Raw genomic sequence first — 113,934 nt, 5'->3', positions numbered from 1 at the left:
GACTTCGGCGCCTTCTTCCTCGGCGTCGACTTCCTTCTCCTCGACCTCTTCCTCTTCGTCCTCGACAGCCTTGATGCTGGTCGAGTCGAAATAAGACCGGGGGTAGGTCTTGCCCGTGTAGGGCGAAACGATCGGATCCTTGTTCAGGTCGTAGAATTTACGCCCGGTTTCCGGATCGATGCGCTTTATGCCAAGTTCTGGTTTAGCCACCGTCTATGCCTCGTATGCAAAGTTTGGTCCCCATAACCACAGTTTGATGCCCTGTCAAAGCCAAATAACGGAAATTTTGGTACCAGCTAACGAAGCACCCCAACAGCCGCGCCGGAGGGGATGACCGGCACGACCTGCCATGCTAGGAGACCGCCGCACTATCTGGAAAACGCATGTTTTGCGGTGTTCCGCAAGAGGTTTAATAATGTCGCACCAATCGGCCCCGCAGCCCGCCGTCGCGCGGAAGTCCCCGTCTCTTTCCGGAAAAGTCCGGATGCCGGGAGATAAATCGATCTCGCACCGTTCCTTCATGTTCGGGGGCCTCGCCTCGGGCGAAACCCGCATTACCGGCCTTCTCGAAGGCGAAGACGTGCTGCGCACCGGCGATGCGATGAAGGCGATGGGCGCGCATATCGAGAAGCGCGGCGCCGAATGGATCATCCAGGGCACAGGCAATGGCTGCCTGCTGGAGCCGACCGCACCGCTCGACTTCGGCAATGCCGGCACCGGCTCGCGCCTGACCATGGGGCTCGTCGGCACCTATGATATGGAAACCACTTTCATCGGCGACGCGTCGCTGTCGGGCCGGCCGATGGGCCGCGTGCTCGATCCGCTGCGCGAAATGGGCGTGCAGGTGCTGAAGGCTTCGCCCGGCGACCGCATGCCGATCACGCTGCGCGGGCCCAAGCAGGCCGCTCCCATCAGCTACCGCGTGCCGATGGCCTCCGCACAGGTGAAATCCGCCGTGCTGCTGGCCGGCCTCAACACACCGGGCATCACCACCGTCATCGAACCTGTGATGACGCGGGACCACACCGAAAAGATGCTGAAAGGGTTTGGAGCCAATCTCGAGGTGGAAACCGACAGCGACGGCGTGCGCCACATCCGCATCGAAGGCCAGGGCAAGCTTTCCGGCCAGACGATCGCGGTTCCCGGCGACCCGTCGTCGGCCGGCTTCCCGCTGGTGGCGGCACTCATCGTGCCGGGCTCCGACATCACCATCGAAAACGTGCTGATGAACCCGACGCGCACCGGGCTCATCACCACGCTTCTGGAAATGGGGGCGTCGATCGAGCTTCTCAACCGGCGCAATGCCGGCGGCGAGGATGTCGCGGACCTTCGCGTGCGCTCGTCCGAGCTGAAGGGCGTGACCGTGCCGGCCGAGCGCGCACCCTCGATGATCGATGAATATCCGGTTCTGGCGGTCGCGGCCTCCTTTGCCGAGGGCGAGACGCTGATGCAGGGCCTCGACGAATTGCGGGTCAAGGAGAGCGACCGCCTCGCCGCCGTCGCGCGCGGGCTGGAAGCCAACGGCGTCGACTGCACCGAGGGCGAGGCCTCGCTTTCCGTGCGCGGCAAGCCGGGCGGCAAGGGCCTGGGCGGCGGCACGGTGAAGACGCATCTCGACCACCGCATCGCCATGAGCTTCCTGGTCATGGGTCTTACCGCCGAGAAGCCGGTGAGCGTGGACGACCAGACCATGATCGCCACCAGCTTCCCGGAATTCATGGGCCTGATGACGGGCATGGGCGCGCTGATTTCCGTTTCGGAGGCCGTGGCGGGCTAGAAAATGCTGGAGCAACTGGGCTCGATCGCCACTTCCTTCCTGCTCTATCTCATGCTGGGCTTTCCGTTTCTGATCTGGTCCGGCAGGACGGTCTATGCCAGCGTGCGGACCGAGATCGACGGCAAAGTGAGGGGCAAGCCCAGCACAGGCGCGACCATTTTCCTGGCCATCATCCCTCTCCTGTTCATCGCCTATTACTTCCTGAGCGGCATCGGCGGCGTGCAGCACCAGCAGCGGGTCAGCGACTGGGGGCCGTATATGTTCCTCAGCCTGCCGCCGGCATTCGGATTGCTGGCGGGGTATGTGATCGGGGCGATCTTGGGGCGGAAGGGCGCTTAGCTGCTCGCAAAGCTTGCCATCACAAAAAACGTATTTCGCTTATCCACATAGGAATATTATCCTTTAAAATTGAGGCATCAAGGAAAGGATGCTTCAATGTCAAACTGGAATTCATTCGACCCACGCTACCAAAGCCAGCTACGATTCCAGGTCGCGGCCTTGAAATTCAAACTCGGATTACTGCGCACCTACCTCAAAGCCAACTTCAACCCCAATCAGCCTCGTGTTCCGACCGGGAACTCGGAGGGCGGCCAATGGACCGATAGCGGCGGCGCTGGTGGCGGACTTGCCGGTCCGTTGCAAACCGATGCAACCAGGCAGCGCGTGGTCCAAGATCGGGCAGGCGAACAGCCTTGGTCGTCCTATGCTGAGCAGTATCGGCCGGACGGTTCTGTCGCATCTCGCACGATCGTAAATCGCAATGGCAGCAGAATAGCCGCGGACTACCCGGCGCCGGGCATCGAACGAAATACGGTAACTCTACCTAACGGCACCCGCGTCACTTTCGAAAATAACGGCGATACGCAACGTATCTTCGATGCAAGAGGCAATCTGCTCAGCGAAATAACTTGGACGCCCGACGGGCCGGTTTCGCAGCCTATCCTTTTGCCAGCTTTCTTTGATACGAGGAAACCGCTTCAACCGACAAAACCGCTTTCGTACCCCGCCGAAGTGGTTCTTGACGCCATAACCGAAATTTACAATTGGTGGCTAAGCACTCAGGAGCCTGACGAGCATACGGTCTTTTCGTTTCGTGCGGATGAGCTTCGGCCGAGCTTAAATGGTCCCTCAGAGCCACCACTCTGGACATCCAAGCTAAAACGCGAAGATGTCGAAGCAGCGTGTCCTAGGTTCCCTTTGGTCCAAACCACAACAAATCGTGTCGCGAACTCGCTCAATCGGAGCCAGTTCAAAAATTCGGGCGCATACGGCACGGCTGTACATATGGGCGTCAAGAGGGTCATTGATGGCCTCCAAGACCCCAGCTTAAAGACCGAAGTTTCTATCTTCAAATCCGATCTAGACGCTTCTTATTACGGCCTCAGCGGCACAGTGCGAATAGACATTATTGAAGAGCAAGCTAACGATGTAATTTGTGTCTACGACTTGAAAACCGGAGCGTCTGGAATCGCGCGAAACCGCTTTTGGAAGATTTACGAGAACATAAAGGAAAAATACCCCTCGTTTAAAAGAATAATTATAATTGAGGTAAGGCCTACAAATTAAACTTTCAACTATCAAACCAGAATCCAAATTGATCAAAGAAAATATTACGGAATTTATCAATGGAAGAGACCATAAAAGAAGCAGCGTTGGCGCATATCGAAACAATTCTCAAGCCGATTTTTGAGACAAACTCCGACGTAACCTGCGCTGGTGGCTTTTTAGTTCTTGATCCCGTAACGCACGTCTGCAGGAGAATATTGACCAAACAGGCTTCCGCAGACGACCAAGTTTATCTGGAATGGGCCGTTGATATCCTTTTTCTGAAGGATTCAACAAACACAGTTTCGGGTGTGATTGCCGCAAAGGATGCCGGGCCGTTTAGGAAGACTGTCAGTCTACCTAAGAATTCCATTTCGAAAACAGCCTGCATTGAAATTGAAGACCAGCATATGCCTTTACTGCGAAGGCTGAACTCCCTTGAAGCATGCTATGAATACCTGATGAACCGTGCGAGGCCGATTTCGATCTCGCCCGAACTGCATTTTCCGCTTGAGCTTGCGATGGGAAATATCGATGCGGCCCATATGCTCAGACGCTGGCATCGCCAACGATGGTTCGACCGCCCCGTAGATACATATGGAAGGGAGAGTCCCATTTATTCTCTTGTGCAACGGCTATGCCTGCTGCTCGAGGCCGATGACATCGCCGAAGTTCCACATGTGTTACGGGAAGTGGAAGAGGCGGCCGCGAAGGAACTCGGACTGAAACATCTTTGGCGGCCAACAACCTTTCCAGTTGAATATGCCCCGTAAGAATCGTTTCCAACGCCTGCTGGCGCCGTTGTCGCTTCGAAACAGCGACATTTGTATCGAGAACCGCTTCCTTGTTCTTCGCCCGGTACGACACGCCTTTTGCGCGTTGGTTTTCGATATAGTCGGCATCGCGGGTGTTTTTCGCCCGCGATGGTTTGTATTCCCGATATTTGCCCTGCCGCCGGTGCTGCAGTTGATGAATATAGATGGAGTAGGCACCAAATATTCCGATGAGCCGGCACGCAGCATGCCGGAAGACCTTTTAAGTGAGCAGCTGTGTGCCGACATCGAGGCCTCCGTCCTGCCATTTTTTAGATCTGTGACAACATTCGACAAGCTTTACGCCTATGCCATGCACGGTGACCTGCAAATCTGGCAGCGCGCGGCCCTTCACTTCAGATTGGAACTCGCGATGGGCAACTTTGATGCTGCCCGAATGCTGATGCGATGGCATTCCAAAAGGTGGTCATCGAGTGAAATGCCGTCAGATTATGCCCACGAGAGGCGGCTTTGCACCCTTTTAGACGCAGATGACCATACAGGCATAGGACGTTATCTGCGCGAAATAGAAGCGGTTGTAGTTGCTGGATACAAAGTCGAGCATATCTGGGAGCCATCCCCCTTCCCGTTCGAACCGGAATACAAGGACTGGGCGCGAAAATCCGGCATAAAGGTGGAGTAGGCCGGCGAGGCTCTTGCCTTTTGGCGGCCTCTCCGCTTGAAGCAAGGCATGTCTCGCTCCCTCATCATCGCCATCGACGGTCCCGCGGCTTCCGGCAAAGGAACGCTCGCGCGGCGGCTGGCCGATTATTATCACCTGCCGCATCTCGACACCGGCCTGACCTACCGCGCGGTGGCGCACATGCTTTTGGCGAAGGGCTGGCCGCTCGATGACGAGGCGCATGCGATCGAGGCGGCGCGGCTGGTCGATCTCGGCCATCTTGATCGCGAGGGGTTGTCGGCCCATACGGTGGCGGATGCTGCCTCGCGTGTTGCCGTGATTGCGGAGGTTCGCCGCATCCTGGTCGACAAGCAGCGCGCCTTTGCCGATCGGGACGGCGGCGCGGTGCTGGACGGGCGCGATATCGGCACCGTCGTTTGCCCCGAGGCGGAAGTGAAACTCTATGTCACCGCAAGTGCCGAGGTGCGCGCCATGCGCCGTCTGCGTGACATCGAGGGGCGTGGCGGCAAGGCGGATTTCGACGAAATCCTCTCCGACATCAAGCTTCGCGACGAGCGCGACATGGGCCGTACCGACTCGCCGCTCAAGCCCGCCGCAGACGCGCACTTGCTCGATACGTCGGAAATGTCTATAGAGACCGCGTTTATTGCGGCAAAAGCGATCATTGACGACGCAATAGCCAAGAGAAGCGAAATCTGATCCCGATGTTTCGCGTTGTGGCTTGCTGAAGCGGTCACGAAGCATCATCTGGGCCGGATAACCCGCCTGCCAGCATTCTCATGCGCCGAATACCGCCGCGAAAGCGGCACCAGGGCATTTGCCCGGGATGCTGAACAGGCAAAACGCAACACGAACCAAGGCGCCGGCTCCGCAGATGCGAGAGCCTTCCAGGAGAAACAATGTCAGCTTCCAATCCAACCCGCGACGATTTTGCCAGCCTTCTCGACGAGTCGTTTTCCGACGGCCACTCGGGTGAAGGCCAGGTTGTTCGCGGCATCATCACGGCCATTGAAAAAGACATGGCCATCATCGACGTCGGCCTCAAGGTCGAAGGCCGCGTACCGCTGAAGGAATTCGGCGCCAAGGCCAAGGACGGCCAGCTCAAGGTGGGCGACACCGTCGAGGTCTATGTCGAGCGCATCGAAAACGCGCTGGGCGAAGCCATGCTGTCGCGCGACAAGGCTCGCCGCGAAGAGAGCTGGGTCAAGCTCGAAGAGAAATTCAACAAGGGTGAGCGCGTCGAAGGCGTCATCTTCAACCAGGTCAAGGGCGGCTTCACGGTCGATCTCGACGGCGCCGTGGCGTTCCTGCCACGTTCGCAGGTCGATATCCGCCCGATCCGCGACGTTTCCCCGCTGATGCACAACCCGCAGCCCTTCGAGATCCTGAAGATGGATCGCCGTCGCGGCAACATCGTGGTTTCGCGCCGCACCGTGCTTGAAGAGAGCCGTGCAGAACAGCGTTCGGAAATCGTGCAGAACCTCGAAGAGGGCCAGGTTGTCGAAGGCGTCGTCAAGAACATCACCGACTACGGTGCGTTCGTCGACCTCGGCGGCATCGACGGCCTGCTGCATGTCACCGACATGGCATGGCGCCGCGTCAACCATCCGACCGAAATCCTCAACATCGGTCAGACGGTCAAGGTGCAGATCATCCGCATCAACCAGGAAACCCACCGTATCTCCCTCGGCATGAAGCAGCTCGAGAGCGATCCGTGGAGCGAGATCGGCACCAAGTTCCCGATCGGCAAGAAGATCACCGGCACGGTCACCAACATCACCGACTACGGCGCCTTCGTGGAGCTGGAGCCGGGCATCGAGGGCCTCATCCACGTTTCGGAAATGTCGTGGACGAAGAAGAACGTGCATCCCGGCAAGATCCTCTCGACCACGCAGGAAGTCGACGTTGTCGTGCTCGAGGTCGACCCGGCCAAGCGCCGCATTTCGCTCGGCCTCAAGCAGACGCTCGAGAATCCTTGGGAAGCGTTCGCACGCAACCATCCGGTCGGTGCTGTCGTCGAGGGCGAGGTCAAGAACAAGACCGAGTTCGGCCTGTTCATCGGCCTGGAAGGCGACGTGGACGGCATGGTCCACCTGTCCGACCTCGACTGGAACCGTCCGGGCGAGCAGGTCATCGAAGAGTACAACCGCGGCGACATCGTCAAGGCGCAGGTGCTCGACGTCGATCAGGACAAGGAGCGCATCTCGCTCGGCATCAAGCAGCTTTCGCGTGATGCTGTCGGCGAAGCTGCAACTTCGGGTGAACTGCGCAAGAACGCGGTCGTGACCTGCGAAGTCATCGGCGTCAAGGACGGCGGCCTGGAAGTTCGGCTCGTCGACCACGATGTCGAGACCTTCATCAAGCGCAACGACCTGTCGCGCGACCGTGACGAGCAGCGCCCCGAGCGCTTCACCGTCGGCCAGAAGGTCGATGCACGCGTCATCGCCTTCGACAAGAAGACCCGCAAGATCCAGGTCTCCATCAAGGCGCTGGAAATCGCCGAAGAGAAGGAAGCGGTTGCCCAGTACGGCTCGACCGACTCCGGCGCTTCGCTCGGCGACATCCTGGGCGCTGCCCTGAAGAACCGCGGCGGCGAGTGATCTTTCGTCACTGACCGCCTGTGAACGAAACCCCGCCGGAGCAATCCGGCGGGGTTTTTCTTTTGGCCCATGCGGAATGGATTTCTTCGCTATGCTTGTTGCTTTAGGCTTTGCACGGCATAAACGACTCACATGACAGACGCGCCGCAGCCAGAGATGAACGACCAGCCAGCGCCCGACCGGACCTCAGCCCTTGCGCCCTTCAAGCACAGCATCTTCCGGTCGGTATGGTTTGCCAGCCTGGCTTCCAACTTCGGCGGGCTGATCCAGAGCGTCGGCGCTGCCTGGATGATGACCGCGATCTCGAACTCGGCCGATATGGTGGCGCTGGTCCAGGCCTCGACCGCCCTGCCGATCATGCTTTTCTCGCTGGCTTCGGGCGCGATTGCCGACAACTACAACCGGCGCAAGGTGATGCTTACCGCCCAGGCCTTCATGTTCGCAGTTTCCATTGCGCTGACGCTGGCCGCATATTTCAACTTCCTGACGCCCTGGCTGCTCCTTTCCTTCACCTTCCTGCTCGGTTGTGGCACTGCACTCAACAATCCTTCGTGGCAGGCCGCCGTCGGCGACATGGTTCCGCGCAGCGACCTGCCCGCGGCAGTGTCCGTCAACAGCATGGGCTTCAACCTGACCCGCAGTGTCGGTCCGGCCATCGGTGGCATCATCGTCGCCGCGGCAGGTGCGGCGGCAGCATTTGCCGTGAACGCGGTCAGCTATCTGCCGCTGCTCTTCGTGCTGTCGCGCTGGAAGCAGAAGGAAACGCCCAGCACGCTGCCGCGCGAGACCCTGGGTATCGCGATGACGGCAGGACTGCGCTATGTCGCCATGTCGCCCAATATCGAAAAGGTTCTGCTGCGCGGCTTCGTCTTCGGCTTCACGGCAATCTCGGTGCTCGCCCTGCTGCCGCTGGTCGCGCGCGACATCGTGCAAGGCGGCCCCCTGCTCTATGGCGTCCTGCTCGGCGCCTTCGGCATCGGCGCGGTCGGCGGCGCGCTGATCAACGCATGGCTGCGGCAGAAGCTGAGCAGCGAATGGATCGTGCGCCTTGGCTTCATGGGTTTTGCCGTCTGCGCAAGCGTTGCAGCGCTGAGCCAGATGGCCTGGCTTACCTGCGCGGCGCTGCTTATCGGCGGCGGCAGCTGGGTGATCTCGCTTTCGCTGTTCAACGTCACCGTGCAGATGTCGACGCCGCGCTGGGTGGTCGGGCGCGCGCTCTCGCTCTACCAGACGGCGACCTTCGGCGGCATGGCGCTGGGAAGCTGGATTTGGGGCGTGATCGCCGAGAATCACGGTGCGGGCCAGGCACTGCTTGCATCGGCGGCCCTGATGATCGCGGGTGCTGCACTCGGGCTGAAATGGTTCACGCTGCCGGAACAGACATCCCTCAATCTCGATCCGCTCAACCGCTGGAAGGAGCCGCATCTGGCGCTCGACGTGAAGCCGCGCAGCGGCCCGATCGTCATCATGATCGAGTATGTCATCGCGCTGAAGGACACCGCCGAATTCCTCGACGCGATGGCCGAGCGCCGACGCGTGCGCCGGCGCGACGGGGCCAGGCAATGGACGCTGGCGCGCGACCTGGAAAATCCGGAACTGTGGATGGAGACCTACCACACGCCGACCTGGGTCGAATATGTGCGGCACAACCAGCGCATAACCCACGCTGACGCCATCGTCGGCGAGCGTGTGCGAAAGCTGCACAGCGGGCAGGAGCCACCCCGTGTGCACCGCATGATCGAGCGGCCGACGGACTGGTCCGTGACGATTGCACCGCCCAAGGATATGCTCGACCTTCATTGACCGTCGAGGTTAAACGCCGAGGTGCCGGCCGGCTGCGCATTTACCGGACAGCAAGGTCCGCGCGCTAAGACTGCGCCAAGACTATGCGGTGAAGCGGGGGGCTTCGCGTGACAGTTCAGAATTCCGATCGAGATTCCGGCCTACAAACGAGCTGGCTGCGTACCGGCTACGCCCAATATCCGGTGGTCTGCACCTGGATCGTGCTGGCGCTGCTGTGCACGTTTCTGTGGTGGATGGGCGCCAACCTGAATGGCGATGTCGACGACCTTCTGAAGCTGCATGAAATCCGCTTCCTCGTCGAAACGGGAAACATCTACGACAGAACGCTTCCGAATATTCTCCAGCCCGAGCCGTTCGTCACCCACTGGCCGTGGATCGTCGACCTGCCCTATGCGCTGGTCACCTGGCTGCTGAGGCCTTTCATCGGCCTGGAGCCGGCATTGTCGGTCGCGAGCTTCGCGGTTCCCCTCCTGATGCTCCTGCCGGCACTGTACTTCTTCTATCGCATACTGGCCGCCATCGGCTTCCAGACCCCCGCCGCCGCCCTGCCGCTGGCCATCCTCTTTGCCGTTCGCAGCTTTTTCGAGTTCGAACCGGGTCGCATCGACTACCACAATCTGGAGATGCTTCTGCTTCTGGCGGCGGTCGCGCTGCTGATGTCGGAGCGCCGCGGTGCCGCCGCAGCCAACGGCGCGATAGCGGCGCTGGCACTGGCGATAAGCACGGAATTCGCGGCCTTCTTCGCGCTGGTAATGGCCGTCTATGCATTCGACTTCATCTTTTCGGCGCGTGACGGCGCGATGCGTCTGGCATCGTTCGGCGCGACGCTGAGCGCGGGCGCCGTCGTTCTTTTCCTCGCAATCGTTCCTTTCGGAACCTATGCCGTCGCGCGCTGCGACAGCTACTCCGCCCCCCATCTGCTTGCTCTGGCCTGCGCCGGCGGTACGTTCATCGCCCTGCCGCTGTTGCTAAGGGAGCGCGGCGGATGGATGCTTCGAGCGGGGCTGCTGGTGGGCCTTGCCGGAGCGAGCCTCGTTGTGACGATCGGGCTGTTTCCGCAATGCCTCAACGGCCCCTATGCGGTGCTCAGCGACTATGCCCGCGACAACTGGCTTAACTGGATCGGGCAGGAAAAATCGCTGCTGACGCGACGCAATTTCGTCCTCTCCAGCGGCATTGCCAGCATACTCATTTTCTTCATCGGCGCGCTGGCTCCAGCCATGATTGTCGGGGTGGGAAAGGTGCGCGACCGTTCGCTGATCATTCTCGCGCTCTTTTCAATCCTGGCCGTCGTCCAGTCGGTCGTCTGGTTTCGCTATTTCCGCTACGTCCCGCTGTTTGCCGGCCTGGGCCTGCCGCTGGTGTTCGCGGCTTTCTTCCCGATGCGCCTGAAAATAGAGACCTATATGACGGTGCGGAACTACGCGGCGCCATCGCAGAAATATCTCCTGCTGGTGCCGGGGCTGGTGTTGTCCCTGGCCCTGCTGCTGTTCCATCTGGCGGTAAAACCAGCCGAACCGAATGCGCCGGCGGGGCAACTGGCCGATAGCTGCGATCTTATTGCCACTCCGAAATTCGACTGGCCGGCAGGGTCGCGCGTCCTCTCGTCTCCACTCGTCGGGATACATCTGCTTTCGCCGAACCCGAACCTTTCGATCGTCGCCATACCCTTCCACAATGCCGGCCACGGCATCGAGCGCGCCTACCGCTTTCTCGACCCGCAAACCGAGAACCCGCGGGCAATTGTCGATGAAGCAAAGGCAACGCATGTCGCCATCTGCGCCTGGCGCGGCAAACCGCTTGCATGGCTGGAGAACGGCTATTCTTTCGCGTCGGCACTGATCGAGGGACGCCCGCCGGAGTGGCTGAGCGAATGCGCAACGGACCCATCTTCGCCGCTGCGCATCTATCGCTACGTCGGCACGGATGGCAGCCAGCCCGCCTGCCCGACCCTCTCGGTTGCACGATAGCGGATCAGGCCACCGTGATTTCGATCAGATAGGGCTTTTTCGTCGCTCGTGCCCGCTTTAGCGCGGCAGCGAGATCGGACAGATCATCGAGCCGTTCGGCGGCGATGCCATAGGCTTCCGCAAGGCGGCAGAAATCCGGCGGCGCGGGCGACACGCCGACCGGCTCGACGCCGACATCGCGCATGGAAGTTTCGATTTCGCGGTAGCCGCGATTGTTCCAGATAACGAAGACCACCGGCGCGTTCGCATCGAGTGCGGCGCCCAGTTCCGACAGCGTGAACTGGAAGCCGCCATCGCCGGAGAGGCAGACGACCGGCACATCCGGCAGGGCAAGTGCGGCACCGATCGCCGCCGGCGGGCCATAGCCCAGCGCGCCGAAGCCCGTTGCCGCGTTGAACCAGCCGGCGGGGCGGTCGTGGTCGTAATAGAGATTGGCGGCGTAGACCGGCTGGGTGGAATCGCCGACGATGATCGAGCCCGGAAGCGCATCGCGAATGGTTTCCACCACCGCGACCTGCGCGCGCATATCCGCGCCGATCTCCTGCCATGCGGCGTCCCGCGCCTCAGTGGCGCGGGCGGCACCGGACGCCTTGTCGCGGTCGCTGCGTCTGTCAGCCTCGACAAGACCGGCGAGCGCTTCCAGCGCCAAGGCGCTGTCGGCCCTGATGTCGATCGTCGCGGGCCGACGGCCAAGCTGCGCTTCGTCGATATCGATGCGCACCAGATTGGCGGGGAGAATAAAGCCGCCGTCGCCATACATGTCGTAGTCGGTCGGGCCGAACTCGGTGCCGACGGCGATGACGAGATCGGCATCCGCCATCAGCGCGCGGATGGCCTTCAGGCTGGGGCTTGCCGGCACGCCGAGCGGATGTTTGTGCAACAGCCCGCGCGCATTGGTGGTGGTGACGACCGGCGCGTCGAGCAGTTCGACCAGTTTCAGAAGCGGCGCTCCGGCCGTCTTTGCGCCGCCGCCGGCGAGGATCAGCGGACGGGTTGCAGCGGCTGCCAATTTGGCCGCTTCCACCATCGCGCTCATATCGGCCCGCGGTGCAGTGACGCCGATGGCGCGCGCCGAAAGGCTGCCGGCGGGCAGCGCCATCACATTGGTTGGGATCTCGATGTGGACCGGGCCGGGACGGCCTGTCGCAAACAGTTCGAAGGCGCGCGCCAGAACATCCGGCAGTTCGCCGGCATCAACAATACGATGCGAAAACAGCGCCAGTTTTTCCATCATGCCGCGCTGGTCCGGCATTTCATGCAGGTAACCAAGGCCCTTGCCCAGCGTCGGCGTCGCGTTGACGCCGGAGATGACGAGCATGGGAACCGAGTCCGCGCGCGCCTGGCCCATGGCGGTGATGGTGTTGGTCAGCCCCGGCCCGGTGATGACGAAGGCCACTCCCGGCTTGCCGGTGACGCGGGCATAGCCGTCGGCCATGAAGCCCGCGCCCTGTTCGTGGCGCGGCGTGATGTGGCGTATCTTCGAACCGGCAAGCCCGCGATAGAGTTCGACCGTGTGCACGCCCGGAATGCCGAAGACCGTGTCCACGCCGTGCGCCTCGAGCAGCGATATCAGCGCCTCGCCTATGGTCGTCATGCCGCCTCTCCTCCCCGCAAATCCAGGTCGAGCAGCGCCTCGACCGTCGTGATGCCGATTTCGGCCAACTCACCACTCTCGAACATGTCGGCAGCCAGACAACCTTCGATCCATAAGCCGTCGATCAAGCCGTTGATGGCGATGGCATGACGGCGCAACGCGCCGGCGTCGGCGTTCCGGCCCGCGGCCTTGAGGACTTCGGCCACCAGTGCCTCGACCTCGTTGCGAAAACCAAGATAGCCTTCGCGATGGGCGATCGAAAGCGCCGGGTCGGAAACAGCCCGGCCGATGAACCCGGCCCAGAGCGAAAAGACCCGCGCATCGACTACCGGCGGCGCGAGATTGGCCTCGACGAAAGCTGCAAGCCTGCGCCTCGGCCCCGCGCCTTCAAGGCTGAGGGCCGCCTTGGCCTGCTCGGTCATGCGCCCGACGATGGTCGCATAGGCGGCCTGCAACAGTTCTTCCTTGCCCGGGAAATAGTGGCGGATAAGCCCGCCAGTCACGCCGGCACGCAAGGCGATGGCGCGCACCGTTGCCCCTTGCAGGCCGCGCTCGGCAACGCAATCCAGCGTCGCCTCGATCAGGTCCTGACGCCGCCGCTCCTCGCCCTCGCGGCGAAACTTGCGACGCCCGGGCGTATTCATTGGCGCAGGATCGGGCGCGTCAGGCAGGTTGGCCCACCCTCGCAGGCAATGCAGAGAGCATCCGCCTCGAAGGTTTTCACAATGCAGCCGGCGGCTTCCATCGCAGCCTGCGTCTTCGGGAAGCCGGCGACCGCGATGACTTCGCGCGGGCTGGTCGGCAGGACATTGAGGCTCAGTCCGTTCGAGGCATGAAATTCGTCGGCATCGCCATGAACGAGCGTGATGCCGCGCGCCTTCAGCAACTGATAAAAAGCCGCCGGCAGAAGCGGCGCATAGACCAGCGCCAGATCGTCGGCCAGCGGGCTGATCACCGACATCAGATGCAGGCAGGCTTCCTCGCCGTGCCAGAGCGGCAGGTCGTAGCCATAGACCTCGACGCCATGCGGCGACAGCATGTTGGCGAGCTGCTGGATGCCGGACTGGTTGGTGCGAACGCCACGGCCGACGGCAAGCGTCTTCGCGTCTACCCAGACGCAATCGCCGCCCTCGACCTGACCCGGCGCCTCGATGCGCCCGAGGATCGGAATGCCGAGACGGGTGTATGTCTGCTCATGCAGCGCCGGCTCGGTATTGCGCAATGCCTTGCCCATGGACAGGATGATCGCGCCATGGTCGCTCATCAGCGACGGGTCGTGGGTGAAGACCGAATCCGACAGGCCGTCCTCGCGATCCTCGATCCATTCGACGGCAGCGCCCGAAGCGGCCACCATCTCGGCAAGAGCTGCATGCTGGATCGCAGCCTTCGCGGGATCGAAGCCCGGGCCGTAATGCCAGGCAGCGCGCTCTGCGCCGCGCATTGCGTTGGCAGCCGAGCGCATCAACACGCGCCGCAGCGGCGCCGCCATGGACTGAGAGCCGAAAGCGTTCACGAAGGCCTCTTTGCGCTGAAAAATGACAATTGGACTGGCGTTCGAGTATTTATACACTTGCATAACAAGGTCGCAAGTGCCGTAATGGGCGGGATTGACGGGCCTGCTCGATCGGGTCCATGCTGGCGTGGAACATGGTTGCGTGACGCGATGACGGGTTGTGGGGCAAGCTTGCGAGCGAGGGTGAAACGTCCCTCAAAGGGTCGTGGATGAGCGCCGGCGGCGCATCACTCACGACACGAAAGACGGCATCGGACGGTGCCGCCGAAGCCATCCACATCGAAAACCTGCACAAGAAATTCGGCCAGCTTCATGTCCTGAAGGGCGTGTCGATGTCGGCGCGCGACGGCGATGTCGTGGCCATCATTGGCGGCAGCGGCTCGGGCAAGTCGACGCTGCTGCGCTGCATCAACTGCCTGGAAAACCCGACCAGCGGCATCATCCGCGTCAATGGCGAGGAAATCCGCCTCAAGGCCGACAGCCACGGCAACACCGTGCCGGCCGACCGCCGCCAGATCGAGCGCATACGCTCCAAGCTCGGCATGGTGTTCCAGAGCTTCAATCTGTGGAGCCATATGACGCTGATCGAGAACGTCATCGAGGTTCCGGTGCATGTGCTTGGCGTCAAGCGCGAGGAAGCGATTGCCACTGCCGAAAAGCTGCTGGCGCGCGTCGGCCTTGCCGAGAAACGCGATGTCTATCCGGCCTTCCTGTCGGGCGGACAGCAGCAGCGCGGCGCGATTGCCCGCGCGCTCGCCATCCAGCCCCGCGTGATGCTGTTCGACGAGCCGACCTCGGCGCTCGACCCGGAACTGGTCGGCGAAGTGCTGCGCGTGATCGGCGATCTGGCGCATGAGGGACGCACCATGATCCTCGTCACCCACGAGATGAAATTCGCCCGCGAAGTCGCGAGCCACGTCATCTACCTCTACAACGGACTGGTCGAGGAGGAAGGCCCGCCGGAGCAAATCTTCGGCGCGCCCAAATCCGAACGGCTCAAACAATTCATCCGCAACATTGGCTGAAGGCGGAATGGAACAAGGGAACACTCAGCTCAACGAAAAATGGGAGTCTCAGATGATCAAAAGTCTCAAACTGGCTGTCGCCGCCCTGGCGCTTGGCCTGTCCGGCGCGGTGGGCGCTAACGCCGAGCCGCTGAAGGTGGGCATCGCCGCCGAGCCCTATCCGCCCTTCGCCTCGCCCGATGCCTCGGGCAAATGGGACGGCTGGGAAGTCCAGGTCGCCGAAGCGCTGTGCGCCGAGGCCAAGCTTGAATGCGTGATCACGCCGATATCCTGGGACGGCATCATTCCGGCGCTGACGACCAAGAAGATCGACATGATCGCCGCCTCCATGTCGATCACCGCCGAGCGTGAAAAGACGATCGCCTTCTCCGACAAATACTACAACACGCCGACCGGCATCATCGGCCCGAAGAGCGAGACCTTCGACGCCTCGCCCGAGGGACTGAAAGGCAAGATCATCGGCGTGCAGGTGTCGACCGTGCATGAGGTCTACGCCAAGAAGCATTTCGGCCCGACGGCTGCCGAGATCAAGATCTACCAGACGCAGGACGAGGCCAATGCCGACCTGGCCGCCGGCCGCATCGACGCGGTGCAGGCCGATTCCATCGCACTGAACGACTTCCTGAAGACCGATCAGGGCAAGGAATGCTGCGACATGAAGGGCACGGTGGCCGACGACCTCGAAGTGCTCGGGCCGGGCGTCGGCGTCGGCCTGCGCAAGGAAGACACCGAGTTGAAGGAGAAGATCAACGCCGCGATCAAGGGCATCCGCGCCAACGGCAAGTATGACGAGATTGCGAAGAAATACTTCGATTTCAACATCTACGGCGAGTAAGCGATCGATCGGGCCGTGAGCCTCGACCACCTCTTCTCCCCGCTTCTCCAGCTTGGAGCAATCGAACTCCTGTCCCCAGCCCCACCGGGCTGGGGCGGGAACCTGCTGCGTGGTCTGGCCAACTCCGTCCAGATCGCGCTCGGCGCTTTCGGGCTCGGCCTGCTGATCGGCACCGCCGGCGCCTATGGCAAGCTCTATGGCGGGCCGATCGTCCGCGACCTGATGGAAGTCTACACCACCGTCGTGCGCGCCGTGCCGGAACTGGTGCTGATCCTGCTGCTCTATTACGCCGGCGCCGATCTCATAAATCGTGCGTTGGAAGGACTTGGCTACACCCGCATCGACATCAACGGGCTTGTGGCCGGCATCGCCGTGCTGGGCTTCGTGCAGGGTGCCTATGCCACCGAGGTGCTGCGCGGCGCGATCCTTTCCGTGCCGCAGGGCCAGATCGAAGCGGCGCGCGCCTATGGCATGTCGCCCGGCCTTTTGATGCGGCGCATCACCATGCCGGCCATGCTGCCCTTCGCCATTCCGGGCCTTGCCAATCTGTGGCTGATCGCCACCAAGGACACGGCTCTTCTGGCCGTCGTCGGCTTCAACGAACTGACGCTGGAAACGCGGCAGGCGGCAGGCACGACCAAGGCCTATTTCACCTTCTTCCTCGCGGCGGGCGGGCTCTATCTTCTGCTGACGCTGTTTTCCAACGTCATCATCGCGCGCATAGAGCGATGGTCGCGGCGCGGCATGCCCTCGATCGCGGAGGGGCGCTGATGTCGATCGATCTCGTCAACACGACGCGAACGCAGCGCGCGCTCGGCTGGCTCCAGCCGCACCGCATCGGCCTGATCGCGATTGGGATCGCGCTGTTCGGCTCGGCTGTCTATTTCATGCGCTGGGACTGGATCCCCAACTATTACGACCTCGCTTTGCAGGGCATCTGGCGAACGATCTGGATCATGCTGGTCACGGCGGTGCTCGGCTTCCTGCTAGCCGTTCCGCTCGGCCTCGCCCAGGCGGTCGGCCCGTGGTGGCTGGCCTGGCCCGCCAATGCCTTCTGCACCGTCATACGGGGCACGCCGTTGCTGCTACAGCTCTGGCTGCTCTATTACGGACTGGGGTCGCTGTTTCCGCAGTTTCCGGCAATCCGGCAGTCGTGGCTGTGGCCCTATCTGCGGCAGGCATGGCCCTATGCCGTGCTGGCGCTGACGCTTTCGACCGGCGGCTATGTCGGCGAGGTGATGCGCGGTGCCTTCGCCGGCGTGCCGCACGGCCAGCTCGAGGCGGCGCGCGCCTATGGCATGCGGCGCTGGAAGATCTTCTGGCGCATCTGGTTTCCGCAGGCGGTGCAGCGTGCCTTGCCGACGCTGGGCGGGGAAAGCGTCCTGCTTTTGAAGGCCACGCCGCTGGTGGCAACGATCACCGTTGTCGACATCTATGCGGTGGCATCGCGGGTGCGGCAGGACACCTACATCGTCTATGAACCACTGCTTCTTCTGGCACTGATCTACCTTTGCATCACCGGCATTATCGTGTTCATTTTCCGCCGGCTCGAAGCACGCATACCGACGCGGTTAGGATAGACATGGCGAACACGATCACACTCAGCCTCGAACAGGGGCTGCGGCTTTGCGACGATGCGGCGCGGCGCGCCGGGGCCTGCCCGGAGACAGCCGCGTCCCTGGCAAGGTCGGTGGTCGATGCCGAGGCCGAGGGACAGCCCTCCGTCGGTCTTGCTCACTTCGTCGATTATCTCGAAGCGCTGGAGGCGGGGCGAATCGATGGGCAGGCACTGCCCGAAATCACCCGTCCGGCCGGCGCGATCATCGCTTCGGATGCCAAGGGCGGTTCGGCGCATCTTGGTTTCGATATCGCTTTCGACGATCTCGTGAAGACAGCGCGCGATTTCGGCGTGGCGATCTTCTCGCAGAAGAACGCCTTCACCGCCGGCGCGCTGGGCTACTTCGTCAGGCGGCTGGCGGAGAAAGGGCTGGTCGGGCTTGCCGCAACCAATGGGCCAGCGCTGCTCGCCGGCTCGGGTTCAACCAAGCCGGTCTATTGCACCAACCCGCTGGCCTTTGCGGCACCCGTCGAAAACGGTCCGCCGCTGATCATCGACCAGGCCTCCAGCGCCACCGCCTTCGTCAACATCCGCAAGGCGGCGCATGAGGGCAAAAACATCCCCGAAGGCTGGGCGATCGATGCCGAGGGCCATCCAACCACCGACGCGAAAGCTGCGGTGAAAGGCGCACTGCTGGCCTATGGCGGTGGGCGCGGCGCAAACATCGCGTTGATGGTCGAGGTTCTGGCCGCCGGCCTTTCCGGCTCGAACTGGTCGCTCGACGCACCGCATTTCACCTCCGGCTCCGAAACTCCGGGAGCCGGTCTGTTCGTGCTGGCGATCGAGCCGAAGCTTATCGATCCCACGTTTTCGACGCGCATGGCCAACCAGACGGAGCGGCTTTCCGGCGAATACGGCGTGCACATTCCGGGACCGACAAAGAGCATCGCCCGCAAGAAGGCCGAGCGCGAGGGCATTTCCATTCCGAAACCGCTCTACGACCGCATCGCCGGCTGATTGCCGAACGGCCGCTTCAGGCATATCGTTGCTGTTCGCAGCGGGAGCGCGCCATGAGGATTTTGTCTCCAGCAATTGCCCTGCCTTTTATGCTCGCGCTGACGATGCCGGCTTCGGCAGACCCGCTTTCCGATCTGCTCGCCGAGGGCAAGGGCGGCGCCTGCTACGAACGCGTCTACGACAAGGCGCATCTGGCAAAGCATCCGAAACAGGCCACGCAAGCGGTGCTTCTGTCGCTGCGCGAATTCAGCGATGGCAATGGGGCGATCATACGTATTCGCATCAGCGGCAAAGGCGCAACGCACTATATCATCGGCGGCTGCGACTGGCAGGAACGCGCCAATCTCGACATCCAGGACAAGCCGCTGATCGAGGCCTTCAAGGGCCCGAGCGGCCTTGACTGCCACGCCATGACGAGCGCGGATGGCTCGTCGGCGGAAGAAGGCGGCGACTTTCCGGTCGATCTCAGGGACGGCAAGGCCATAATGCTCTACTTTCCCGACAGCCTTGCGGCGTGGCGATCCTACGACAGACGCCAGCCTGCCGAGTTTCGTGATTTCTCAAGCGAAGACCGAGTTTTCCGGCTGGACAAGGTCAAGGCCGACCTGTGCAGCGAAATGGACGAAAAGCTGCCCAGTTGGGATTAGGCGCCCCATCGAAGATGGTCTGCGGCCAGTTCCAAAAAATAAATAAACTTGACTCCTTTAATCAACTATTTCTCAATCCTTGTTGATTTGACCGTGATCGACGGTCCAGGTGTTTGTGCACCGCAACATAGGAGAAGACCTTGACCGACACGACGACGAACAACGCCGCCGGCACCCGACTGATCATTCCGGCCCTTCGTGGCCTCTATGCCAGCCTGCATGATGGTGCCGAGACGCTGCTGCGTGTCGTTGCCGGGCTTGCGCTGGTCACCCACGGCGCCGGCAAGATCATCGACCCGTTCGGTGCTGCCGAAATGGTCGAGGGGCTTGGCTTCTATCCCGGTGCGTTCTGGTCGCTGCTTCTGTCGGCAACCGAATTCTTCGGCGGCATCCTGCTGGCGCTCGGCCTGTTGACCCGCCCGGCAGCCGCAGCGACGACCTTCGTTCTGCTGGTCACGGTCTGGTTCCACTGGATCACCATGGGCCAGGGCTATTCGGGCGCGGAAAAGTCGATTCTCTGGGCAGCGGTGCTCTTCTTCTTCCTCATCCGCGGCGGCAATCGCCACTCGGTGGACACAAAGATCGGCCGCCAGTTCTAAGACTTTTTTCATTATCCTAAAAACAGACCCCGTCGGAGCGATCCGGCGGGGTTTTGTTATCCAGGGATGCGGCAGAAAAGCCTTGCGCTTCGCTCTTTGCCTTTGCGCCAAAACGGACTAAGAAACGACCGTAACGACGCGGAGCCAGCCATGACCGAAATCCTGCAAACCCCAAAGCTTGTGACCGTTTTCGGCGGGTCCGGTTTTGTCGGCCGCCATGTGGTTCGGGCGTTGGCCAAGCGCGGCTACCGGGTGCGTGTCGCCTGCCGCCGGCCCGAGCTTGCCGGACATCTTCAGCCGCTCGGCAATGTCGGCCAGATTCAGGTGGTGCAGGCCAATCTGCGTGTGCGCTGGTCGATCGACCGCGCCGTGCAGGGATCAGACCACGTCATCAATCTCGTCGGCATCCTCGCAGAATCAGGTCGCCAGAAATTCGCCACCGTCCAGGAATTCGGCGCCCGCGCCGTGGCCGAGGCCGCCCGCTCGATCGGCGCCGGCCTGACCCACATGTCGGCGCTCGGCGCCGACGCAGCCTCCCCTTCCAGCTATGCACGCACCAAGGCACTCGGCGAAAAGGCTGTGCTGGAGACGATCGGCAATGCCGTGATCTTCCGCCCGTCGATCATGTTCGGCCCGGAAGACGGCTTCTTCAACCGCTTCGCCGCCATGGCGCGGATTTCGCCGGTGCTGCCGCTGATCGGGGCCGAGACCCGCTTTCAGCCGGTCTATGTCGGCGACGTCGCCGAAGCCATCGCGCGCTCGGTCGACGGCAAGGTCGAGGGCGGCAAGGTCTACGAACTCGGCGGGCCGAATGTGCTGACCTTCCGGCAGTGTATGGAAGAGATGCTGGACGTGGTCGACCGCGAGCGCATCCTCGTGCCGATGCCGTGGTGGCTGGCGAAGCTGCAGGGCGCCATACTCGGTGCGCTGCCGGGCAAGTTCAAGCTGCTGACGACCGACCAGGTGATACTGCTTCAGCACGACAACGTCGTCTCGACCACGGCGGAAAACGAGGCGCGCACCTTTGCCGGCCTCGGCATCGCGCCGCAGTCGACAGCCTCGATCCTGCCGACCTATCTCTGGAGCTATCGTGCGGCCGGGCAGTTCTCCCGCAAGACCGAAGTTCAGTCGTAACGATCCAGGCCGAACAGCGCCTCGCTGCTTCGGCCTGACCGGTTACAGATAGCTTGCCACCGCCGGCGGGCGCTCCCAATGGTCGGCGCGGCCATCCTGATAATCGACGGGCGCCGCCGCCAGTTCCTCGTCGGTGACATCGTCGAGGCAGGCGACATTGACGGCGTGAAACTCTCCGCCAAGCGCCTCCATGGAGCCCCGCCCGAAGGTCTTCACGCCGCAAATGCTGCAGAAGAAATGATGGATGGGTTGCCCTGACGGATTTTTCGATCCGTCGCTGAAAGTATAGTCGGACAGCGCATCCGCGCCCTGAACGAGCCGGAAGTTGCCGTCGGTGGCGATGGCCTTCCAGAAGCGCGTCTTTCTGCAGATCGAGCAGTTGCACTTACTCGTGCCATCGGCCAGATCGATATCGCATTCAAAGCGGACGGCGCCGCAATGGCAGCTGCCGTGATAGGTCTTGTTCATCGAGCTTTTCCCAGTTTTTCGCAATTCCGGACGGAAAACCGCTGAACACTTTTCCTGAAATTGCTCTAGGCACAGCAGGCATGTGCGGCAGGGCGATCCTCATACTCGTCGTGAAGCCGCACCCAATCCATCGTGCCCTTCTCGTTGCGTCCCTTCGGCGCCAGGTCGAGATAGTTGTGCGTGCCCAGAAGCACGTCCACGCCGCGGGCATAGGTTGAGTAGGTGTGAAACACCTCGTCGCCATCGCGATAGAAGACGCTCAAGCCGTGCAGATCGTCATGCGCCAGCGAGGAAGTGCCGTAGTTGTAGCCGACATCGCCGCTGGCGACCTGCTCTTTGGTGAAGGAGACGCCATAGTCGAAGTTGAAGCTGCTGCCGGCTGATGAAACCCAGCGGAATTTCCAGCCCATGCGCTTGCGTACCGCTTCGATGCGCGACAGCGGAACACGCGACACGGCGACGAACGACAGATCATTATGCTCGAAATGCGTTCGGGCGGCATCGACATGGTCCGAGACGAAAGCGCAGCCTTCGCAGATGTGGTCGGAACCCGGCGTCAGCATGAAATGATAGACGACGAGCTGGTTGCGTCCTTCGAACAGATCGGCGAGCGAGACCTGCCCCGACGGCGTGTCGAAGCGATAGTCCTTGTCCACCTTGACCCAGGGCAGCGCGCGACGCTCCGCTGCCACTTCGTCGTTGAGCCGGGTCAGCTCCTTTTCGCGGGCGAGATGGGCCTTGCGGGCCGCGAGCCATTCGTCGCGGGAGACAGTCTTGTGCGCTTGCATAATACTCCTCCTACAATAACCCGGCGTGATCGCCGACCGACAGATAGGCCGCCAGACGATCCAGGCACTGGCCCCAACCCTCGTTGTGGGAATCCCGGTTTTCGACGGTCTCGAAAGGCGTCTGATGGAAGGTCAGCTTCGTCTTGCCGCCCTGGTCGGCGAAGGTGACGGTGATCAACGTCTCCTGTCCGCGTTCGCCGTCTTCCTCCCAGGCGAAGGTGAAGACGATGCGCTCGGCCTCGACGATCTCCTGATAGACGCCGGCCATGATGTGTTCGTTGCCTTCCGGCGAGCGGATGGTCGCGCGATAGGCACCACCGGGGCGAAAATCCAAGGCGATGGAGGGTGCGGTAAAATCCTTCGGACCCCACCAGCGGAAAAGATGTTCCGGCGTCGTCCAGACCCGGTAGACCAGGCTGCGAGGCGCATCGAAAACACGGGTGATGAGAAGTTCGTGGCCGGGCTTTTCCTTCAAGCTAGTTGCTTGTGTCATTTCCCTCTCCCTTCTGGATTGTCTGCAGATAAGCATCAAGCCGGTCGAAGCTGCCCTCCCAGAACCGGCGGTACTCTTCGACCCAGCCGGCAATGTCCTGCAAAGGTGCTGCCTCGAGCCGGCAGGGGCGCCACTGCGCCTCACGGCCGCGCGCGATCAGCCCTGCCCGTTCCAGCACCTTCAAGTGTTTGGAGACGGCGGGCAGGCTCATCTGGAAAGGCTCGGCAAGCTCCGTCACCGACGTTTCGCCCAGCGCTAAGCGTGCAAGGATTGCACGCCGCGTTGGATCGGCGAGGGCTGCAAAAGTGGCGCTGAGGCGGTCGGTGGTCATTTCCGGAATAAACCAATCCTTTAATTAACTTAAAGGTTAAGTACACTGCATACAAAATTCTGTCAAGCAGGGCCGGGCAATCCCCCGGCCACATGGCAGGTGGCGATACTCCGAAACGGAATTGTTTAGCCGGGCTTCACCGGCACGGGCACCGGGCGATAGATGACGACCGGCGGCTGCCAGACATTGAAGTCGTTGCTCTGCCGAAGTGCTGCCCGGCGATCGAGATCAAGCCTTTGCAGACATTCCGCAAAGGCATCGTTGCGCTTGGTGAAACCGTAGGAACGGCATTTTTCCTCGTCCGCCGCCCGCCGCTGTTCGGGCGTCATGGTCGTGCAGCCGCCAGCGAGCGCTGCCAGAGTCACCGCCAATACCATTTTGTGCCACATGACGAATCCTCCTCGGATATAAACTGGAGAAGAATTGTAGACTTAATTGCGGCGGAATGTAGCGCTAGCCGCGCCCTGTCATTGGTCCTGCACAGGTGTCCTATGCCGCCTGTTTACCGATGCCGGCCGCCCAGCGAGCGAGAGTGCCGTTTCGCGTTTTTCACGCGTAGCAACCACCTTGCCCTTGGCGATGACGCAGAGCCGCTCGGCGCGCAGGCGCAGCGCCTCGACCGGGTTGCCGGCGTCGAGCACGACGAGGCTCGCGGTCTTGCCGACTTCGATGCCGTAGTCGTTAAGCCCCATGATCTCAGCATTGGTCTTCGTCACCATGTCGAAGCACTGGCGCATGTCGGCGGGGCTGGTCATCTGCGCCACATGCAGGCCCATGAAGGCGACGTCGAGCATGTCGGCGGTGCCGAGCGGATACCAGGGGTCGAGCACGCAATCCTGGCCGAAGCCGACCTTGATGCCGGCCTTCAGCATTTCCGGCACACGCGTCATGCCGCGGCGCTTTGGATAGGTGTCGTGGCGACCCTGGATGACGATGTTGATGAGCGGGTTCGGGCAGGCCGAGACGCCGGCCTCGGCGATCAGCGGCAGCAGCTTGGAAACGTAGTAATTGTCCATCGAATGCATCGAGGTGAGATGCGAGCCGTTGACCCTGCCCTGCAATCCGAGCCGCTGCGTCTCATAGGCAAGCTGTTCAATATGGCGCGACATCGGATCGTCGGTCTCGTCGCAATGCATGTCGACCATCAGGCCGCGCTTGGCCGCGATCTCGCAAAGCTCCGTCACCGAGCGGGTGCCGTCGGTCATGGTGCGTTCGAAATGCGGAATGCCGCCGACGACCTCCACGCCCATGTCGAGCGCGCGGATGGTGTTTTCGCGCGCCGTCGACGACCGATAAAACCCGTCCTGCGGGAAGGCGACAAGCTGCAGGTCGATATAGGGCGCGACCTCCTTCTTGACCTCCAGCAGTGCTTCCACGGCTAGCAGCCGGTCGTCGCAGGTATCGACATGGGTGCGGATCGCGAGCAGGCCCATGGAGACGGCCCAGTCGCAATAGTCGAGCGCGCGTTGCTTCACCGCTTCGTGAGTCAGCAACGGCTTGAGCTCACCCCACAGCGCAATGCCTTCCAGCAGCGTGCCGGAAGCGTTGATGCGCGGAAGTCCATAGGACAGCGTCGCATCCATATGGAAATGCGGATCGACGAAGGGCGGCGAGATCAGATTGCCACGGGCATCGATCGCGGTACCGGCGGTGACGTTCAGCTCATGTTCGATGGCCGCGATCTTGCCGTCCTTGATGCCGAGGTCGGCGACCACGCCGCTCGGAAGAATGCCGCCTTTGACAAGAATGTCGAAACTCATCTTTCGCCTTTCTGATAGGGAATCATCAGCGCCTTGGGATAGGTGGCGCGGCGCGCCACGAGTATCAGCGCCAGGATGGACAGTGCATAGGGCATCATCAGGAAAACCTGATAGGGCACGACGCCGCCCGAAAGCTGCTGCAGCCGGACCTGATATGCATCGAAAGCGGCAAACAGGATCGCGCCGAGCAGCGCCTTGCCCGGCCGCCATGAGCCGAACACGACGAGCGCAATGCAGATCCAGCCGCGGCCGTTGATCATCTCGAAGAAGAACGAATTGAACGCCGACATGGTGAGGAACGCCCCGCCGACAGCCATCAGCGCGCTGCCGACCATGACAGCGCCCATGCGGATGCCGGTGACGCTGATGCCTTGCGCCTCCACCGCCGACGGGTTTTCGCCGGCGGCCCGCACCGCCAGCCCGATGGGCGTGCGGTAAAGCACCCAGGCGACGATGGCGACGGTGGCGAAGGCCAGATAGGTGAGCGGCGTCTGTGAGAACAGTGCTTCGCCGAGGATCGGGATTTTCGACAGGCCGGGAATCGGCAGCGGCTGGAACGGCTCGATCTTCGGTGGCGTCGTCACCTGCGGCAATGCCAGCCGGTAGGTGAAATAGGTGAGGCTGGTGGCCAGCAGCGTGATGCCGATGCCCACGACATGCTGCGACAGGCCGAGCGGTACGGTGAGCGTGGCGTGCAACAGGCCGAACATAGCTCCGGCAAGGGCTGCGATGAGCACGCCGGTCCACAGGTCGCCACCCGAATAGACGGTGAACCAGCCGGCGAAGGCGCCGACCGTCATGATGCCTTCGATGCCGAGATTGAGCACCCCGGCACGCTCGCAGATCAGCTCGCCCATGGTGGCGAAGATCAGCGGCGAGGCGATGCGGATCGCGGCGACCCAGAAGGAGGCGGTGAAGAGGATTTCGAGGGCTTGTTCCATTACCGCCACCTCACTCGAAATCGCGTCAGCAAAATCGCCGTGACCATCGTCAGAAGTGCCGTCGCCACCATGACCTGCGCGATGTAGCTCGGCACGCCGGCGGTGCGGCTCATGGCGTCGGCGCCGACGAAGATGCCGGCAACGAAGATGGCCGAGGCGATGACGCCAAGCGGGTTGAGCATCGCCAGCATGGCGACGACGATGCCCGAATAGCCATAGCCGGGAGACAGGTCGAGCGTCAGATTGCCTTTCAGCCCCGAGACTTCCGAAAAGCCGGCAAGGGCCGCCAGCCCGCCGGACAGAAGTGCAGTCTTCATCAGCACGCGGTTGACCGGGATGCCGGCGAAGGATGCCGCTTCCGGATTGTGGCCGACGGCGCGCATCTCGTAGCCGAGCACCGTCTTCTTCATGATGATCCAGGCGATGATCGCCGCGACCACGGCGATGACGAAGCCGTAGTGCAGGCGCTTGCCCTGGATGATGCGCGGTAGCTGCGCCTCGGCGATAACCTTGGAGGATTGCGGCCAGCCAAGGCCCATCGGGTCCTTCAGCACGCCTTCGAGCAGCATCGAGACGAACAAAAGCACGATGAAATTGAGCAGCAGCGTCGTCACCACCTCGTCGACGCCGAAGCGGGTTTTCAGAATGGCTGGCCCGAGCAGAAGCAGCGCGCCGGCGGCCATGGCCGCGATCATGATGATCGGGATGAGCAGGTAGGACGGCAGGGGTAATGCGCCGGTGCCGAGCACCACGGTGACGACGCCGCCGATGTAAAGCTGCGCTTCGGCGCCGATGTTCCAGAGCTTTGCGCGAAAGGCGACGGCGACGGCAAGACCGGTGAAGATCAGCGGTGTGGCGCGGGTCAGCGTTTCCAGCAGGGCGAATTGCGAGCCGGCTGCACCCTTGGCGACGAGATAAAACACCGAGAAAGGCGACGCGCCGGCGGCGAGAACGAGCAGCGAGGTGATGATCAACGTCGCCACGATTGCGGCGATGGGGAATAGCAGCGTGACGCCCAGCGACGGCGCGGGTTTGGGTTCAAGCCGCATGTCCAGCTCCTGCTTTCCCTCCCCCTTGAGGGGAGGGTGGCCGCGAAGCGGTCGGGTGGGGTCGTCCGCGAAAAGCTCGACGTTCCTTTGTGCCGAGCGCTGCCTTGACCGACCCCCTCTGGCTGCTTTGCAGCCATCTCCCCCTCAAGGGGGGAGAGAACGCCGCGCTTTCGATGACCGCTATCACGCTGCTTCCCCCACATGCCCAGCCATCAACTCACCAAGCTCACGGATCGTCCGCTCTCCACGCTTCGACGGCGACGACAGCCGCCCCTTCGACATCACCAGAATGCGGTCCGACAGCGCCAGCACTTCCTCCAGATCCTCCGAGATCAGCAGGATCGCAGCCCCCCTCTCCCGCGCCTCAAGCAGCCTGCGATGGACGAAGGCGACCGCGCCGACGTCGAGCCCGCGCGTCGGCTGGTTGGCGAGGATGACAGCCGGATCGGGATCGAGCGCGCGGCCGAGAATGAGCTTCTGCATGTTACCGCCGGAGAGCAGCCGAATGCGCGCGTCAGGCGACGGGCATTTTACGTCGTAGTCGCGGATGATCTCTTCCGCGAAATTTTTCGCCGCCTTCCAGTCCAGGAAACCGCGCCGGCTGAAGCGCGCGGTGGCGTAGCGCTCGGCGATGACATTTTCGGTAACGCTCATATCGCCGATCGTACCGACGGCGTGGCGATCCTCGGGGATGCGAGCGACGCCTCCGCCAAGGACCGCGCGCGGCGACCAGTCGCGCATCGACGCGCCCTGGACGACCACTTCGCCGGACGCGGGTTTCAGCACGCCGGCGATGAGTGCCGCGAGCGTCGCCTGCCCGTTGCCGGACACGCCGGCCAGGCCGGTGATCTCGCCGGCGCGAAGCTCAAGCGACAAGTCGTCGAGCCGGTGCGAAGAACCCTGCCCCGCCACCGAAACATTTTTCAACTCGAGCGCAACAGGGCCGATCTTCGGCGCGTCCACTTTCGGGCTGGCGACCTCCTGCCCGACCATAAGCGATGCAAGTTCGCTGCGGCTGGTCTCAGCTGTCACGCGCTCGCCGGCAAGCTTGCCGGACCGCAACACCAGCACACGGTCGCTGACGGCCATGACCTCATGCAGCTTGTGCGAGATGAAGATGATCGAAAGCCCCTGTGCGACGAGAAGCTTGAGCGTGCGGAACAGAGCGTCCGTCTCGGCCGGTGTCAGCACCGCTGTCGGCTCGTCGAGGATGAGGATGCGTGCGTCGCGGTAAAGCGCCTTCAGGATTTCGACGCGCTGGCGTTCACCGACGGAAAGCGCCGACACCATGGCGTCGGGGTTCACCGCAAGGCCGAAATCGTTGGCGAGTTTTGTGATGCGGCTTCGCGCCGCCGCGCGGTCGAGGCGCAGTTTCCATGCGCTTTGCGTACCGAGCGCGATGTTTTCCAGCACCGTCATGTTTTCGGCCAGCGTAAAATGCTGATGCACCATGCCGACGCCGGCATCGAGTGCGACGCGCGGATCGCCGGGCGGCAGCTGTCTGCCGAAGACCTCGACGGTGCCTTCGTCGGCCACGTAATGCCCGAACAGGATGTTCATCAGCGTCGTCTTGCCGGCACCGTTCTCGCCGAGCAGGGCGATGACCTCGCCGCGTTTCAGCGCGAAAGAGATGGCATCGTTGGCGACCAGCGGACCGAAGCGCTTGGTGATGCCGGACAGGCGCAGGACGGGTGCGGCGGCCTCCCCTCCCCCTTGAGGGGAGGGTGGCGGCGAAGCCGCCGGGTGGGGTTGTTGCGGCAGGGCTCGGCGTCCTCTTTTGCATGACTTGTTCAAGTGAAGGTCGAGCTTCTCAGCCACGACCCCACCCGACCCGCTGCGCGGGCCACCCTCCCCTCAAGGGGGAGGGATAGTTGCGCTAGCTCGACTTCGGCTCGTTGTCGTTGACCTCGACGGTAAACGACCCGTCCTTGATCGCCTTCTCCTTTTCGGCGACCTTAGCCATCACCTCGGCCGGCACCTTGCCTTCGAAAGTGCCGAGCGGGGCCAGCGAGCAGCCGCCGTCCTTCATGAAGGAATAGACGCCGTAATCGTCAGCCTTGAACGAGCCAGCCTTCACCTCGGCGATCGCCTTGTCCAGCGTCGGCTCGAAATGCCAGAGCGCGGAGGCGACCACGGTCTCGGGATAATCGGCCTGCGTATCGATGACATTGCCGACGGCAAGAACCTTCTTCTCCTTGGCCGCATCCGACACGCCGAAACGCTCAGCATAAAGCAGGTCTGCGCCGCCATCGATCTGCGCAAAGGCGGTTTCCTTGGCCTTGGGCGGGTCGAACCACGAGCCGATGAAGGCGACCTGGAACTTGGTGTCGGGCGCGCTTTCCTTCACGCCGGCCATGAAGGCGTTCATCAGCCGGTTGACCTCGGGTATGGGGTAGCCGCCGACCATGCCGATGTTCTTCGACTTGGTCATGGCACCGGCAATGATGCCGGAAAGATAGGACGCATCCTGGATGTAATTGTCGAAGACGGAAAAATTCGGCAAGGCAGCATCGGGCTTGAAGCTCGACCCCATCAGGAAGGCGACGTCGGGATAATCCTTGGCGACGCTGCGGGCAGCTTCCTCGACGCCGAAGACCTCGCCGAGGATTAGCTTGTGGCCAGCCTCGGCATATTCGCGCATGACGCGCTCATAGTCGTTGTTTGAGGTGTTTTCCGAATAGACATATTCGATGTCGCCACGTTCCTTGGCAGCGTTGGCTGCCTTGTGGATGCGGCTGACCCATTGCTGCTCGACCGGCACGGTGTAGACCGCCGCAACCTTGATCGGGTCAGCTGCGAGAAGACGTGTCGGCAGGCCGGCGACAGTGGCAAGGGCTGCAGTTGCGCCTGCGGCCTTGAGCACCGAACGGCGCGAGAGAGAAGAAAAATCGATTCCATTTTTGGGCATTTTTGACCGCCTCTGGCTGTTACGGGCTCAAGCCAAGTCCCGGCCCGTTTTTTATCATTTGGTCAACGGTATTCGAATTTCCGAAACCCGGCAATCGGTCGGAAAAACCTTTCACCCGTGGTCAACAAGATCCCGATGAGCCGGGGCGCATCGGCCAGTATTTTTGGATTTTCCGCCGTCCGCGCCTATATCACTAATAATATTCGCCGCGCCGGCATAAAAAGTCTCGGCAGTACGTCATGTACAGCCCTTACCTTTTGAGCTGAAACGGTATTGCAGAGGTACTTATGTTCGCCGGCGTGATATCCATCAGTTTCTGCGAATGCCGATGCAACGGCGCAGACCCTGAAACGACACCCGGAAAGGACCAAGAAGAACATGGCAAAAAAGCCGAACTACGACCAGGAGCGCAGGGATCGCGATCGGATAAAGGCGGCCAAGAAGGCTGAGAAGGCCGAAAAGGCCAAGGCAGCGAAGACGGAACGCAAACCGGACGATGCGAACGAGGCGGAGGCCAAGTAGACGCGCTGCCGGAAATACAATCACTTAGCGAGGTAAGCGCTTCGCATCGACCGAGTCAGGAGTACGATCATGAAGCTTCACGCAGCTGAACAGAAAATCGCCAAGACCGACACCGCCGCACGCCAGATCATGAGTGCGGAACTGGTCGCTCGGGAAAAGAAAACCGCGCGCCTGAAAGTGCTTCGACTCCAAAAGGAAGAAGCCGCACGCGTCGAGGAGGCAAACAACCCAGCCCCGGTGAAGCGCGCGCCTCGCAAGAAGGCTCTGCCGAAAACCGCTTAAAGCATGTCGCGCAAAAGCGTGCAGCGGTTTTGCGATAACGACATGCGTAAAAACAAAGACTTAAAGCGCAAGAAGCGAATTTGAAAAATCGCGACGCGCTTTAAGCCACAGGCGCCTTGTCGCTCACCAGCACGTCCGCCTCGCGGGCGGCGGCGATGAAGGCCCGCCTGGCTGCCATGACCGGCTTGTCGCCGGCCTGGGCATCATGACAAGCCTGAAGCGCTGCACGGTGCTTCGGGCTTTTCTTTCCGGGCCAGCTGTTGAGAAGAAAATCAGACGCTTCGCGCGTGGTTATCAGTATCAGTTGGTTGCCGGCAGCACCTTGTCTTACGGTAACCGGAACTTCAAATCGATCGCTTTGCATCCCTGCTCTTACGCCTTTGGTCTTGCGAAAGCGAGCACTTAGATGGCCGGGCACTCGTAGAGCGTCCTTTGCGCATCAAATTCGACGCGCCGGGCTGAAGAAAATCGTTGAACGTTTCTTAACCCTTCCCGCAAACGCCCGGTAATGATCGCAAGACGGCATAAAGGAATGCCTGATATTGGCATGTCTCTGGCGAGGATTTAGCCAGCGTCCCAATTCGTAACGAGGACGCTGCCGAACACATAGCCCCTCGCCCGGAACTTGGTCATGATCGCCATCGCGAAACTCTCCCGTCGCTCGCTGGTCCAGGCAATCCTCGCCTTGCCGGCATTCGCCCTCATCCGCAAACTTCCCGTTCCCGCCCCCGATCCCGACGAGATCGTCGAGGTCAATGGCTGGATCGTCCGGCGGAGCGACCTTGCATGATCTTCGACAGTTACGAGGCGTTTCGCGCGGCCGCCTTCACGCCCAAGGTCTGCATCATGGGATCGGGGCCGGCCGGCATAACGATTGCCCGCAAGCTCGGCGCTGCCGGCATTCCAGTGGTGATCTTCGAGGCTGGCTCGAATGAGTGGACGGAGGAGTCGCAGGACTTCTACCGCGGCACCACCGTCGGCGACCCCTATTTCGATCTCGACGTGACGCGGCTGCGCTATCTCGGCGGCTGCTCCAACCATTGGGCCGGCTGGTGCCGGGTGCTCGACGCCCATGATTTCACGCCCAAGGCCTGGGCGCCCGATACGGGCTGGCCGATCAGGCGCACCGATATCGAGCCCTATCTGAAGGAAGTGCACGACATTCTCGACCTCGTCGAGTTCCGCCCGGACGCGCCGATTTCGGACGATATAAGCTGGGTGCAACTCATCAAGAGTCCGGCAGTACGCTTCGCCGAAAAGTTTTACGGCGACCTCGATAAGAGCCAGAACATTGCCGTGGTGCTGAATACCTATGTTCGCGAACTGGTCGGCGACGGCAATCGGGTGACAGGGGCGCATATCTGGTCCAATGGCGCGGATGCGGGCCAATTCTCTGCCGACTACTACATCCCTTGCACCGGCGGGCTGGAAAATTCCCGGCTGCTGCTGTGGTCCAACGAGCGCTCGAATGGCGGCGTTGTTCCCAGCGCGACGGCACTCGGCCGCTACTGGATGGAGCATCCGCAGTTCGAAGGCGGCAACGCCATCCTCGCCGATTACGACGAGTTCGAAGTCGACCGCACGAACGAAGTGTTCTTTTCGCCGACGCCGGCGGCGATGGAACGCAAGCAGATCATGAATTTCGGCATCCGGCTGATCGAAATGCCCTATCCCGGCGTCAAGCGCCTGATCGCCGACCTTGCCTGCGTCGCACCCGACACCGCCGAATGGGCCGCCTATCAGCTAAGTCTCAATCTCCGCTGTGCCGCCCAGCTTTATGTCGGCTGGGAGCAGGCGCCCGATTTTTCAAACCACGTCGCCCTGTCGAAAACCGAGACGGACCATACCGGGGTGCCGCGCATCGAGCTCAACTGGAAGAAGCGCGACATGGAGCGCCGCACGATTCTGGAAGGGTTGAAGTTGTTCGGCGAAACCATGGTCGCCAAGAATCTCGGCCGCGTGCGGCTGGCCGACTGGCTGGCCAAGGGCGAGGACTACCCCACTGACCAGGAGCTTGCCGGGCACCATCACATGGGCGGCACCCGCATGAGCGAGGACCCGGCCAAGGGCATCGTCGATGGTGACTGCAAGGTCCACGGCATGGACAATCTCTATGTCGGCGGCTCGTCGGTGTTCGCGACGTCCGGGCAGTGCAATCCGACGACGACGATCGTCTGCCTGGCCGCCCGGCTGGGCGACCATCTCAGCCACAAGATCGTCTGACCGGCGGCCGGCCTTTCGATCAAGGAACGATCAACGTTCCCGCACCGTGCTCGGTGAACAGCTCAAGCAGCACCGAATGCGGCGTCTTGCCATTGAGGATGACGACGCCTTCGACGCCGCGCTCGATGGCTTCGATGCAGGTTTCGACCTTGGGGATCATGCCGCCGGAGATGGTGCCGTCCTTGATCAGCGCCTTGGCCTGGGCGACGGTCAATTCGTCGATGAGGTTCTTGTCCTTGTCGAGAACGCCGGGCACGTCGGTCAGGAACAGCAGGCGCGAGGCGCCGAGCGCGCCGGCGATGGCGCCGGCAAAAGTATCGGCGTTGATGTTGTAGGTATGACCGTCGCGGCCCGGAGCCACCGGCGCCAGCACCGGGATCATCTCGGAACGGGCAAGCAGGTCGAGCAGCGTGCGGTCGACCTCGACGGGTTCGCCGACGAAGCCGAGATCGAGCACGCGCTCGATATTGCTGTCGGGGTCCTTCACCGTCTTATGCGCCTTTTCGGCGAAGACCATGTTGCCGTCCTTGCCGCACAGCCCGATGGCCCATTCGCCCTCGGCGTTGATGAGCGCGACGATCTCCTTGTTGATGGAGCCGGCCAGAACCATCTCGACGATCTCGACGGTCTTCTCGTCGGTGACGCGCAGCCCGCCCTCGAATTTGGATTCGATGCCCATCCTGGCAAGCATCGCCGCGATCTGCGGGCCGCCGCCATGAACGACGATGGGGTTGACGCCGGACTGCTTCAAAAGCGCGATATCGCGGGCGAAGGCCTGGCCGAGCTTGGCGTCGCCCATGGCGTGGCCGCCGTATTTCACCACGACGGTCTTGTTCTCGTAGCGCTGCATATAGGGCAGAGCGGCCGATAGAAGATGCGCCTGCTCGGCAGCCGTGGCAGCTTTTTCCGTCGATGTCATGAGATGTCCCCGTCGGATGGAAATCGGCGGTTACTTAGCGGCAAAGGAGATTCGGAGCAATCGGTGGAAGCGAGAAAGCTGCGCCGGGGGTCCATCTATAGCCAGTGTTTCCAATGTTCACGACGCTGTGCACGGCACTTCGTCCTTCCCGCCTTAAATAAGGCCTAAACCGAAGCCTGTTTCTTTGGGCAATGCGACATGCAAATGACAACGTCCCTCTTTCCGACCCTTCCAGCCAGGATGACCCGGCGCAAGTGAACGACTCGATCCAAGCAGGTTCGACCGCTAAGGAACCTGCACCGGATATCGATATCGCGTTGCTCGACCGGCTCCAGCGCTCCGCATTCGACTACTTCATCGAATATTCGAACCCCGGAAACGGGCTCGTCGCCGACGCCACCAGCCTTGGCTCGCCATGCAGCATTGCGGCGGTCGGTTTCGGGCTGTCATGCTACCCGGTCGCCGTCAGCCGCAACTGGATATCGCGAGACGAGGCAATCACCAGAATCCTGGCCACGCTGCGCTTCTTCGAGCAATCAGAGCAGAGCCGCCACGTCCACGCCACCGGCTACAAGGGCTTCTACTACCACTTCCTTCACATGGAGACGGGCGAGCGGGTCTGGAATTGCGAGCTTTCCGTCATCGACACAGCGATATTGATTTCCGGCATGCTGACGGCCGCGAGTTTCTTCGACGGTTCCGATCCTCGCGAGGAAGAAATACGCGCAAGCACCACGCGCCTCTACAACCGCGTCGACTGGCGATGGTCGCAAGGGAAGGACGGCTTTGTTCGCCTGGGCTGGAAGCCGAAAGGAGGCTTCCTGCGCTTCAGTTGGAAAGGCTACAGCGAAGCCTTGCTGCTTCTCGTGCTTGGGCTGGGCTCCCCGACGTTTCCCTTGCACAAGGATGCGTACCGGCAGTGGCTGGAGAGTTGCGACTGGCTCGATACGAAAGACGGCGGATATCTTTATGCGGGGCCGCTTTTCATCCACCTCTTCCCGCAGGCGTGGATCGATCTTCGCGGCCTTCAAGACCCATTCTCGACCCGGCGCGGCATCGACTATTTCGAGAACAGCCGAAGGGCAATTGCCGAGCACCAGCACTACGCGGTTCGCAACCCAAAAAAGTTCACCGGCTATGGCGAGCACCTTTGGGGGCTGACCGCCTGCGAAGGGCCGAGACGACGCCTCGTGCTCCGAAATGGCCAGAGGCAGGGCTTGATGGGCTATATCGCACGCGGTGCGCCGTCCGGCCCGGACGATGGAACCGTTGCCCCTTGGTCCGGCCTCGCATGTCTTCCTTTTTCGCCCGATGCCGGCTTCGACAACCTCACCCACATTCTGTCGCAGTACCCTCGGCTGCTGAAGCATGGCCGCCTGCCGGACAGTTTCAACCCGAGCGTTCGCACCACCCATCCCGAAGGCTGGATATCACCGCGCAGCGTCGGACTGGATCAGGGGCTTGTCGTGATGATGGTGGAGAATTTCAGGACCGGCCTGGTCTGGGACCTCATGCGCAAAAGCGAACCCGTGAGACGCGGGCTCGCTGCCAGCGGTTTCAGCGACGGGTGGCTTAGTCGGGCATGAACCCCGGCTAAGCCGGCTTGAAGTTCAGCGCAAGTCCATTCAGGCAATGGCGCTTGCCGGTCGGCTGCGGGCCGTCGTCGAAGATGTGGCCGAAATGGCCGCCGCAGCGGCGGCAGTGAACCTCGGTGCGGGTCATGAAGAGCGTGTTGTCTGTCTTCATGCCGATCGCATCCGGCAGCGACTGCCAGAAGCTCGGCCAGCCGGTGCCTGAATCATACTTGTTCTCGGACGAATAGGCGGCCAGATCGCAGCCGGCACAGTGGAAAATGCCTTTGCGCTTCTCATGGTCCAGCGGGCTCGAGCCGGGACGCTCGGTGTCTTCCTGACGCAGCACGGCGAATTGCTCGGGCGACAGGATCTTGCGCCATTCGTCGTCGGTCTTGGTAACCTCGAAGGTCTCGGCGATGGCATCCGTGGGCCGGCCCATGCGCCAGAGCGCCGTCGTGCCGGCCAGAAATGCAGCGGCGCCGGCACCTGCCAACAGAAAATCGCGGCGATTCATTTGGACTTCTCCTCTTGCACGCAAACTATGTCACGCGCGGCATCACGCGCCAATCAACTCCGATTGAGACCAAGACGAAAAACGCCCCGCATCGAACACGCAGATGCGCGAAGATGCGGGGCGATCCGATTGCGCCAGGTCGCAGGAGCCCTATAGCTTCCCGGCGCAATCTAGGCCTGAGACGGCCTTCTAAACAGCCACCCATTACATCTTGGGCAGCAGCACCTTGTCTATGACATGGATCACACCATTCGACTGCTTGACGTCGGCGATGGTGACATTGGCGGTGTTGCCGTTCTCGTCGGTGACGGTGACCTTGCCGCCCTCGTCTTTCAGCGTCAGTTCGCAGCCGCCGACGGTCTTGGCCTTGTGCGAGCCACCGTCATCCTTGACCATTTTCATGACCACGTCCGACGTCGCGTCTGCAGCGATGACATGGCAGGTCAGGATCTTGGTCAGTTTTTCCTTGTTCTCCGGCTTGACCAGTTCGTCGACCGTGCCCTTGGGCAGCGCGTCGAAAGCTTCGTTAGTCGGCGCAAAAACGGTGAACGGACCCTTGCCCTGCAAGGTCTCGACCAGACCAGCTGCCTTGACGGCAGCGACGAGCGTGGTGTGATCCTTCGAGTTTACCGCATTCTCGACAATGTTCTTGTCTTCGAACATAGCGGCGCCGCCGACCTTCGGGTTTTCGGCATAGGCGACCGTGGCGAGGGCGGAGAGCGCGACTGCGCCGGCGAGAATGGTGGAGGTGAATCTACGCATTTTTTAACTCCCTGGGTTATTCCACATTCGGTGGATGCAAGGAGTTACGAGGATGAAAAGAGTAAGTTTCGATGCTTGTGAAAAAAGATTTATTTCTTTCCGGAATTCATAAAATATCTCGCACAAATTCACACGCGATATCTCCATCTATAATTAGAGTTACCTAATTATAGATTCGCTTATACTTCACGATAGAGCGATATCGGCGAGAAGAGCTTTACTTAAATATTCTTCAGATCACCCGCTGCGACCACCGGCCCGGTCGGCTGCCCTGTCGGCGAACCGCCCGACGGCTCGAGACTGACGGCCAGAACCGCGCCTGTGGCGAGCTTCTTCTGAAGCTCGGGCGAGATCTTGAGATGAATGGTCGACCCGACCGGGATCACACCCATGGAGACCGGCGCGTTGGTTCCCTCGATCATCCAAAGCTCGAAATCACGGCCCGATGCGCGTTCGCCCGATACGTGCGACAGCCCGACATCGCCTTGAGCGGCATCATAGACGGCAAGGTAACGGACATCGCTGCCGTCGGCAGCCAGCGAGGCGACGAGGCGCGTCTCGGGCACTGGCGCGGGTGGATTGATGTAGGGAACGGCAATGTAGATCGCGAGCGCGGCGATGGCTGCGGCAGCAAGGCCACGCCAGAAGGCGAGGCTCGACCACATGCCGGCCTGCCGCGCGGCCTGGGATTGCGCAGCCTCGGAGAACAGCCGCCGGTCAACGGCGGGCTTCACCGAAGCCGGCGCTTCGACTTCGGGATAGGCTTCGGCAAGCGGGGACAGGTGAACCTCCCAGCGATCGACAAGACGCGCGAACTCAGGCTCGCCGTCGATGCGGCGGGCAGCTCCCTGCCGTTCATCGTTCGGCAGAACGCCAAGAACGTATTCGGCAGCGATCATGTCGTCGCCGCCACGTTCCGGTTCGTTGTTGTCTGCCAGCGTCATCGCTCGAGGCATTCCCTCAGTTTCAGCAGGCTGCGGCGCAGCCAGGTTCGCATCGTGTTCAGCGGCACGCCGTAGCGCGCCGCCAGCTCGGCATAGCTTTCACCCTTGAGATAGGCGCCCCGGACGGCCGCCGCCCGGTCTTTTTCCAGCTCTTCCAGACAGTGATGGATGCGCTCGTTTTCACCGCCCGCCACCGCCGCCGCCTCAGGCCCGGGCGCCGGATCGGCCACGTCGAGCGCGGCGTCGATATCGACGGCAGGCTGGCGTCGCGCCCGGATGCGATCGATCGCGTGATTACGCGCAACCGCCACCAGCCACGATATCGGGCTCAAATCCGAGACTGCAAAACGGTCGGCCTTCATCCATATCTTGACGAAAACCTCCTGCAGGGCTTCCTCAGCTTCTGCGCGATCGTTCAAGACACGCAGGCAGACGCCGAAAAGTTTCGCGCTCGTCTGCCGATACAACAGGTCGAACGCCACCCGGTCCTTCATCGAAGTCCGGACGATCAGCTTTGTGATGTCTTGTGGCGTCATCGAAGCCAAATTAGGGCTTTGCAGTTGATTTGCAACGGCACAGATGCTGTTTCCGCGCCGGCGCGCAGGGCAGCAATTTTCAGCGCTGCTTCATCAGGTGCGGCAGCTCTTTCAGGAACATCTCCCGCACCTTCGGGCCTTTCGGAGAGTCGGCGCTATCCGCGCCCACCTGCATGCGCGCGAAGACGACTTTACGCCCGTCCCTCTCCGCCCAGCCGACAAACCAGCCCAGAGGCTTGTTCCTGTTCGCCTTGCCTGCATCATCGCCGAGCCTGCCGCTGCCGGTCTTGCCGTGGACGGTCCAGCCGTCCTGCGAAATGAAACTCGGAATGACCGCCTGTGTCATGTCTGCGGACTTGCCGGATACCGGTAGTTTGCCGGCAAGGAAGCTGCGCACGAACACCGCCTGTTCGTCAGGCGAGATCTTCAGCGACGATTTCAGCCAGGAATGTGTCAGGCCATTGTTCTTGCCGGCATCGCCGGAGACATCCATGTTGCCGTAGCCGAGCTTTTTGACATAGGCAGCGAATTTTTCCTCGCCGAGCCGGCGCGTGATTTCACGCGAAAACCAGAGGACGGAATCCTTCTCCCAGATCGTCGGATCGACGGTCTTCCGGTCCCGCTTCACCGCATCGAATTCGGGTTTGTAATCCCAGGCAGGCGTGTGTTCGTCGCTGAGGATTCCGGCATCGTAACCCATCAGCGCCAAGGGAAACTTGAAGGTCGAGAATGGGTTGAGACGCCTGTCGCAGATGCCCTCGCGATGAAGAACGTCACCTGACGCCGCGTCCAGTATTACCGTGCATTCGGGGGCGCGTTTCTGTGACGCGGCCAAAGCTGGAAAGGCGAGGCCGGCCGCAAAGGCAAACAAAAGCGCGGGCATCCTGAGTTTGTCGATCATCATTCGAAATCCGTTCGGCTGGGTGCAGTGCAGGCCTGCACGGAACCGCGAACTGGTTACCGATGTGTTGATGCCGCTTCGGTTTGAACATCTATTTTCGCTTGACCTCAACCGTACTTGAGGTCCTACAAACCCATTCGACCTATCGGGAAAATCCCGAACCAGGGAGAATGTTATCATGCAAGCAACAGTTCAGAACGACGACCTCGGCCCCGTCGTATTCATCAACATCTTCACCGTGAAGCCCGGCAGGCTCGACGATTTCATCGCCATCCAGAAGGCCAATCTCGATGGCTCTGTCGGTGTCGTCAAAGGCTGGCGCGGCAGCCGCCTGCACCGCGCCACCGACGGCCGGACCGCGATCATGATGAGCGCGTTCGACACGATCGGCGACCACAAGCGCGTGCACGAAACCAGCCGTTTCGCCGAACACGTCCAGAAGGTCAGGCCGCTGATCGAAAGCGCGGGACCGGGTTATTACCAGGTCGTCCACGAAGTCGGGCAGATATAGGCGTGACGCGCGGCAAGCCGCCCACATCGCCTTGTTTTTCCCTTTCCCTGCGGGATTTCCTGGCGCAAGCGGCTGCGGGCGGCATTTGCAAGGACTGTGCTGTTCGTTGTAGCCATGCTGATCGCTTGATCCGGGAGGAGACGCAGCATGGACCGATTCACCGGCGGCTGCCTGTGCGGCAACGTCCGATTTGTGGCGTCGGGTAAACCCTACCGGGTCGGCATTTGTCACTGTCTCGACTGCCGCAAGCATCACGGCGCGCTTTTTTACGCTGCCGCGGTATTCCCTCAGGATGCGGTAACGATCGAGGGCGAAACACGCGACTATGCCGGGCGGTTTTTCTGTCCCCGCTGCGGCTCGTCGGTTTTCGCACGCAGCGCTGACGAAATCGAAGTGCACCTGGGCGCCCTGGATGCCCCTGACCAACTGATGCCAACCTACGAAAGCTGGACCGACCGTCGCGAGTCCTGGCTGCCGCCGTTTCCGCTCACGAAACGATATGAGCGCGATCGTGAGACATCGGGACGCTTTGAGGAGTAGCTCGCATCAATTTGGACATTCAAATTCGACCGGCCACAAGAGAGACGAGGAATGCGTTTTCGTCTTTATTGAAGGAAGCAAATGCGTGGCAAAAGGCGCGCGGCTCGGAGGGATGGTCCTCTCCTTTCGACGATGACTGGATGTTGCCGCGCATAGAGCGCGGTGAACTGTTCCTGGTTTATCTGGATAGCGAGCCTGTTTCCGCATTTCGCATCCTCTGGGAGGATCGACCGTTCTGGGGAGAACGGGAAGTCGGCGACAGCATCTACCTGCACACCTTCGCCGTTCGGCGAAGCAAGGCTGGGATGGGCATTGGGGAGGCAGTCATTGACAAGGTCGTCCGCATGGGACGCGAGCACGGCCTTGCCAAAGTCCGGCTGGACTGCTTCCTCTCCAGCGCAAATCTGATTGCATATTACGAACGCTACGGGTTCGTTTCGGTCGGAACCACATCCATGAAAGGCAAGATGATGAATCTCATGGAAAGAGCCATCTGACTTTTCACCCGTTGCAGTCGCCCCCTCACTCCGGCAGCCCCGCCTTCCGAAACCCCTCGACGAAATGCTCAAGCACTGCGGCGTCGCGGAATGGCTCCGTCGCGGCCCAGTGGTGGGTCGTGAAATCCGGGTTGCTGACGGGAAACAGTTCGGCCTCTGCGCGCGCCTCGTCGAACCGGCCGAGTTGCGCAAGGCTTGCCGCCAGGAAGCGGCGTGAGCTTGTGCGATAGGTTTCGTCCCTGCGCAGCGTCTCGACGGCGGCTTCGTATTGCCGGTGCGCATATTGCGCTTGGCCAAACGCCAGATAGTACCAGCTTGCCGGAAACGGGTTCAGCCGGAACGCTTTGCGAATATGCTCAAGGCCTTCCTCGACCCGCCCCGCGAGCACCGCGATGTCGGACAATGCCGCCCAGGCGTCGGCTTCGTTCGGGTCGAGCGCGATCGCCTGCTCGAATTCCGCATCCGCCTCGGCAAAGCTGCGCTCATAGGCAAGCAGGTAGGCCAGGACCCAGCGGCAGCCGGCATCGTTGGGATCGATCGCTACGGCTTTGCGCGCCAGCTCCAGGGCAACGCTGCGGGACGATTCAGTTGGCCCGCCGGAATGCACCCATCCCATCCAGTGGTTCATGGCGAGCCAGCGATAGGCGTCGGCATATTCCGGATCGAGCGAAACCGCACGCGTGAGCATCAGATGCGCTTCCCGCGCCATCTGCGGCGTATCATCCATCAGCTTGCGCGCCCGCACGCAGAGATCGTAAGCCTCGATATTCTTGGGCCGATTGCGCGGAGGCGCCGCGCGCAGCCGGCCAAGCAACGCCTCGACGATCCTGGCCGTCACCTCGTCCTGAACGGCAAAGATGTCTTCCAGGCCGCGATCGAAGCGTTCCGCCCATAGATGTTCGCCACTCGCCGCGTCGACCAGCTGGGCGTTGACGCGCACACGGCCCCCGGCGCGTCTTGCGCTGCCTTCCAAGAGGTAGCGCACGCCAAGCTCCTCGGCGATCTCGCGCACATCCATAGCCTTTCCCCTGTAGGCAAAGGCCGAGTTGCGCGCGATGACAAACAGGCCGGAGATCCTGGAGAGGTCGGTGATCAGGTCTTCGGTCAAGCCATCCGCGAAGGAGTCCTGCTCGGGGTCGTTGCTGAGATTGACGAAGGGCAGCACGGCTATCGATGGTTTGTCGGGCAGCGGCAAAGGTTTTCGCTTCGCGCTGCCGTGCTGTTCGACGGCGCCGGTGAAGCGGTAGCCGACGCGCGGAACCGTGGCTATCCACTCACCGCTCCCATCGCCGGCCGGGCCAAGCAGCTTCCTGAGCTGCGCGATCTGGACGGTGAGGTTGCCCTCCTCGACGGCCATGCCCGGCCACGCCGCGTCCATCAACTCGGTCTTGCCCAAAATTTCGCCGGGCCGTTCGACGAGTGCTGCAAGCAATTTTAGCGCGCGGTAGCCAACGGCAATGGGGCCATCGTTCCGAAGAAGCGTTCCCGCACCCGGATCAAGCACGAACGGACCAAAGGCAAAGCGCGATCCCTGCATAGAGCGCATCTTTAGAGCGTTTCAGGCCCGGTTGGAACCGTCCTGCCGGACGAAGCCGGTTTCAAACCTGCCGCACGATGGTGCCGATCGCATTGACGAGAAGGCGCGCGGCGGTCAGGGCCGACAGGCCGTCAATGTCGGCGGGTGGATAGAGCTCGACAAGGTCGAATCCTGCGATCCTGGCCCGCTGGCCGACGCCCGCGATCAGGTCGATCACCTGAGTGTAGGTGAGGCCGCCGGGCGTACGCGCCGCCACGCCCGGCATGATGCCGGGATCGAGGCCGTCGCAGTCGAGGGTGACGACGACGCGGGCTCCTTGCGGAATATGCCGCAGAGCGGCGTCGACGCCCTGGGCGTGAACCTCGCGGGCGGTGACGAAGCGGCTGCCGTAGCGCTGCGCCGCTTCGATCTCGGCGAGGCGCGCGCTGCCGACGCTGCGCAGGCCCACCTGCACCATGCCTGCGACATGCGGCATCTCGCTCGCCCGCCGCATCGGGTTCGAATAGCCGTAGCGCTCGCCATTCACCTCGTCGCGCCAGTCGATATGGGCGTCGATCTGCAGGATCCAGACCGGACCGTGCTCGGCAAAGCCGGCGAGGAAGGGAATGACCACGGAATCATCGCCGCCGATGAGGATCGGCACGGCCGGCAAGGCCAGGACCTCGCGCGTCTTCGCCTCGATCCGGGTCCGGTTGCCGGCATTGTCATGCATGGTGGTCGAGATGTCGCCAGCGTCGATGCAGCAGGCCGGCCTGCCGTCGAACAGCGGGCCGCCGAGATCGAAATCCCAGTGCTCGACGAGCCCGGCATCCGCCTGGCTTGCAGCGCGGATGGCGTCGGGGGCCAACTCATAGCCGTTGCTGTCCTCGCCGGGATAGGTGCTGCCGTGAGCGGCTCCGAAGATCACAGCACGGGGCATGCCGCCATCGGCGAGGCGATCGGGAAAGCCGAGAAAGGGAGGTGCGGCGGTCATTTCTTGATGGTCTTGATGATTGAGGATGCGGGATTGCGGGTCTTTTGCGGTAGGGGCGAAACCCTACGCTGAGGTCGCAGATTAGCCCGTTTGGAAGATTTTGGAACTCGCTGGGCGAAGTCAATGACGACGCTGTTCGTATCGTCCAGAATTCATCCTTTTTCAGGTCGAGGGTTATGAGCGCAGTTGTCGGCGCGCTCGCGCCGCTAGTCGAGCACGACCACGGCCTCGACCTCGAAGAGCATGGGATCAATTGCAAGCTTGGGAACGGGTATCAGAGTCTGGGCCGGCAGCGCCGCGCCGAACATTTCCTTGACGTTCTCGGTCAGCACCCCAAGCTTCGACATATCGTGATCGACCACGAAGACCGTGAGCTTGGCGACCTGATCCGGCCTGGCGCCGAGCGCATCGAGGGCGGTGCGCAGATTTGCGTAGGCCTGCCTAACCTGGACTGCGAAGTCGGGCGACAACGCTCCCATGCCGTCTTGGCCGCCCTGTCCGGAGATGTAGGCGATCCGGGCTCCGCGGGGCGTGATCACCGCTGTGCTGTAGCCATTCGGCGACGGGTCGTAGAGGTTTTGCGGATTGACGATGGTCAGCTTGAGATCATTCTCATTCGCTGTCGCCGCAGTTCCCATGGTCATGATGATTAGCCCTCCGATAAGCAGATGCTGGATTGCGCGTGACATGATTTTCACTTGCCTCTGCTGACTGCGGGCACCTGCGCTCGCAGCCGGCATGATTGAACTTCAGCCCATCGCTCGGATGAATCGTGCGATGTACGATTTATTGTATGGTACATCGTACGAGTCAAGCGTTCAAGATCGACATTCCTGACGTTGCCTGCCAAAATCGAGGTTCAGACCAGTGAGGAACGACGAATGGCAGCCAAACCTAGTGGCGCCCGGAGCAAACGGTCTCAACGGCCAAAGCCCGTGCAGGAGCCGCGCAGCGAACCGCCGCTCTCGCGCGAACGTATCGTGGTGACTGCAGTTGAACTGCTGGACGCTCAAGGGCTCGAGGGATTGACGATGCGCCGGCTGGCCGATCGCCTCGGCTCGGGCGTGATGAGCCTGTATTGGCATGTCGACAACAAAGAGGATGTCTTCGATCTGGCGCTCGATCAGGTGCTCGAATATCGCGGACCACCGCAAACAATTGAGTCTCGAGACTGGCGCGGAGAAGTCGTTCATGTGCTCGAGGATTGGCGTGCCGGCATGCTGCGCCATCCCTGGTCGGCATCGCTGTTGCCGCGCCGGGCGCTCGGCCCCAACATCCTCAGTCGCCTGGAACTGCTGAGCAAGACCTTGTCCAGAGCCGGTGTAGCGGACGCAGATCTGAACGCCGCGATATGGTCGCTCTGGAACTATGTGATGGGCGCCACCATCACCCGGGCGAGCTTCGACCTCTCGGACGCCGACCGGGCCGCCGCGCAGCAGCGCCTTACACGTCTCAGCGAACGCTACCCGACAATCGAACGCTCCCGCCTGCTGTTGGATGACGATTGGGATAGTGCTTTCCGGAAAGGCCTCGGCTTCCTGCTCGATGGGCTCTCTCCAAGATAACGAACGCTTCCTTCATCTCGCACGCAGATGAACAGGATCGATGCCAGTCGGTTGCATGTAGCCGTTTGGAAGTTTTTCGAACTATTTGGGCGCGCTTAATTACGGCGCTGTTCGCATCCTGCAGAATTCAGCCTCTTTCAGGTCAAGGGCCCCGGCCCTCAACCATAGGAGGTTGCCATGAACGATACATTTGCGTCGGCTCCGCGAAGCATTATCGCGACCTGGAGCGAGCGGATACGCTTTCGCTGGAACCTTGAGCAAATGGTGAAGGCCAATCCGCATTTGATCGACGATATCGGTCTGACGAAACGGCAGGCGGACGAAGAAATCGCCAAGCGCTTCTGGCAAGCATAGGGCCAATGCCGCAGGGTTTCGCGTGCCGCAGTGGTTCGCCGGCATGGTCTGCCGACTTGCCCTTCAGCCGCCGCGAACGGCGAGCGCGATCGCCTCGCGCAGTTCCTCCATGCCGTCGCCCTTTTCCGACGACGTGGCGATGACGGTGGGAAAGGCAGCCGCACGCTTGCGGATCTTTTCCAGCGTCTCGGTGATCAGGCGCGGCACGCCGGCCTCCTTGATCTTGTCGGTCTTGGTCAGCACGATCTGGTAGGAGACGGCGGCCTTGTCGAGAAGGGTCAGCACATCCTCGTCATTCTTCTTGATGCCATGGCGCGCGTCGATCAGGACATAGACCCGCTTCAGCGTGACCCGCCCCTTGAGATAGTCGAAGACCAGCTTGGTCCATGCGTCGACCTGATCCTTCGGCGCCTTGGCGTAGCCGTAGCCCGGCATGTCGACCAGCGCCATCGGCGGCAGGTCGTCGCCCACCCCCGAAAAGCCGTCCGGCACGAAATAGTTGAGCTCCTGCGTGCGCCCGGGCGTGTTGGAGGTGCGCGCAAGACCCTTCTGCCCGACCAGCCCGTTGATGAGTGAAGACTTGCCGACATTGGAGCGCCCGGCAAAGGCGATCTCGGGCGGGCCTTCCGGCGGCAGGAATTTCATCGACGGCACGCCGCGGATGAAAATCCATGTGTTGGTGAAGAGGCTGCTCGCCACCGGCAGGCTCGTCTTTGTGTATTCGCTCAATTCGCTTGCTCCAGCCGGGAAATGTCGGCGCCGCGTATGGCATCAAGGTTACGCGTCACCTTGTCAACCGGCCAATCCCACCAGGCCACCCTCAGCAGGCGATCGACGGTCCTTCTGTCGAAGCGCGTCTTGACGGTTCTGGCCGGATTGCCGGCGACGATGGAGTAAGGCGGCACGTCATGCGTGACGACTGCGCGTGCCGCAACGATAGAGCCATCTCCGATTGTTACGCCCGGCATTATCAATGCTTCCATGGCGATCCAGACGTCATTGCCGATCACCGTATCGCCGCGCACTTCCTTGGACCAAGTCGCCGGGTCGAAGCCAACTTCCCAGCCATGGCCGAAAATGTTGAACGGGTAGGTGGAAAAGCCGGACATAGCGTGATTGGCGCCGTTCATGACGAACTTCGCGCCCTCCGCGATTGCGCAGTATTTCCCGATGATGAGCTTGTCACCGATGAAGGGATAGTGGTGCAGTACACATTTTTCGACGAAGCGGTCGGGACCGTCCGGATCGTCGTAATAGGTGAAATCGCCGATTTCGATGTTTTCGGCATCGACCAGCGCCTTGAGGTAGCCGACGCGCGGATGCATCGCTATGGGATGCTTGATGGAAGGATTGGGACCAGTCATGGCAAGTTCCGTCGTGATGGGTTCGCAAGGGATGAGATGATGCGATCCGCTCCGGCGCATTTGACGCCTGACGAAAACGGATCTCGCTTAACCGACCATCGAAACAACTCCTGTCGATGACCTGTTTAGCCTTGAGACCTTGGTGCGTCCACACCGAATTGCCGGCCGCGACGGTAACGTCATCCATACGGACTGCTGTTGCTTCCGGAGAATTTCGGCTATTTTCAGCGGCAAGTGCGCGGAAAATTCCATGCTCGCAATATCTTCAATAGCAGTTGCGCTCATCGTCGCCGGTCTCGTCATCGTCATTCTGACCGACATACGAACGGACGGCGCAGTGACCTGGATCGGTACGCTCCGGGAATGGCAAACCATGCTCGGAACGCTGATAGGCTTTGCGACGGCAGCAGGCATTCTGGCGCTAAGCACTGCTTTCCAGCAGGAAACCATGGCTCAGCGAAACGCCGAGGCAACCGTCCATGCCGGCCACGCGCTCGCCGTCGAAGCCAGAAGCATGAACGACGTGCTTCAGAGAGTGCGGCAGGCCGCGTCGACCTTTCACGCCGTTAGTGGCGATGCAGCGGCAGGCAGTTCGGCCGGCTGCTCCGGCGTTATCCAGGAGCTGGACAACGCCTTCGTGCGGTCCACGCCGATCTACGATTCGATCGCCCCCAAGCTGGCGGACTTCGGCGATCCCAATCTTGCTCTTTTCGTGAATTTCTATGCGACCCACTCCGGCATCCTGCGGGATGCCGACTTCTACGTCAGCAAGGGCTGCCCGCCTACCAAGCCCGAAGTCGCCACGCAGTTCATGAAACGGCTGGACGACGCCAATGACTACTACCAGCGGATCGCCAAGATCTACGGCGTCCATTAGTCAGAACGCTCAGAGAGGCGATGCGCCAACAAAAAAAGCCCCGGACAATGCCGGGGCTTTTTTCGATCGGGGTCCCGCTATTCAGCGGGTGACGGTTTCTTCTTGAACAAGGCGACGAGGTTGTCCCATAGCTCGATCTTGGCGCCCTGGCGCTTCATGATCACGCCTTGCTGCAGGATCGACAGCGAGTTGTTCCACGCCCAGTAGATGACGAGGCCCGCCGGGAAAGATGCCAGCATGAAGGTGAAGATCACCGGCATCCAGGTGAAGATCATCGCCTGCGTCGGGTCCGGCGGCGTCGGGTTCATGCGCATCTGCAGGAACATGGTGATGCCCATGATGAGCGGCCAGACGCCGATATGCAGGTACTGCGGCACCATGAACGGCAGCAGGCCGAACAGGTTGAACAGCGAGGTCGGATCGGGTGCGGCAAGATCCTGAATCCAGCCGAAGAACGGCGCATGGCGCATCTCGATGGTGATGTAGAGCACCTTGTAGAGCGCGAAGAAGACCGGGATCTGGATCAGCACCGGCCAGCAGCCTGCCAGCGGATTGATCTTTTCCGTCTTGTACAGCTCCATCATCGCCTGCTGCTGCTTCATCTTGTCATCCGCGTATTTCTCACGGATTTCCAGCATCTTGGGCTGCACCATCTTCATGTTCGCCATCGACTTGTAGGACTTGTTGGCGAGCGGGAAGAAGATGGCCTTGACGATAACGGTGGTGGCCAGGATCGACAGGCCGAAATTGCCGAGCAGCTTGTAGAGCGTGTCGATCAGCCAGAACATCGGCTTGGTGATGAAATAGAACCAGCCCCAGTCGATCAGAAGGTCGAACTGGCGGATGTTGCGGTCCTTCTCATAACCGTTGATCTTGTTCACTTCCTTGGCGCCGGCGAAGACCATCGTCTCGACGGTCGCCGACTGGCCGGCATCGACGGTCAGCGGGTCGGTCATATAGTCGGACTGATAGCGCGGACGGCCTTCGCTGAAATAGCTGAAGCGCGGCTGGAACGCCTGCTTCTCGGAAGGCACCATGGCCACGGCCCAGTATTTGTCGGTGATGCCGAGCCAGCCATTGGTCGACTTGCCGGGAACGACCTGCTTGTCCTTCTCGATGGACGAATATTTGATCTCGTGCAGGCCTTCTTCGCCGGTCACGCCGATCAGGCCTTCATGCAACACGTAGACGCTTGCCGTCGTCGGCTTGTCGAAGCGGATGACGCGGCCGTAGTTGGAGAGCGTCACCGGTGCCGATCCGGCATTCGAAACCGTGTCGGAGACCGTGAACATGTAGTCGGAATCGATGCTGATCGTGCGCTTGAACGTCAGGCTCTTGTCGTTCGTGTAGGTCAGCGTGACGGGCGTTGTCGGCGTCAGCGTAGCGCCGGTGTCAGCGGTCCAGACCGTATCGGGACCGGGAACCGCGCCCGTCGCCTCGTTGCCGACGAAGCCGATCTCGGCGTAGTAGCCGTTCGGCAAAGCGGCCGGATTGAGCAGATCGATCTCGGGCGAGCTCTTGTCGACCGTGACGTGATAATCCTTCAGGAGAAGATCGTCGATGCGTGCGCCGGTCAGGTTGATCGAGCCGGCAAGGCTCGGCGTATCGATCTTGACGCGCTGCGAGGAACCAACGGTCTGGTCGCGGCTCGCAGCCGTGGCGCCATCGACGCCCGGAATAGCGGGAACCGCGCCTGGCGTAGCAGGCACATCAGCGCCCGTTGCGCCCTGCCCGGCGGGCTGCTGGGCCTTCTTTTCGGCCTCGAGGCGCTGGGCTTCGATCTGGGCAACTTCACGCTCGCGCTCGATGCGCGGGTTCATGTAGAACACCTGCCACAGGGTCAGGATCAGCACCGAAAGCGCGATCGTGATGAAGAAATTCCGGTTGTTTTCCATCGAAAACCCTTAACGCGTTCCGCGAATTCGTCGTTTGAGCTCGGCAGCAAGCTCATCGAAAGGAGCCGTCAGGATATCTTCCCGCCCGACGATCACATAGTCCTTGCCAGGCTGCATGTCACCTGCGGCATGGACGCGAACCGCCTCCTTGAGGCGGCGGCGGATGCGATTGCGCACAACCGCATTTCCGACCTTCTTGGTGACCGTGAAGCCGACGCGCGGAGCTTCCGTCACGCCGCGATCGAGGACTTCCATGAGGAAAAGCCGCCCGCGGCGCTTTTCACCACGCCGGACGGCAAGAAATTCAGCCCGCTTGCGAAGCCGCAGCGGAGGCAGAAATTCTGACTTGCCGTTATCCGGCAACGGTCTCTTCTCTTCTTCTTATGCGGACAGCCGCTTGCGGCCGCGGTTGCGGCGAGCTGCGACGACGCCGCGACCACCCTTGGTGGCCATGCGCGCACGGAAACCGTGCCGACGCTTACGGACGAGCTTGGATGGCTGATAGGTACGCTTCATTTGTTTTAATACCGCGGTGTGCGGCCCTTCTTGTATCTGTCACTCATGTAACAGGAGCTGTGCCGGGCTTGTCTTGGCGCAATGCAAATTGCGCCGGACGAAGGGCCCGAGCGTGTGCGGGCTTATAGAAAGAAGGTTTCGCTGAGTCAATCGCCGGGATTGCGGCATCTGCGCCGGCCGGAAAGCCCGTCACGGCAGGGTGAGCTTTTCGTGAAACGCGATCAATAGACAGTGAGTTTACAAGAGAACAGCTTGCTTCGACGGCTTTTGTCTATCAACTGAACCCAGGCGGACCGGCCTCTTGCCGCGGTGACCCGCGCAGGATGATGATGGAAGCGAGACGGTGAACCAAAAGGCTGCCGGAGCCAATATGAGTGGAAACTGCGATGGCGGCATGCCCGAGCCGGGGCGCTGGCATTTTGTTCCGCTCGCAATCGTCGCTGCAGGCCTCGTGCTTGGCTATGCACTGGGCTGGCACCAGTATCTGTCGCTGGATTATCTCGGCCAAAGCCGGCAAGCCTTGAAGGCCTTCGTGGCGGCCAATCCTGTCGTGGCTCCGCTCGGCTTCGTGATCCTCTATACACTTGCCGTCGCCTTCTCCTTTCCAGCCGCATCCATCCTGACGATCTTCGGCGGCTTCCTGTTTGGCTGGCTGTTTGGCGGCGTGCTCGCCATTGTCGGCGCGACGGTGGGCGCCACGATCATCTTCATGGCAGCGCGCACTTTCTGCTCCGGCTATGTGAGAGCGCGCGTCGGCAGTGTGGCAACCAAACTCTCGCGCGGCTTCGAAAAGAACGCCTTCGCCTATCTCCTCGTGCTGCGCATAGCGCCGTTCGTGCCGTTCTTCATCGTCAACATCGCGCCGGCGCTGTTCAAGGTGCGCCTGCGCACCTACATCGCGGCAACCTTCATAGGCATCATGCCCGGCGCATTCGCCTATGCCTGGCTCGGACAGGGTTGCGACAGCGTGCTGATCGCAGCCAGGAACGCCGGCCAGCAGGCAACCATACGCGACCTGGTCACACCGCAGATCACCATCGCCTTCGTGGCCCTTGCGCTTGTCGCGGCACTAGCCGCCGTCGTAAAGAAGGCATGGATATCACGCATGCCGTGACTCGCGGCAGTGGAACTCGATCCGCATCCGCCTTCCTGCCCTGCTTTCACAAGGCGACTTCATGACCAAAACGCTTACCCCGGACATCTGTGTGATCGGCGCCGGGTCGGGCGGTCTGTCGGTGGCGGCAGCCGCCGCAGCTTTCGGCGTCCATGTCGTGCTGATCGAGAAAGGCAAGATGGGCGGCGACTGCCTGAACTATGGCTGCGTGCCTTCCAAAGCGCTGATAGCGGCTGCGAAACAGGCCCATGCCATGCGAGGCGGCGCAAAATTCGGCATAGCTCCAACTGAGCCTGAAATCGACTTCGAGGCGGTGCATCGGCATATCCACGAGGTGATCGCATCGATCGCCCCGAATGACTCCGTCGGACGTTTCGCCGCGCTCGGCGTCCATGTCATCCAGGCGGAAGCCCGCTTTAGGGATGCCCGGACAGTCATTGCCGGCGATGCTGAAATCCGCGCCCGCCGCTTCGTCGTCGCGACCGGCTCCTCGCCGCTGATCCCGCAGATACCGGGGCTCGATTCCATCAGCTACCTGACCAACGAGACGGTATTCGACCTGACGCAGCGCCCCGCCCATCTGGTCATCCTTGGCGGCGGCCCGATCGGCATGGAACTGGCGCAGGCTTACCGCCGGCTTGGTTCGGACGTGACGGTCATCGAGGCGGAGCGCGCGCTCGGCAAGGAAGACCCCGAAATTTCGGCCATCGCGCTCGCGCAGATCCGTGCCGAAGGCGTCGATATCCGCGAAGGCGCAAAACTCGCGCGCGTCGAAAGCCTGGGCGAGGACGGGGTGCGCCTGTTCCTGGAGACTGCAGCCGGTGCGAAAAAGATCGACGGCCCGCATCTTCTGCTGGCCGCAGGCCGCTCGGCCAATGTCAGCGGGCTCGACCTCGACAAGGCGGGCATCCTGTTCGACCAGAAGGGCATCAAGGTCGACGACACGCTGCGCAGCAGCAACCGCCGCGTCTATGCCGTTGGCGATGTCGCGGGCTCGCTGCAATTCACCCATGTCGCCAACTACCATGCCGGGCTGGTGATACGCGCTTTGCTGTTCCGGCTTTCGGCGCGTGAGAATCTCGACATCATTCCGCGCGTCACCTTCACCGACCCGGAAATCGCCCATGTCGGCCTTTCCGAAGCGGAGGCTGCCAAAAAGCAAAAGACCATTCGCGTGTTGCGCTGGCCCTATGCCGAAAACGACCGCGCCCAGGCAGAGCGCAAGACGCATGGCCATATCAAGCTGGTGACTGACGCCAGAGGCAAAATCCTCGGTGTCTCGATCGTCGGTTCTGGCGCCGGCGAAATGATCAATTTCTGGGCGCTGGCGCTGTCGAAGAAGCTCGACGTTCGCGACATCGCCCGCTTCGTCGCGCCTTATCCCACCATGGGCGAAATTGGCAAACGCGCCGCAATCACCTACTTTACCCCCACCACGCGCAAGAAGCTGGTTCGCCGCCTGGTCGCCTTTCTACGGCATTTCGGCTAGATAGGCGGCGAATCGAGAGTTTGAGACAGGTCGGATGGCAGACAAAACCGTTGGCGATGCCGATGAAAGCCCCGACATGAAAACGGGACGCTCCGTGCCCCTTTCGCGCGGGCTGTCGACCAAGCTGCTCGTGCTCACCATCATTTTCGTGCTGATCGCGGAAGTGCTGATCTTCCTGCCGTCGATCGCCAATTTCCGATTGCGCTGGCTGGAAGAACGACTCGGCACCGCCGCAGCCGTTTCCATCGTGCTCGTTCAGACCGACCCCTCCGACCTGTCGCGCGAGGTGCAGCAGGACGTGTTGAGATCGATCGGTGCCAAGGCGATCGCTGTGCGCGACGGCGGCGTGTCGCGCCTGCTGGTCGTCGCGAAAATGCCGCCGCAGGTGGACGAGCATATCGACCTTGCCAATACCGGCCCGATGGAAGCGATGACCAGTGCGCTGAGCACCCTGTTCACCGGCGGCGACCGCATGCTGCGCGTGTTTGGCCCCGTCGGCGACAGCGAGAAGGAATTTGAGCTGATCATTCCGGACTACAAGCTGCGCAAGGCGATGCTGGTCTATTCGCGCAACGTCGCCTTCCTATCGCTGCTGATCTCGCTGTTTACCGCGACGCTTGTCTTCTACGCCATCGACCGGATCATGATCCGCCCGATCCGTGCCATGACGCAGTCGATGCTGGCCTTTTCGCAGGCGCCGGACGATCCGAGCCGCATCATCGAACCGGAAGACCGTGGCGACGAGATCGGCGTTGCCGAGCGCAAGCTTTCGGACATGCAGCAGCGCCTGCAAAAGACGCTCAACGAGCAGCGCCATCTTGCCGACCTCGGCCTGGCTGTCTCGAAGATCAACCACGACATGCGCAACATACTGGCCTCGGCGCAACTGATGTCGGACCGGCTGGGGCTGGTGCGGGACCCCACCGTCCAATCCCTGGTGCCCAGGCTGGTGCGCGCGCTCGACCGTGCCGTTTCCTATTCTGAAGGCGTGCTGACCTACGGCCGCACGCAGGAGGCGCCGCCATCGCGCCGGCGGCTGCGGTTGCGGCAGACGGTCGAGGATGTGCAGGGCCTGCTCGGCATCGATCCCGAAGGCGAGATCGAGTTCATCAACGACGTCGAGGCGAATTTCGAGGTGGATGCCGATTCGGAACAGCTGGTGCGGGTGCTCACCAATCTGTGCCGCAACTCTATCCAGGCGATGGCTTCCGACACCGAGGGCGCCATCGTCCGTCGGCTCTCGGTTGCGGCCGACCGTACGGGTAGCGTCAGCCGCATCCTGGTCACCGATACGGGGCCTGGCCTGCCGCAAAAGGCCCGCGAGAACCTTTTCGCCGCTTTCCGTGGTTCGGCACGCAGCGGCGGAACCGGCCTTGGGCTGGCGATCGCCCACGAACTGGTGCGTGCCCATGGCGGCGCGCTCGACCTCGTCGAAAGCGTCGGCGGCCGCACCGTATTCTCCGTGACCATACCCGATCAGCCCGTCCGCCTCGACGAAGCGCGCCATCACCTGCGCAGGCCAGCTTGAGACTATGCGGCACGGGCCGGCTGCTGGTGCCGGCGCAGTGTCGCTATGACAGCATGTCAGACGCGCGCAGGCTGTGGACCGATTTCAACGACGAAAAAAAGTTTGCCGGCACCCGCTTGCTTTTCATTCCTTCAATCGCTAGGTAGCACTTCTCATCGCGGTGGGGACAAAATCCCTGCCAGCGGCGATCGTGTCGGACACGGTCGATTGCGCGCCCGTAGCTCAGCTGGATAGAGCACCAGACTACGAATCTGGGGGTCAGAGGTTCGAATCCTTTCGGGCGCGCCATATTTTCTACTCCAAGGAACGAGACTCGGCACCGGCTGCTTCTCATTGGGCGTTCTGTCCGGCTATTCCGGCTTAAGCGCACAAGCCAGCTTGATCAGCCTCTCGTTGTGGCGAAGCGTTCTGTGCAATCCACCAGGGTCTCTTCTGCCGGTCTCGGGACGACGCCGAGCGCCGCCGGCCTTGCCCGTATCCATCTCGAACTTTTGCCCGCCAGTGGCGCCAGAGTTCGGAGATCAGTCTGCTTCCGGCCGAGATGGGCCTTCAGGAGCGGTTGCTCAGCTGTGTGGCGTCTCGGTCAGTGTCAGATCTTGTCGAACCACTCTTCCCTCCCACGCCGACCCAGGTCCTTGGAGCAAGCATGACAAAGAAAGCCGGCCGCAGCCTTTACTTGGCCCCGGCGGCCTCGAGGGCTTCCTTCGCGCTTTCCAAGTCCTGGTCGGCTGCCAGACGCCACCAGTAGATCGCCTTGTCCATATCTTTGGGAACTCCTGACCCCAGATTGTACATAACGCCGAGATTGTATTGCGATTTCGCATATCCTTGCTCTGCAGCCATCTGGAACAAGGTAAGGGCCTGGACTTCATCCTTGGGGACGCCGTTGCCCGCCGCATATTGGAGCCCCAGATTGTCCTGGGCGACGTCATAGCCCTGGTCCGCCGCCTTCCGATACCATTCGACAGCTTGGGCCGCATCTTCCGGCAGACCGCCGCGACCTTCGAGATACATGTTGCCGATGCTCATCTGCGAGCGGGCATCGCCCTGTTCCGCGGCCTTGCGATACCAGATAACCGCGTCTTCATCGCTTTGGGAAACACCGTTGCCAAGCTCATAGGAAAGCCCAAGCGTATTCTGGGCTTCGACATTGTCCTGCTCGGCTGCCTTGCGATACCAGGCCACCGCCTGCGCGTCATCCTGCTCAACGCCGTAGCCATTCAAATAGACGTTGCCGAGATAGTATTGAGCCCATGCATCATTCTGGTCTGCGGCCTTGCTAAACCACGCAAGGGCCTGCGCATCATCCTCCTCGACGCCAATGCCGTTGGAATACATGAAACCCAGATTGCGCTGGCCCTTTGCAAGTCCCTGATCGGCAGCCTTGCGGAACCAGGCGACGGCTTGCGCCGGATCTTCTTCAACGCCGAGGCCTATCTGATACATATGACCCAGCGCGTTCTGCCCCAGGGCATAGCCTTGGTCCGCGGATTTCCTGTAGAGATCGAGCGCCTTGGCGGCGTCCTGATCGACACCGGTTCCGCCTTCGTACAAAAGCCCGAGGCCGTATTGCGCGGCCGCTTCCCCTTTGTCCGCCAACGGCTGCCAGTACTTTAGTGCTGCCTCATATTCACCCTTGTCGAAGGCCACCGTGCCATCGTCAGCGTGGGCGTATGTCGCCAGGGAAAAAGCCAGACCAACGGCAAGAATCGCAACCCTCAGTTTCAACGTGTTCACTCCATCACGCTACGGATATCAGGCGCCTAGCGCCTACAGACTCCCGCGGGAACCTGCAAGCCTGCAGGCGGCGAATCGGACCGCACGTTGTAACGGCTCCTGCCGACAGAGCCCGCGAACACGTTCCAAGGCCGAAGCTCACCAATCAGACACCACAGTTGAATTGAGGCTCGCAGCTGACACCGAGAAGGGCTGAGGCGACACAGAGTAACGAGAAGTTGATCCGAAACAAATCGGTCGCAGAGACACTCTCCTGACCGCCCGATTTGCGGCACTTTTTGAACACGTTTTCGTCATCATGCAGTTCGCGTGCAGCCTGTGTGAGCCAATGCATCGTCTAAGGCTGCGGAAGCAACATTGAACGCTGCTCAAGCCATACTTAAATCCCGCACACGGGGATGAGCATCCAGCTTCAAGCGGGCGGCTGTCACATAGCCGTCAGGTCCAATTGTCCGGCGTTCGGTGGGATCCTGAAGAACGACCAGCAAGAGCTTGCGCGTAACTCAGCTTCGAATGCATTTGGATAACCGCAGTGGCTTCGTTGCTCCTTGAGACAACATCAGCCACCGCAATGGAGACCTTCACGATGAATCTACCTGTCCGCTACCTTGAGCATGCGCAGGTCGAGCGGCTCATCAGTCAAGAGACGGGTGTGGAGTGGTTCAAGCAGCGCATGCGCATACTGAGGTGCAATCCCGCTTTCTCGGCGGCGGCAGCGGACTATGCCCGCAGCATGGTGGACCTGTACAAAGGACGCTATCTGATCAACAGAGCGATCGCCAACGTTGCGCGACAGACGATCTGCACCGCAATTCTATCCTTGTATTTCGAACAAACGGAAAAGACCGGCCCCTTCCTCTCCTCCATACAAAACCTGACAACCGAGATGAACCTGTGCAGCAGGAATACCACTGCGGCAAATGTTGTGCTTTTGGAGCGTGTCGGCCTGGTAACTCGCTCGGAAAATTCCAAGGATCGCCGATGGCGAAGCATTCGACCCACGGAGCAACTCATAAAGGAAGTCGAGAGCTTTCTTCGTGCCAACCTCACCGTTGCTGACGCGCTGTTCCCCGCCAGGAAATATCGTGAATTGATCGATGCCAATGACGATGTCCTGGAGCGCTGCTTTGCCAACAGCATTCATTCTCTGCTGATCACCGATTCATTTGCCCGCGATCTTCCAGGCTCACTGATATTCGACACTTCCGATGGCGGAAAGATACTGCTGCTCAAGCTGATGTCTCTGAAAGATACAGGCCAGTCCTCAGTTGAAGATACCGTCGAGTTCCCCTTCGAAGAAGTCGGATCCCTGTTTGGATTGTCGAGAACACACGTAAGACGCCTGATGAAGAAAGCCGAAGCCGGTGGGTTTGTGCGCCTGCTGGAAGACGGCGGCCGTCGCGTTCAGATACTGCCACCACTTGAGGCATTCTTTGAGAACATCGTTGCACTCAATGTCGCGCGAGCGCAGTTCGACCTTCATCTCGCCAATGGTGACTACGACCTGCTTCCCATAGACCCGTTTCGCGTTCAATAGAATCTTCCATCTCAGACCCTGAACGAAAGAAGCCCCGCTCAGCGAAGAGCGGGGCTTTGGTGCGTTGACTGGAGGTCAGAACGCATCAACCGCATTCCAGCTCAGGCAGTCCTTCTACGCGAGCGAGATGCAGCCTCATACTGCTCCCATGCATATGGCCAGTCAAAGAACATATTTGGTTCTTGTTTTTCAGAAAATTGTCTTCCTGAGAGAATAAGCTAGACTAAGATTAGCCAACATTGAATGCGCAGCCTTTCCCGAGCGCCTCGGCCTGCGGAAATTGGCGAACGCCCCCAATGGAAGCCGCAGCGTTCTCCATTTCATGGAATGTCTATTTTTCATAAGATTACAGACACTTAACGCACTTCCGTCACCACTGCCGGCGCTCCGAATGCGTTGCAGAATTGTCACGCTTAGCCCTCCGTTAGATACCCCCAATCTTGTCCTTTGATCCAGTGCCGACGTTAAAGGTAGGCATTGGATGGCGGCGTTTTTAGCTCGTCTACAAATTTCAACTGGAGAATAATTGATATGACTATGCGAGGGATATTACTGGCTTCAGCTGCGGCCCTCACCGCAGTCTCAGGCGCCCGCGCGGCCGACGCTGTCGTCGTCGCCGAGCCGGAGCCTATGGAATACGTCCGCGTCTGCGACGTTTACGGCGCCGGCTTCTACTACATCCCCGGTACCGAAACCTGCCTGCGTGTCGGTGGCTACCTGCGCTATGACATCGGCGTTGGTGACCGGCCTTCCTACGGCGCAGGATATGGCGGTCTGAACGATATTAATGACAAGATGGGTGACGGCCTGAACGACACCTATTACAAGCGTGCTCGCGCAGCCATTCAGCTCGATGCTCGTTCGGAAACCGAACTTGGTACCTTGCGTGCTTACATGCACCTCAACTTCGACTGGGATTCCAGGATTGTCGGCCGTGCAGACGGTGAGACGACGGGTGGTGATTCCTTTGCCGGCGGCACCACCGCCAAAATGAACCACGCCTACATCGAACTCGGCGGCTTCCGCGTTGGCAAGACCGACTCGATGTTCACGACCCTGGTCAACAATCTCTATGCCGGCGATGTGATTGCTGACGACATGCTCGGTGGTTATGGTCCGTGGGACACGCACCAGATCTCATACACCTACACTGGCGCGAACGGTTTCTCGGCTGCAGTCGCTCTTGAAGAAGGCACCGAGGATTACACGCTCGACGACTACATTCCGCACGTCGTTGTCGGCGCTGCTTATACGCAGGGCTGGGGTGGCGTGTCCGGCGTCGTCGGCTACGACTCGGTCTACGAGGAATGGGCTGGCAAGGTTCGCCTCGATGTCAAAGCCACGGAGACCATCAACCTGTGGGTCATGGCCGGCTATGGCTCTGACGACAATGTCACCCGCAGCTGGTACAAGACCTGGGGCGGCAACTGGGCTGTCTGGGGCGGTGGTTCGGCCAAGCTGAACGAAAAGGCTACCTTCAACCTTCAGGCATCCTACTTCGAGAACGAAGACGTCACCGTTGCTGCCAACGTGGCCTACGAACTCGTTCCGGGCCTGAAGATCACCCCGGAAGTGACCTACTTCTCCGCTCACACGGACGACAAGGTCAAGATCGATGACGGCGTCGGCGGCTTCCTCCGCTTCCAGCGCAACTTCTAATCGGCTTCACGGCCAAGGTTGAAGTAAGGCCCGTGACCAGTATGGTCACGGGCTTTTTTGTAAGACAGCTTCTTGAGTGTAAGAACAAGTCAAAAGCACAAGCATGCTCTGACATTGGCTTAAGTGCAGAAAGTGCAGTTCACCGTGTCGCGATTACATCTCTGCACGACCGGATCAGACAGGCTGGTTCACCGGAGTTCGAAACGCAGCAACCTTTTGCCGAGCACACCGAAAAGCAGGATAAGAACGGTGTCTATACTCGCCCGATCGATGCCGGCTGCCAGACGCTGTCCGGCAAGCTCAAGAAGCTTCCGTCGGTAGATTTCAAGGGCGCTCGCATTCGTCAGCGACATCAGGCACGAATGCAACTCTATCGGTTGCTTCTCCAGGTACCGGCGTATCACCGCATAGGATGTGGTCATGTCTCCACTGGCCGCCCTCCCCTTTTCCGCGGCCAGGAACACGGCGTCGATTGCTGCGATGGAGCGGTCGATCAGCGCCTCGATCAGGGATGCCTTGGATGGGAAATGATAGAGCACGCCGCCTTTGCTGAGGCCGGCTGCCTTTGCCACCGCATCGATGGTCAGTGCCGAACCACCGCTCTCGGCGAGTATCGTTTCGGCAACGGAAAGGATGCCGCCCCTGCTGTTGCGGGCGGCATCCCGCGTCGCCGATCCTTCGGGTCGCCTGGTCCGACGCTGCTGTGTCTCTAACAAGTCTGGCAGCCGGCAAACTCCAGCCCGTGCCCGGTCACTGGATGCTTGCCCCCGCCTCATGCCCGCCGACCGGCTGCGGTGCATCAACCCGCCTCTTGTCCCGGCCGCCGATCAGCTTGAAGAACAGCGGAATGAGGAAGATGGCGAGGAACGTCGCCGCAAGCATTCCACCGATGACGCCCGTGCCGATCGAGTGACGGCTGGCCGAGCCCGCTCCCGTGCTGATCGCCAGCGGCAGCACGCCCAGAATGAAGGCAAGCGACGTCATGATGATCGGGCGGAAACGCAGGCGCGCAGCTTCGAGCGCGGCGTCGAAGGCACTGAGGCCTTCCTGCCGCTTCAGCACCGCGAACTCGACGATCAGGATGGCGTTTTTCGCGGCCAGGCCGATCAGCGTGACAAGGCCGATCTGGAAGTAGACGTCGTTGCTTAACCCCCGCAGCCAGATCGCCACCAGTGCTCCGAACAATGCGAAAGGCACCGCAAGGATGACGGCAAGCGGAAGCGACCAGCGCTCATATTGGGCGGCAAGGATCAGGAACACCATGACGATGCCGAAGAGAAGCGCCTGCATGCCGGTGCCGCCGGTTTCGATTTCCTGATAGGCCGTGCCGGTCCACGCAACGGTGTAGCCTTCCGGCAGGGCCGTTGCCGCAACCTTCTGGATCGCCTGCAATGCCTGCCCCGATGAATAGCCGGGAGCCGGGTCGCCCATGATCTTGGCGGCCGGGAAGTTGTTGAAGCGCTCGAGAAGATCAGGACCGATCACGCGCTTGACCGTGACCAGGCTGTCGAGCGGGATCATTGCGCTGCTGGTTTGCGAGCGTACAAAGATCTGGCTCAGGTCTTCCGGCTTTTCACGGAAGTTCGCCTCGGACTGGAGCTTGACCTGGAAGTTGCGGCCGTAGAGCGTGAAGTCGTTGACATAGACGCTGCCGAATGTCGCCTGCATGGTTGAGAACACCGACGAAAGCGGCACGCCAAGCGCAGTCGCTTTTTCACGATCGACGTCGATCTTGTATTGCGGCACATTCATCGACATCGTCGTGCGCACATTGGCGAGTTCCGGGTGTTCCGCGGCAGCGGTAACGATCTGCTGCGTTGCGTTCATCAGCGCCTGAGCGCCGGCGCCGGTGCGGTCCTGAACGTAAAGCTCGAAGCCGCCGGTCGTGCTCAGCCCCTGGATCGGAGGCGGGTTGAAGGCGAGCACCATACCATCCTGGATGCCGGCGTTCATCCCCATGACCGCTCCGGGCAGAACGCGTGCATCGAGTTCCGGCGCCTTGCGTTCCGACCAATCCTTCAGCTTGATGAAGGCTGCACCGGCACTCGGCGATTGCGAGCCGGCCAGCAGGTCGTAGCCGGAAAAAGCCAGAACGTTCTCAACCGCCGGATTCTTCATGACGTTGTCGCTGACGGTCGACATGACCTCGCTGGTGCGCGCCAGCGAGGCTGCAGGCGGCAGGATGCCGACTGCAAGGATCACGCCTTGATCCTCGTTCGGCACCAATGCACTCGGCACCGTGTTGAACAGATGGGCCATCGCGCCGACCATGATGGCAAACAGCGTGAGGGCAAGAAGCGCGCGTTTCAGGAAGAAACGGACACCGGCCGTGTAGGCCGACGTGAGCCAATCGAAGGCGCGATTGAACCAGCGGAACGGCGCCCACGGTTCATGATGGCCCGGCTTGAGAAGAATTGCACATAGGGCGGGCGTCAGCGTCAGCGCGACGACACCGGAGAGCGTCACCGAGACGGCGATGGTGATCGCGAACTGGCGATACATTTCGCCGGCGAGACCACCCATGAATGCGACCGGCACGAAGACGGAGACCAGCACGAGGACAATGGCGATGACCGGCCCGGTCACTTCGCCCATCGCCTTGATGGCGGCCTCGCGCGGCGGAAGCTTCTCCGTCGTCATGATGCGCTCGACGTTCTCCAGCACCACGATGGCGTCGTCGACGACGATGCCGATGGCCAGGACCAGGCCGAACAGTGTGAGCATGTTGATCGAGAAGCCCAGCATATACATGCCGGCGAAGGTGCCGAGGATGGAGACCGGCACGGCGATGAGCGGGATGAGCGTTGCCCGCCAGTTCTGCAGGAAGACGAAGACCACGACCACGACGAGGACGAGCGCTTCGATGAAGGTCTTTATGACTTCATTGATGGACTCCTGCACGAACAGCGTCGTGTCGTAGGGAATTTCGTAGGTGACCCCATCGGGAAACCGTGTCGCCAATTCGTCGAGGCGCGCTTCAACCGCCGCCATCGTGTTGAGCGCGTTGGCACCCGGTTGCAGGTAGATGCCGATCGGAACCGTCGGCTTTCCGGCCTGGATGGCGCGGAAGCTGTAGTCCTGGGCGCCAAGCTCTATGCGCGCGACGTCCTTGAGGCGCAGCGTCGCCGCGTTTTCGTCGGCACGCAATATGATATTGCCAAATGCTTCCGCATCGGGCAGGCGACCGTCGGTCGTCACCGCGTAGGAGTAAGAGAGCTTGCCTTGCGTCGGCGGATCACCGACGCGACCGGCCGAGTATTGCGCGTTCTGCTCGGTGATGGCCGTAGCGACGTCGGTGGTTGTGAGGTTGTACTGCGCGAGCTTGTCCGGCCGCAGCCAGACACGCATCGAATAGTTCTCGCGGCTGAACAAATTCGAATCGCCAACGCCGGGTGTGCGCTTCAATTCGTCGATGACATTAAGCAGCGCGTAGTTCGCGAGATAGACGGAATCATACTGCGCGTTCGACGAATTGAGCGAGATAACCGCCAGGATCGAACTCGATTGTTTGTTGACCAAAACGCCCAGACGCTGGACCTCCTGCGGCAGGGACGAAACCGCACGCTGCACGCGGTTGTTGACATTGATGGTGGCCTGATCCGCGTCCGTGCCCGTGGCGAAGGTCACGATCAGTCGCATCGTGCCGGAGCCCGAGTTGATCGACTGCATGTACAGCATGTTTTCGACGCCGTTGATCTGCTCCTCCAGGGGAGCGGCAACGGTTTGCGTCAGGACCTCGGCACTGGCGCCCGGATAGGTCGCCGACACCACGACCTGCGGCGGCGTCAATTCCGGATATTGCGCGATCGGAAGCACGCGCATGGCGACAACGCCGGCCAGCACGATGACGATAGAGATGACCGCCGCAAAGACCGGCCGGTCAATGAAGAAACGGTGGTTCATTACTCGGCCTGGGCTGTCTGGAGTATGGATTTGGTGGCTGCAACGCGCGTGCCGGGACGCACCTTGATAACGCCGCTGGTGACGATACGGTCGCCCGCTTTCAGGCCGTTGGTGACGATCCACCCATCCTCGACGGAGCGGCCTGTCGTAATCGGCTGCATGGCCGCGGTCTGGCTATCGTCTACGGTGTAGACGAACTTGCCGTCCGGCCCCTGCATGACGGCCACCTCCGGCACGACGATGGCCGAAGGTACTGTCAAGCCGCCAATCCTGATGCGGACGAACTGGCCCGGGATCAGGCGGGAATCGGGATTGTCGAAGACGGCGCGAACCCGCATCGTTCCGGTCTGGGTGTCGAGGCTCGGCGCGGTGAAGTCGATCACGCCCTTGCGGTCGAGTGCAGTGCCGTCGCCGAAAACGATCAAGGCGGAAAGCTTGCCGTCATCCGAACCGTTCTGGTCGATGATGCGCCGGATTTCGGCTGCATCTTCACTAGCGTAGGAGAAGTTGACGTAGACGGGATCAAGACGGGTAATCCGGGTCAGCAGACTGTCGCTGCCGCCGGTGCCGATCAGGCTGCCTTCCGGCACGACATCGAGACTGGTGACGCCATCGATCGGCGCCCGCACCGTGGCATGGTCGAGATTGATCTGGGCAGTCTTCACCTGAGCAGCCGCCACCGCGACGGCAGCCTGCGCCAGTTCCACGGCGGATTTCGCGTCATCGAAGGTCTTTTGCGAACCCACCTTGCGATCGAGCAGTTCTGAGGCCCGCTGTTGATCGCGCTTGGCTTGGGAAAGCTGTGCCTGCGCCGTCTGCAACTGCGCAGAAGCGCGCGCGGCTTCTGCCTCGAAGCTGGCCGGATCGATACGGAAGAGGACGTCGCCGGCTTTCACCCGGGCACCTTCCACATAGGCTCGTTCTTTCAGGATACCACCGACCTGGGCACGGACTTCGACTTCACGGAAGGCGGAGACGCGGCCGGCATAGGTGTAGTCGAGCGGCACTTCCCGTGCGGTAACGGTCGTGACTTCGACCGCGGGGGGCGGGGGCGCACCGGCTTGCTGCGCCGAGGAAATATTGGGCATTGCCGTTAGAAGGCTGGTGCTGACAGCCAGGACGGCTATGATTCGATTGGTGGAGGACAACAATTTCATGATGCACCAGGTGAACGGAAGGGGTCGCTATATTGCGGTGCAACATATATACAAACAGCAATGTATGTAAAGGGAGGCCGAAATCATGCGACGCACGAAATCGGAGTCGGAAGAGACGCGGCAACATATTGTTGATGCCGCAGAGACAGTGTTTCTCGACATGGGCGTGTCGCGGGCGTCGCTGGAGCGCATCGCCCAGGAAGCTGGCCTGACGCGTGGGGCGATCTACTGGCATTTCTCCAATAAACAGCAGCTTTTCAACGCGATGACAGACCGCGTGCGTTCGCTACACAGTGCACTCCTGGAAGCGCAGATCGACGAAACGTCGACCGATCCTCTGGGCTTTATCGAGGAACGCGCCTTTGAGATTGTCAGGCTGTTCGAAGAAAATGAGCACACGCGGAAGGTCTATCAAATTATTGTGACGCGCTGCGAGTATGTCGGGGAGATGCAGGAGGCCCTGGTGTGGCAGCGCTCTCTTCACGACACCATGGCGGCTGTGTTCGAACGTGCATTCGAGCTGGCCGAATCGAGAGGTGAGTTGTCGAACGGATGGGATGCCAGGTCAGCATCGACGACGTTTCTTTGCTTCATATCGGGCATGCTCAATGATTGGCTGCGCTACGATTTCAATTCGGAATTCGCCAAATCCGTTCGCTGCTCGCTGCGGTGTCTCTTGAATTGCTTTGGGGCCAGTTCGAGGTGATTTGCGCTTCGGCTCGTTGAGTGCTTCCCGAAGCGTTGCGGGCTGTTGAATTCGAAGCCTGCTACGCAATTTCAGAGGCCGAGTATCGACTGTTCGCCGGCGATCCGGCCCTTGCCAGTCCTTTCACCGAAGACTGCCGCATGGGACGCGAGAAATCACGCCGCCTCGCGTGACGACACCGGCTCCCATCCTCGCATCCTGTGCCTGCGTGTTCACGTTCACTCGTCGCCCTTTCTTTATTCGTGACGGAGCAAATCTTGCTGTCGCCCACTTCTGCCGTTGAAACAGCGGCATCAAGCAAGGAGTTACGACCCCATGATCGCTCACAAATTCGACCAGCCGCTGTCAATCTTCGTCGGCCTTGGCTTTCCCCGTGACGTCGAAACCGTATTGGACGCCTACGATATCCTTCTCGAATGGAACGGCATTCCCGACCTCGACTATCACGGAGCTCTGGAGGTTTGCCGCAAGGCCATCAATGACGAGAGAACCGCGGCAGATGTGCGCGAGGCGTTCGAAAACTTCGCGCGCAACAAAGGCATCCTTTCAGAGGAAGCACTCGATCGCGCTGCCGGCAGCCTTGCCCGCGAATGGGGAAGACTGAGCGCCTAATCTGTGCGAGCTGACGAAGAACCGCTACACCGACTTGCCGTCGTAGATGACCTGCAGCCTGCCTTGCGAGCAGCGCTCGACCCGCGCGCGGACGCGATAGGCCGCCTCAAGCGTCGCGGAGGTGATCGCCTCCTCGGGCGGCCCTGCGGCTGCGATTTTTCCGTCGACCAGCAGGACGACCGTGTCGGCCCAGGCGAGCGCCAGATTGAGGTCGTGCAGCACCACCATCACGATCATGCCGTCCTCGATGGCGATCTCGCGAACCGCGCCCATGACATCGATCTGGTGACGCGGATCGAGCGCGCTCGTCGGCTCGTCGAGAAGCAGGACCGACGGTCTCCTGACGATCGCCTGCGCAAGGCTGACCAGTTGGCGCTGGCCACCGGATAATTCGTCGAGCGGCGTGAGCGAGAGGTGTCCGATGTTGAGCCGGTTCAGGACAGCGGCGGCCTCTGCGTGAACCGCTGCGTCGGTTGCCCCGCGCCGGTCAGGAGCAACCCTGAGTGCGGTGATGACCGCCTCGATCGTGGTCAGGGCGACGCCCTGCGGCAACACTTGCGGCATGTAGGTGACAAGACCCGCAAGCTCTGTTGGGGCAAGAGCAAGAAGGTTCCTGCCATCGAAATTCACCTCGCCCCGAGCTGGCAAAAGCCCGGCGATGGCGCGCAGAAGCGTCGTCTTGCCGGCCGCGTTCGGGCCGATCATCACTGTGACGCTGCCCGCCGAGATGCGCGGAAGCGAAAGCTCCTTCAACACCTCATGCTTGGGGTAGCCGCAGGTAAGGCCGTTAATGGCTAGCGATCGTTCGGTCATCGGCCACGCCGCCTCAGGATAAGCGCCACAAAGATCGGAATTCCGACGAGCGAGGTGACGATCCCGACCGGCAGCAGCACACCGGGGATCAGCATCTTGCTGGCAAGCGAAGCCAGCGACATCATTGTTGCACCAGTCAGCAGGCTGGCCGGCAGGAAGAAGCGGTGGTCCTCGCCGACCAGAAGCCGGGCGATATGCGGTCCGACGAGACCGACGAAACCAATCGTTCCAACGAAGGCGACCGAGAGCGCCGCCAGCATGCTGACCCGCAGAAGCGTGAAGAAACGCAGCCGGGCAACCGGCACGCCGAAGCTTCGCGCCCGGTCGGTTCCGAAACGCAGCGCGGTCAGTTGCCAGCGCGCGGCAAACGATGCCGGAAAGGCGATTGCCAGGGCGACGGCCAGAATAGCGATCTTCGTCCAGCCGGTCTGGGCAATGCTGCCCATGGTCCAGAACACGAATTGCTGCAACGCCGCCTCGGAAGCCACGAATTGCAGCAGCGCCACCAGCGCATTGAACGCGAACACCATGGCGATGCCCAGCAGCACCAGCGTATCCGGTCCCGTCCCCCGGCGCGCGGAGAGCGCCTGGAGGATCATCACCGACACGGAGGCAAAGAGGAAGGCGTTGGCTGGCACCAGCCATGTCGCTGGCAGACCGGGAAGACTGACACCGAGGATCAAGGCGAGTGCTGCGCCGAGCGACGCTGCCGACGAAACTCCCAGCGTAAACGGGCTGGCCAGCGGATTGTCGAGGATCGTCTGCATTTCGGCGCCTGCAAGCGACAGCGCCGCCCCGACGAGGATTGCCGTCACCGCCTGCGGCAGACGCACCTCCCACATGATGATGCCCTGCGTTCGGGTCGCGCCCTCAAGGCCGAAGAGCGCGTTGAAGGACTGGCTGAGCCCGAGACCGGAAGGCCCTGCAGCAATATCGAAGAAAAACGAAGCGGCAAGTGCTGTAGCGAGTACGGCGATCAGCAGCCGGCGGCGCCAGAGAAGATTTCCATAGGCGTCGGCGGCTGCGTCTCGCGCGCGACCGGTTGCTGCCTCAACAATTTGCGCATTCATATCGGCTAGTCTTTCGCCAGGCTTATCCACGCCGCGCCCTCGAAGGGAACCGGCAGGAATCGCCGGTTGATTTCATCGACAGTGGCGTGGGGGTCGACATCGGCAAACACATTCGGATGGAACCATTTCGCCAGCACCTCAAGAGCCACGATGTTGAGCGGGCTGTTGTGGAAGTTATGCCAGAGACTGTGTGCATCGCCTTTGTGCACGGCGCTGAGTTCGGAAATGATAGGCCTCGCAACAACCGTCTTGAGAGCAGCCAGTGCTTCCTCTTCCGAAATCCCCGGCCCCGCCACGATGCCGCCGCTCGATGCGAGGTGCCGCCCACCGGTGCCGATATAAATGTCCGGGTCCTGAGCCAGCAGATATTCGGGGCTGAGGGGACCGAACGCGCCCGGCACGACGGCCTCGCCGATGTTGATGCCGCCAGCCTCGACGATGAACCGGCCGAGATTGGCACGGCTTGGCGACATGCAGCACTGCTCCCTGGAATTGGCCTGCATTTCCATGAAAACAGACGGTCTATCGGAAATTTTCGCGACACGTTCAACGATCCGGCTTCTGTGTTCGAGATAGAAGTCGAGAAACGCCCTTGCCTCCGCTTCCTTGCCCAGAACCTTGCCCAGCAGCTCGACGCTGGGAACCGTGTTCTCATAGGGGTCGGCGCGAAAATCGATGAAGATTGCGGGAATGCCGGCGGCCGTGAGCGTCTCCGCCAAAGCCTGTGACCGCGGATCGCGGCCGATATTCCCGCTCAGGATCACAAGATCTGGCTCTGCCTCGATCGTCTTTTCTGCCGAAAGATTGCTCGCCTCGTCATCGAGCTTCGGCGCGGCTGCAAACTCGGCGAAATTTGCCTCATAAGCCTTGCGCGCCTCGGGATCGAACAGCCGTGTGCCTGCCGTCCCGACGATGCGTCTGGCCACATCCCGGTCGATAAGAGAGAGGCTTACCAACTGGCGAGCCTCTGCAAGCACGATGCGCTTCGCCGGCAATTGTACCGAGACCGTGCGACCGGCAAGGTCGGTGACGGTGATCTGCTCGGCCATGGCCGCAGGTGCTGCGAAGGCCAGGACAAGCAAGCCGAGCACAAGACGCTCAAGCGCCGGCTTTATCGGGATCGACTTCATCGCCCAGCACCTTCGCGGTGAAGAAGGCTGAACCCGATCGTGCGGCTGACCAAGGCCGGCAGAACCGTCATATGTTCCTCACCGGCAAATTCGACGTGCTTGAATGTCAGCCCGTTGGCCGCCAGGGGCGCAAGCAGCGCAGCCATCTTGCGTGAATCCGCCACCATGTCGTCGAGCTCGTCGGCGCCTATGCCGATGAGCAGCTTCTTGCCGCTCAGATCTGGGGAACTGGCGACAAAGTCACGGGCGCGACCAAGCAATTCGCTATTGTTCCACCAGATCGATGGACTGCCGGCGATATAGGTGGAGAACAAATGAGATCGCGTGAACAAGGTGTGCAAGGTGAAGAACCCGCCAAGCGAATGGCCCAACAGGGTCTGCCGGTTTCGGTTGACGGGTAGCCGCCGCTCGATCTCGGGCTTCAGGTCGCGCTCGATGAAATCCAGAAATTCGTCGGCTCCGCCCAGCTTCGGCCAGGGTTCATCCACCTTGCGCGGCGGCAGAGCGGAAGGCGACGACGGCGTCGTGTAGTCGAAGTAGCGGCGCACGACATCGAAAGGTTCTTCGGTCTCATAGCCGATTGCGACCAGCGCGGCCGGCTCAAAACCTTTTGGCTTGCGTGTCTGAAGCCGTACGGCTTCCGCTCCGATCAGGAAGGTGGCGTTGCCGTCAAGCAGATAGATTACGGGATAGCCTTCCGCCGGCGCGGCGTCGCGTGGAAGAGCCACGAATATCCGGTAGCGCCGGCCATTGGCCGACGCTGTGAGTGTAAACTGTTCCGTAGCGGGAACGGTGATCCCAACCGAAGACCCGGTCGCCTGAGCACTCGATGCAGCTATGTTCATGACGAAAATCCAGACAGCAATGAGTTTTGACAGCTCCATTCCCCACGATGGTTACGGGAAGAGATCACCGATCCGCGCCGCATCTCTCAGAACCTTCCGGTGGCCGAGAAGAAGAAGCGGCGGCCATCGACATTGAAGTCGTCACCGACCGTTCGGGTTACCGTCTTGTCGGCGACGTTCAGCACACCGCCGCGCACGGTGAAGTTCTCGTTGACGTCGTAGCTGGCGACGACATCGCCGGTCACGAAGGCATCCATCTTGGAGGCGTATTCAAGATTCCCGCTCGCCGGCACCCATGTGTACTGCTTGCCGACATAGTTGAGGTTGACGGACAGGTTGAGCTTTTCGGTGGCTTGCCAGTCGACCCCGAAATTCGCGGAGTGCTTGGGCTGATAGGCCAGCGGCCGCTCGACACCGCTCAGGTTCTTTGCGTCCAGAAACGTGTAATTGGCCTTGAAGGTCCAGCCATCGAACGGCTGTACGGAGACCGACGCCTCGATACCCTGGGTCCGGGCGCGATCGACATTCTCGTAGGTGAACATCGGCAGCCCATCGGGCGTGAAGCCGACGAAATTGGGATATTTCGTCGCCTCAGTGACATCGCCGGTACGGTTCGGCGGGAATGGGATCATGTTCTTCAGGTCGTTGCGGAAAGCGGTCACGCCACCTGACCAGATCGCACCCTCGTAAAGCAGCCCGAGTTCGACGCTCTGGCTCGTCTCGGGCTTGAGGTCCGTGCTGCCGAGCAGGTAGCAGCTGCCGCCGCAGGATATCTGCCGCCAGTTCGGGCTGTTCTCGAGCAGGGTGGGCGACTTGAAGGCGGAAGACCAGCCGCCCTTCAGGGTCAGCTCCTTCGTCAGATGATAAACGCCATAGACGCGCGGGCTGTTATGGGCGCCGAAATTCTCGTGATAATCGAGGCGGTTTCCAAGCGTCACCAGGAAATCATCCGAGAACTTTATCTCGTCTTCGATGAACAGCGCGCTCTGCCATACCGACGACGATGTGCCGCCCTCGCCCGTCAGGACATAGGGATCGTCGATGCTCTGATACCGGTGCGAGCCGCCGATCGTCAGCTTCTGGTCGAACATCATGTCGACGGGCAGCACGACCTTGCCGTCGATGCCGGCATTGTAGGCAGTATTCGGCTGATCCACACCCAGCGTGTTGCCATGGCCACGATAGTTGTGAACCCGGTCACCCCAGAGCTTCAGTTCGGTGGTGCCGAAATCATAGTCGCCGCGATGCGTCAGCGAGAGAGCGTGGCGATCGAGCGGATAGTTGTCATGCGCCTTGCGGGAATAGCCGTAGTTGAAGTCGAACTCGTTCTGAGAGTCCGGTGTCCAGGTGCCTGTCGCGTCGATGAACTTGCTGTCGCTTTCGGTGAAGCCGGCAAGTGCGGCGTTGGGATTCAGCGACGGGTCATCGGCGTTGCGATGGTCCCAGCTGCCGTAAAGCTTGAGCCCGAATTTGTCCTTCACCAGCGGACCGGACAGATAGAAACCGGTGCGCCAGGAGTCGCCGGCCTTCCTGTTCTGCTGCAGCGTGTAGTCGGTCGTGATCGAGCCATGCCAGGCGTCTGTGACCTTCTTGGTAATGATGTTGATGACGCCGCCGATGGCATCGGAGCCATACAGCGAAGACATCGGCCCCCGCACGATTTCGATGCGTTCGATCGCGTCGAGAGGCACCCAGCCTGAATCATAGTCATTGCCGCGGAACATGTTCGGCGCGGAGTTCACGCGCTTGCCGTCGATCAGGAACAGCGTGTAGCGCTCTCCGAGACCTCGGATCTGGATAGTGTTCGCGTTTCCGGCACGCCCCACCGTTACGCCTTCGACCTTGGAAAGAATGTCGCGCACGTCCTGTGCCGGCATCTTTGCGATTTCCTCGGCGGTAACGACGGTGATGCTGGCTGGAGCATCCCTCATGTCGATAGCCGATCCCGAAGCCGTGACCACGACCTGGTTCAGGACGATTGCCTCTTCCTCCTCCGCGAACGCCATCGAACTGGTCGACAGGAGAAGTGCGAGAGAGAGCTTCAATCCGCGCCGCGTCGTCGCGCAGCGTGCGGCAGTGTTTCTGTTGGTTATCCCCGATGAATGGTACATTTCAGCCCCCTGCTGATCAAAAGCTGGCTGGCAGGGCGCACCCATACTGGCTTGCTGGCTATAGATATGTTTTTCCAATGAATCCCCACGACCCGGCTATTGAACTTGAATATTTGAGTCAAGTTTTTTGTAGCCGAATACACGCCGCGACAGTTCGAAATTGGCGAGCCGTGTCTTTTCGCCAACGGCTGCTTTTGGCTGGTGCCGTCGCAGCGACAGAGCTGCCGAAAATCCCGCTATCAGAGGCAGGCGGAGAAGCTCCCAGTCGCCCGCCTCTGCCTGGGTTGCGAAGAGCATCGCCTTGCTGCGGCCGGCATGCATATCCGGACTCACGTCGATGTCCTGAAGCTCGATGCCGAGACCCAGGCCCATCGCTTTGACCAGGGCCTCCTTGCGCGTCCAGAGATCGTAGAAAACGTTGCCGCGGCGCGCCGCAGGCAGGCGCTCAAGCGCGGCCCGTTCATTCTGCGAAAAGGCTATCGAAGCGACCTCGTAAGGCGGCTCGGGCAGGATTTTCTCGATATCCACGCCGACCGGTCCCGCGGACGAGACCGCAATCAGGATCCTGTTTGCGCTGTGAGAGATATTGAACTCAAGATCGCAGCAAGGATGACGAAGCGAAGGCTTGCCCCATTCGCTGACATCGAAGACGAGGCTTTTCGCATTCACGCCAAGTCGAGCCGCAAGAACGCGCCTCAACGAAGCATGCGCGGCGACGAAAACTGCGCGCTGCGCTGCGGTCTTGAAGCTTGCAGCCCTTTTGCTTTCGACCTCGTCAAGCAGCATGATGTCGGCATCCGGTGCGTAGTCGGGCCGCACTTCCACCTGCCAGACGAGGATCTCTCCGGCAGGAAGCCCGAACGTCTCGTGCAAGCGGACCGGAAGAACTGCCTCAACCACGAAGTGTCGCTCCGCCGTCGACATAGACGTCGGCCATGGTGATGTGAGCGGCACGGTCGGACAGCAGAAACACGACGGCATCGGCGACGTCTTCCGGCGTTGCGAGCTTGCCGAGCGGGATGCCTGCCTTGAAGGTCTCGGGCGAACCGGCAATGACATTCGCCGCGCCATCGGCATCCGCCCACATGCCGGTCTGCATGGGTGTGAGCGTGGAGCCGGGAGCAACGATGTTGCAGCGGATGCCATGAGGCGCCAATTCAAGCCCGAGACAGCGCGTGAACATCGTTGCTGCCGCCTTCGAGGCTGCGTAGGCCGCCATGCCGTGCCGGGGAACCCCGGCGGCATTGGAACTGACCGTGACGATGCTGCCCCTGCGGCGCGGCGTCATGCGTCTTGCGAGCGCGCGGCCCAGATGGAAGACACCTTGCGCATTAACAGTGAAGACACGCTGCCACGCGGCGTCGGTGGTATCCGCCACCAGCCCGGTTGCCAGAACGCCGGCAACGCTGACGCCGATGTCGATCGGCCCCCATTCGGTCTCGATCTTCTCGACAAGCGCCTCGACCGCCGAACCGTCCGTCACATCGAGCACCTCACGGCGAACGCCGTCGAGAACCGGCACGCCTGAAACGTCCAGGTCAGTCGCGACTACTCTTGCGCCTTCCGCATGCAGCGCCTCGACCAGGGCAATTCCGATCCCGCCCGCCGCACCGGTCAGAAGCACGATCTTGCCGGCAAGACCCGAGGGGCGTGTTGCGCGCGCGGTTCCGTTCGACAGGGAAACGTCGCTCATAGTGCCGCCTCTAACTGCGCGGTGGCGAAGGGGACCCCACAAGTCGCGGCGACATAGGCAACCGCCATGTCGTGCTTTTCGCGGGAGAAATCGGCCACGGCATCGGCTACGAAGAAAGGCTCGATATCGCGCATGAAGGCCTCGCCGGCCGTCATCAGGCAGCCGATATGCGCGTAGATTCCACAGACGATAAGCTGATCCCTGCCGCGAACGCGCATCAGCGTTTCAAGGTTGCTGCGCTGAAAGGCGCTGTAGCGGTGCTTCACCAGAACGAAATCGCCGGTCGCCGGTTCAAGCTCCGGCAGTATCGGCTGATGCTCCGCCTCCCCGCTCATTCCCGGACCCCAGAGATCGGCCTGCAGGCCGCGATCGCGCCGGTCCTGATTGCCCGTCTGCGCTGTATAGAACACTGGTATGCCGGCAGCCCGGCAATGGGCGATCAGCCTGGCGATGTTTGCGATAACCGGAGCAATCGGCGATTCTCCGGGCTGAAAAGGGCGTACGAAATAGCGCTGCATGTCATGCACCAGAAGTGCTGCACGCTCGCGCTCCGGCTTCCAGGGAGCACGCGCGACCGGCAATTCTTCGGCTGTCGGCAAGGCATAGGCCGGTATCTGGGGCAGGCCCTTGGCAGTCACTGAATATTCTCCTCGTTTTGCGTCAGGAATTCGCCACGCAGGCGCGCCCTGAGTTCCTTGCGGCTGACCTTGCCGGCAGCCGTGGTTTCGAAACGATCGACGAAGATGATCTGGTCCGGCACCTTGAAAGCCGCGATGCCGCGTTTTCTCATCCAGGCCTTCAAGGCGGAGGATTTCAGGCCTTCTTCCTGCGCGATGACGAAGGCACAGCTTCGCTCGCCCAACGTCGGATCGGGTATCGAGACGATGGCGGCGTCGAACACCCCGGAATGCGCCAGCAGATGATCCTCGATCTCCTCGGCGGAGATTTTCTCGCCGGCCCGGTTGATGTGGTCTCCAGCGCGGCCGAGAACTTCGAGATAACCTCCAGCCAGCCGGCGCACCACGTCTCCCGTGCGGTAGAAACCGTCCGGCGTGAATGAGCGCTGATTGGCACCATCGTCATTGTGATAGGCGCGGATCGTGTACGGTCCACGGGTCAGGAGATAACCCGGCTTGCCCTCCTCGACCTCCTTGCCCTGATCGTCCACCACCAGAACCTCGTCGTCCGGGCTGATGGGGCGCCCTTGCGTGTTGATGACAATGTCGTCGGGATCATCCAGGCGGGTATAGTTCACCAGCCCTTCGGCCATGCCGAAGACCTGCTGCAACTGGCAGCCGAGCGTCGATTTCACGCGTTTTGCCGCTTCCGGAATGAACTTCGCACCGCCTACCAACAGGACCTTCAGGCTGGAAAGGTCGTGCGTATTTGTGGGCGCCGCCTGTATCCAGAGCAGCGCCAGCGGCGGCACCAGACCGGTGATGGTGACGCGCTCGCGCGCTATCAGCGGGAAGGTGAAGTCAGGATTGGGAGCAGAGCTCATAACCACCCGCGCACCCGCATAGAGCGCACCCATATGGCCGGGCGAGCTCATCGGGAAATTATGTGCGGCAGGCAGCGCTACGAGAAACACGCTGTCCTGCGTCACGCCGCAAATCTCGTTGCTGGCGCGGAAACTGTAGATGTAGTCGTCGTGGGTGCGCGGGATGAGTTTTGGCAACCCGGTGCTGCCGCCGGAAATCTGCATGAAGGCAACGGCGGCAGGATCAGGATCGGCAGGCAGGTTCGCCGTGTCGGCCACACAGGCATCGAGTGCCATGAATTCCTGCGCATCGCCGACGATCACCACGTGCCGTACTTCAGGCACCGCGTCCCGCAGGTCGCGGGCAAGCACGCGATAGTCGAAACCGTCATAGTCCGCACCGGCGATATAGGCTGCTGCTTCGGATCGTTGTGCGAGATGCACGATCTCGGTCAGCCGGTGTGCCGGAAGGCTGTAGACCGGGACGAGACCTGCCCGAAACAGCCCGAAAACGACGGAGAAAAACTCCGCGATATTGCCCAGTTGAACGACCACCCTCTGCCCCGGCACCAGGCCAAGGGCCAGAAAGCCGGCTGCATGCGCCTCGGCCCGGCGGTGCAGTTCGGCGTAGCTCCAGCGCCGTGCCCCATCGACTACGGCGATAGCGTCGGGCCGCTCGGCAGCGCGATCGCGAAGGAACCCCGGAAAGGTCTCGCCGCGCCAGTAGCCGGCCTGACGGTAAAGGCGCGCAAACTCATCGGGCCAGCGCTGTTCGACGGGCTTCATATCCGCGCCCCTTGCGTATCGATGCCGAGTGCCGCAAGCAACGCGCCGAATTTAGCGCCCGTTTCTTCAGCTTCGGCCCATGGATCGGAGCCCGGTACGATGCCGGCTCCCGCATAAAGCCGCGCCTCGCAGCCGCTTATCTCGGCGCAGCGGATCGTCACATACCAGGCGCCGTCGCCGCGCCCGTCGCACCATCCCACCGTGCCGGCATAGAAATCCCGGTCATGGGGCTCGAGCTGGCCGATCAATTGCGCAGCGCGGTCCCGTGGCAGGCCGCAGACGGCAGGTGTCGGATGAAGTGCGGCGGCGAGAACGACCGCAGGAACCGTCTCGTCCCTGAGTTCGCCCTCGATACGGGTGCCCAGATGCCACATGCTCCTCGTGCTGGTCAGGGACATCCCTTCCGGCCGCGAAAGGTGCCGGCAATACGGTGCCAGCGTGTCGAGTATGAACTCGACGACGATCTGGTGCTCGCGCCTGTCCTTGTCGGAACGGCCGAGTGCGGCGGCAGCGGCGGCATCGACCGCAATATCGCTCTGGCGACGCGCCGAGCCTGCCAGCGGATGCGACGAAATACGCGCGCGCGCCTTGGACAGCAGCAACTCGGGTGTCGCGCCTACCAGCGCACGGGAGCGGCCCGCTTTGTGCGGCAACGGGACCATAAAGGCGGTGATTGCCGGATCGATCGAAAGCCGCGCGAGCAGCATGCCAAGGTCGATCGGATGTTCCGCAACCGCCACCAGACTGCGCGCCAGAACGATCTTTGCCAGCGCGTCCGTCTGCCCTTCTTCCGCCGCCATGATCGCTAGCGCGCGCTGCACCGCGGCAACGTAACCCGCCGGCTCCGGCTCCGGTCGCAGACGCCAGCGGCCTGCGTGGCGAGCGGCCGAAGGCACCGGCTCGGGCGTCTTCGTCACCTGCGAAGCCTGCCACAGATAGTCATCGGCATCGCGATCGAACGGGAGAGCGCCGGCGATCAACGCGTCAGCACCGACCTTGCTGAAGAATGAGCCGACACGCTCCCCGAGACTGGCCGCAGGGCCACGCTGGAGTGCGGCCTCCATGCCGAGACCGCGAATTGTCCCGCGGCGCGACTGGAAGGCGAACAGCAGATCTTCCTGCAGGGCCGAAGCCGCTACCACTTTGCGCGCAAGAGCGTTCATCGCCCGCCTCCGCTGAGCGTCGAAAGGAACGGGCGGTTATGGAGCTTGATAATGTTTTTCATCATCTTTTGCCTGTCATTGAAATTCTTCGGCACGCGTATCGACCTTGGGCATCACTACTCCGCAGCCTCCTGCGGCCGCATCGGTGCGACCGTTCCAACATGAGGTTCGGCCTCCAGGATCAGTGTGTTGAGCAACGGCCCGAGAATCTCGAGCGACGCCGGAGAGATGATGTCTTCGTGCGAGCAATGCGCCAGACGATGGATCGAAACCGAAGACACGCGGCTGTTCCAGCACGTCTCCGGGTCGATACCCGGCGGGACCGACTTGCCGGCGACGAAGAGGGTTATCCGCCCATCATAGTCTGGCGTGCTGGCCTTCGAGAGCAGGGTGACGCTGTCGCCGTAGTTCTCGAAAATGTGGCCGAACATTTCCTCCTTTTCCCGGCGGAAATCATCGTCCATCACATCGGCCATGGCATCGTTGATGAACTGCTCCTGCTCACGTTCCGCGCCGAGATTGGCTTGCGCACCGTCGGGGTCGCTCCAGTCGTGTTCCTCGGATGGGTAGGTATCGAGCAATCCCAGGAACCGGACCGTCTCGCCCAGACGCCGGAGCCTGACCGCAAGCCCGTAGGCAATCGTGCCACCGAGCGAATAGCCGAGAAGATAGTAGGGTCCTGAGGGCTGCACCTCGCGCAGGATGGCGAGCTGCCTGTCGCACAGCTCTTCCATCGTCTCGCTTGTGGCAATCGGCCCATGCGGCCGGGGCGATTGCAGGCCGATGATCGGCATGTCCTTTTTCAGGTAGCGCGACAGAACGCTGTACTGCCAGGACACGCCCGACGCCGGATAGATACAGATCAGTGGCGGTCCCTCGCCCGGCCTGAGACGGATCACGAGTTCAAAACCGTCCTTGGCCATGCCGCCGACCAGTTCGCCGGCAACGAAGTGTTCCGCGAGTTTCGCAACCGTCGGCATCACCATGATCTGGCCGACGGAAAGCTGCCGCTTCAGGTCGCGGCGGATACGTGCCGCCAGCCGCATCGCCAGAAGTGAATGACCGCCAATTGCAAAGAAGTCTTCCTCTGCTCCAACCGTCTCGCGGCCAAGCAGATCGGCAAAGATTTCGGAGATCCGGCTCTCCAGTCCTTCAGCCGCCGCCCTCCCCGCGGCGGACTCAGCCGCCGCCGGCAGCGGCAGCGCCTTGCGATCCAGCTTGCCGTTGGGCGACAGCGGCAGCGCGTCCATAGCGATGAAGGTGGCCGGCACCATATGGCCCGGCAGTACCGCCTTCAGCGTGTCCGCGAAGGTGTCGAGCGCTGGCGATCCGTTCGGGACAGCTACGACATAGGCCACCAATTGACGTTCATCCGCACCGGCAAGACCGGGCTGCCCGACCTGGACGGCATTCACCACGGCCTGTTGCACGCCCGGCAACCGCTCGATCTGTGCCTCAATCTCGCCGAGTTCCACGCGCTGGCCGCGGATCTTGATCTGATGATCGGTGCGGCCGAGATATTCCACCTGTCCGTCCGGCAGCCAGCGCGCCAGATCGCCGGTGCGATACATCCGCTCCGCTTCAGTAAAGGGATCGGCGACAAACCGCGAAGCAGTCAGCTCGGCACGGCCAAGATAACGAAGCGCAAGCTGCACGCCGCAGAGATAGAGTTCTCCCGCGACCCCGACGGGTACTGGGCGGAGCAGATGGTCGAGGATGCGCAGTTGCGTATTCCACACCGGCAGGCCGATCGGCACGCCGCCACTTCCGGCGACAAGATCGCCCGAAGCAGGAGCGTAGGTGACATCGACGGCGGCTTCCGTGGGGCCATAGAGGTTGTGAAGTTCTGCACTGAACAGACCGGCGAATTCCCGTGCCAGACCCTTGGCCAATGCTTCGCCGCTGCAGAAGACCCGCTTCATTGAAGAACAGGGCTGCGCGCCCGGTGCGGCAGTCTCCTTCGTCGTGGCAAGAAAAACGGCAAGCATGGAGGGCACGAAATGTAGCGTCGTCACGCCATGAGTTTCGATGAGGTCGAGCAGCGCGGCAGGATCGCGATGCGCCTCGGGCGGCGCCATCACCAGACTTGCGCCGACCACATAGGACCAGAAGAATTCCCAGACCGAGACGTCGAAGCCACAAGGCGTCTTCTGCAACACCACGTCGCTGCGATCGAGCGGATATTGGTGCTGCATCCAGAGGATGCGGTTGACGATTGCCGCATGTGACACGACCACGCCCTTCGGCCTGCCGGTCGTGCCGGACGTGTAAAGCACATAGGCCGGATGCTGTGGCGTCAGCGCCTGATCCGCCGACAGGTCGCGAACCTCGATAGAAAAATCGGCAAGTTGCTCGAACAGGAGCAGGGGCACCGTTTCCTGGACGAGCGACCGCGAACCGGCATCGGCGATGACAAGGCGCGGCTTCGCATCGTCGAGCATGAAGGCGAGCCGATCGGGCGGATAGCTCAGGTCGAGCGGAAGGAAGGCTGCGCCCGCCTCGATCACCGCCAGAATGGCAAGGCTCAGCCGAGCGGAACGCGGCAGGGCAACGGCGACGATGTCGCCCGTCTTCACCCCTTCCCCACGCAGGCGCTCCGCCAGATGCAGGACCTGCTGGCGGACCTGGCGGAAAGTCAGTTCGCCGTCCGCGTCGACAAGCGCAATGTCGTCGGGCGTGCGCCCCGCCTGGGCGATAAGCAGATCGCGCAATGTCAGCGACGGTAGAGGATGAGAGGTCGTGTTGATGCTCTTGATCAGTTCCCTATCTTGAGGCGTCCAGACCGGAAGCGCAGCGACCGGACGTTCCGGCTGGCGGGCAAGCACTTCGAGCACACCGGCGATCCGTTCCGCCAGCGCGCGTGGATCGGCAACGGCACCGCGATTTTCAATGAGAAGCGTCAGTTCGCGGCCGGGCAGCACCAGCAGCGCCAGCGGATAGTGGCTGTAGCCGCGATTGTGGACATTGCGGACGCGAAGCCCGGCAAGGTCTCGCTCCAGATATTCGTTGTCGGGGTAGTTCTCGACCACGAGCAGCGTGTCGAACAGCGTCTTGCCGCCGGCCAGCGCCTGGATTTCACCGAGGCCGAGATCGTCACGCTCCATCAGCAAAGCGTGCTGCGCCTGCATGCCCTGCATCTGATCCCAGAGCGAGACCTCCGGGCGCAAGGCTACCCGCACGGGAATGGTCGTGAGGAACAGGCCCACCTGCTCGCCAATGCCGTCGATTGGTGCCGAGCGACCGGCAATCGGCGTGCCGAAAATCACCTCGTCGCGACCGGCCATCGAGCCTAGAACAAGCCCCCAGACGGCCTGCATCAGCACATTAAGCGTAACGCCGCGCTGACGCGCCTGCGAAAGCAATGCGTCTGATAACTCCGCCGGCAATGACAGTTCGTGTTCCTCGACCGTGCCGGTCGCCGTCACATGATCGAAAAGGCAGGTCCGGGCCGCACCGTCGAGTGCTGCCGTCCAGATCTCCCGGCTCGGCGCGGCATCGCGTGCCGCCAGTCTGCGCACGACGTCGGCGTAGCTGACGGTCTGAGGCGGCAGCTCGCGGGCATCGAGCGCGTAGGCATCGAGAAGATCGCGAAGAAGCAACGGTGTCGACCAACCATCGATCATCAGGTGATGAACCACGATCAGCAGGACATGCCGTTCCTCGCCAAGCCGCACCAGCGCGGCGCTCAACAGCCGCCGGAAGGCAGGACCGACATGGTCACGTTCGACCGCCAAAGCCTGAATCCGCTCCAGTGCGGCGGCTTGCTCGTCAGCAGCCAAAGCGGAGAGGTCGTGCTCAGCCCATGGCCAGAGATGTTCCGCCCCTTCAGGCAGCTTCGGAACCAGCAGCAGCGGCTCGTCGCGGCCCTCCATGTCAAAGACACCGCCAAGTTGCGGATAGCGGCGCAAGACGGCGTCGAAGGCGCGGCGAAGCCTTGAAATGTCGAGAGCGCCATCAAGATCGAGCCGTGTGTAGGCATTGTATGTCCCCGCCTGGTCGCCGAGCTGTGCGTGGAACAGCATGCCTTTCTGTGTTGGAAGAACCGGCACCACGGCATCGATCGGGCCGTAGCGTGCCCGCAGCGCCATCGTCTCCGCGGGCGTGAGCGAAGGCGTTGCGACAGGCTCTGCCGCGGTGGTCTGGGTCGCCAGCGGCTTAATCGCGAGCGCAATATGCCGCGCATCGCGCTCGGCGAAAATATCGCGTGGCCGCAAAAGGAAGCCCTCAGCACGCAAGGCACTGCAAAGCATGATGGCGGTGATGCTGTCGCCGCCAAGCGAGAAGAAATCGTTGTCTACGCCCACGGCGGGTAGCTTCAGAGCCTGTGCCATGGCTTTGCAGACGAGAAGCTCGCCAGCCGTCGATGGCGCCGCCTCTACCGATACCATCGGAGCCGGGAGCCGCGCGCGATCCACCTTCCCGTTCACTGTCAGCGGAAACGCATCCAGCACGACAATCGCCGCCGGGATCATATAGTCGGGCAGTTTGTCTTTCAGGCTGCGGCGCAAGGCGTTAGAGAGCGACGGCCTGTCTTCGCTAGCCGCTCGATCCATCGTGCAGTATGCGATCAGGCGATGGCTGCCGTTCATCGCCTCCGCGATCACCAGCGCTGCCTGCACGCCGGACAGCGCCAGCAACGCCGTTTCGATCTCTGCCCTCTCGACCCGGTAGCCACGCACCTTCACCTGATGGTCGCTGCGGCCGATGAATTCGACCAGCCCCACTTCGTTCCAGCGGACACGATCGCCGGTACGATACATGACCTCGCCGGTGCGGAAGGGATTGGCGACGAAGCGCTGTGCTGTCAGGTCGGGCCGCCCGAGATAACCACGGGCAAGGCCGCTGCCCGAAATATAGAGCTCACCAACGAAGCCAACCGGCATCGGCTGCAGATGCCCGTCAAGGATATAGACCTGCGTGTTGCCGATCGGTCGGCCAACCACCGGATGCTCCGCCACGCTAACCGGCGCGCGCAGTGTGTCGACGGTGTATTCCGTTGGCCCGTAGAGATTATGCGCCTGCAGGTCGATGTGTTGTCGCAAGGCGGTCCAGAGCGCAGGAGATGCTGCTTCACCGCCAATCAGCAGCACGGTCGGACGATAGCGGCCGGGCGCGAGAAGCCCGCAATTCATCATCTGCGCGCAGAAGGAAGGCGGCAGATCCATGGCGTCGATGCCGAGCAAATCGATGACCTCGACGAACCCTTCGGCATCACCGCGCAACTCATCGTCGATAATATGCAGTTCCTGCCCGAGCAGCATCCAGAAGATCTGCAGCCAGGACGAATCGAAGGCGAAGGAATGGGTATGTGCTGCCCGCAGCGTTCTCCCCGATTGCCTCGCGGCGAAGGCTTCGAGACCCGGCTCGTAGATCGTCGGCCGATGCGACAGAAGCAGGTTGAGCAAGGCACCGTGGCTGTTCATGACGCCCTTGGGGCGACCGGTGGAGCCCGAGGTGAAGATCACGTAGGCGATCGAGTTGGCGCCGATTGGCGCCTTTCTTTCGGCTGCAGCAACCAGGGTTTCCGAGCAGGCGGCACAGGCGGCGATCACCGACGGATCATCGAGGCAGATCAGGTCCAGGCCGACCGGCAGATATGTGGCCTCGCTCTGCGTGGTCAGAGCTATGACTGGCCGCGCGTCCTCGCACATCATGGAGAGACGCTCGACGGGATAATCAAGATCGAGCGGCATATGCGTCGCACCACTTGCAAGCACGGCAAGCATGGCCACCACTGCCTCTTCCGAGCGGGGCAGCGCGACGGCGACGACATCGCCGGGGCCAATGCCTCTGCCGATGAGAAGGCGCGCCAGACGGAAAACGCGCGTCGACAGCTCCGCAAATGTCAGGGCGGTTTCGCCGAAGACCAGAGCAGTCGCATCGGGCGTCTTCGCTACCTGCGTGATGAAGACATCGAGAATGGTGGTGAGTTCCGCCGGCTGCGCGATGGCAGCGCCAGTGGCGCTCGCGGCAATCAACCGAGCCTCGCTGTCTTCCGTCACCGGCAGGCGTGCGATCGAAGTTTCATTGTCCTCGCAGAACGCCTCGATCAGGCACGCCAGGCGCGTTGCATGGCGGTGCAGATCGTCCCCGTCGTAAAGCGACGCATCGGCGCGCAGTTCGAGCGTGACGACCCCCTCATGAATGAGAATGCCGAATTCGATATCATCGACGGGACCTGTCGCGAGGTGATGGGTGACGCCACGGAGGTCGCCGAATTTCAGGTCGTAGTCGAACATGCGATAGTTGACGACCGGGCCGTATAGCGCCCTTCCGCTGCCGACCAGGCCCAGATCGCGCTGTATTTGCTCCGCATCGTAACGCTGGTGCCTGCGCACCTCGCGCAAGGCCGCCTTGACGCGTTCGGCAATTGCGATGAGCGGGAGCGCACCGTCGACATCGACGCGCACCGGCAGCACGTTGACGACCGGCGCCACAGAATTGATGGCAGCTGACCCCATGCGGCGCATGAAGGGAATGCCGACCACCTGACGCGCCTCGCACGAGGCACGGAAGAGATAGGCAGCCACTGACGCCATCAGGATGTCGAATACGGCAACCTTGTGCTGCGCCGCGGAAGCTTCCAACGTCGCGAGGCTTTTGGACGGCAGCCGATGCGAATGCGCCACCACGCCGGAGGTGTTTTCCAGACTGGGCAGATCACGGCGAATCGACAGATTGCAGGCTGCAGGAATATCCCCGCAGTACCCTGCCCAGAAATCGCGGTCCGCCGAAAAGGCAGCGGATTGAGCGTAGGCGCGGTATTCCTCGACGACCTCCGAAACGCTCCCGAAAGACGCCGGGCCGACCGGTTCACCACGCAGGCTCAAGCTATAAATCTCGGCGATCCGCCGCGTCAGCGCGTTGAAGCTGAAGCCATCGAGTATCACATGATGGTAGCGCTGGTACCAGAACCAGTGCGGCGCCCCATCCGTTTTGCCGAGATTGATCAGCACCTGTCGGCAAAGCAGCCGCTCGCCGCTGGCCGGCAGATCCTCTGCGATATCGCCTTCCATGAAAGCACGCGCGGCGCTTTCTGCGTCGGCTGCACGGCTTAGATCGAGGATTTCAGGATCGGCGATGAAAACCGGGTCCGGCATGCCCTGCCAGGCTCCGGCCTCGTCCTCGAAATAGCGTGCTGTGACCGTATCGGCCTCGGACAGGCCAATGCGGATCGCTCTTTGCAGCACTTCGACATCGATTTCGCCTCGGAACTCGATGCCATGCGCAATGACATAGCGGTTCTTGCGCGCAGCGACCTGGTCTGCCAGCCAGATGCCGAGCTGAGTGCTTACGAGCGGAAGTTTATGCATGACAAGTCCCTTGGTTCCGCACCGGGCAGAGCGGGTGCGTGCACCTCACGCCGCAATGGGGCTGAGGTCGGTCCACACGCTTGCGATATGAGCGAGGCAGGCCTCGCGGTCCTGTGGACCGAACACCACGCTCCAGCCTGCCGGCACACCGGCGAAGGCAGGCCACAGGCTGTACTGTCCGGCCCCGTTGAGCAGCGCCAGAAAGCGATGCCGCTCATCGTCGAAAGGGTTCACATTGAGATCATCGGTCACGGTGTTGCCTCCTCGATTGACCGATTAAGCTACCAGGGCCGTGGCCGAGCTTTTCTGCCGCAGCAGCTCCCACATGCCATCGATGGTCGGGCGCCGGGCAAGCTCGACGAAGTTCACCTCGATATCTGCCTGCTTCCATTCGGCCACGAGCTGCATGGCGGCGATGGAGTTGAGGCCGAAATCCATGAGATTGTCATCGTCGGCCGGCTCATCATCGAGGAAACGCATGACCTGTTGCCTGAGCATCTCTTTCGAAAGGGATGCATGCGTCACCGGATCATTTGAAAGCATCCTGGCCTCCTGATGTTTCAGTCGCCGCTGCGCGGCCTTCATGTGAAGATGTCGAAGAACGGAGCGTCATGAGCTGGCTCCTTCAAGGCCTGCGCGCAGATCGATCAGCCCCGCCGGACGCATCGCGCGGAACAGCAAGGCCAGAAGCAGGCCCAATGCCAGAGCCGTCACGCCGAGCAGGAGAATGCTCTGCGCCGGCAAAAACACATTGGCGAGCGCACCAATGGCCAGAGCGCCGACAATGTCGCCCAGCGTATCCTGCGCTGCCCACAGGCTGTTCACGCGCCCGAGATAGCTGTCGGGCGTGTGCGCCTGGATCATGGTGTATTGCAGGAGAGAGGCGATGGCGGTCGCATAGCCGTAGACGGCAAGGGCCGGAAGCGCGAAGTAGATGTGGCCACCCGCCCCGAGTGCCACGACGCACCCAAAAGCCAGCATGCACATGCCGAGCATGACCAGATCTGGTCGTTCGAGATTGCGCGCCCAGCCGCTCAGCACGGCACCCGCGGTCGCGCCGATCGGCACGGCCGAATACATCAATCCGGTCTCGAAGGCGCCGCCGCCAAAGGGGCCGGAGGCGAGCGCCGGAAACAGGATCCTGATCGAACTCGTCAGCGTCAGCAGCGTGCCGATCGCAAAGATGCCAAGCAGCAGACGCTGCCGGAAGAGGAAGACAAAAGCCTGCGCCAGCATGCGCAGCGGATGCTCGATCTCGTGTCGTTCAGGCACCATCCGCGGCAGGCTGAGCAGCGTCAGAACCGTCAGCAACGTGCCCACCGCAGCTATGCCGTAATTCCAGGTGAGGCCAACCCACGCTATGATCATCCCGCCCAATGCGGGTGAGACGATGCTGGCGAACCGTCCCGTCATCATGCCGAGCGCGCCCGCCTGCATGAGATTCTCACGGCCGACGATATGCGGCATTGCCGCCATGAGCGCGGAAACACCCAGCGCGCCGAAGAAGCCGTCCCAGAAGGCGAGCGCACAAATCGCGACCACCGAAGGAGAGTCGAACGCGCTGTTGACGGCCAGGGCGACGAAGCCGAGGCCGCAGATGCTGCGGGCAAACAGGATCAAACGCCGGCGGTCGTAGAGATCGGCCAGCACGCCGCCGAGAAGCAGCCCTGCAAACATTCCCGCGCCATCGAGTGCTGCCACGATGCCGACCTGAAAGCTCGACCCTGTGATCCCGTAGACCTGGATCGGGACGCTGACCGCAAGCATGCCGAGCCCCATCAGCGAAATGGTCCGTGCCAGAAGGACGTGCCGGAAATTGGCGTTGGTCCTGAGCAGCGATATGTCGACGAAAAGGCGAGACATCGTCATGGCCGGGCTCCGCCTGAAGCCTGTCGAAGCTCCGGCTGTGTGAGAGCCGGAACGATCCGTCGCGGCCTCGTCCGGGGCAGTTCGAGACCGGCTGCGTCCAGAAGCATGCCAAGCACGGCATCGCTATGCCTGTTCAGATAGAAGTGTCCGCCTGAAAATACGCGTCGCGTGAATTTGCCACTCGTTTCCTTTTTCCAGTCATCAAGCCACTCGACCGGGCAGTCCCGGTCCTCGCTGCCACCCATTGCCGTCATGGGCATCGCCAAAGGGGATCGCGGCTTGTAGCGCCAGGTGCCAAGTGCCATCAGATCGGCCCGCAAGGCCGGTATGATCGAAGCCATAAGCCGTTCGTCGGCCATTGCCTCCTCGCTCATCCCATCAAGACGGCGGACGAGTGCGCGCAAGTCCTCCTCGCCGAGTTCGGAACAGGCATCGCCTCGATCGTCACCCGGCGCGCCCCGCGCCGAGACGAAGAGATGCGGCGGCGGATTCAGGCCCCGTTCGGACAGAAGATGCGCCACCTCGAAAGCAACGAGCGCGCCAAAGCTGTGGCCGAAGAACACGACGTTGCCGTGATCGAGAAGCGGAGCGATCGCACGGGCCGCACCCTCGACGAGCAGGCTGAAATCCACGAGCGCGGGCTCGGATGCACGCGAGCAGCGCCCCGGATACTGGACCGCAACGAGATCGGCGGCATCACCTACACGCCAGGCCCAGCGGGCGAAATAGGCAGCGCTTCCCCCACCGAACGGAAAGCAGACGATACGAGCTTCAGGTTCGACGACGTCACGGAAACGGACAAGCCAGGGGCTATCGACGAACCGCTCGCTCAACTCGGACATGGTGGCCACAGCGTTTCCTATAAGTCTGACGCGCCTATCCAGACGGTGGCGGCGCAAGGGTGGGAGACACGCCGATCGCGCCTGCTCGGCCCTGCAACACAGGGACATTTAAACTTGATATTTTTCCTCATATATAGGAAGGACGGTTTCACGTCGACCGAAGCGGGCTACGCCAGAACGGCAAATAGCTACGCACAAACGGCGAGGGGAACTGCCGGCAGTTAGACAATCTGGATTTCTGATTGGGACCGATCTTATGCAGCACGTGGCACTGAAGCCCGAGATTCCGCATCAGCTGTTTGTTGGCAGCGTCGATAGCGTGCCCACCTGCACGACCGATTCCAGGACCTACGAGATCTGGCCGAAGCTTCTCCTGATGGTGCTGATGCAGGGCGTCCAGCACTTCGTGGTCGACGGCATGCCATTTCACATCGACGCCGGTCAGGATGAAGGAGCCGCCCCGCTGGTGTTCATGCTCAACGTCGCTCGCCGTTCGACTTTGCGGTTCATTCATGACCACGACGCCCCGATCCGCAAGGCGATGATTTCCGCCCCGCGGCCCTGGCTGGACTGGCTGATGCAAACGCAGACGCAAGGATCGACGACGCTCAACCGCTTCCTGTCCGAGCACCTCGCACAGTTTCGCTACGTCCCATGCCGTCATGTGACGACCCTTGCCGAACAGCTGATAAATCCGCCGCCGTCAATGCAGGGTGAGATTCGAACGCTTTACCGCAGTTCGCGCGGCCTCGACATATTGTCGTCCTCGTGGGCGACGCTTCTCGATCACCGGGAACATCGCGAGAAGCCCGGCCTCATGAGTCTTCGCCAGAGCGAGCGCGTCCGGGACTACATTGTCGACAATCTCGATGACGTGCTGACGATCGACAGGATTGCGCGGGATGTCGGAGCAAGCGTCTCTTCCGTGCAACGGCATTTCAAGGAGCATTTCGGGCTGACGGTCTTTGAATTCATCCGTGCAAGGCGGCTTGAACGCGCCAGCGATGCGCTGCAGCGCGACGGCATCTCGATCGCGCAGGCAGCCCATCTCGCCGGCTATGCCAACTCCGCGCACTTCACCACTGCCTTCAAAAGGACCTATGGCGTTCTGCCGAGCCACCGACGCAGATAAAGTGGCAGAATTGTGCGCTGCGAGCGGAACATCTGGCAGATCCTGTCTCGAATTCTGTTCTGAACGAGATTGAGACAATCGGACGCGGCTCGACCCGAAATGTCAGGTCAATTTTCGCGGTTCCCACTTCCGACGCACGCATAATTCCCGGCTTCGGCGCGCTTATCCGGGATAGGCGGCCTGCAATGCCGCCATGTTTTCAACTACATGCGGACCCATCGCCTGAAACACTTTAGCCGCTATCAGAACCGCCACGACACGCCTCGCTCTGCGGGATCGACAAGCCGCGACACGCCGATCGCAGCCCCGCTTCACCCTCTGTGGGCCGATCGAAAAACGCCTGAAATCAAGCGTGATCGCTCGCCTATTGCAGTGCAGCATAGCCGCATTTAAATTGCGACGGTCTCGGTCGGCTGCGTGATCGGCAAGCACCATCAGCTGAATACAAGAGCCTCCGACGCGCGGATTGCCGCCGCGTTCAATCCTGATTGGAGTACGGTTTGATACCGGCGGACATCGCTTTCACGACTGTCGATCAGAACAGGATCAATCGATTTAAGATCGGATTCGTGGTGCGCGCAATCAGGACTAACTTCGCCATATGACGAGCATCACCGGTCGGCTAATCAAGGGAAGCATGTGGCTGAGCCTGTCCCGCGCGATCGTGAACGGGCTGGCGACGCTGAGCACTTTCGTGCTGGCGTGGAACCTGACGCCTTCCGATTTCGGCGTCGTCGCGCTGGGCACGACGATGCTGCTGATCGTCAGCACCGTCACCGAATTATCGCTCACCGAAGCGCTCATCCGCCACAAGGCGCCCGACGAATCGCATTTCAGCGCCGCGTGGACGCTCAACGCCACGCGCGGATTGCTGCTTTGCCTGCTGTTTGCGGTCTGCGCCTATCCGGCGTCGGTCCTGTTCGAAGAGCCGAGGCTTACCGGCGTCATGCTCGCGCTTGGCCTGAGCATGTTCATGGGCGGCCTGATCAATCCGCGCCGGATCCTGCTTCAGCGCGACCTGATCTTCTGGCAGGAATTTGTACTCTCAGTCTCGCAGAAGTTCACAGGCTTCATCGCCGCAGTTGCAATCGCGATGATCTATCACAGCTATTGGGCGCTGGTGATCGGGACGCTGGTGACACAGGCGACGAACGTCATCGTCTCCTATCTCGTGCTGCCGTTCCGGCCGAGGGTCACCTTTCAGCATATGCGGGAGTTCTTTTCCTTCTCCGCGTGGCTCACGGCCGGCCAGATCGTCAATACGCTCAACTGGCGTTTTGATTACCTGCTGGTCGGCAAGATGCTAGGCGGCACGGCGCTCGGCTATTACTCGGTCGGCAGCAACCTCGCCATGATGCCGACGCGCGAAGCGACCGCACCGCTGACGCAGACGATCTATCCCGGCTTCTCCAGCATCAGCCACGATCCGCCGCGCCTCGCCGCCGCCTATCAGCGCGTGCAGGCGCTGGTCGCCGCAATCGCGCTTCCCGCCGGCATCGGCGTCGCGGTGGTCGCCGATCCGCTTGTCAGGCTCGCGCTGGGCGAGAAATGGGTGCCGATCGTATTCGTCATCCAGTCGCTCGCCTCGGTCTTCGCGCTCCAGACGCTGGGCTCTCTGGTGCAGCCGCTGGGCATGGCCAAGGGCGAGACGCGCCTGCTGTTCATCCGCGACACGCAGATGCTGCTGGTCCGGGTTCCGATCATGGTCATCGGCCTGCTGCTCTACGGACTTCCGGGCATCGTCATCGGCCGCGTGTTCACCGGCCTGTTCAACGCGCTCGTCAACATGATCCTCGTCAAACGCTTCATCGGCGTCACGGTGCTGAAACAACTCTCGGCGAATGTGCGCGCGCTTGCGAGCGTCGTGGTGATGGCGGCAGGTGTTACGCTCGCCGCGCGCTATCTGGGCCACACCGCCGACAAGATGATGCTCGTGCAGCAACTGGCGCTCCTGGTGACGCTGGGGGGCGCTTTGTATTGCGGGTCGAGCCTGCTGCTCTGGATATTGATGAAGCGACCAGCCGGCCCCGAGATGGAGATCCAAAAGATCCTTGGCAAAATCCTGTCGAAAGTTCGCCCCGCTTGAAGGCTACGCTGCAATTTCCCGCCGCATGCACGGCTTGCACGCCAGATGGAGAATGAGAAAATGAGCTCGAAATCAAATCTGGTCCTGATCGCCGAATTGCAGGACATGATCCACGATTGCCTGAAGGACTATGTCTCCGGCAACGAGCCGGTGGCGATGGTCGATTTCCCCGACTACAAGAATGTCGGCGATTCCGCGATCTGGCTGGGTCAGATGGCCTATCTTTCATCCCGGTTCGACAAGGCGCCCACCTACATATCGTCGCTGCAGGATCACTCGCACGAGAAGCTGAACGAAGCGGCCCCGTCCGGGCCGATCCTCATCACCGGTGGAGGCACGTTCGGCGACATCTGGTCGGGACATCAGGAGCTTCGCGAGAGCATCCTGGAGCGCTTTCCCAGCCGTCTGGTCGTGCAATTGCCGCAGTCCATTCATTACAAGTCGCAAGACCACGCCGATCGGATGGCGCGGGCAATCGCAAAGCACAAGAATTTCGTGCTGCTCGTGCGCGACGAGGAATCAAAGGCGTTCGCCGAAAAGCATTTCGATTGCCGCGTGCATCTCTGCCCGGACATGGCGTTCGGCATCGGCCCGATCCAGCCGCTGGCCGCAACCGAATTTCCAGTGCTGGCGATGTTGCGGGCGGATCAGGAAAAGGCCTCGAATTACGATTTTGCCGCCTATCCCGATGTCCCGGTGGAGGACTGGATCAGCGAATCCCGCACCCCGGTGCGCATCGCCAAGGCGCTTGGTGCGGCGAAGGCGGTCGTTTCGCTGGATCCCGAGCGGATCCGCGGCGCCAAGCTCAACGCTGCCGCACACAACCGCTTCCGCCGCGGCATCCGGCAGATTTCGCGCGGGCAGGCCATCGTCACCGACCGCCTGCATGTCCACATCTGCGCGCTGCTGCTCGGCCGGCCGCATGCCGTCCTCGACAACAGCTACGGCAAGGTGCGGCGGTTCATGAACGCCTTCTCGGGCGGGACGGACCTGTCCTACAAGGCGGAATCGCTCGACGACGGGATCGCCTGGGCGCGCAGTCAGGCCGGCCTCGGAGCCGCCGCATGATGCCGTGCGTCATGCGAACAGATATCCGCGGAGGTGAAATACGATGACCACGGTCACCTTCATCATTCCCGTCCGCCATCAGGACAATGCCCGCGACTGGAGCCTTCTCAAGGCGAACCTTACCCAGACCATGGCCTCGATCTCGAACCAGACCAATGGAGATTGGCGCGGCATCATAGTGGCGAATGAGGGCGCCGATCTGCCCGATTTGCCGGAGCGCTTCGAGGTGGAGCGCGTGACGTTTCCGCCAAACAACCTGCACGAAATCGACAAGGCCGACATCGAGGCTGTCTACGATGCCTTCCGCGCCGACAAGGGACGCCGGGTGCTGATGGGCATGCTGCGCGCGCGCGACAGCCGCTTCTTCATGATCGTCGACGACGACGATTTCGTGAATGCCGGCATCGTCCAATATGCGTCGCAAAATCCCGATGCGAACGGATGGGCGATCGACCGCGGCTATATCTGGGACGATGGCGGCAAACTTCTGCTTGGATATGACGAGTTCAACCATCTCTGCGGGACGTCGCTGATCGTCCGCTCGGATCTCTATGGCCTGCCGGAAAGCTTCGAGGAAGCCTCGCTCGACTGGATCAAGACGATGCTGGGCAGCCATGTCCGCATCGCCGACATCCTCGCGCAGCGCGGCACGCCATTGGGGACGCTGCCGTTCCGTGGCGCCGTCTACCGCGTCGCCCATGCGGGTTCGCACAGCAAGGCGCCCGGCATCCTGGTCAAATATTTCCTGAGCTGGGAAGCGCTCAAGCGGCCCCGGCGCCTGCTGCGCAACCTGGGCAAGCTCCGGCTGGTCAACGAGATCGCCAAACGCGAATTTTTCGGCCAGCGAATTTAGCGCTAAGGCGCATGACTACACCGCTCAGACGCTTGGCTCAGCCGTCAAGCGGCTGGATATCCGCGTCGGCCAGAACATAGGTCGCGTAGCGGAAATCGCGGATGTTGGCGACGTTCTCGCCAAGCCATTCGAGCAGCATGAAACCGCGCACGCCGGCATCCGGCGCCTGCGGATCGCGGATGAGGATGGCCGGCCGGCCATCGACGAAGCCGAGCGACAGGGCCCAGTCGTCGGCGCGGCTGTAATTGCCATAATAGTTCGACACCTGCGCCTTGCCGCGCATGCGGGTGCGATTGACGACTTCAAGCTGGATATCCTCGCCGACGAGCGCCCGCACCGCGTCGAAGTCGCGTGCGTTGAACAGATCGACGTAACGGCGAAGACGCCGCTCGTCGTCGGCGTCCAGCGTCGGCTTGACGATCTCTTCGGGCTCCTGCGCCAGCAGGCGAAGCTGCGCCCGCCCGCGATGCAATGCCGCCTTCGTGGCGGCAAGCGTTGCCCCGGTCGCCTCGCAGGCTTCATGCAGGCTGAGGCCGAGCACATCGACGAGGATCACCGCGCTGCGCTGCTGCACGGAGAGATGCATGAAAGTGCGAAGGCCGATCTGGGCGACATGCCGGCTGTCGGCGGCACTGGTCGGGTCCTCGATCATGGATATGTCGGCCTCGCTCATGCGCGATCTTTCCCGGGTGCGTCGGCGCAGATAATCATGGGCGGCATTGTGGGCGACGCGAAACAGCCACTGCTCGGGCTGCTCGACCGTAACATTGCCGTCGAATGCCTGGAGCGCCTTCGCAAGCGCTTCCTGCACCACGTCCTCGCCGTCGATCACGGAACCCGCCATGCGGGCGCAGTAGCGATGCAGTCTCGGGCGGAGGTCGACCAGCATGGCCTCGAAAGCCGGCCGGTCCAGTTTCTGCGTTGCTGAGTTCATTGCGTCCCGTGGTATTTCCGATTTTTCTGCAATTTACCCGGCCCGGGTCGGAACCCTAGGTTGTCGGTTTCGTCCCTGCAAGCATGTGGCAGTTGCCCACGCCTCCTGTGGGAGCGTTCTCCTGATGGTTGGCCTACCAATAAGACGCCGGAGGCCCGCAAAAAGATTCTCATGCGCCTGAGAATCTTTTTGGCCATTCGCATCGTCTTTCACGTGAAGGGGCCTGCGAGCACAGGAAAACCGCTTCGAACAACGAGGAGAGACAAAATGGCTTATATCGAAGGACGCGTTGCTGCGGTGCCCGCCGCAAACAAGGAAGCCTACCGCAAGCACGCTGCGGACGCCGCCGCTATCTTCAGGGAATATGGCGCAACCCGCGTCGTCGAGACATGGGGCGACGACGTCCCCGACGGCACGATCACCGACTTCAAGGGCGCGGTGAAGGCAAAGCCGGGCGAGATCATCGTCTTTGCCTGGCATGAATATCCTTCGAAGGAAGTGGCCGACGCCGCAAACGAGAAATTCATGAGCGACCCGCGCATGAAAGAACTCGGCGCAACGATGCCCTATGACGGAAAGCGTATGATCTTCGGTGGCTTCACCTCGGTCCTCGACAAGAATGCCAAGGGCAAGATGGGCTATGTCGACGGCTCTCTGGTGCCGGTTCCCGCAGGCAACAAGGCCGCCTATCACGAGCTGTCGGTCAAGCTCATTCCGGTGCTGATGGAACATGGTGCAACGCGCGTCGTCGACACCTGGGAGGACAATGTCCCCGACGGAAAGGTCACCGACTACAAGGGCGCAGTGAAGGCCACAGGCGACGAAAAGGTCGTCTATTCCTGGATCGAATGGCCGTCGAAGGAAGTCCGCGACGCAGGCTGGGGAAAGGTGATCGCCGACCCGCGCATGTATGCGGATGCAGAGCCCTACGACAACAAGCGCCGGGTCCATGGCGGCTTCACGCCGCTCATCGACGCCTGACGCATGCCGCCGATATCCCACTCGCAATTCGATTGCGAGTGGGAGCTTCCCAGGCAGGATCAGACGATGAAGAACTCGCCGGCACTCAGGACCAGCCCCGGCGTGAGCGTCGCGAACTGCACCGGGGCGGCGCCACCAAGGCCGTCCTTGTCGAAACGCAGAAAGCCGCTCATCGGATCGTACATGATGCGATCGGTGGAATCCTGCGCAGTCGGGCCTATGCGGAAAGCACCGGCGGTCAACCAGCCGGCCGGCAAACCGGTGAAGATACTGTTCTCAAGCTGGATGGTGTCGCTTGCCGCGCTGTAATCAGTGATCTTGTCGATGTTGGTCGAGCCCAGCGGCGCATTGAACAGGAACGCATCGCTGCCCGTACCACCGACCAAGGTATCCTTGCCGGCACCACCGACGAGGAGATCGTTGCCGGCACCGCCGCGAAGCGTGTTGCTGCCGCTATTGCCGATGATCGTGTTGTTGAGGCTGTTGCCGTTTCCGGAAACACTGGCCGTGCCCACGAACTCCAGCCGCTCGACATTGGCGCCCAATGTCCAGTCGATATAGGAGCGCACGGTGTCCGTGCCTGCGCCCACCGCTTCGATCACCCGATCCCCAGTCGACGAGACGATATAAATATCGTTGCCCGTGCCGCCATACATGGTGTCATTGCCGCCACCGCCATCGAGAAGATCATGACCGGCGCCACCGTCCAGCAGGTCGTTGCCCACCTCGCCATAGACCGCGTCATTGCCGTCGCCGCCATATCCGGCGTCATCGCCACCGCCGAGATAGAGCCGGTCGTTGCCGCCACCGCCGGAAAACTTGTTGTCGTTGTAACCGAAGGCGATCGTGCCCTTCACAGTGTCGGTGATGATGTCTGCAAAGGCAGAGCCCGTCACGTCAGAAAACCCTTTTATCTTATCGCCCTGAGCGTGCCCGCCGACGCCGGTAGTCTGTGTGCCATGGGTTATATTGATCGTGACGGCTGCATTCGACGAAGCGTAGGAAACCGTATCGCCGGCATCGCTGCCGCCGAACAGGACATCCGCGCCGGCACCGCCTTCAATCGTATCGATGCCTGAATCTCCGTTGATGGTGTCGGCACCATCATCGCCATAGAGCCGGTCATTGCCCGCTCCGCCGCCGACGGAATCGTTGCCGGTGCCGCCATAAACCGTGTCGTTCCCGTCGCCGGCCGAAATCACGTCATTGCCACCCGGACCGGTGCGCGCCGCGTCGCCATAGATGACGTTGGCGAACTGGTTGCCCTGTATGTCATCGCCGCCATTGCTGCCGCGGGCATTTTCGATGATGCCGTTTATGGTGAGCGATATGCTGGTGTTGTCAGGTGTTGGATTGGGAAAGAACCTGCCGTGCGCCGACGGCGAAGGTGACGTTGTCCAGTCGAGCCGAATGCTGGGGCGCTGGGAGTAGGTTCCCGTTATGCGGATCTCGTCGATACCCGTCCCGTCGTCGTTGATGACCACGCCGGAACTCGATCCCAGTGAATTGACGATGTAGATGTTGTTGGCCATGCCTCGTCTCCGCCAGGCGACCCCGCAATCACGGGCACCGCCAATGGGTTGCTGCGACTGGACGACACTGCACAGAGCGTGATTGCGGCGGGGTTCTCATCCCGGCACCAAAACAGGGCTCTGCGCAAACATATCCGTTCGCGATCAAAGCCCAGGCCGGATGAACTGCCCCCAAAGGCCCACGTACTTCTGAGCACGGACAGATTGCATGGCGCGCGCAATGCCCGCAAGAGGATACACGCCCTGTGCGCTACCCCTTTTGACTTAAGCGACAGCCGCCTGCGCTCAGACCCGGGGCATTCCCCTTGGCCGCATATGCCGTTTCTGCGCGGCAATGCGGAAGGGAGCGTTGGCCGCGCCATAGCCCTTGTAGCCGCCGCGCCGCTCGACGATCTCGAAGATGAAGCCCTCGCCCCAGGTCGGCGCATAGAGCTGGAAATACTCGCCATGCTCGTCACGGTCGTAGAGCATGTTCTCCTCGCGCAGGCGGTCAGCAAGCTCGGGCTCCAGACCGAAGCGGGCCTCGACGTCGTCATAGTAGTTGGGCGAGATGGCAAGCGTGGCAAAGCCGTTCGCCTTCAGCGCGGCGGCCGTGGCAAAAATATCGTCGGTCGCAAAAGCCAGATGCTGGGTGCTCGAGCCGAAACTCTCGGCGATGAAATGGCCGGCAAGCGTGCGCCGGTTTTCCGCTCCGTTGAGGGTCAGCCGCAGCGAACCGTCGTCGTTTTCGATGACCTGGCTGCGCACAATGCCAGCCGGGTCGATGACATCGACCATCGGCGTCTTCCGCGTCCGGAAAATAGAGGTGTAGAACAAAAGCCAGGTCAGCATTTCGTCGTGGTCCATCGTCTGGCCGACGTGATCGATCTGCCGCAAGCCGACCGGACGCGCGGGAGCGGGATCTTCAGTTGGAACGAACTCGACTTCCCACACCCGCGCCAGTTCCGACGTGCGGTCGACAAAGTGAACCACGCTGCCGCCGACACCACGAATGGCGGGCAGCGTCAGTTCACCAGGCCCGACCGCCTGTTCAAACGGTTCGGCACCCAGCGCCCGGGCGCGCGACACTGCTGCTTGCGCATCTTCCACACCCAGCCCGATGGCACAGACCGAGGTGCCATGCACGGTAAAGGAGGAATGGGCAAAACTCTCCCGCTCGGTGTTGATGACCAGATTGATGCCGCCCTGCCGGTAGAGTGTCACGTTTTTGGAAACATGCTGGCCCTCCTTGCGGAAGCCGAGCGCACCAAACATCGTCGCCAGTCTCGCCGCATCGGTCTCGTCGGCGGCAAACTCGACGAACTCCACGCCGTGAACGCCGACCCGGTCGGGAATGTCCGGCGTGGCGAGCGCAATGTCTGGCTCCTCGCGCCGCACCTGGTCCATCAGATAGACGAGCGAGCGGTGGCCGTCGACGGAGATCGACTTTGCCGAGCCACCGCGGAACTGGTCGTTGAATATCTCCAGCGAGAGGTAGCCGTCGTAACCCGTTGCGGCGACCGCGCGCATAAAATCCTTGACCGGCAGGTCGCCCTCGCCCGGCATGTTGCGGAAATGGCGGCTCCAATAGAGCAGGTCCATGTCGATGGCCGGTGCATCGGCGAGCTGAACGATGAAGATCTTGTCCTTCGGGATCGAACGAATCGAGTTGACGTCGATCTTGCGCGCGAGCGTGTGGAAGGAATCGAGAATGATACCGATGTTGGGATGGTCGGCGCGACGCACGATCTCCCAGGCGTCGCGATGGTCACTGACATGCCGGCCCCAGGCGAGCGCCTCATAGCCGACGCGCAGCCCCCGCTTTGCGGCCCGCTCCCCAAGCTCAAAGAAATCCGCCGCCGCCCGGTCGATGCCGCCGAGCGAAACCGGCGAGACGCTAGAGCAGACCAGCATCAGGTCCGTGCCCAGTTCCTGCATGACGTCGAACTTGCGCTCGGCCCGGTCAAAGGCGCGGCCGCGCTGCGGCTCGGGAAGGCCCTCGAAATCGCGGAACGGCTGGAACAGCGTTATCTCCAGCCCGGCATCGCGCACCATACTGCCGACATCGCGCGGCGAGCCGTCGAAGGCCAGAAAATCGTTCTCGAAGATTTCGATGCCGTCAAAACCCGCCGCGGCAATCGCTGCCAGCTTCTCACCGAAATCGCCCGATATCGATACCGTCGCTATCGACGTCTTCATCATGCAAGGTCTCCACATAAAAGTACGAACCAGTTCGTCTAGAGCAACACCTGCTTAAATGCATCCTGTTGCGAAGCGAAACCAGGCTGAGCCACCGTCACTCCCCGAGGTTTTCGCTGCGGGTCACGAAGCGGACGACCATTTCGACGGAATTGCAGCGCAGCCTTTCAAGCTGGTCTTCAGCGCCGAAGTCGCGGCCGAAAATCTTCGAGAAGGTGGCCCGGTTCGAAACGTTGAAGAAGCAGAGCGCACTCACCTGCCAGTGCAGTTCGACAGGATCAATGCCCTCTCGGAAAACCCCTTCCCTGACGCCCCTGGCATAGATGCGGGCGATATGGTCGATCGCCGTGACGTTCAGATCGCGAATCATCTCGGAGCGATCGAGATACTGGCCGTGATGAATGTTCTCGATCATCACCATGCGGATGAATTCCTCGTGCCGGTGATGATGGTCGAAGGTGAATTCCACGAGCCGGCTGAGAGCCGCGATCGGCGGCAAGCCTTCAATGTCCAGCTTGGCCTCACCTTCGCGAACGAGCCGGTAGGCGTTTTCGAGCGCGCTGAGATATAGCCCCTCCTTGTCGCCGAAATAATAATAGATCATCCGCTTGCTGGAACGGGTGCGGGCCGCGATCTCGTCGACCCGGGCGCCGGAAAGCCCGTTCAGAGCGAACTCCTCCGAGGCGATCTCCAATATGTTGCGCTTCGTTCCCTCCGGGTCCTGCGCGCGCGTCGGAGACCCATCCGCCTTGCGCCGCCTCTTGCCGCTTTCCATGCTCATGTCGTCATCCATCCCGCCGCCTGCCTGATCGGCAATTGACTAAACTAACCAGATCGTACATTGTGTCCAAAATCAAGCGAAGCCATTTACCGGCGACGCTCGGTCAAACACAAGAGCGGCAGACAGCCGCTTCGACTGTATGGCCCTGGGGAGGGATCGAGTGCACGTTTCTGGCGACAGGATCATCGACATGCTGCGCGCATTGACCGCACATCAGGCCGAGCGCCTCGATGCCGGGCAAGCCGCGATCGTGATCGGCCTGATCGGGCGCGGCATCCAGTCTTCCCGCTCGCCGGTCATGCACGAGCGTGAAGGCGCGCGGCTCGGCATGCGTTACACCTATGCACTCGTCGACTTCGACAAGCTCGGCCTGCCGGATTCGGTGCTGGGCGATATCGTCGAGGGATTGGAGAAGCTGGGCTTTGCCGGTTTCAACGTCACCCATCCCTTCAAGCAGAGCATCATCCCCCATCTCACCGGCCTCGCCGACGAAGCCTCGGCGATCGGCGCCGTCAACACTGTCGTGCTGAAGGACGGCGCGCGGACGGGCCACAACACCGATTGCTGGGGTTTTGCCGAAAGCTTTCGCGACACGATGGCGGCATGCCCGCTGGACCGCGTCGTCCAGTTCGGAGCGGGCGGCGCTGGAGCCGCAGTTTCCTACGCGCTGATGGAGCTTGGCGTTGCCGATCTCGCCATCATCGACAGCGATCGCGAGCGGGCAGAGCGCCTTTCGGCGCGGATGGCGTCTCGATTCGGGCAGCGTGCCCACGCTTCGGCGGATGTCGAACACAGCCTTTCGCGTGCCGCCGGCATCGTCAACACGACGCCGGTGGGCATGGCGAAATATCCGGGAATTCCTTTTGCCGCAGACCTGCTTTCGACCCGTCATTGGGTCGCGGAAATCATCTATTTTCCACAGGAGACCGAATTGCTGCGACGCGCCCGTATGCTTGGCTGCCGCACGCTGGCGGGTACCGGCATGGCCGTCTATCAGGCCGTGCGCGCCTTCGAACTGTTCACCGGCGTAGCGCCCGACCGCGCGGCGATGGTCGGCCACTTCGAGGCGGCCGCATGAACGCTTTCGCCCAGACCAGCCACATCGAAAGCGTTGTGCAGAATCACGACCAGCTTGGCGAGACGCCGCTGTGGTGCGAGCGGACGCAGAAGCTCTGGTGGGTCGATATCGAACAGCCCAGGCTGCAGTCTTTCGATCCGGCCACCGGCGCGCATCGTGTCATCGAGATGCCCGGCACCTATCTCGGTTCGCAAGCGTTGACGGTTTCCGGAGCGCGGATGGTCGCCATCGATCTCGAACTGCAGCTGTTCGATACAGAGACCGGAACGGCGACTCCCTTCGCCGTTGTGGAACACGGCGTCGACAATCGCCTCAACGACGGCCGTGTCGACCAGCGCGGACGCCTGTGGATCGGCACGATGGACAACCAGCTCCACCGGCCGAACGGCAGCCTCTACCGGGTCGACCCGAACGGCACGGTCAAGAAAATGGCCGGCGACATCATCGTCAGCAACGGCATCGCCTTTTCGCCGGATGGCACGACGCTCTATTTCACCGACACGCGGCGATACATCAGTTGGGCCTTCGATCTCGACCTCGACGATGGCGCAATCACCAACCGGCGCGTCTTTGCCGATTATTCCGCGACAGGCGACCGGCCCGACGGCGCCTGCATCGATGTCGACGGTTGCCTCTGGACCGCATTCTTCGCCGGCGGCCGCATCGTCCGCTATCGGCCCGACGGCGCCATCGATCGCCAGATCGCGCTTCCGGTCACCAATCCGACCTGCCTCTGCTTCGGCGGGAAAGAGCTCAAGACACTTTACGTCACCAGCGCCACGAAATTCCTGACGCCCGAGCAGCGGGCGGCGGAACCGTTGGCGGGATCATTGTTTGCGATCGAAGGTATCGGCCAGGGGCTGCCGGAGAATCGCTTCGGATAATTCGACTATTTGGGAGGGGAATACGAATGCCTGCAACTATCACCAGAAGAGCGCTGATCGCCGGCGCGGCCTGTCTCGGTCTCTTGACCGCATCAGCTGCCGCCGAGCCGATGAAACTGCGCTTCGCCGATTCCACCACCGCGGATGCGCCGCGCTCGGTCGCGCTGGTAGACATCTTCGCCAAGCAACTTGGCGACGGGTTCAAGTTTGAGCCCTATTTCGGCTCGACGCTCTACAAGCAGGGCACGGAAATCGTCGCCGTCCAGCGCGGCAATCTCGAAATGGCGCTCATGCCGCCCTCCGATTTCGCCAAGCAGGTTCCAGCCTTCAGCATCCTGACCGCCGCCTATCTCGTGCGCGATGCACAGCACATGAAAGCGATCTTCGACAGCGACGTCGGCGAAGAACTCAAGAAGATGGCGCGCGAAGAGATGGGCGTCGTGGTGCTGGCGCCGGCCTATTACGGTACGCGCCACGTCAATCTGCGCGGCGACAAGAAAATCAACGTCCCGGCAGATCTCGCCGGCGTGAAATTGCGCATGCCGGGTGGCGAGTCCTGGCAGTTCCTGGGCGAATCCATCGGCGCCAACCCGACCGCGATGGACTATGCCGAAGTCTATACCGGCCTGCAGACCGGGGCGATCGACGCACAGGACAATCCGCTTCCCAACGACAAGCTGATGAAGTTCTACGAGGTCACCAACCAGATCGTGCTGACCGGGCACAATGTCGGCTTCGGCCTGCTGCTCATCAACGCCAAGCTGTTCGATTCACTGACGCCGGAACAGCAGAAGACGATGCAGGAGGCCGCAAACGCCGCCTTCGCCTCGAGCGACGCCGAATATGTGAAGCAGGAGAGCGAGCTCGTCGAATTCTTCAAGGCTCATGGGCTCGATGTCTACACGCCGGACGTCGAGGCGTTCCGCGCTTACTCGAACAAGAAATATCTGGAATCGCCGCTCTCCAAGGACTGGCCGGAAGGCATGCTGGAGCGGATCAACAAACTGTAGTGCCTACGAAATTCAACGTGATTGCAACTGGGAGGAAAGCATGACCATGAAATCCACACGCCGCCAATTCCTGATTGGAACCGGCCTTCTCACCACAGCGGCCGCCTTCCCGGCGTTCGCACAGGACAAGCCGAAATTGCGCTTTTCGGCAGTCTTCTCGGAACAGGATATCCGCGCCAACATGATGAAGACTTTCGCCGAGGAGATCGGCGGAGACTTCACCTTTGAGGGCTATTATGGCGGCACGCTGTTCAAGCAGGGCACCGAACTCGTAGCGCTCCAGCGCGGCAATCTGGAAATGGGTAACATCGCGCCGCAGGATGTCGCAAACCAGATTCCTGCCTGGTCGATCCTGACTTCGGCCTATCTGTTCCGCGATGCGGCCCATCTGAAAACCTTCTTTGCCAGCGAACTCGGCACCGAGATGAAGAAGATGGTGCTGGACCAGCTCGGACTGCACGTTCTGGGGCCTACCTATTTTGGTGCGCGCCAGGTCGGCCTCGTCCCGAAGAAGAAGATCAACACGCCGGCCGACATGGCCGGCATCAAGCTGCGCATGCCGGGAGGCGATGCCTGGCAGTTCCTCGGGCGCTCGCTCGGCGCAAACCCGACGCCGATGGCCTATGCAGAGGTCTATACGGGCCTTCAGACGGGTGCGATCGACGGCCAGGACAATCCGCTTCCAAACGTTCAGAACATGAAGTTCTACGAAGTCATGTCGCAGATCGTGCTGACCTCGCATCTCGTTGGCTTCGACCTGCTCGTGGTCTCGGACAAGGTCTGGAAAGAAATGTCGCCCGAACAGCAGGCGAAATTCCAGGCTGCGGCCGACAAGGCCATCGACTGGAGCGCTGCCGAGCACCTCAAGCAGGAGGAGACGCTGCTGGCGTCCTTCAAGGAAAAGGGGCTCGACATCTACACGCCGGATATCGATGCCTTCCGCAGCAATGCGCAGAAGATGTATCTTGAGTCCGACCTGGCCAAGAGCTGGCCGAAAGGCATGGTCGAGAAGATCAACGCGCTCTAGGCACTGCTTGCTGCCCGTCCCGAAACATGGCGGGGCGGGCAGCGCTTCGGCTCGACTTCAGGCCGCAGACGTGGCCGGCGCGGGGCGTAAAATTCTGGAAAGGGGGCCTCGTGGCCAGATTGTTTTCTACCGACACTTTTGAATGGCTGCGGGCACGGGCCGAGAACATCGCATCGGCGATGCTGGCCGTCATGTTCGCGGCCTTCATGCTGCAGATCGTGTTCCGCTACGTACTCAACCTCTCCATCGGCTGGACGCATGAGATCAGCGTCGTCTTGTGGATATGGCTGGTCCTGTTCGGCAGCGCTTTCGTCGTGCGCGAACGCGAGGAAATCCGCTTCGACCTCATCTATGGTGCGGTCGGCGACAACACGCGCCGGATCATGGCCATTATCACGGCCGCAGCGCTCATCGTGCTCTTCGGCGTCTCGCTTCCCGCCGTCATCGACTATGTCGGCTTCATGAAGGTGGAGCACACCGCCTATCTGAAAATCCGCTTCGACTATCTCTATTCGATCTACGTCGTTTTCGCTGTTGCGATGATCGTCCGCTATCTCTGGATCGGCTGGCAGGCCATCCGCGGACACGCTCCTGAAGCGTTCGACCCAACCAAGGCGAGTTCAGGCGTATGAACCTTACCAGCCCTTTTTCCATATCGATCGTCGTCATCACTGTACTCGCCTTCCTCGGCCTGCCGATCGGGCTGGCGATGATTTCCGGCTCGATCCTCTATCTCTACATGGCCGGCCTCGACATGGGCACCGCCGCCGAGCAGTTCCTGAATGGCATGTATTCGAACTACGTCATCCTCGCCGTGCCGCTGTTCATTCTGGCAGCCGAAATCATGAACAGCGGCTCAATGACCGAGCGGCTTCTGCGCTTCTGCAACGTACTCGTCGGCCGCTTCCGCGGCGGCCTTGCCCAGGTCAATATCGTGCAGAGCATTATCTTTGCCGGCATGTCGGGCTCGGCCATCGCCGATGCCGCCGGCAGCGGGCGCATGATGCAGAACATGATGACGCGCGAGGGCCGCTATACCCCCAGCTATGCAGCTGCGCTGACGGCTGTGACGGCCGTGGTCGGCCCGATCATCCCGCCGTCGATCCCGCTGGTGATCTATGCTCTCGTGTCGGATGCATCCATCGGATACCTGTTCCTCGGTGGCCTCGTGCCGGGCCTTCTGATGTCCTTCATGCAAATGGGACAGGTGGCCTGGACCGCGCGGCGCAACAATTTCCCGGTCGAGGAAGCGGTGCCGATGCGCGACATCCCGCTCATCACATGGCGCGCGCTGCCGGCTCTGTTCATGCCGATCCTGCTACTTGGCTGCATCTACACAGGCATCACCACGCCTACCGAAGCAGCCGCACTTGCAGCCTTCTACGCGCTCGTCATCTCGGTCTTGTTTTACCGAAGCCTGACGTTTCGCGAAGGCTACAACGCGCTGCTCGTCAGCACCAAGACCAGCGCTTCCATAGGCATGCTCATCGCCGGTTCGCTCGTCTTCAACTATGTCGTGACGGTCGAGAACATTCCCGACAGCCTGCGCGTCATCCTGACTGCCTGGGATCTGACCCCAGTCCAGTTCCTGCTTCTGGTCAACGTCATCCTGCTGCTGCTGGGCTGTGTGCTCGAAGGCACGGCGATCCTGCTCATCATCGTGCCGGTTTTCATTCCGACCGCGCAGGCGCTCGGCATCGACATGGTGCATTTCGGCGTGATGGTAGTGGTCAACATCATGCTCGGGCTGGTGACGCCACCCTATGGCCTGCTGCTCTTCATCATGACCAATATTTCGGGCGCGCCGATCAAGGACATCATCCGCGACTGCCTGCCATTCCTGTTCTGGATGGTGGTGTGCCTCGGGCTGATCACCTTCATTCCCGACCTCGTGCTGTGGCTGCCGCGCATGGCCGGTTACGCCGGCTGAAACATCGCGGGAGGCCGGCAACGGCCTCCCCTCGCCAAGCCCCATAGATAAAACCGGAGCAACTCATGACCAAGCCGATCTTCGTGATCAACGGGCCGAACCTCAACCGGCTCGGCAAGCGCGAGCCCGAAATCTACGGCACAACGACGCTGGCCGAAGTCGAGGCGATGTGCAGGCAGGCAGCCGGCAAAAGGCCTTTGCGCTTCCACCAGTCGAACATCGAAGGCGAGATCATCAACTGGATCCACGAAGCGATCGACGAGGGTGCGGGCATCATCATCAACCCCGCCGCCTTTACCTTCACCTCGATCGCGATCCTCGATGCGCTGAAGATGTTTCCCGGCCCGATCATCGAGCTCCACATCTCCAACATCCACAAGCGCGAGGCCTATTATCACAACTCGTTCGTGTCGAAGGTCGCGACAGCCGTCATCGCCGGGCTGGGGCCGAAGGGATACCCGACCGCTGTTACGGCAATGATTGGATTGATCGAGGCTTAGCCGCGCCGCTCCGGAAAGAGCTCGCGCAGGCCTTCGCGCGAGGCCTTGGCCACACCGCGCTCGGTGATCAGGCCGGTCACAAGCCGCGCCGGCGTCACGTCGAAGGCCGGGTTTCCGGCCGTCGTGCCTTCCGGCGAGACGCGCACCTGCGCGATTTCGCCGGATGCCGTCTTGCCCCAGACCAGCGAAACCTCGTCGCCGGAGCGCTCCTCGATCGGGATTTCCTTCAGGCCGTCGCCGACGGTCCAGTCGATGGTCGGCGACGGCAGCGCGACATAGAACGGCACATTGTTGTCGCGCGCAGCCAGCGCCTTGAGATAGGTGCCGATCTTGTTGCAGACGTCACCGTCCGCCGTGGTGCGGTCGGTGCCGACGATGACCATGTCGACCGCGCCGCGCTGCATCAGATGGCCGCCGGCATTGTCGACGATCAGCGTGTGCGGCACGCCGTGGCCGACCATTTCCCACGCCGTGAGCTGCGCACCCTGATTGCGCGGGCGCGTCTCGTCGACATAGACGTGGACCGGAATGCCCTCCTCCGCCGCCAGATAGATCGGCGCGGTGGCGGTGCCGTAATCGACGGTCGCCAGCCAGCCGGCATTGCAATGGGTCAGGATGTTGACGGTTTCGCCGGGCTTCTTTTTCGCGGCAATCGCGCGGATGATCTCCAACCCGTTGCGGCCGATGCCGCGATTGAGTTCGATATCCTCGTCGGCGATCTCGGCGGCGCGCTTGTAGGCAGCATTGGCGCGTTCTTCGAGCGGTAGCTTACGCAAAAGACTGCGCATCTCGTCGAGCGCCCAGCGCAGGTTGATCGCGGTCGGGCGCGTCTCGTGCAGCTTCTCCCAGGCAGCATCGAGTGCGGCGTCGGACGGGTCGTCGAGCGTCTGCAAGGCCATGCCGTAAGCCGCCGTCACGCCGATCAGCGGCGCGCCGCGCACCCACATGTCGCGGATCGCGGTCGCAATCCCGTCCACCGTGCCGACAGTCTCGATGCGAAAATCATGCGGCAGCCAGCGCTGGTCGATGATGTCGACCGAGCGGCCGTCTTCATTCAGCCAGATCGTCCGGTAGTGGCGGTCTCCGACATTCACGCGACTTTCTCCTTTTCGATCAGACCGGCCAGCGCATTGATTTCATCGAGGCTGTGGATGTGGCGGCGGTTGACGACGAGATGCCGTCCAAATTTCAGCGCCTTCGTCTCGCAGGCGGCGCGCAGGACCTCGTCCTCGATAGCCTCGAAATCGGCATTGTGGGCGAGGCCGAGAATGCGGCGGTGAATTTCCACGCCGGCAAAGCCGAGCATATCGGTCCAGATGCCATGCAGTACATGGTCGAGCGCCTGCTCGCTGCCGAAGATATCGTCCCGCTCCTCGAACAGGCTTTTGGCGTAGAGCATGCCGTTGCGTTCGGTACGCCACAGATGCGCGAATTCGGTGCGGAAGACCGACCATGTCTCGACGACCACCTCGAGCAGATAGGCGCGCTGAGCCTCACGGCTGCCATCCTGCTCGTGGCCGCGCTGCGAGAAAAACGCCATCCAGAAATTGGCCAGCAGCATGCCGACATCGAAGGCCATCGGGCCATAGAAGGCGAACTCTGGATCGATGATTCGCGTGTCCTCATCAGTCACCATGATGGAGCCCGAGTGGAGGTCGCCATGCAGCAGCGTCTCGGCATTGGCCGCAAAGAGATGCTTCAGCTTCTGCGCCTCCACCTTGAGATCGCGGTCGGCGCGCAGCTCGGCAACGATGCCGTCGAGCTGCGGCGTGGTGTGGCGATTCATCGCCGCTTCGAAATAAGGATCGGTGAAGACGAGGTTTTCGGTGATGTCGCAAAGCTCGGCATTGTCGGCAAACAGCGCCAGATCCTCCTTGCGCGCCCGCGCCTTCATGTGAAGGTCGGAGCCGCGAAACAGCGTGCGGGCCATGAACAGGCCGAGGTCGCGCGCGATCTTGGGCGGGGTGCGCCCCTCGATCAGCGCCCGGCGCAGGATGATGTGCGGCGACAGATACTCCATGACGATCAGCGCCTGCGCCTCGTCGAAGTGATGGATCGCCGGCACCGTGCCCTTGCCGGCGCGGGCTTCCTGCCGGGTCAGCGCGTGATACTCGAAAAAGGATCGCTTCAGCGGCAGCGGCCAGCTGTCGCCGACGAGCCGCACATAAGGCAGCGCCTGCTTGACGACGACGCTGCCCTTGTCGCCATCGACGATGAAGACGAGGTTGAGATTGCCGTCGCCGACCTCGCGCACCTGCCACTTGCCGGTGTCGGTGCCGATGCGCGCGGTGACCGCCTCCGTGTCGCCCAGCCGCGACGCCAGCGTCTCGATCGACAATGCCTCGAATGTCATCACTTTCGTCACCGGTTCCTCCCGTCGCCTGCCTGCGCCAAGCATGACGGACCAGACAAGACCATGAAAGGGGTAGCTCACCATTCTGTCAAATGTCAATCGTATTGACATTTGATGATGCGCTTCATAGCATCCCTGTCATTGGGAGGAAATGAATGGTCGAGGGTGCCGTGTTCCGCGCTGCGGGCCTGAAGAAATCCTTTGGTCCCATTCAGGTGCTTGGCGGGGTCGGGCTGGAGCTTCACGCGGGTGAGGTGACGGTGCTGATGGGCGCCAATGGCGCCGGCAAGTCGACGCTCGTGAAGATCGTCAGCGGCGTCTACAGCCTCGACCAAGGCGAAATCACCCTCGACGGAAAGCCCTTTCAACCGGCTACTCCTGCAGAAGCCATCCGCGCCGGCGTGGTGACGGTGCATCAGAACATCGCCGACGGCGTGGTCGCCGCACTCGATGTCGCCACCAACCTCACGCTCGACCGGCTGAACGGCAAGGGCGCGCCGATCCTGTTCAATCCGCGCCGCGTGCGCCGCGAGGCCCGCAAGGTCGCCGACGCGATGGGCCTGTCGATCGACCTCGACGCCCAGATCGCCGACCTGTCGCTGGCCGACCGGCAGATGGTGGCGATCGCGCGCGCCATGGCGCATGAGCCGAAGGTGCTTATCCTCGATGAGCCGACCTCGTCGCTCTCCAGCGCCGAAGCCAACCGGCTGTTCAAACTGATCGACCATCTGCGCGGGCGCGGCGTGGCGATCCTCTACATCTCGCACCGCATGTCCGACATCCGCCGGCTTGCCGACCGCATCATCAGCCTGCGTGACGGCGTCATTGCCGGCGTGTTTCAGGAAAAGCCTCTCGACTATGAAGGCGCGGTCAATGCCATGCTCGGCCAGAAGATCGGTCTCAGCGCGGTTGCCGTGCGTCATGCCGACGGGGCGATCTTCTCTGCCGAGCATCTGAGGATTGCCGAAGGATCGACGCCCTTTTCGCTGACGCTCGGCGACGGCGAGATCGTCGCCATCACCGGCCTTGTCGGCGTCGGCAAGACGGCGCTGGCCGAAACGCTGTTCGGATTGCGAAAGCCGCTGGCCGGTAACATGAATTTGAATGGCCGGCCCTATGCGCCGAAATCGACGAGCGAGGCCATCGATGCCGGCGTGTTCCTCGTGGCCAAGGACCGCGCCGAAAACGGCATCGTCCACGACTTCAACATCTACGAGAATATGAGCCTGCCCTTCCTCCAGCGTCTGTCGCGCATGGGCATACTGCGGCGGGGCGCGGAACGCACCACGGCACGGCAGCAGATCAGAGATCTCGGCATCGTCTGTCGCACCGAGCGGGACGAGATGGGCACGCTTTCGGGCGGCAACCAGCAGAAGGTGATGGTCGCGCGCTGGATGTCGCAGACGGCACGGCTGTTCATTCTCGACGAGCCTTTCCAGGGCGTCGACATCGCCGCGCGCCGCGACATCGCCGCCAAGCTGCGGGCGAGTTCCGCCGGCCGCGCCACACTCATCTTCGTCACCGAACTCGACGAGGCGCTCGAAACCGCCGACCGCATTCTGGTGATGTCCGAACACAGCATCGTCGGCGAACACCGCAATGCCGAAGTCGATATGGACCGGCTGCTCGCCGAGATCGCGGGCCAGCCGGTGCGGGGCGCGGCATGAGGCTGCAAACACACAGGAGCCAGGACGGAATGCATTTCATGACGATCGCAACATGCGCCGGCGGAGGCTGCGCAGAATGACAGTGCGTGACCTTGCAATGCGCTACGGCTTCCTCGCGCTTCTGGCGGCGATGATTGCCTATTTCGCCATTTCCGCCAGCGGTTTCGTCTCGCCGCAAAGTGCCGTCTTCATCTTCCAGTCGGTCGCGATCACCGGCGTACTGGCGCTCGGCGTCACCGCCACGCTGGTCGTCGGCGGCTTCGACCTGTCGATCGGCTCGGTCGCCACGACGGCGATGATGGCGGCCGCCTATGTCATGGTGGTGCTGGAGCAGAACGCGCTTGTCGCCGTCATCGTCTGCCTGGCAATCGGCGTCATCGTCGGGCTGATCAATGGCTTCCTGATCGTCTATATGCGCGTGCCGGACCTGTTGGCGACGCTTGGCATGATGTTCCTGCTGGTCGGCCTGCAACGCATCCCGACCGAGGGCCGTTCCATCGCCACCGGCATGACCATGCCCGACGGCTCGGTCGCCAGCGGAACCTTCAGCCCCGCCTTCCTGGCGCTCGGCCGGCACCGCTTCGACTTTTTTATTCCGAACCTCGTGCCGGTCTCGGTCGTGGTGCTTTTGATCCTTGCCGTGCTGATCTGGTTCTTCCTCGAATACACGCGTTTCGGGCGCATGATGTATGCGGTGGGCAGCAACGAACGCGCAGCCCAACTCGCTGGCGCGCCTGTCAAGGCATACAAGATCTGGGCCTATGTGATTTCCGGCATTTTCGCCTCAATCGGCGGGATTTTGCTCGCCGCCCGGCTTGGACGCGGCGACATCGCATCGGGTAACAATCTGCTGCTGGATTCCGTTGCCGCAGCGCTCATCGGCTTTGCCGTTCTGGGCGCTGCAAAACCCAACGCCTTCGGCACGGCGATAGGCGCGCTCTTCGTCGGCATCCTGTTGCAGGGGCTGACGATGATGAACGCGCCCTACTACACGCAGGACTTCGTCAAGGGCGTGGTTCTGGTGGTTGCGCTGGTCTTCACCTTCGCATTGTCGAGGAGTGGCCAGAGATAGGTTGATACTTTTGAAATCAGGTTTCAGTGGAGGAAAGTCATGAAGATCGATCGCAGAACTCTCGGTAAAATGGCAATGGGCCTGGTCGGCGCCACCTGCCTGATGCAACTGCCGGCCATGGCCCAGGACAAGCCTGCGCCCTTCGACAATCCCGGCAACGTCAAGATTGCGCTGGTGCGCTATCTCTCGACCGGCGATTTCTTCCAGGCCTATCTGTCGGGCGTGGAAAGCCAGGCAAAGGCGCTGGGTGTTGACCTGCGCGTGCTCGACAGCCGCCAGGATGCAGCCCTGCAAGCCGACATGGTCGACCAGGCGATCGCGCTTGGCGTCAACGGCATCATCATCCAGCACGGCCTGACCGAATCCATGAAGGAAGCGGCGCAGCGCGCGGTCGATGCCGGCATCAAGGTCGTGGCCTTCGACGTCAATGTCGAGAACGACAAGATCCCGCAGATCGAGCAGTCCGACCGCGACCTTGCCCGGCTGGCGCTGGAGCAGGCGATCAAGGACAATGGCGAAAGCTGGAAGGCCGGTTATGTCTATGTCGCCGGCATCGCCCCGCTCGACCGCCGCAACGAGACCTGGGTGGGCTTCAAGAAGAAGTACCCGGGCATCGAGGAGAAGGCGATGTTCGGCACGCTCGACAACCCGATCGCCAATTCGGTCGCCAACCAGGCCCGCTCGGTGATCACCGCCAATCCCGACATCAAGGTGATGTTCGCCCCCTATGACGAATTCGCCAAGGGCGTGAAGATCGCGGTCGACGAGGCCGGCCTGTCCTCCGACATCAAGATCTATTCGGCCGACATCTCGACCTCCGACATCGCCGCGATGCGCGAGTCGGGCAGCGCGTGGGCCGCCACCGCCGCCACGAACCCGGCCGTCGTCGGTCAGGTCTCGGTGCGCGCGCTGGCGCAGCTTCTGGCCGGTGAGGACCCGGGCAAAAGCGTCATCGTTCCGCCGACGCTGATCACCCAGAAGGACCTCAACGACAACGACATCAAGAACATGGAAGACCTGTCGGCCAAGCTGCCGCAATTCGCCCATGCCGATGTCGCCATGCCTGCCTGGATGCCGAACCCGAACGCGAAGTAAGAGGCGTTTTCTGAACGGAACGAGAAGGGCGGCTCTTGGGCCGCCCTTTTTCTTGCATGCCGGATATCCAAAGCATATATCTGGATATCTGAAGGAGATATCCGATGGCCCTGTTCATCCGGGACGAAACCGTAGATCGCCTCGCAAGCGAAGTGCAAAAGGCCCTGAAAACGACCACCAAGAAGGAAGCCGTCCGCATTGCGCTGGAGCACGAATTGGAGCGAGCGCGGCGAGCACGCCCGCTGACCGAAGTGGTCGCTGATCTTCAGGCCAGAGTTGCAGCACTTGGGCCCGGCGACCCGGACTTTGACATGAAGCGCTTCACCGACGAAATGTGGGGCGATATCTGATGTTCGTCGACGCCTCGGTGATCGTTGCCATTCTGAGCAAGGAATCTGACTGGGACATAACACTCCGAAGGCTCGAAGCGCACGAAGCGCCGCTCTACATCTCGCCGCTGGTGCGCTTCGAAGTTGTCCAGGCTTTGGCCCGAAAACGGGCCAGTCATTCAGCCAAGCCTTCGGCGGCGGCGATCGAAGAGGCTGATCTGATTCTCGATGCCTTCATTACGCGTTTGCGGATCGAAGAGATTGCAGTCTCGGTGCAAATCGGTGCGCTCGCGGTCAAAGCCAGCATGCGCTACGGCAAAGCGGTCGGTCATCCGGCCGACCTCAACTTCGGCGACTGCTTCGCCTATGCCTGCGCCAAGGCGCTCGACGTCCCCCTTGCCTACAAGGGCAACGACTTTGCGTTGACCGACATCGCTTGAGGCGGCGGATCGGCTAAATCCACCGCCCGACCTCGCTGATCCCTACCTACCGCAGCGCTGCAGCAATATTCCCGCCGTCGACCGTGGTCACATCAGCCGTCGTGCGTTCGGACAGCGCCTGATGCAGGAAGGCCAGCGCCACGTCCTCGGCAGTCACCTCCTGCCCGAGCAGATTGCCGGACATGTAGTCCTTTTCGGACAGGCCGCGCGCGGTCGAGCGGCTGGCGATCATGGCGTCGGTGAGCAGGCCGGAGCGGATGCGGTCGGCGTTGACCGCATTGGAGCGGATGCCGAGCGCGCCATATTCCAGTGCATATTGCCGCGACAGGAACAGCGTCGCTGCCTTGGGCAGGCCATAAGCGCCGAACTTCGCGCCGGGATTGACCGCCTGCTTGGAAGCGTTGAACAGAAGCACGCCACCGGTGCCCTGCTCCCTAAATATGCGCACGGCGTTCTGCGCCACGCTTTGGTGAGCGAAGAAATTCAGCTCGAAGCTCTTGCGCAGCAGCGCGTCGTCGATGTCGCCGATCGCGCCTTCCCAGGCAGCACCGGCGTTCGACACGACGATATCGACGCCGCCATAGGTGGCCACCGCCGCGTCGAAGGCCGCGCGCACGTCTTCCGGCTTCGTGATATCGCCGCCGACGCCGATTGAATTGTTGCCGACCTTCTTGGCGACCTCCGCCGCCTTGGCGGCATCGAGATCGACGACCACGACATGCGCGCCGGTCTGCGCGAAGAGCTTTGCCGTCGCCGCCCCGATTGCACCGGCGCCGCCGGTCACCAGCACCACCTGTCCGGTCAGCGGTTTCGGTTTGTTGGAGGCGAGCTTGGCCTGCTCCAGCGACCAGTATTCGAGGCCGAACAGTTCAGCGGCGCTGAGCGGGTGGAAGTCGCCGACGGCTTCGGCGCCACGCACCGCCTCGATCCACATCTCGCCGACATCGGAAGCGATTTTCGCATCCTTCAGCGTGCGGCCATGGCCGAACATGCCGAGCCCCGGCACCAGCGACAGACGCGGCATCGGATCGAGCATGGTGCGCTCGACATCGTCCAGCGCATTGTTGGTGTCGAAATAGTTGCGGTAGTCCTTCTCGAAGGCTGCGACATGCTCGCGGATCGCCTTCTTGTAGTCGCCGAGTTTTTCGGCGTCCGGCGCCGGCAGCACCATCGGCCCGGTCTTGATGCGGATCGACAGATCAGGCGTGCTGACGCCCTGCTTCGCCAGTGCCTCGAGATTGGGCCGGTTGAGGAATTCGATGATCGCGGGCGAGGTGCGGAAGTCGCTGACCATGCGGTCGAAGCGACCCTCGCCACGATCGAAGGCAACCGCGCCACGCAGGAAAGAGGCAAAGTCAGCCGGCTTGGCGAGCGTCTTCGGAAGCTCGATCGGCTTCGGCGCAGGCTTGCCGTTCGTGGCGACAAACTCCTCGGCCACCGTAACATGATGGATCATGCGGTCGTAGGCTTGCTTCGCGTTGTCGCCGAAGGTGAAGATGCCGTGCTTGTCGAGGATCAGGCCCTCGACGCTGGTGTCGGCGTCGAACACTTCGGCTGCTGCCTTGGCAAGATCGAAGCCCGGCATGATGTAGGGAACGTATCCCATCTTCGGCCCGAACACCTTGCGGATCAGCGCCTCGCTGTTCTCGCCCTGGTCGACGATGGCGAGAACGGCGGTCGAGTGGGTGTGGTCGACGAATTTGTGCGGCAGGAAGGCGTGCAGCAGCGTTTCCACCGAAGGGTTGGGCGATGACGGATCGATGAGATTGGCGCGCTGCAGGGCGACCATATCCTCATCGGACAGTCTGTCGAGCGCACGGGCCTTGAGCAGCGATCCCATCTTCACCGCCGGCAGGCCCTGCGGCTCGATCACCGCCATGTCCCAGCCGCTGCCCTTGACGCAGAGCACGTCCCATTCGTCGCCGATCAGATCCTTGACCCGCATCTTGGCAGAGGTGTTGCCGCCGCCATGCAGCACCAGCCGCGGCTCGCCGCCAAGCAGGCGGGTGGTGTAGACGCGCAGCGCCAGATCGCGCGCGACGCCCTTCTTGGCATAGGCCTCGACAAGCGCTTCGGCTTCGGCGTCATTCCACAAGTTCTTCATCGTCTCTTCCCGTATTTCGCTTGAAGGTTCGTTGATTTGTCGAGTCAGGCTGAAGCCCTGACCGATGGCTTTGCCGCGCGTGCAAGCAGCCGCCGCGCCATTTCAGCCGTGATCACCAGATGCGAGCATAGGCCGCCGGCGAGAGCGGCAAGCAAAGGCTCGAGCTTGCTGTCTTCCTGGATCACCACCATGCGCCGCCTGATTGCCCGGATCGAATTGAGGTCTGCCGAAATGATGCGGCGATTGTAATCGCAGTCGAGCAACGTTCCGTGACGGTCGATCATCTGGCCGGCAACGACGCCGGCCGCGCCATTGTCGCGCAGCGCATGCACCTCACTCGGGCTCATCGCGCCGCATTTGACGACGTGGCTATCCTCATCGACCGTGCCGATCGAATAAAGCGCCAGGTCACAGTCGGCCACGCTTGCCAGCTGTTCACGGATGACCGGCTCGTCGCGCAGTTCCCGCGCCAGCCGTTCCGAACTCAGCACCAGCGGCGCATAGAAATTCAGGCCCTTGGCATTGAGCCGCCGGGCAATTTCCATCGTGCACTGGTCGGGCCGGTAGGAATAAGGCGCGCCGAGATTGCCGCAGAGCTGCACGACCGTGACATCCTGAAGGTCGGCGAAGGGCATGACGTCGGCCATGGAATAGACCGTGCGGCCCCAGGCGACGCCAATGCGCTGGCCGCGCTCGACCAATTCCAGAAAGACGCTCGCCGCCACCA

At 61.7% G+C, this 113,934-nt stretch carries 108 protein-coding genes and 1 tRNA gene (2 of these 109 cut by a window edge); 53 read left to right on the top strand and 56 right to left on the bottom strand.

The window, feature by feature from the left end; all coding sequences use genetic code 11:
* Positions 1–210 carry the 5' portion of a TIGR02300 family protein gene (locus tag WBQ96_RS16770; RefSeq protein ID WP_336551690.1) on the bottom strand. It extends 171 nt beyond the left edge of the window, so only the first 210 of its 381 coding nucleotides appear in the window; the start codon lies at positions 208–210; the stop codon falls past the left edge of the window.
* Between the two features lie 205 nt (positions 211–415).
* Here WBQ96_RS16770 and aroA point away from each other — a divergent pair, with 205 nt between their 5' ends.
* The 9 genes from aroA to WBQ96_RS16725 all read left to right on the top strand — a co-directional run bounded on the left by aroA (position 416) and on the right by WBQ96_RS16725 (position 11,150).
* Positions 416–1,777, top strand: coding sequence for a 3-phosphoshikimate 1-carboxyvinyltransferase (aroA, locus tag WBQ96_RS16765; RefSeq protein ID WP_336551692.1), 1,362 nt, complete (start codon positions 416–418; stop codon positions 1,775–1,777).
* A gap of 3 nt (positions 1,778–1,780) precedes the next feature.
* Positions 1,781–2,116, top strand: coding sequence for a hypothetical protein (locus WBQ96_RS16760; protein ID WP_336551693.1), 336 nt, complete (start codon positions 1,781–1,783; stop codon positions 2,114–2,116).
* A gap of 96 nt (positions 2,117–2,212) precedes the next feature.
* Positions 2,213–3,343, top strand: a complete 1,131-nt coding sequence (locus tag WBQ96_RS16755) for a hypothetical protein (protein ID WP_336551695.1) — start codon at positions 2,213–2,215, stop codon at positions 3,341–3,343.
* Between the two features lie 59 nt (positions 3,344–3,402).
* Entirely contained in the window at positions 3,403–4,095 is a 693-nt protein-coding gene (locus tag WBQ96_RS16750; RefSeq protein ID WP_336551697.1) for a hypothetical protein, read from the top strand.
* Positions 4,085–4,777: a hypothetical protein gene (locus WBQ96_RS16745; RefSeq protein WP_336551699.1), complete on the top strand. Its 693-nt coding sequence runs from the start codon at positions 4,085–4,087 to the stop codon at positions 4,775–4,777. Before WBQ96_RS16750 ends, WBQ96_RS16745 begins: the two co-directional genes overlap by 11 nt.
* A gap of 48 nt (positions 4,778–4,825) precedes the next feature.
* The gene (gene cmk, locus WBQ96_RS16740; RefSeq protein WP_336551701.1) at positions 4,826–5,476 is read left to right on the top strand and encodes a (d)CMP kinase; all 651 of its coding nucleotides are present in this window, start codon (positions 4,826–4,828) and stop codon (positions 5,474–5,476) included.
* A gap of 200 nt (positions 5,477–5,676) precedes the next feature.
* Positions 5,677–7,377: a 30S ribosomal protein S1 gene (gene rpsA / locus WBQ96_RS16735; protein ID WP_336551704.1), complete on the top strand. Its 1,701-nt coding sequence runs from the start codon at positions 5,677–5,679 to the stop codon at positions 7,375–7,377.
* Positions 7,378–7,533: 156 nt separating this feature from the next.
* The gene (locus WBQ96_RS16730; RefSeq protein ID WP_336551705.1) at positions 7,534–9,180 is read left to right on the top strand and encodes an MFS transporter; all 1,647 of its coding nucleotides are present in this window, start codon (positions 7,534–7,536) and stop codon (positions 9,178–9,180) included.
* Positions 9,181–9,287: 107 nt separating this feature from the next.
* Positions 9,288–11,150, top strand: a complete 1,863-nt coding sequence (locus tag WBQ96_RS16725) for a hypothetical protein (protein ID WP_336551706.1) — start codon at positions 9,288–9,290, stop codon at positions 11,148–11,150.
* Positions 11,151–11,154: 4 nt separating this feature from the next.
* On the opposite strand, the gene WBQ96_RS16720 is transcribed toward WBQ96_RS16725, so the two are convergent.
* From WBQ96_RS16720 to WBQ96_RS16710, 3 genes are read right to left on the bottom strand one after another with little or no spacing between them, the layout of a single operon-like run.
* Positions 11,155–12,744, bottom strand: a complete 1,590-nt coding sequence (locus WBQ96_RS16720; protein ID WP_336551707.1) for a 5-guanidino-2-oxopentanoate decarboxylase — start codon at positions 12,742–12,744, stop codon at positions 11,155–11,157.
* Positions 12,741–13,388 (bottom strand): TetR family transcriptional regulator C-terminal domain-containing protein, encoded by a 648-nt coding sequence (locus WBQ96_RS16715; protein WP_336551709.1) that lies wholly within the window; start codon positions 13,386–13,388, stop codon positions 12,741–12,743. Before WBQ96_RS16715 ends, WBQ96_RS16720 begins: the two co-directional genes overlap by 4 nt.
* Positions 13,385–14,257 (bottom strand): dimethylarginine dimethylaminohydrolase family protein, encoded by an 873-nt coding sequence (locus WBQ96_RS16710; RefSeq protein WP_336551711.1) that lies wholly within the window; start codon positions 14,255–14,257, stop codon positions 13,385–13,387. Before WBQ96_RS16710 ends, WBQ96_RS16715 begins: the two co-directional genes overlap by 4 nt.
* Before the next feature lie 209 nt (positions 14,258–14,466).
* Here WBQ96_RS16710 and WBQ96_RS16705 point away from each other — a divergent pair, with 209 nt between their 5' ends.
* The 8 genes from WBQ96_RS16705 to WBQ96_RS16670 all read left to right on the top strand — a co-directional run bounded on the left by WBQ96_RS16705 (position 14,467) and on the right by WBQ96_RS16670 (position 21,072).
* A complete protein-coding gene (locus tag WBQ96_RS16705) occupies positions 14,467–15,282 on the top strand; it encodes an ABC transporter ATP-binding protein (RefSeq protein ID WP_336551713.1) in 816 nt (271 codons plus the stop codon).
* Positions 15,283–15,334: 52 nt separating this feature from the next.
* Complete coding sequence (locus WBQ96_RS16700) at positions 15,335–16,117, top strand: transporter substrate-binding domain-containing protein (RefSeq protein ID WP_336551715.1); 783 nt, start codon at positions 15,335–15,337, stop codon at positions 16,115–16,117.
* Positions 16,118–16,222: 105 nt separating this feature from the next.
* Positions 16,223–16,888, top strand: coding sequence for an ABC transporter permease (locus WBQ96_RS16695; RefSeq protein WP_205826762.1), 666 nt, complete (start codon positions 16,223–16,225; stop codon positions 16,886–16,888).
* Positions 16,888–17,697, top strand: a complete 810-nt coding sequence (locus tag WBQ96_RS16690) for an ABC transporter permease (RefSeq protein WP_336551717.1) — start codon at positions 16,888–16,890, stop codon at positions 17,695–17,697. Before WBQ96_RS16695 ends, WBQ96_RS16690 begins: the two co-directional genes overlap by 1 nt.
* Positions 17,698–17,699: 2 nt before the next feature.
* A complete protein-coding gene (locus WBQ96_RS16685) occupies positions 17,700–18,692 on the top strand; it encodes an Ldh family oxidoreductase (protein WP_336551718.1) in 993 nt (330 codons plus the stop codon).
* A 53-nt stretch (positions 18,693–18,745) separates the two neighbouring features.
* On the top strand, positions 18,746–19,339 hold the full coding sequence (locus WBQ96_RS16680) for a hypothetical protein (RefSeq protein WP_336551721.1): 594 nt from the start codon (positions 18,746–18,748) through the stop codon (positions 19,337–19,339).
* A gap of 140 nt (positions 19,340–19,479) precedes the next feature.
* A complete protein-coding gene (locus WBQ96_RS16675) occupies positions 19,480–19,938 on the top strand; it encodes a DoxX family protein (RefSeq protein ID WP_336551722.1) in 459 nt (152 codons plus the stop codon).
* A 150-nt stretch (positions 19,939–20,088) separates the two neighbouring features.
* Positions 20,089–21,072 (top strand): complex I NDUFA9 subunit family protein, encoded by a 984-nt coding sequence (locus WBQ96_RS16670; protein WP_336551724.1) that lies wholly within the window; start codon positions 20,089–20,091, stop codon positions 21,070–21,072.
* A 42-nt stretch (positions 21,073–21,114) separates the two neighbouring features.
* Here the strand turns inward: WBQ96_RS16670 and WBQ96_RS16665 are convergent, their stop codons facing one another.
* From WBQ96_RS16665 to WBQ96_RS16620, 10 genes are all read right to left on the bottom strand, one after another.
* On the bottom strand, positions 21,115–21,540 hold the full coding sequence (locus WBQ96_RS16665) for a GFA family protein (RefSeq protein ID WP_336551726.1): 426 nt from the start codon (positions 21,538–21,540) through the stop codon (positions 21,115–21,117).
* A 65-nt stretch (positions 21,541–21,605) separates the two neighbouring features.
* Entirely contained in the window at positions 21,606–22,328 is a 723-nt protein-coding gene (locus WBQ96_RS16660; protein ID WP_336551728.1) for a DUF899 domain-containing protein, read from the bottom strand.
* Between the two features lie 10 nt (positions 22,329–22,338).
* Positions 22,339–22,821, bottom strand: a complete 483-nt coding sequence (locus tag WBQ96_RS16655; RefSeq protein WP_336551730.1) for an SRPBCC domain-containing protein — start codon at positions 22,819–22,821, stop codon at positions 22,339–22,341.
* Positions 22,805–23,152, bottom strand: coding sequence for an ArsR/SmtB family transcription factor (locus tag WBQ96_RS16650; protein ID WP_165119533.1), 348 nt, complete (start codon positions 23,150–23,152; stop codon positions 22,805–22,807). The genes WBQ96_RS16655 and WBQ96_RS16650 overlap by 17 nt, the downstream gene beginning before the upstream one ends.
* 125 nt (positions 23,153–23,277) lie before the next feature.
* A complete protein-coding gene (locus WBQ96_RS16645; protein ID WP_165119532.1) occupies positions 23,278–23,541 on the bottom strand; it encodes a hypothetical protein in 264 nt (87 codons plus the stop codon).
* A 78-nt stretch (positions 23,542–23,619) separates the two neighbouring features.
* On the bottom strand, positions 23,620–24,912 hold the full coding sequence (locus WBQ96_RS16640) for an amidohydrolase family protein (RefSeq protein ID WP_336551734.1): 1,293 nt from the start codon (positions 24,910–24,912) through the stop codon (positions 23,620–23,622).
* Entirely contained in the window at positions 24,909–25,853 is a 945-nt protein-coding gene (locus tag WBQ96_RS16635) for an ABC transporter permease (protein WP_336551736.1), read from the bottom strand. Before WBQ96_RS16635 ends, WBQ96_RS16640 begins: the two co-directional genes overlap by 4 nt.
* Complete coding sequence (locus WBQ96_RS16630) at positions 25,853–26,902, bottom strand: ABC transporter permease (RefSeq protein ID WP_336551738.1); 1,050 nt, start codon at positions 26,900–26,902, stop codon at positions 25,853–25,855. Before WBQ96_RS16630 ends, WBQ96_RS16635 begins: the two co-directional genes overlap by 1 nt.
* A gap of 183 nt (positions 26,903–27,085) precedes the next feature.
* Entirely contained in the window at positions 27,086–28,588 is a 1,503-nt protein-coding gene (locus WBQ96_RS16625) for an ABC transporter ATP-binding protein (RefSeq protein ID WP_336552158.1), read from the bottom strand.
* 190 nt (positions 28,589–28,778) lie between these two features.
* On the bottom strand, positions 28,779–29,810 hold the full coding sequence (locus tag WBQ96_RS16620; protein WP_336551740.1) for a BMP family protein: 1,032 nt from the start codon (positions 29,808–29,810) through the stop codon (positions 28,779–28,781).
* Between the two features lie 378 nt (positions 29,811–30,188).
* On the opposite strand from WBQ96_RS16620, the gene WBQ96_RS16615 reads away from it, so the two are divergent.
* Positions 30,189–30,332: a hypothetical protein gene (locus WBQ96_RS16615; RefSeq protein ID WP_091916363.1), complete on the top strand. Its 144-nt coding sequence runs from the start codon at positions 30,189–30,191 to the stop codon at positions 30,330–30,332.
* 69 nt (positions 30,333–30,401) lie between these two features.
* A complete protein-coding gene (locus tag WBQ96_RS16610; RefSeq protein WP_091916361.1) occupies positions 30,402–30,614 on the top strand; it encodes a hypothetical protein in 213 nt (70 codons plus the stop codon).
* A 100-nt stretch (positions 30,615–30,714) separates the two neighbouring features.
* On the opposite strand, the gene WBQ96_RS16605 is transcribed toward WBQ96_RS16610, so the two are convergent.
* A complete protein-coding gene (locus tag WBQ96_RS16605; protein ID WP_336551744.1) occupies positions 30,715–30,978 on the bottom strand; it encodes a DUF982 domain-containing protein in 264 nt (87 codons plus the stop codon).
* A gap of 267 nt (positions 30,979–31,245) precedes the next feature.
* On the opposite strand from WBQ96_RS16605, the gene WBQ96_RS16600 reads away from it, so the two are divergent.
* Both WBQ96_RS16600 and WBQ96_RS16595 read left to right on the top strand, forming a co-directional pair.
* Positions 31,246–31,404, top strand: coding sequence for a hypothetical protein (locus tag WBQ96_RS16600; RefSeq protein ID WP_336551746.1), 159 nt, complete (start codon positions 31,246–31,248; stop codon positions 31,402–31,404).
* Positions 31,401–32,837, top strand: a complete 1,437-nt coding sequence (locus tag WBQ96_RS16595; RefSeq protein WP_336551748.1) for a GMC family oxidoreductase — start codon at positions 31,401–31,403, stop codon at positions 32,835–32,837. The genes WBQ96_RS16600 and WBQ96_RS16595 overlap by 4 nt, the downstream gene beginning before the upstream one ends.
* A gap of 19 nt (positions 32,838–32,856) precedes the next feature.
* Here WBQ96_RS16595 and argB read toward each other — a convergent pair whose 3' ends face one another.
* On the bottom strand, positions 32,857–33,756 hold the full coding sequence (gene argB / locus WBQ96_RS16590) for an acetylglutamate kinase (protein WP_091916349.1): 900 nt from the start codon (positions 33,754–33,756) through the stop codon (positions 32,857–32,859).
* 254 nt (positions 33,757–34,010) lie between these two features.
* Between argB and WBQ96_RS16585 the strand changes: the two genes are divergently transcribed.
* The gene (locus WBQ96_RS16585) at positions 34,011–35,342 is read left to right on the top strand and encodes a glucoamylase family protein (protein WP_336551752.1); all 1,332 of its coding nucleotides are present in this window, start codon (positions 34,011–34,013) and stop codon (positions 35,340–35,342) included.
* 7 nt (positions 35,343–35,349) lie between these two features.
* Here WBQ96_RS16585 and msrB read toward each other — a convergent pair whose 3' ends face one another.
* From msrB to blaOXA, 5 genes are all read right to left on the bottom strand, one after another.
* Positions 35,350–35,844, bottom strand: coding sequence for a peptide-methionine (R)-S-oxide reductase MsrB (msrB, locus tag WBQ96_RS16580; RefSeq protein ID WP_336551753.1), 495 nt, complete (start codon positions 35,842–35,844; stop codon positions 35,350–35,352).
* A 204-nt stretch (positions 35,845–36,048) separates the two neighbouring features.
* Entirely contained in the window at positions 36,049–36,606 is a 558-nt protein-coding gene (locus WBQ96_RS16575; RefSeq protein ID WP_165119522.1) for a fasciclin domain-containing protein, read from the bottom strand.
* Between the two features lie 221 nt (positions 36,607–36,827).
* On the bottom strand, positions 36,828–37,550 hold the full coding sequence (locus WBQ96_RS16570; protein ID WP_336551756.1) for an anti-sigma factor: 723 nt from the start codon (positions 37,548–37,550) through the stop codon (positions 36,828–36,830).
* The gene (locus WBQ96_RS16565) at positions 37,547–38,086 is read right to left on the bottom strand and encodes a sigma-70 family RNA polymerase sigma factor (protein ID WP_336552160.1); all 540 of its coding nucleotides are present in this window, start codon (positions 38,084–38,086) and stop codon (positions 37,547–37,549) included. The genes WBQ96_RS16570 and WBQ96_RS16565 overlap by 4 nt, the downstream gene beginning before the upstream one ends.
* 79 nt (positions 38,087–38,165) lie before the next feature.
* Positions 38,166–38,987, bottom strand: coding sequence for a class D beta-lactamase (gene blaOXA, locus WBQ96_RS16560; protein WP_442920846.1), 822 nt, complete (start codon positions 38,985–38,987; stop codon positions 38,166–38,168).
* Between the two features lie 178 nt (positions 38,988–39,165).
* On the opposite strand from blaOXA, the gene WBQ96_RS16555 reads away from it, so the two are divergent.
* The 3 genes from WBQ96_RS16555 (at position 39,166) to WBQ96_RS16545 (ending at position 40,535) form a co-directional block, all read left to right on the top strand.
* Entirely contained in the window at positions 39,166–39,498 is a 333-nt protein-coding gene (locus tag WBQ96_RS16555; protein WP_336551758.1) for an antibiotic biosynthesis monooxygenase family protein, read from the top strand.
* 147 nt (positions 39,499–39,645) lie between these two features.
* Entirely contained in the window at positions 39,646–40,038 is a 393-nt protein-coding gene (locus WBQ96_RS16550) for a GFA family protein (protein WP_336551760.1), read from the top strand.
* Between the two features lie 11 nt (positions 40,039–40,049).
* Positions 40,050–40,535 (top strand): GNAT family N-acetyltransferase, encoded by a 486-nt coding sequence (locus tag WBQ96_RS16545; protein ID WP_336551762.1) that lies wholly within the window; start codon positions 40,050–40,052, stop codon positions 40,533–40,535.
* A gap of 25 nt (positions 40,536–40,560) precedes the next feature.
* Here the strand turns inward: WBQ96_RS16545 and WBQ96_RS16540 are convergent, their stop codons facing one another.
* From WBQ96_RS16540 to WBQ96_RS16530, 3 genes are all read right to left on the bottom strand, one after another.
* Entirely contained in the window at positions 40,561–42,081 is a 1,521-nt protein-coding gene (locus WBQ96_RS16540) for a winged helix-turn-helix domain-containing tetratricopeptide repeat protein (protein WP_336551764.1), read from the bottom strand.
* A gap of 52 nt (positions 42,082–42,133) precedes the next feature.
* Complete coding sequence (locus tag WBQ96_RS16535) at positions 42,134–43,045, bottom strand: agmatinase (RefSeq protein WP_336551766.1); 912 nt, start codon at positions 43,043–43,045, stop codon at positions 42,134–42,136.
* A 206-nt stretch (positions 43,046–43,251) separates the two neighbouring features.
* Positions 43,252–43,734, bottom strand: a complete 483-nt coding sequence (locus WBQ96_RS16530) for a RidA family protein (protein WP_336551768.1) — start codon at positions 43,732–43,734, stop codon at positions 43,252–43,254.
* 192 nt (positions 43,735–43,926) lie between these two features.
* Here WBQ96_RS16530 and WBQ96_RS16525 point away from each other — a divergent pair, with 192 nt between their 5' ends.
* Positions 43,927–44,610, top strand: coding sequence for a TetR/AcrR family transcriptional regulator (locus WBQ96_RS16525; protein ID WP_336551769.1), 684 nt, complete (start codon positions 43,927–43,929; stop codon positions 44,608–44,610).
* 177 nt (positions 44,611–44,787) lie between these two features.
* Positions 44,788–44,964 carry a DUF1127 domain-containing protein gene (locus tag WBQ96_RS16520; protein ID WP_336551770.1) on the top strand — a complete coding sequence of 59 codons (177 nt, stop codon included), beginning with the start codon at positions 44,788–44,790 and terminating at the stop codon, positions 44,962–44,964.
* A gap of 63 nt (positions 44,965–45,027) precedes the next feature.
* Here WBQ96_RS16520 and yihA read toward each other — a convergent pair whose 3' ends face one another.
* Together yihA and WBQ96_RS16510 are read right to left on the bottom strand one after the other, a co-directional pair.
* Positions 45,028–45,693, bottom strand: coding sequence for a ribosome biogenesis GTP-binding protein YihA/YsxC (gene yihA, locus WBQ96_RS16515; RefSeq protein WP_336551771.1), 666 nt, complete (start codon positions 45,691–45,693; stop codon positions 45,028–45,030).
* Positions 45,690–46,328 carry a CatB-related O-acetyltransferase gene (locus WBQ96_RS16510; RefSeq protein WP_336551773.1) on the bottom strand — a complete coding sequence of 213 codons (639 nt, stop codon included), beginning with the start codon at positions 46,326–46,328 and terminating at the stop codon, positions 45,690–45,692. Before WBQ96_RS16510 ends, yihA begins: the two co-directional genes overlap by 4 nt.
* A gap of 250 nt (positions 46,329–46,578) precedes the next feature.
* On the opposite strand from WBQ96_RS16510, the gene WBQ96_RS16505 reads away from it, so the two are divergent.
* Positions 46,579–47,205: a hypothetical protein gene (locus WBQ96_RS16505; protein ID WP_336551775.1), complete on the top strand. Its 627-nt coding sequence runs from the start codon at positions 46,579–46,581 to the stop codon at positions 47,203–47,205.
* Positions 47,206–47,282: 77 nt separating this feature from the next.
* Here WBQ96_RS16505 and yidC read toward each other — a convergent pair whose 3' ends face one another.
* Genes yidC through rpmH form a run of 3 tightly spaced genes read right to left on the bottom strand, consistent with a single transcriptional unit; the run spans position 47,283 to position 49,616 of the window.
* Complete coding sequence (yidC, locus tag WBQ96_RS16500; RefSeq protein WP_336551777.1) at positions 47,283–49,100, bottom strand: membrane protein insertase YidC; 1,818 nt, start codon at positions 49,098–49,100, stop codon at positions 47,283–47,285.
* Positions 49,101–49,109: 9 nt separating this feature from the next.
* Positions 49,110–49,436 carry a ribonuclease P protein component gene (rnpA, locus tag WBQ96_RS16495; RefSeq protein WP_376767729.1) on the bottom strand — a complete coding sequence of 109 codons (327 nt, stop codon included), beginning with the start codon at positions 49,434–49,436 and terminating at the stop codon, positions 49,110–49,112.
* A gap of 45 nt (positions 49,437–49,481) precedes the next feature.
* A complete protein-coding gene (gene rpmH, locus WBQ96_RS16490; protein WP_008833937.1) occupies positions 49,482–49,616 on the bottom strand; it encodes a 50S ribosomal protein L34 in 135 nt (44 codons plus the stop codon).
* Positions 49,617–49,959: 343 nt separating this feature from the next.
* Here rpmH and WBQ96_RS16485 point away from each other — a divergent pair, with 343 nt between their 5' ends.
* The 4 genes from WBQ96_RS16485 to WBQ96_RS16470 all read left to right on the top strand — a co-directional run bounded on the left by WBQ96_RS16485 (position 49,960) and on the right by WBQ96_RS16470 (position 54,035).
* The gene (locus tag WBQ96_RS16485) at positions 49,960–50,730 is read left to right on the top strand and encodes a TVP38/TMEM64 family protein (protein ID WP_336551985.1); all 771 of its coding nucleotides are present in this window, start codon (positions 49,960–49,962) and stop codon (positions 50,728–50,730) included.
* Between the two features lie 61 nt (positions 50,731–50,791).
* Positions 50,792–52,219, top strand: a complete 1,428-nt coding sequence (locus tag WBQ96_RS16480; protein WP_336551987.1) for a dihydrolipoyl dehydrogenase family protein — start codon at positions 50,792–50,794, stop codon at positions 52,217–52,219.
* 34 nt (positions 52,220–52,253) lie between these two features.
* Entirely contained in the window at positions 52,254–53,747 is a 1,494-nt protein-coding gene (locus tag WBQ96_RS16475; protein WP_165119506.1) for a sensor histidine kinase, read from the top strand.
* Between the two features lie 211 nt (positions 53,748–53,958).
* Positions 53,959–54,035, top strand: a tRNA-Arg gene (locus WBQ96_RS16470).
* A gap of 384 nt (positions 54,036–54,419) precedes the next feature.
* On the opposite strand, the gene WBQ96_RS16465 is transcribed toward WBQ96_RS16470, so the two are convergent.
* A complete protein-coding gene (locus tag WBQ96_RS16465) occupies positions 54,420–55,475 on the bottom strand; it encodes an SEL1-like repeat protein (RefSeq protein ID WP_336551989.1) in 1,056 nt (351 codons plus the stop codon).
* Positions 55,476–56,016: 541 nt separating this feature from the next.
* Here WBQ96_RS16465 and WBQ96_RS16460 point away from each other — a divergent pair.
* Together WBQ96_RS16460 and WBQ96_RS16455 are read left to right on the top strand one after the other, a co-directional pair.
* On the top strand, positions 56,017–57,021 hold the full coding sequence (locus WBQ96_RS16460) for a helix-turn-helix domain-containing protein (RefSeq protein WP_165119504.1): 1,005 nt from the start codon (positions 56,017–56,019) through the stop codon (positions 57,019–57,021).
* A 531-nt stretch (positions 57,022–57,552) separates the two neighbouring features.
* Positions 57,553–58,680 (top strand): porin, encoded by a 1,128-nt coding sequence (locus tag WBQ96_RS16455; RefSeq protein WP_165119503.1) that lies wholly within the window; start codon positions 57,553–57,555, stop codon positions 58,678–58,680.
* A gap of 188 nt (positions 58,681–58,868) precedes the next feature.
* Here WBQ96_RS16455 and WBQ96_RS16450 read toward each other — a convergent pair whose 3' ends face one another.
* From WBQ96_RS16450 to WBQ96_RS16440, 3 genes are read right to left on the bottom strand one after another with little or no spacing between them, the layout of a single operon-like run.
* Positions 58,869–59,396: a TetR/AcrR family transcriptional regulator gene (locus tag WBQ96_RS16450; protein ID WP_336551994.1), complete on the bottom strand. Its 528-nt coding sequence runs from the start codon at positions 59,394–59,396 to the stop codon at positions 58,869–58,871.
* A gap of 34 nt (positions 59,397–59,430) precedes the next feature.
* Positions 59,431–62,583 carry an efflux RND transporter permease subunit gene (locus WBQ96_RS16445; RefSeq protein WP_165119502.1) on the bottom strand — a complete coding sequence of 1,051 codons (3,153 nt, stop codon included), beginning with the start codon at positions 62,581–62,583 and terminating at the stop codon, positions 59,431–59,433.
* The gene (locus WBQ96_RS16440) at positions 62,583–63,740 is read right to left on the bottom strand and encodes an efflux RND transporter periplasmic adaptor subunit (RefSeq protein ID WP_165119501.1); all 1,158 of its coding nucleotides are present in this window, start codon (positions 63,738–63,740) and stop codon (positions 62,583–62,585) included. The genes WBQ96_RS16445 and WBQ96_RS16440 overlap by 1 nt, the downstream gene beginning before the upstream one ends.
* Positions 63,741–63,825: 85 nt before the next feature.
* Between WBQ96_RS16440 and WBQ96_RS16435 the strand changes: the two genes are divergently transcribed.
* Both WBQ96_RS16435 and WBQ96_RS16430 read left to right on the top strand, forming a co-directional pair.
* Positions 63,826–64,446, top strand: coding sequence for a TetR family transcriptional regulator (locus tag WBQ96_RS16435; protein ID WP_205826749.1), 621 nt, complete (start codon positions 63,826–63,828; stop codon positions 64,444–64,446).
* Positions 64,447–64,761: 315 nt separating this feature from the next.
* A complete protein-coding gene (locus WBQ96_RS16430; RefSeq protein WP_336551997.1) occupies positions 64,762–65,058 on the top strand; it encodes a DUF982 domain-containing protein in 297 nt (98 codons plus the stop codon).
* Between the two features lie 24 nt (positions 65,059–65,082).
* Here WBQ96_RS16430 and WBQ96_RS16425 read toward each other — a convergent pair whose 3' ends face one another.
* From WBQ96_RS16425 to WBQ96_RS16355, 15 genes are all read right to left on the bottom strand, one after another.
* On the bottom strand, positions 65,083–65,871 hold the full coding sequence (locus tag WBQ96_RS16425; protein ID WP_336551999.1) for an ABC transporter ATP-binding protein: 789 nt from the start codon (positions 65,869–65,871) through the stop codon (positions 65,083–65,085).
* Entirely contained in the window at positions 65,868–66,941 is a 1,074-nt protein-coding gene (locus WBQ96_RS16420; protein ID WP_336552000.1) for a FecCD family ABC transporter permease, read from the bottom strand. The genes WBQ96_RS16425 and WBQ96_RS16420 overlap by 4 nt, the downstream gene beginning before the upstream one ends.
* A 5-nt stretch (positions 66,942–66,946) precedes the next feature.
* Entirely contained in the window at positions 66,947–68,071 is a 1,125-nt protein-coding gene (locus WBQ96_RS16415) for an ABC transporter substrate-binding protein (protein ID WP_336552002.1), read from the bottom strand.
* Entirely contained in the window at positions 68,068–68,916 is an 849-nt protein-coding gene (locus tag WBQ96_RS16410) for an alpha/beta hydrolase (protein WP_336552004.1), read from the bottom strand. The genes WBQ96_RS16415 and WBQ96_RS16410 overlap by 4 nt, the downstream gene beginning before the upstream one ends.
* A gap of 86 nt (positions 68,917–69,002) precedes the next feature.
* Positions 69,003–71,027 carry a TonB-dependent receptor domain-containing protein gene (locus tag WBQ96_RS16405; RefSeq protein ID WP_336552006.1) on the bottom strand — a complete coding sequence of 675 codons (2,025 nt, stop codon included), beginning with the start codon at positions 71,025–71,027 and terminating at the stop codon, positions 69,003–69,005.
* 96 nt (positions 71,028–71,123) lie between these two features.
* Positions 71,124–71,927 carry a 4'-phosphopantetheinyl transferase family protein gene (locus WBQ96_RS16400; RefSeq protein WP_336552008.1) on the bottom strand — a complete coding sequence of 268 codons (804 nt, stop codon included), beginning with the start codon at positions 71,925–71,927 and terminating at the stop codon, positions 71,124–71,126.
* Positions 71,920–72,720, bottom strand: coding sequence for a 2,3-dihydro-2,3-dihydroxybenzoate dehydrogenase (locus WBQ96_RS16395; RefSeq protein ID WP_336552010.1), 801 nt, complete (start codon positions 72,718–72,720; stop codon positions 71,920–71,922). The genes WBQ96_RS16400 and WBQ96_RS16395 overlap by 8 nt, the downstream gene beginning before the upstream one ends.
* On the bottom strand, positions 72,717–73,358 hold the full coding sequence (locus WBQ96_RS16390; protein ID WP_336552012.1) for an isochorismatase family protein: 642 nt from the start codon (positions 73,356–73,358) through the stop codon (positions 72,717–72,719). The genes WBQ96_RS16395 and WBQ96_RS16390 overlap by 4 nt, the downstream gene beginning before the upstream one ends.
* Positions 73,355–74,986: a (2,3-dihydroxybenzoyl)adenylate synthase gene (locus WBQ96_RS16385; RefSeq protein WP_336552014.1), complete on the bottom strand. Its 1,632-nt coding sequence runs from the start codon at positions 74,984–74,986 to the stop codon at positions 73,355–73,357. The genes WBQ96_RS16390 and WBQ96_RS16385 overlap by 4 nt, the downstream gene beginning before the upstream one ends.
* Positions 74,983–76,149, bottom strand: a complete 1,167-nt coding sequence (locus WBQ96_RS16380) for an isochorismate synthase (RefSeq protein ID WP_336552016.1) — start codon at positions 76,147–76,149, stop codon at positions 74,983–74,985. The genes WBQ96_RS16385 and WBQ96_RS16380 overlap by 4 nt, the downstream gene beginning before the upstream one ends.
* A 116-nt stretch (positions 76,150–76,265) precedes the next feature.
* Positions 76,266–83,462, bottom strand: coding sequence for an amino acid adenylation domain-containing protein (locus WBQ96_RS16375; RefSeq protein WP_336552018.1), 7,197 nt, complete (start codon positions 83,460–83,462; stop codon positions 76,266–76,268).
* 45 nt (positions 83,463–83,507) lie between these two features.
* Positions 83,508–83,714: an MbtH family protein gene (locus WBQ96_RS16370; protein WP_336552020.1), complete on the bottom strand. Its 207-nt coding sequence runs from the start codon at positions 83,712–83,714 to the stop codon at positions 83,508–83,510.
* Positions 83,715–83,738: 24 nt separating this feature from the next.
* Positions 83,739–84,047 carry a phosphopantetheine-binding protein gene (locus WBQ96_RS16365; protein WP_165119487.1) on the bottom strand — a complete coding sequence of 103 codons (309 nt, stop codon included), beginning with the start codon at positions 84,045–84,047 and terminating at the stop codon, positions 83,739–83,741.
* A gap of 24 nt (positions 84,048–84,071) precedes the next feature.
* Entirely contained in the window at positions 84,072–85,331 is a 1,260-nt protein-coding gene (gene entS, locus WBQ96_RS16360; RefSeq protein WP_336552021.1) for an enterobactin transporter EntS, read from the bottom strand.
* Complete coding sequence (locus WBQ96_RS16355) at positions 85,328–86,173, bottom strand: thioesterase II family protein (protein ID WP_336552163.1); 846 nt, start codon at positions 86,171–86,173, stop codon at positions 85,328–85,330. Before WBQ96_RS16355 ends, entS begins: the two co-directional genes overlap by 4 nt.
* 256 nt (positions 86,174–86,429) lie before the next feature.
* Here WBQ96_RS16355 and WBQ96_RS16350 point away from each other — a divergent pair, with 256 nt between their 5' ends.
* From WBQ96_RS16350 to WBQ96_RS16335, 4 genes are all read left to right on the top strand, one after another.
* Positions 86,430–87,305 (top strand): helix-turn-helix transcriptional regulator, encoded by an 876-nt coding sequence (locus tag WBQ96_RS16350; RefSeq protein WP_165119484.1) that lies wholly within the window; start codon positions 86,430–86,432, stop codon positions 87,303–87,305.
* Positions 87,306–87,906: 601 nt separating this feature from the next.
* Complete coding sequence (locus WBQ96_RS16345; protein WP_336552023.1) at positions 87,907–89,391, top strand: lipopolysaccharide biosynthesis protein; 1,485 nt, start codon at positions 87,907–87,909, stop codon at positions 89,389–89,391.
* Positions 89,392–89,451: 60 nt separating this feature from the next.
* Positions 89,452–90,459, top strand: a complete 1,008-nt coding sequence (locus WBQ96_RS16340; RefSeq protein ID WP_336552025.1) for a polysaccharide pyruvyl transferase family protein — start codon at positions 89,452–89,454, stop codon at positions 90,457–90,459.
* Positions 90,460–90,502: 43 nt separating this feature from the next.
* The gene (locus WBQ96_RS16335; RefSeq protein ID WP_336552027.1) at positions 90,503–91,312 is read left to right on the top strand and encodes a galactosyl transferase; all 810 of its coding nucleotides are present in this window, start codon (positions 90,503–90,505) and stop codon (positions 91,310–91,312) included.
* A gap of 37 nt (positions 91,313–91,349) precedes the next feature.
* On the opposite strand, the gene WBQ96_RS16330 is transcribed toward WBQ96_RS16335, so the two are convergent.
* The gene (locus WBQ96_RS16330) at positions 91,350–92,246 is read right to left on the bottom strand and encodes a sigma-70 family RNA polymerase sigma factor (protein ID WP_336552029.1); all 897 of its coding nucleotides are present in this window, start codon (positions 92,244–92,246) and stop codon (positions 91,350–91,352) included.
* Positions 92,247–92,513: 267 nt separating this feature from the next.
* Here WBQ96_RS16330 and WBQ96_RS16325 point away from each other — a divergent pair, with 267 nt between their 5' ends.
* Positions 92,514–93,227 carry a DUF1428 domain-containing protein gene (locus tag WBQ96_RS16325; RefSeq protein WP_336552031.1) on the top strand — a complete coding sequence of 238 codons (714 nt, stop codon included), beginning with the start codon at positions 92,514–92,516 and terminating at the stop codon, positions 93,225–93,227.
* Between the two features lie 59 nt (positions 93,228–93,286).
* Here the strand turns inward: WBQ96_RS16325 and WBQ96_RS16320 are convergent, their stop codons facing one another.
* The 3 genes from WBQ96_RS16320 to WBQ96_RS16310 all read right to left on the bottom strand — a co-directional run bounded on the left by WBQ96_RS16320 (position 93,287) and on the right by WBQ96_RS16310 (position 97,718).
* The gene (locus WBQ96_RS16320; RefSeq protein ID WP_336552032.1) at positions 93,287–94,759 is read right to left on the bottom strand and encodes a calcium-binding protein; all 1,473 of its coding nucleotides are present in this window, start codon (positions 94,757–94,759) and stop codon (positions 93,287–93,289) included.
* A 285-nt stretch (positions 94,760–95,044) separates the two neighbouring features.
* Positions 95,045–96,937 carry a bifunctional sugar phosphate isomerase/epimerase/4-hydroxyphenylpyruvate dioxygenase family protein gene (locus WBQ96_RS16315; RefSeq protein WP_336552166.1) on the bottom strand — a complete coding sequence of 631 codons (1,893 nt, stop codon included), beginning with the start codon at positions 96,935–96,937 and terminating at the stop codon, positions 95,045–95,047.
* A gap of 97 nt (positions 96,938–97,034) precedes the next feature.
* A complete protein-coding gene (locus WBQ96_RS16310; protein ID WP_442920843.1) occupies positions 97,035–97,718 on the bottom strand; it encodes a TetR/AcrR family transcriptional regulator in 684 nt (227 codons plus the stop codon).
* A 160-nt stretch (positions 97,719–97,878) separates the two neighbouring features.
* Between WBQ96_RS16310 and WBQ96_RS16305 the strand changes: the two genes are divergently transcribed.
* The 7 genes from WBQ96_RS16305 to WBQ96_RS16275 all read left to right on the top strand — a co-directional run bounded on the left by WBQ96_RS16305 (position 97,879) and on the right by WBQ96_RS16275 (position 104,147).
* Positions 97,879–98,796, top strand: a complete 918-nt coding sequence (locus tag WBQ96_RS16305; RefSeq protein WP_442920844.1) for a shikimate dehydrogenase — start codon at positions 97,879–97,881, stop codon at positions 98,794–98,796.
* A complete protein-coding gene (locus tag WBQ96_RS16300) occupies positions 98,793–99,680 on the top strand; it encodes an SMP-30/gluconolactonase/LRE family protein (RefSeq protein ID WP_336552034.1) in 888 nt (295 codons plus the stop codon). The genes WBQ96_RS16305 and WBQ96_RS16300 overlap by 4 nt, the downstream gene beginning before the upstream one ends.
* Before the next feature lie 26 nt (positions 99,681–99,706).
* Positions 99,707–100,690 (top strand): sialic acid TRAP transporter substrate-binding protein SiaP, encoded by a 984-nt coding sequence (locus WBQ96_RS16295; RefSeq protein ID WP_165119475.1) that lies wholly within the window; start codon positions 99,707–99,709, stop codon positions 100,688–100,690.
* Positions 100,691–100,730: 40 nt separating this feature from the next.
* The gene (locus tag WBQ96_RS16290) at positions 100,731–101,717 is read left to right on the top strand and encodes a sialic acid TRAP transporter substrate-binding protein SiaP (protein ID WP_336552037.1); all 987 of its coding nucleotides are present in this window, start codon (positions 100,731–100,733) and stop codon (positions 101,715–101,717) included.
* A gap of 179 nt (positions 101,718–101,896) precedes the next feature.
* A complete protein-coding gene (locus WBQ96_RS16285; protein ID WP_336552172.1) occupies positions 101,897–102,349 on the top strand; it encodes a TRAP transporter small permease in 453 nt (150 codons plus the stop codon).
* The gene (locus WBQ96_RS16280) at positions 102,346–103,647 is read left to right on the top strand and encodes a TRAP transporter large permease (RefSeq protein ID WP_336552039.1); all 1,302 of its coding nucleotides are present in this window, start codon (positions 102,346–102,348) and stop codon (positions 103,645–103,647) included. Before WBQ96_RS16285 ends, WBQ96_RS16280 begins: the two co-directional genes overlap by 4 nt.
* Before the next feature lie 65 nt (positions 103,648–103,712).
* Positions 103,713–104,147 (top strand): type II 3-dehydroquinate dehydratase, encoded by a 435-nt coding sequence (locus WBQ96_RS16275; RefSeq protein ID WP_336552041.1) that lies wholly within the window; start codon positions 103,713–103,715, stop codon positions 104,145–104,147.
* Here the strand turns inward: WBQ96_RS16275 and mtnA are convergent.
* Together mtnA and mtnK are read right to left on the bottom strand one after the other, a co-directional pair.
* Entirely contained in the window at positions 104,144–105,241 is a 1,098-nt protein-coding gene (gene mtnA / locus WBQ96_RS16270) for an S-methyl-5-thioribose-1-phosphate isomerase (RefSeq protein ID WP_336552043.1), read from the bottom strand. The genes WBQ96_RS16275 and mtnA overlap by 4 nt on opposite strands.
* Positions 105,238–106,500: an S-methyl-5-thioribose kinase gene (gene mtnK / locus WBQ96_RS16265; RefSeq protein WP_442920847.1), complete on the bottom strand. Its 1,263-nt coding sequence runs from the start codon at positions 106,498–106,500 to the stop codon at positions 105,238–105,240. The genes mtnA and mtnK overlap by 4 nt, the downstream gene beginning before the upstream one ends.
* 155 nt (positions 106,501–106,655) lie before the next feature.
* Between mtnK and WBQ96_RS16260 the strand changes: the two genes are divergently transcribed.
* From WBQ96_RS16260 to WBQ96_RS16240, 5 genes are all read left to right on the top strand, one after another.
* A complete protein-coding gene (locus WBQ96_RS16260; RefSeq protein WP_336552047.1) occupies positions 106,656–108,167 on the top strand; it encodes a sugar ABC transporter ATP-binding protein in 1,512 nt (503 codons plus the stop codon).
* 76 nt (positions 108,168–108,243) lie between these two features.
* Entirely contained in the window at positions 108,244–109,239 is a 996-nt protein-coding gene (locus tag WBQ96_RS16255; RefSeq protein WP_336552050.1) for an ABC transporter permease, read from the top strand.
* 39 nt (positions 109,240–109,278) lie between these two features.
* Entirely contained in the window at positions 109,279–110,334 is a 1,056-nt protein-coding gene (locus WBQ96_RS16250; RefSeq protein WP_336552052.1) for a substrate-binding domain-containing protein, read from the top strand.
* Between the two features lie 104 nt (positions 110,335–110,438).
* A complete protein-coding gene (locus tag WBQ96_RS16245; RefSeq protein WP_165119467.1) occupies positions 110,439–110,684 on the top strand; it encodes a type II toxin-antitoxin system VapB family antitoxin in 246 nt (81 codons plus the stop codon).
* Positions 110,684–111,103, top strand: a complete 420-nt coding sequence (locus tag WBQ96_RS16240; protein WP_165119466.1) for a type II toxin-antitoxin system VapC family toxin — start codon at positions 110,684–110,686, stop codon at positions 111,101–111,103. Before WBQ96_RS16245 ends, WBQ96_RS16240 begins: the two co-directional genes overlap by 1 nt.
* A gap of 46 nt (positions 111,104–111,149) precedes the next feature.
* Here the strand turns inward: WBQ96_RS16240 and WBQ96_RS16235 are convergent, their stop codons facing one another.
* Positions 111,150–113,207 (bottom strand): bifunctional aldolase/short-chain dehydrogenase, encoded by a 2,058-nt coding sequence (locus WBQ96_RS16235; protein WP_336552055.1) that lies wholly within the window; start codon positions 113,205–113,207, stop codon positions 111,150–111,152.
* A gap of 44 nt (positions 113,208–113,251) precedes the next feature.
* Positions 113,252–113,934: the 3' portion of a sugar-binding transcriptional regulator gene (locus WBQ96_RS16230; RefSeq protein WP_165119464.1), read on the bottom strand. 286 nt of this gene lie beyond the right edge of the window; 683 of the gene's 969 nt are visible here — the last part of the coding sequence; its start codon lies off the right edge, out of view; its stop codon occupies positions 113,252–113,254.

The organism is Mesorhizobium sp. CCNWLY176 (assembly GCF_037153935.1).
Taxonomy (GTDB): Bacteria; Pseudomonadota; Alphaproteobacteria; order Rhizobiales; family Rhizobiaceae; genus Mesorhizobium_M; species Mesorhizobium_M zhangyense.
The sequence above is the reverse complement of the archived record's forward strand: the minus strand, read 5'-3'. Positions and strand labels throughout refer to the sequence as shown.

Bases quoted from the DNA above. Each gene is read 5' to 3' on its own strand.
- aroA (WP_336551692.1), top strand. From the start codon at position 416: ATGTCGCACCAATCGGCCCCGCAGCCCGCCGTCGCGCGGAAGTCCCCG.
- WBQ96_RS16760 (WP_336551693.1), top strand. From the start codon at position 1,781: ATGCTGGAGCAACTGGGCTCGATCGCCACTTCCTTCCTGCTCTATCTC.
- WBQ96_RS16755 (WP_336551695.1), top strand. From the start codon at position 2,213: ATGTCAAACTGGAATTCATTCGACCCACGCTACCAAAGCCAGCTACGA.
- WBQ96_RS16750 (WP_336551697.1), top strand. From the start codon at position 3,403: ATGGAAGAGACCATAAAAGAAGCAGCGTTGGCGCATATCGAAACAATT.
- WBQ96_RS16745 (WP_336551699.1), top strand. From the start codon at position 4,085: ATGCCCCGTAAGAATCGTTTCCAACGCCTGCTGGCGCCGTTGTCGCTT.
- cmk (WP_336551701.1), top strand. From the start codon at position 4,826: ATGTCTCGCTCCCTCATCATCGCCATCGACGGTCCCGCGGCTTCCGGC.
- rpsA (WP_336551704.1), top strand. From the start codon at position 5,677: ATGTCAGCTTCCAATCCAACCCGCGACGATTTTGCCAGCCTTCTCGAC.
- WBQ96_RS16730 (WP_336551705.1), top strand. From the start codon at position 7,534: ATGAACGACCAGCCAGCGCCCGACCGGACCTCAGCCCTTGCGCCCTTC.
- WBQ96_RS16720 (WP_336551707.1), bottom strand. From the start codon at position 12,744: ATGACGACCATAGGCGAGGCGCTGATATCGCTGCTCGAGGCGCACGGC.
- WBQ96_RS16715 (WP_336551709.1), bottom strand. From the start codon at position 13,388: ATGAATACGCCCGGGCGTCGCAAGTTTCGCCGCGAGGGCGAGGAGCGG.
- WBQ96_RS16705 (WP_336551713.1), top strand. From the start codon at position 14,467: ATGAGCGCCGGCGGCGCATCACTCACGACACGAAAGACGGCATCGGAC.
- WBQ96_RS16700 (WP_336551715.1), top strand. From the start codon at position 15,335: ATGATCAAAAGTCTCAAACTGGCTGTCGCCGCCCTGGCGCTTGGCCTG.
- WBQ96_RS16690 (WP_336551717.1), top strand. From the start codon at position 16,888: ATGTCGATCGATCTCGTCAACACGACGCGAACGCAGCGCGCGCTCGGC.
- WBQ96_RS16685 (WP_336551718.1), top strand. From the start codon at position 17,700: ATGGCGAACACGATCACACTCAGCCTCGAACAGGGGCTGCGGCTTTGC.
- WBQ96_RS16680 (WP_336551721.1), top strand. From the start codon at position 18,746: ATGAGGATTTTGTCTCCAGCAATTGCCCTGCCTTTTATGCTCGCGCTG.
- WBQ96_RS16670 (WP_336551724.1), top strand. From the start codon at position 20,089: ATGACCGAAATCCTGCAAACCCCAAAGCTTGTGACCGTTTTCGGCGGG.
- WBQ96_RS16665 (WP_336551726.1), bottom strand. From the start codon at position 21,540: ATGAACAAGACCTATCACGGCAGCTGCCATTGCGGCGCCGTCCGCTTT.
- WBQ96_RS16660 (WP_336551728.1), bottom strand. From the start codon at position 22,328: ATGCAAGCGCACAAGACTGTCTCCCGCGACGAATGGCTCGCGGCCCGC.
- WBQ96_RS16655 (WP_336551730.1), bottom strand. From the start codon at position 22,821: ATGACACAAGCAACTAGCTTGAAGGAAAAGCCCGGCCACGAACTTCTC.
- WBQ96_RS16650 (WP_165119533.1), bottom strand. From the start codon at position 23,152: ATGACCACCGACCGCCTCAGCGCCACTTTTGCAGCCCTCGCCGATCCA.
- WBQ96_RS16645 (WP_165119532.1), bottom strand. From the start codon at position 23,541: ATGTGGCACAAAATGGTATTGGCGGTGACTCTGGCAGCGCTCGCTGGC.
- WBQ96_RS16640 (WP_336551734.1), bottom strand. From the start codon at position 24,912: ATGAGTTTCGACATTCTTGTCAAAGGCGGCATTCTTCCGAGCGGCGTG.
- WBQ96_RS16635 (WP_336551736.1), bottom strand. From the start codon at position 25,853: ATGGAACAAGCCCTCGAAATCCTCTTCACCGCCTCCTTCTGGGTCGCC.
- WBQ96_RS16630 (WP_336551738.1), bottom strand. From the start codon at position 26,902: ATGCGGCTTGAACCCAAACCCGCGCCGTCGCTGGGCGTCACGCTGCTA.
- WBQ96_RS16620 (WP_336551740.1), bottom strand. From the start codon at position 29,810: ATGCCCAAAAATGGAATCGATTTTTCTTCTCTCTCGCGCCGTTCGGTG.
- WBQ96_RS16615 (WP_091916363.1), top strand. From the start codon at position 30,189: ATGGCAAAAAAGCCGAACTACGACCAGGAGCGCAGGGATCGCGATCGG.
- WBQ96_RS16610 (WP_091916361.1), top strand. From the start codon at position 30,402: ATGAAGCTTCACGCAGCTGAACAGAAAATCGCCAAGACCGACACCGCC.
- WBQ96_RS16605 (WP_336551744.1), bottom strand. From the start codon at position 30,978: ATGCAAAGCGATCGATTTGAAGTTCCGGTTACCGTAAGACAAGGTGCT.
- WBQ96_RS16600 (WP_336551746.1), top strand. From the start codon at position 31,246: ATGATCGCCATCGCGAAACTCTCCCGTCGCTCGCTGGTCCAGGCAATC.
- WBQ96_RS16595 (WP_336551748.1), top strand. From the start codon at position 31,401: ATGATCTTCGACAGTTACGAGGCGTTTCGCGCGGCCGCCTTCACGCCC.
- argB (WP_091916349.1), bottom strand. From the start codon at position 33,756: ATGACATCGACGGAAAAAGCTGCCACGGCTGCCGAGCAGGCGCATCTT.
- msrB (WP_336551753.1), bottom strand. From the start codon at position 35,844: ATGAATCGCCGCGATTTTCTGTTGGCAGGTGCCGGCGCCGCTGCATTT.
- WBQ96_RS16575 (WP_165119522.1), bottom strand. From the start codon at position 36,606: ATGCGTAGATTCACCTCCACCATTCTCGCCGGCGCAGTCGCGCTCTCC.
- WBQ96_RS16570 (WP_336551756.1), bottom strand. From the start codon at position 37,550: ATGACGCTGGCAGACAACAACGAACCGGAACGTGGCGGCGACGACATG.
- WBQ96_RS16565 (WP_336552160.1), bottom strand. From the start codon at position 38,086: ATGACGCCACAAGACATCACAAAGCTGATCGTCCGGACTTCGATGAAG.
- blaOXA (WP_442920846.1), bottom strand. From the start codon at position 38,987: ATGATCGACAAACTCAGGATGCCCGCGCTTTTGTTTGCCTTTGCGGCC.
- WBQ96_RS16555 (WP_336551758.1), top strand. From the start codon at position 39,166: ATGCAAGCAACAGTTCAGAACGACGACCTCGGCCCCGTCGTATTCATC.
- WBQ96_RS16550 (WP_336551760.1), top strand. From the start codon at position 39,646: ATGGACCGATTCACCGGCGGCTGCCTGTGCGGCAACGTCCGATTTGTG.
- WBQ96_RS16540 (WP_336551764.1), bottom strand. From the start codon at position 42,081: ATGCGCTCTATGCAGGGATCGCGCTTTGCCTTTGGTCCGTTCGTGCTT.
- WBQ96_RS16535 (WP_336551766.1), bottom strand. From the start codon at position 43,045: ATGACCGCCGCACCTCCCTTTCTCGGCTTTCCCGATCGCCTCGCCGAT.
- WBQ96_RS16530 (WP_336551768.1), bottom strand. From the start codon at position 43,734: ATGTCACGCGCAATCCAGCATCTGCTTATCGGAGGGCTAATCATCATG.
- WBQ96_RS16525 (WP_336551769.1), top strand. From the start codon at position 43,927: ATGGCAGCCAAACCTAGTGGCGCCCGGAGCAAACGGTCTCAACGGCCA.
- WBQ96_RS16520 (WP_336551770.1), top strand. From the start codon at position 44,788: ATGAACGATACATTTGCGTCGGCTCCGCGAAGCATTATCGCGACCTGG.
- WBQ96_RS16510 (WP_336551773.1), bottom strand. From the start codon at position 46,328: ATGACTGGTCCCAATCCTTCCATCAAGCATCCCATAGCGATGCATCCG.
- WBQ96_RS16505 (WP_336551775.1), top strand. From the start codon at position 46,579: ATGCTCGCAATATCTTCAATAGCAGTTGCGCTCATCGTCGCCGGTCTC.
- yidC (WP_336551777.1), bottom strand. From the start codon at position 49,100: ATGGAAAACAACCGGAATTTCTTCATCACGATCGCGCTTTCGGTGCTG.
- rpmH (WP_008833937.1), bottom strand. From the start codon at position 49,616: ATGAAGCGTACCTATCAGCCATCCAAGCTCGTCCGTAAGCGTCGGCAC.
- WBQ96_RS16480 (WP_336551987.1), top strand. From the start codon at position 50,792: ATGACCAAAACGCTTACCCCGGACATCTGTGTGATCGGCGCCGGGTCG.
- WBQ96_RS16475 (WP_165119506.1), top strand. From the start codon at position 52,254: ATGGCAGACAAAACCGTTGGCGATGCCGATGAAAGCCCCGACATGAAA.
- WBQ96_RS16455 (WP_165119503.1), top strand. From the start codon at position 57,553: ATGACTATGCGAGGGATATTACTGGCTTCAGCTGCGGCCCTCACCGCA.
- WBQ96_RS16445 (WP_165119502.1), bottom strand. From the start codon at position 62,583: ATGAACCACCGTTTCTTCATTGACCGGCCGGTCTTTGCGGCGGTCATC.
- WBQ96_RS16440 (WP_165119501.1), bottom strand. From the start codon at position 63,740: ATGAAATTGTTGTCCTCCACCAATCGAATCATAGCCGTCCTGGCTGTC.
- WBQ96_RS16435 (WP_205826749.1), top strand. From the start codon at position 63,826: ATGCGACGCACGAAATCGGAGTCGGAAGAGACGCGGCAACATATTGTT.
- WBQ96_RS16430 (WP_336551997.1), top strand. From the start codon at position 64,762: ATGATCGCTCACAAATTCGACCAGCCGCTGTCAATCTTCGTCGGCCTT.
- WBQ96_RS16425 (WP_336551999.1), bottom strand. From the start codon at position 65,871: ATGACCGAACGATCGCTAGCCATTAACGGCCTTACCTGCGGCTACCCC.
- WBQ96_RS16420 (WP_336552000.1), bottom strand. From the start codon at position 66,941: ATGAATGCGCAAATTGTTGAGGCAGCAACCGGTCGCGCGCGAGACGCA.
- WBQ96_RS16415 (WP_336552002.1), bottom strand. From the start codon at position 68,071: ATGAAGTCGATCCCGATAAAGCCGGCGCTTGAGCGTCTTGTGCTCGGC.
- WBQ96_RS16410 (WP_336552004.1), bottom strand. From the start codon at position 68,916: ATGAACATAGCTGCATCGAGTGCTCAGGCGACCGGGTCTTCGGTTGGG.
- WBQ96_RS16405 (WP_336552006.1), bottom strand. From the start codon at position 71,027: ATGTACCATTCATCGGGGATAACCAACAGAAACACTGCCGCACGCTGC.
- WBQ96_RS16395 (WP_336552010.1), bottom strand. From the start codon at position 72,720: ATGAGCGACGTTTCCCTGTCGAACGGAACCGCGCGCGCAACACGCCCC.
- WBQ96_RS16385 (WP_336552014.1), bottom strand. From the start codon at position 74,986: ATGAAGCCCGTCGAACAGCGCTGGCCCGATGAGTTTGCGCGCCTTTAC.
- WBQ96_RS16380 (WP_336552016.1), bottom strand. From the start codon at position 76,149: ATGAACGCTCTTGCGCGCAAAGTGGTAGCGGCTTCGGCCCTGCAGGAA.
- WBQ96_RS16375 (WP_336552018.1), bottom strand. From the start codon at position 83,462: ATGCATAAACTTCCGCTCGTAAGCACTCAGCTCGGCATCTGGCTGGCA.
- WBQ96_RS16365 (WP_165119487.1), bottom strand. From the start codon at position 84,047: ATGAAGGCCGCGCAGCGGCGACTGAAACATCAGGAGGCCAGGATGCTT.
- entS (WP_336552021.1), bottom strand. From the start codon at position 85,331: ATGACGATGTCTCGCCTTTTCGTCGACATATCGCTGCTCAGGACCAAC.
- WBQ96_RS16355 (WP_336552163.1), bottom strand. From the start codon at position 86,173: ATGTCCGAGTTGAGCGAGCGGTTCGTCGATAGCCCCTGGCTTGTCCGT.
- WBQ96_RS16350 (WP_165119484.1), top strand. From the start codon at position 86,430: ATGCAGCACGTGGCACTGAAGCCCGAGATTCCGCATCAGCTGTTTGTT.
- WBQ96_RS16345 (WP_336552023.1), top strand. From the start codon at position 87,907: ATGACGAGCATCACCGGTCGGCTAATCAAGGGAAGCATGTGGCTGAGC.
- WBQ96_RS16340 (WP_336552025.1), top strand. From the start codon at position 89,452: ATGAGCTCGAAATCAAATCTGGTCCTGATCGCCGAATTGCAGGACATG.
- WBQ96_RS16335 (WP_336552027.1), top strand. From the start codon at position 90,503: ATGACCACGGTCACCTTCATCATTCCCGTCCGCCATCAGGACAATGCC.
- WBQ96_RS16330 (WP_336552029.1), bottom strand. From the start codon at position 92,246: ATGAACTCAGCAACGCAGAAACTGGACCGGCCGGCTTTCGAGGCCATG.
- WBQ96_RS16325 (WP_336552031.1), top strand. From the start codon at position 92,514: ATGGCTTATATCGAAGGACGCGTTGCTGCGGTGCCCGCCGCAAACAAG.
- WBQ96_RS16320 (WP_336552032.1), bottom strand. From the start codon at position 94,759: ATGGCCAACAACATCTACATCGTCAATTCACTGGGATCGAGTTCCGGC.
- WBQ96_RS16315 (WP_336552166.1), bottom strand. From the start codon at position 96,937: ATGAAGACGTCGATAGCGACGGTATCGATATCGGGCGATTTCGGTGAG.
- WBQ96_RS16310 (WP_442920843.1), bottom strand. From the start codon at position 97,718: ATGAGCATGGAAAGCGGCAAGAGGCGGCGCAAGGCGGATGGGTCTCCG.
- WBQ96_RS16300 (WP_336552034.1), top strand. From the start codon at position 98,793: ATGAACGCTTTCGCCCAGACCAGCCACATCGAAAGCGTTGTGCAGAAT.
- WBQ96_RS16295 (WP_165119475.1), top strand. From the start codon at position 99,707: ATGCCTGCAACTATCACCAGAAGAGCGCTGATCGCCGGCGCGGCCTGT.
- WBQ96_RS16290 (WP_336552037.1), top strand. From the start codon at position 100,731: ATGACCATGAAATCCACACGCCGCCAATTCCTGATTGGAACCGGCCTT.
- WBQ96_RS16285 (WP_336552172.1), top strand. From the start codon at position 101,897: ATGCTGGCCGTCATGTTCGCGGCCTTCATGCTGCAGATCGTGTTCCGC.
- WBQ96_RS16280 (WP_336552039.1), top strand. From the start codon at position 102,346: ATGAACCTTACCAGCCCTTTTTCCATATCGATCGTCGTCATCACTGTA.
- WBQ96_RS16275 (WP_336552041.1), top strand. From the start codon at position 103,713: ATGACCAAGCCGATCTTCGTGATCAACGGGCCGAACCTCAACCGGCTC.
- mtnK (WP_442920847.1), bottom strand. From the start codon at position 106,500: ATGACATTCGAGGCATTGTCGATCGAGACGCTGGCGTCGCGGCTGGGC.
- WBQ96_RS16260 (WP_336552047.1), top strand. From the start codon at position 106,656: ATGGTCGAGGGTGCCGTGTTCCGCGCTGCGGGCCTGAAGAAATCCTTT.
- WBQ96_RS16255 (WP_336552050.1), top strand. From the start codon at position 108,244: ATGACAGTGCGTGACCTTGCAATGCGCTACGGCTTCCTCGCGCTTCTG.
- WBQ96_RS16250 (WP_336552052.1), top strand. From the start codon at position 109,279: ATGAAGATCGATCGCAGAACTCTCGGTAAAATGGCAATGGGCCTGGTC.
- WBQ96_RS16245 (WP_165119467.1), top strand. From the start codon at position 110,439: ATGGCCCTGTTCATCCGGGACGAAACCGTAGATCGCCTCGCAAGCGAA.
- WBQ96_RS16240 (WP_165119466.1), top strand. From the start codon at position 110,684: ATGTTCGTCGACGCCTCGGTGATCGTTGCCATTCTGAGCAAGGAATCT.
- WBQ96_RS16235 (WP_336552055.1), bottom strand. From the start codon at position 113,207: ATGAAGAACTTGTGGAATGACGCCGAAGCCGAAGCGCTTGTCGAGGCC.